Source organism: Nostoc sp. DedQUE02 (assembly GCF_034531035.1).
Classification (GTDB): Bacteria; Cyanobacteriota; Cyanobacteriia; order Cyanobacteriales; family Nostocaceae; genus Nostoc.
The window spans coordinates 173,014-259,108 of sequence record NZ_JAVRBY020000006.1 but is presented as its reverse complement, the minus strand read 5'-3'; the positions used below and the strand labels follow the sequence as shown (position 1 = coordinate 259,108).

At 41.8% G+C, this 86,095-nt stretch carries 75 protein-coding genes and 1 pseudogene (1 of these 76 cut by a window edge); 48 read left to right on the top strand and 28 right to left on the bottom strand.

What is annotated here, in order from left to right; genetic code table 11:
• Nucleotides 1-72: 72 nt before the first annotated feature.
• Nucleotides 73-534: a hypothetical protein gene (locus tag RMX98_RS08990; protein ID WP_409881342.1), complete on the bottom strand. Its 462-nt coding sequence runs from the start codon at nt 532-534 to the stop codon at nt 73-75.
• 36 nt (nt 535-570) lie between these two features.
• Here RMX98_RS08990 and RMX98_RS08985 point away from each other — a divergent pair, with 36 nt between their 5' ends.
• Nucleotides 571-1,827 carry an inorganic phosphate transporter gene (locus RMX98_RS08985; protein ID WP_322676511.1) on the top strand — a complete coding sequence of 419 codons (1,257 nt, stop codon included), beginning with the start codon at nt 571-573 and terminating at the stop codon, nt 1,825-1,827.
• A gap of 662 nt (nt 1,828-2,489) precedes the next feature.
• Complete coding sequence (locus RMX98_RS08980; protein WP_322676512.1) at nt 2,490-4,829, top strand: EamA family transporter; 2,340 nt, start codon at nt 2,490-2,492, stop codon at nt 4,827-4,829.
• Here the strand turns inward: RMX98_RS08980 and RMX98_RS08975 are convergent.
• Together RMX98_RS08975 and RMX98_RS08970 are read right to left on the bottom strand one after the other, a co-directional pair.
• The gene (locus RMX98_RS08975; protein WP_322676513.1) at nt 4,826-4,948 is read right to left on the bottom strand and encodes a hypothetical protein; all 123 of its coding nucleotides are present in this window, start codon (nt 4,946-4,948) and stop codon (nt 4,826-4,828) included. The two genes, RMX98_RS08980 and RMX98_RS08975, sit on opposite strands and share 4 nt — an antisense overlap.
• Before the next feature lie 1,572 nt (nt 4,949-6,520).
• Nucleotides 6,521-6,832, bottom strand: coding sequence for a hypothetical protein (locus RMX98_RS08970; RefSeq protein ID WP_322676514.1), 312 nt, complete (start codon nt 6,830-6,832; stop codon nt 6,521-6,523).
• 74 nt (nt 6,833-6,906) lie between these two features.
• On the opposite strand from RMX98_RS08970, the gene hetR reads away from it, so the two are divergent.
• On the top strand, nt 6,907-7,806 hold the full coding sequence (gene hetR / locus RMX98_RS08965; protein ID WP_322676515.1) for a heterocyst differentiation master regulator HetR: 900 nt from the start codon (nt 6,907-6,909) through the stop codon (nt 7,804-7,806).
• 465 nt (nt 7,807-8,271) lie between these two features.
• On the opposite strand, the gene RMX98_RS08960 is transcribed toward hetR, so the two are convergent.
• A complete protein-coding gene (locus tag RMX98_RS08960) occupies nt 8,272-8,943 on the bottom strand; it encodes a hypothetical protein (RefSeq protein WP_322676516.1) in 672 nt (223 codons plus the stop codon).
• A 466-nt stretch (nt 8,944-9,409) separates the two neighbouring features.
• On the opposite strand from RMX98_RS08960, the gene rpsD reads away from it, so the two are divergent.
• Nucleotides 9,410-10,018, top strand: a complete 609-nt coding sequence (gene rpsD / locus RMX98_RS08955; protein WP_190942045.1) for a 30S ribosomal protein S4 — start codon at nt 9,410-9,412, stop codon at nt 10,016-10,018.
• Nucleotides 10,019-10,648: 630 nt separating this feature from the next.
• Nucleotides 10,649-11,146, top strand: a complete 498-nt coding sequence (locus RMX98_RS08950) for a hypothetical protein (RefSeq protein ID WP_322676517.1) — start codon at nt 10,649-10,651, stop codon at nt 11,144-11,146.
• Between the two features lie 49 nt (nt 11,147-11,195).
• Here the strand turns inward: RMX98_RS08950 and moaA are convergent, their stop codons facing one another.
• The gene (gene moaA, locus RMX98_RS08945) at nt 11,196-12,182 is read right to left on the bottom strand and encodes a GTP 3',8-cyclase MoaA (RefSeq protein WP_322676518.1); all 987 of its coding nucleotides are present in this window, start codon (nt 12,180-12,182) and stop codon (nt 11,196-11,198) included.
• A 266-nt stretch (nt 12,183-12,448) separates the two neighbouring features.
• Between moaA and RMX98_RS08940 the strand changes: the two genes are divergently transcribed.
• Nucleotides 12,449-13,480 carry a hypothetical protein gene (locus RMX98_RS08940; RefSeq protein WP_322676519.1) on the top strand — a complete coding sequence of 344 codons (1,032 nt, stop codon included), beginning with the start codon at nt 12,449-12,451 and terminating at the stop codon, nt 13,478-13,480.
• Between the two features lie 509 nt (nt 13,481-13,989).
• Here RMX98_RS08940 and RMX98_RS08935 read toward each other — a convergent pair.
• The 6 genes from RMX98_RS08935 to RMX98_RS08910 form a co-directional block, all read right to left on the bottom strand.
• Nucleotides 13,990-14,394 (bottom strand): hypothetical protein, encoded by a 405-nt coding sequence (locus tag RMX98_RS08935; protein ID WP_322676520.1) that lies wholly within the window; start codon nt 14,392-14,394, stop codon nt 13,990-13,992.
• Nucleotides 14,395-14,813: 419 nt separating this feature from the next.
• Complete coding sequence (locus RMX98_RS08930; RefSeq protein WP_322676521.1) at nt 14,814-16,943, bottom strand: filamentous hemagglutinin N-terminal domain-containing protein; 2,130 nt, start codon at nt 16,941-16,943, stop codon at nt 14,814-14,816.
• A gap of 285 nt (nt 16,944-17,228) precedes the next feature.
• A complete protein-coding gene (locus tag RMX98_RS08925; RefSeq protein ID WP_322676522.1) occupies nt 17,229-17,489 on the bottom strand; it encodes a hypothetical protein in 261 nt (86 codons plus the stop codon).
• A gap of 668 nt (nt 17,490-18,157) precedes the next feature.
• Entirely contained in the window at nt 18,158-20,620 is a 2,463-nt protein-coding gene (locus tag RMX98_RS08920) for a filamentous hemagglutinin N-terminal domain-containing protein (RefSeq protein WP_322676523.1), read from the bottom strand.
• A 168-nt stretch (nt 20,621-20,788) separates the two neighbouring features.
• Nucleotides 20,789-21,115, bottom strand: a complete 327-nt coding sequence (locus tag RMX98_RS08915; protein ID WP_322676524.1) for a hypothetical protein — start codon at nt 21,113-21,115, stop codon at nt 20,789-20,791.
• Between the two features lie 148 nt (nt 21,116-21,263).
• Entirely contained in the window at nt 21,264-22,091 is an 828-nt protein-coding gene (locus tag RMX98_RS08910) for a carbohydrate ABC transporter permease (protein ID WP_322676525.1), read from the bottom strand.
• A gap of 180 nt (nt 22,092-22,271) precedes the next feature.
• Between RMX98_RS08910 and RMX98_RS08905 the strand changes: the two genes are divergently transcribed.
• The 5 genes from RMX98_RS08905 to folE all read left to right on the top strand — a co-directional run bounded on the left by RMX98_RS08905 (nt 22,272) and on the right by folE (nt 27,229).
• Nucleotides 22,272-22,970: an aldehyde oxygenase (deformylating) gene (locus RMX98_RS08905; RefSeq protein WP_322676526.1), complete on the top strand. Its 699-nt coding sequence runs from the start codon at nt 22,272-22,274 to the stop codon at nt 22,968-22,970.
• Between the two features lie 159 nt (nt 22,971-23,129).
• Nucleotides 23,130-24,149: a long-chain acyl-[acyl-carrier-protein] reductase gene (locus RMX98_RS08900; protein ID WP_322676527.1), complete on the top strand. Its 1,020-nt coding sequence runs from the start codon at nt 23,130-23,132 to the stop codon at nt 24,147-24,149.
• Nucleotides 24,150-24,247: 98 nt separating this feature from the next.
• Entirely contained in the window at nt 24,248-25,228 is a 981-nt protein-coding gene (locus RMX98_RS08895) for an acetyl-CoA carboxylase carboxyltransferase subunit alpha (protein ID WP_185586002.1), read from the top strand.
• Between the two features lie 358 nt (nt 25,229-25,586).
• On the top strand, nt 25,587-26,312 hold the full coding sequence (locus RMX98_RS08890) for an SDR family oxidoreductase (protein ID WP_322676528.1): 726 nt from the start codon (nt 25,587-25,589) through the stop codon (nt 26,310-26,312).
• A gap of 209 nt (nt 26,313-26,521) precedes the next feature.
• Nucleotides 26,522-27,229: a GTP cyclohydrolase I FolE gene (gene folE / locus RMX98_RS08885; protein WP_322676529.1), complete on the top strand. Its 708-nt coding sequence runs from the start codon at nt 26,522-26,524 to the stop codon at nt 27,227-27,229.
• A 126-nt stretch (nt 27,230-27,355) separates the two neighbouring features.
• On the opposite strand, the gene RMX98_RS08880 is transcribed toward folE, so the two are convergent.
• On the bottom strand, nt 27,356-27,988 hold the full coding sequence (locus RMX98_RS08880) for a phosphoribosylanthranilate isomerase (protein ID WP_322676530.1): 633 nt from the start codon (nt 27,986-27,988) through the stop codon (nt 27,356-27,358).
• Nucleotides 27,989-28,098: 110 nt separating this feature from the next.
• On the opposite strand from RMX98_RS08880, the gene psaK reads away from it, so the two are divergent.
• Nucleotides 28,099-28,353: a photosystem I reaction center subunit PsaK gene (gene psaK, locus RMX98_RS08875; protein WP_322676531.1), complete on the top strand. Its 255-nt coding sequence runs from the start codon at nt 28,099-28,101 to the stop codon at nt 28,351-28,353.
• Nucleotides 28,354-28,696: 343 nt separating this feature from the next.
• Nucleotides 28,697-29,893 (top strand): site-2 protease family protein, encoded by a 1,197-nt coding sequence (locus RMX98_RS08870; protein ID WP_322676532.1) that lies wholly within the window; start codon nt 28,697-28,699, stop codon nt 29,891-29,893.
• Nucleotides 29,894-30,216: 323 nt separating this feature from the next.
• Here RMX98_RS08870 and RMX98_RS08865 read toward each other — a convergent pair whose 3' ends face one another.
• Nucleotides 30,217-32,721, bottom strand: coding sequence for a calcium-binding protein (locus RMX98_RS08865; protein WP_322676533.1), 2,505 nt, complete (start codon nt 32,719-32,721; stop codon nt 30,217-30,219).
• A gap of 584 nt (nt 32,722-33,305) precedes the next feature.
• On the opposite strand from RMX98_RS08865, the gene RMX98_RS08860 reads away from it, so the two are divergent.
• The 4 genes from RMX98_RS08860 to RMX98_RS08845 all read left to right on the top strand — a co-directional run bounded on the left by RMX98_RS08860 (nt 33,306) and on the right by RMX98_RS08845 (nt 36,170).
• Nucleotides 33,306-33,512 (top strand): hypothetical protein, encoded by a 207-nt coding sequence (locus RMX98_RS08860; protein ID WP_322676534.1) that lies wholly within the window; start codon nt 33,306-33,308, stop codon nt 33,510-33,512.
• On the top strand, nt 33,439-33,651 hold the full coding sequence (locus tag RMX98_RS08855) for a hypothetical protein (protein ID WP_322676535.1): 213 nt from the start codon (nt 33,439-33,441) through the stop codon (nt 33,649-33,651). Before RMX98_RS08860 ends, RMX98_RS08855 begins: the two co-directional genes overlap by 74 nt.
• A 68-nt stretch (nt 33,652-33,719) precedes the next feature.
• On the top strand, nt 33,720-35,090 hold the full coding sequence (der, locus tag RMX98_RS08850) for a ribosome biogenesis GTPase Der (protein WP_322676536.1): 1,371 nt from the start codon (nt 33,720-33,722) through the stop codon (nt 35,088-35,090).
• Nucleotides 35,091-35,252: 162 nt separating this feature from the next.
• Nucleotides 35,253-36,170 (top strand): energy-coupling factor transporter transmembrane protein EcfT, encoded by a 918-nt coding sequence (locus RMX98_RS08845; RefSeq protein WP_322676537.1) that lies wholly within the window; start codon nt 35,253-35,255, stop codon nt 36,168-36,170.
• A gap of 317 nt (nt 36,171-36,487) precedes the next feature.
• Here the strand turns inward: RMX98_RS08845 and RMX98_RS08840 are convergent, their stop codons facing one another.
• Nucleotides 36,488-36,712: a hypothetical protein gene (locus tag RMX98_RS08840; RefSeq protein WP_322676538.1), complete on the bottom strand. Its 225-nt coding sequence runs from the start codon at nt 36,710-36,712 to the stop codon at nt 36,488-36,490.
• A gap of 225 nt (nt 36,713-36,937) precedes the next feature.
• Here RMX98_RS08840 and pipX point away from each other — a divergent pair, with 225 nt between their 5' ends.
• The 5 genes from pipX (at nt 36,938) to RMX98_RS08815 (ending at nt 42,599) form a co-directional block, all read left to right on the top strand.
• The gene (gene pipX, locus RMX98_RS08835; protein WP_069068710.1) at nt 36,938-37,216 is read left to right on the top strand and encodes a transcriptional coactivator PipX; all 279 of its coding nucleotides are present in this window, start codon (nt 36,938-36,940) and stop codon (nt 37,214-37,216) included.
• The gene (locus tag RMX98_RS08830) at nt 37,213-37,881 is read left to right on the top strand and encodes a YggS family pyridoxal phosphate-dependent enzyme (RefSeq protein WP_322676539.1); all 669 of its coding nucleotides are present in this window, start codon (nt 37,213-37,215) and stop codon (nt 37,879-37,881) included. Before pipX ends, RMX98_RS08830 begins: the two co-directional genes overlap by 4 nt.
• Before the next feature lie 367 nt (nt 37,882-38,248).
• Entirely contained in the window at nt 38,249-38,854 is a 606-nt protein-coding gene (locus RMX98_RS08825; RefSeq protein ID WP_322676540.1) for a cell division protein SepF, read from the top strand.
• Nucleotides 38,855-38,974: 120 nt separating this feature from the next.
• The gene (proC, locus tag RMX98_RS08820) at nt 38,975-39,793 is read left to right on the top strand and encodes a pyrroline-5-carboxylate reductase (RefSeq protein WP_322676541.1); all 819 of its coding nucleotides are present in this window, start codon (nt 38,975-38,977) and stop codon (nt 39,791-39,793) included.
• 127 nt (nt 39,794-39,920) lie between these two features.
• Entirely contained in the window at nt 39,921-42,599 is a 2,679-nt protein-coding gene (locus RMX98_RS08815; protein WP_322676542.1) for an RNA helicase, read from the top strand.
• A gap of 244 nt (nt 42,600-42,843) precedes the next feature.
• Here the strand turns inward: RMX98_RS08815 and RMX98_RS08810 are convergent, their stop codons facing one another.
• Nucleotides 42,844-43,227: a hypothetical protein gene (locus tag RMX98_RS08810; RefSeq protein ID WP_322676543.1), complete on the bottom strand. Its 384-nt coding sequence runs from the start codon at nt 43,225-43,227 to the stop codon at nt 42,844-42,846.
• 566 nt (nt 43,228-43,793) lie between these two features.
• Between RMX98_RS08810 and RMX98_RS08805 the strand changes: the two genes are divergently transcribed.
• From RMX98_RS08805 to RMX98_RS08765, 9 genes are all read left to right on the top strand, one after another.
• Nucleotides 43,794-45,788 carry a heavy metal translocating P-type ATPase gene (locus RMX98_RS08805; RefSeq protein ID WP_322676544.1) on the top strand — a complete coding sequence of 665 codons (1,995 nt, stop codon included), beginning with the start codon at nt 43,794-43,796 and terminating at the stop codon, nt 45,786-45,788.
• A gap of 94 nt (nt 45,789-45,882) precedes the next feature.
• Nucleotides 45,883-46,560, top strand: a complete 678-nt coding sequence (locus RMX98_RS08800) for a hypothetical protein (RefSeq protein WP_322676545.1) — start codon at nt 45,883-45,885, stop codon at nt 46,558-46,560.
• 355 nt (nt 46,561-46,915) lie between these two features.
• Nucleotides 46,916-47,902: a hypothetical protein gene (locus RMX98_RS08795; RefSeq protein WP_322676546.1), complete on the top strand. Its 987-nt coding sequence runs from the start codon at nt 46,916-46,918 to the stop codon at nt 47,900-47,902.
• On the top strand, nt 47,887-48,822 hold the full coding sequence (locus RMX98_RS08790; protein ID WP_322676547.1) for a MoxR family ATPase: 936 nt from the start codon (nt 47,887-47,889) through the stop codon (nt 48,820-48,822). Before RMX98_RS08795 ends, RMX98_RS08790 begins: the two co-directional genes overlap by 16 nt.
• Nucleotides 48,809-50,248 (top strand): hypothetical protein, encoded by a 1,440-nt coding sequence (locus RMX98_RS08785; protein ID WP_322676548.1) that lies wholly within the window; start codon nt 48,809-48,811, stop codon nt 50,246-50,248. Before RMX98_RS08790 ends, RMX98_RS08785 begins: the two co-directional genes overlap by 14 nt.
• The gene (locus RMX98_RS08780; RefSeq protein ID WP_322676549.1) at nt 50,245-52,329 is read left to right on the top strand and encodes a CHASE2 domain-containing protein; all 2,085 of its coding nucleotides are present in this window, start codon (nt 50,245-50,247) and stop codon (nt 52,327-52,329) included. Before RMX98_RS08785 ends, RMX98_RS08780 begins: the two co-directional genes overlap by 4 nt.
• Before the next feature lie 53 nt (nt 52,330-52,382).
• Nucleotides 52,383-52,598: a hypothetical protein gene (locus RMX98_RS08775; protein ID WP_322676550.1), complete on the top strand. Its 216-nt coding sequence runs from the start codon at nt 52,383-52,385 to the stop codon at nt 52,596-52,598.
• A gap of 239 nt (nt 52,599-52,837) precedes the next feature.
• Complete coding sequence (locus RMX98_RS08770; RefSeq protein WP_322676551.1) at nt 52,838-53,692, top strand: caspase domain-containing protein; 855 nt, start codon at nt 52,838-52,840, stop codon at nt 53,690-53,692.
• Between the two features lie 54 nt (nt 53,693-53,746).
• A complete protein-coding gene (locus tag RMX98_RS08765) occupies nt 53,747-53,881 on the top strand; it encodes a hypothetical protein (protein WP_322676552.1) in 135 nt (44 codons plus the stop codon).
• 424 nt (nt 53,882-54,305) lie between these two features.
• On the opposite strand, the gene RMX98_RS08760 is transcribed toward RMX98_RS08765, so the two are convergent.
• Entirely contained in the window at nt 54,306-55,394 is a 1,089-nt protein-coding gene (locus RMX98_RS08760) for an aromatic ring-hydroxylating dioxygenase subunit alpha (protein WP_322676553.1), read from the bottom strand.
• A 335-nt stretch (nt 55,395-55,729) separates the two neighbouring features.
• Between RMX98_RS08760 and RMX98_RS08755 the strand changes: the two genes are divergently transcribed.
• Nucleotides 55,730-56,155: a heavy metal-responsive transcriptional regulator gene (locus RMX98_RS08755; RefSeq protein WP_322676554.1), complete on the top strand. Its 426-nt coding sequence runs from the start codon at nt 55,730-55,732 to the stop codon at nt 56,153-56,155.
• 195 nt (nt 56,156-56,350) lie between these two features.
• Here the strand turns inward: RMX98_RS08755 and RMX98_RS08750 are convergent, their stop codons facing one another.
• From RMX98_RS08750 to RMX98_RS08740, 3 genes are all read right to left on the bottom strand, one after another.
• Nucleotides 56,351-56,578, bottom strand: coding sequence for a hypothetical protein (locus tag RMX98_RS08750; protein WP_322676555.1), 228 nt, complete (start codon nt 56,576-56,578; stop codon nt 56,351-56,353).
• 19 nt (nt 56,579-56,597) lie between these two features.
• A complete protein-coding gene (locus RMX98_RS08745; RefSeq protein WP_322676556.1) occupies nt 56,598-59,003 on the bottom strand; it encodes a heavy metal translocating P-type ATPase in 2,406 nt (801 codons plus the stop codon).
• A 104-nt stretch (nt 59,004-59,107) separates the two neighbouring features.
• Nucleotides 59,108-59,302: a heavy-metal-associated domain-containing protein gene (locus RMX98_RS08740; RefSeq protein ID WP_322676557.1), complete on the bottom strand. Its 195-nt coding sequence runs from the start codon at nt 59,300-59,302 to the stop codon at nt 59,108-59,110.
• 419 nt (nt 59,303-59,721) lie between these two features.
• Between RMX98_RS08740 and RMX98_RS08735 the strand changes: the two are divergent.
• Nucleotides 59,722-61,161: pseudogene (locus RMX98_RS08735) on the top strand (RtcB family protein).
• A gap of 545 nt (nt 61,162-61,706) precedes the next feature.
• Here RMX98_RS08735 and RMX98_RS08730 read toward each other — a convergent pair.
• On the bottom strand, nt 61,707-62,900 hold the full coding sequence (locus RMX98_RS08730; RefSeq protein ID WP_322676558.1) for a serine/threonine-protein kinase: 1,194 nt from the start codon (nt 62,898-62,900) through the stop codon (nt 61,707-61,709).
• A 123-nt stretch (nt 62,901-63,023) separates the two neighbouring features.
• Between RMX98_RS08730 and RMX98_RS08725 the strand changes: the two genes are divergently transcribed.
• The gene (locus RMX98_RS08725; protein ID WP_322676559.1) at nt 63,024-63,233 is read left to right on the top strand and encodes a hypothetical protein; all 210 of its coding nucleotides are present in this window, start codon (nt 63,024-63,026) and stop codon (nt 63,231-63,233) included.
• A gap of 276 nt (nt 63,234-63,509) precedes the next feature.
• Here RMX98_RS08725 and rfbB read toward each other — a convergent pair whose 3' ends face one another.
• The 4 genes from rfbB to RMX98_RS08705 form a co-directional block, all read right to left on the bottom strand.
• Nucleotides 63,510-64,571: a dTDP-glucose 4,6-dehydratase gene (gene rfbB, locus RMX98_RS08720; protein WP_322676560.1), complete on the bottom strand. Its 1,062-nt coding sequence runs from the start codon at nt 64,569-64,571 to the stop codon at nt 63,510-63,512.
• 52 nt (nt 64,572-64,623) lie between these two features.
• Entirely contained in the window at nt 64,624-65,619 is a 996-nt protein-coding gene (locus tag RMX98_RS08715) for a glycosyltransferase (protein ID WP_322676561.1), read from the bottom strand.
• Between the two features lie 129 nt (nt 65,620-65,748).
• A complete protein-coding gene (locus RMX98_RS08710; protein ID WP_322676562.1) occupies nt 65,749-66,450 on the bottom strand; it encodes a DUF6391 domain-containing protein in 702 nt (233 codons plus the stop codon).
• A gap of 483 nt (nt 66,451-66,933) precedes the next feature.
• The gene (locus RMX98_RS08705) at nt 66,934-67,197 is read right to left on the bottom strand and encodes a helix-turn-helix domain-containing protein (protein ID WP_099103136.1); all 264 of its coding nucleotides are present in this window, start codon (nt 67,195-67,197) and stop codon (nt 66,934-66,936) included.
• 363 nt (nt 67,198-67,560) lie between these two features.
• Here RMX98_RS08705 and RMX98_RS08700 point away from each other — a divergent pair, with 363 nt between their 5' ends.
• Nucleotides 67,561-68,538 (top strand): carbohydrate kinase, encoded by a 978-nt coding sequence (locus tag RMX98_RS08700; protein WP_322676563.1) that lies wholly within the window; start codon nt 67,561-67,563, stop codon nt 68,536-68,538.
• A 618-nt stretch (nt 68,539-69,156) separates the two neighbouring features.
• Nucleotides 69,157-69,588 carry a DUF6006 family protein gene (locus tag RMX98_RS08695; protein WP_322676564.1) on the top strand — a complete coding sequence of 144 codons (432 nt, stop codon included), beginning with the start codon at nt 69,157-69,159 and terminating at the stop codon, nt 69,586-69,588.
• Nucleotides 69,589-69,674: 86 nt separating this feature from the next.
• Here the strand turns inward: RMX98_RS08695 and RMX98_RS08690 are convergent, their stop codons facing one another.
• The gene (locus RMX98_RS08690; protein WP_322676565.1) at nt 69,675-70,352 is read right to left on the bottom strand and encodes a polysaccharide deacetylase family protein; all 678 of its coding nucleotides are present in this window, start codon (nt 70,350-70,352) and stop codon (nt 69,675-69,677) included.
• Nucleotides 70,353-70,620: 268 nt separating this feature from the next.
• On the opposite strand from RMX98_RS08690, the gene RMX98_RS08685 reads away from it, so the two are divergent.
• The gene (locus tag RMX98_RS08685; RefSeq protein ID WP_322676566.1) at nt 70,621-71,448 is read left to right on the top strand and encodes an RnfABCDGE type electron transport complex subunit D; all 828 of its coding nucleotides are present in this window, start codon (nt 70,621-70,623) and stop codon (nt 71,446-71,448) included.
• A gap of 67 nt (nt 71,449-71,515) precedes the next feature.
• On the top strand, nt 71,516-72,892 hold the full coding sequence (locus tag RMX98_RS08680; protein ID WP_322676567.1) for a DUF2330 domain-containing protein: 1,377 nt from the start codon (nt 71,516-71,518) through the stop codon (nt 72,890-72,892).
• A gap of 77 nt (nt 72,893-72,969) precedes the next feature.
• Here RMX98_RS08680 and RMX98_RS08675 read toward each other — a convergent pair whose 3' ends face one another.
• On the bottom strand, nt 72,970-74,178 hold the full coding sequence (locus RMX98_RS08675; protein ID WP_322676568.1) for a response regulator: 1,209 nt from the start codon (nt 74,176-74,178) through the stop codon (nt 72,970-72,972).
• Between the two features lie 600 nt (nt 74,179-74,778).
• Here RMX98_RS08675 and RMX98_RS08670 point away from each other — a divergent pair.
• Entirely contained in the window at nt 74,779-75,813 is a 1,035-nt protein-coding gene (locus tag RMX98_RS08670; protein WP_322676569.1) for a M28 family peptidase, read from the top strand.
• Here RMX98_RS08670 and RMX98_RS08665 read toward each other — a convergent pair.
• On the bottom strand, nt 75,808-76,116 hold the full coding sequence (locus RMX98_RS08665; RefSeq protein WP_322676570.1) for a hypothetical protein: 309 nt from the start codon (nt 76,114-76,116) through the stop codon (nt 75,808-75,810). The genes RMX98_RS08670 and RMX98_RS08665 overlap by 6 nt on opposite strands.
• A 694-nt stretch (nt 76,117-76,810) precedes the next feature.
• Here RMX98_RS08665 and RMX98_RS08660 point away from each other — a divergent pair.
• Nucleotides 76,811-78,502 carry an alpha/beta hydrolase gene (locus RMX98_RS08660; protein WP_322676571.1) on the top strand — a complete coding sequence of 564 codons (1,692 nt, stop codon included), beginning with the start codon at nt 76,811-76,813 and terminating at the stop codon, nt 78,500-78,502.
• 1,149 nt (nt 78,503-79,651) lie between these two features.
• Entirely contained in the window at nt 79,652-80,338 is a 687-nt protein-coding gene (locus RMX98_RS08655; protein WP_322676572.1) for a DUF6875 domain-containing protein, read from the top strand.
• A gap of 88 nt (nt 80,339-80,426) precedes the next feature.
• Here RMX98_RS08655 and RMX98_RS08650 read toward each other — a convergent pair whose 3' ends face one another.
• On the bottom strand, nt 80,427-80,570 hold the full coding sequence (locus tag RMX98_RS08650; protein WP_322676573.1) for a hypothetical protein: 144 nt from the start codon (nt 80,568-80,570) through the stop codon (nt 80,427-80,429).
• A gap of 182 nt (nt 80,571-80,752) precedes the next feature.
• Between RMX98_RS08650 and RMX98_RS08645 the strand changes: the two genes are divergently transcribed.
• The 7 genes from RMX98_RS08645 to RMX98_RS08615 form a co-directional block, all read left to right on the top strand.
• On the top strand, nt 80,753-81,217 hold the full coding sequence (locus RMX98_RS08645) for a CYTH domain-containing protein (protein WP_322676574.1): 465 nt from the start codon (nt 80,753-80,755) through the stop codon (nt 81,215-81,217).
• A 587-nt stretch (nt 81,218-81,804) separates the two neighbouring features.
• Nucleotides 81,805-82,131: a hypothetical protein gene (locus RMX98_RS08640; protein WP_322676575.1), complete on the top strand. Its 327-nt coding sequence runs from the start codon at nt 81,805-81,807 to the stop codon at nt 82,129-82,131.
• A gap of 146 nt (nt 82,132-82,277) precedes the next feature.
• The gene (locus RMX98_RS08635) at nt 82,278-82,496 is read left to right on the top strand and encodes a MetQ/NlpA family ABC transporter substrate-binding protein (protein ID WP_322676576.1); all 219 of its coding nucleotides are present in this window, start codon (nt 82,278-82,280) and stop codon (nt 82,494-82,496) included.
• A 193-nt stretch (nt 82,497-82,689) separates the two neighbouring features.
• The gene (locus RMX98_RS08630) at nt 82,690-82,896 is read left to right on the top strand and encodes a hypothetical protein (protein ID WP_322676577.1); all 207 of its coding nucleotides are present in this window, start codon (nt 82,690-82,692) and stop codon (nt 82,894-82,896) included.
• A 29-nt stretch (nt 82,897-82,925) separates the two neighbouring features.
• Entirely contained in the window at nt 82,926-83,207 is a 282-nt protein-coding gene (locus RMX98_RS08625) for a hypothetical protein (RefSeq protein ID WP_322676578.1), read from the top strand.
• Between the two features lie 181 nt (nt 83,208-83,388).
• Nucleotides 83,389-84,456: an NADPH dehydrogenase NamA gene (gene namA / locus RMX98_RS08620; protein ID WP_322676579.1), complete on the top strand. Its 1,068-nt coding sequence runs from the start codon at nt 83,389-83,391 to the stop codon at nt 84,454-84,456.
• A gap of 779 nt (nt 84,457-85,235) precedes the next feature.
• Nucleotides 85,236-86,095, top strand: the start of a protein-coding gene (locus RMX98_RS08615) for a vanadium-dependent haloperoxidase (protein WP_322676580.1). 958 nt of this gene lie beyond the right edge of the window; the window shows 860 of its 1,818 coding nt (coding positions 1-860); it begins with the start codon at nt 85,236-85,238; its stop codon lies off the right edge, out of view.

Genomic DNA, 86,095 nt, shown 5'->3' with positions numbered 1-86,095 from the left:
ATTGCGCGATTATTTTCTAACAACAAATACAAGACCCATTTTTTTCTAATAGTATAGCTTGTATTGATTGCCTCATGCGGCTTCTAGCGATCGTCCTCCCGGAAAGTGACAGAAGAGGGTTACAGCAGATTTCAAGTTAGTGAGATACACAAGCTCGCGTCTCAAAGCCAAGTATAAGCCTGTTTTACTTCTGACTCCTGAATTCTGAATTCTGAATTCTGCTGTAAGTTTTGCAATGGGGATTTTAACCCCACCGCAAAACTTGCCGCTTAATAGAAGCGGGGGACTTAAACCCACAGAATTTGTTAAAACTAGAATTTTAAAGCTCAAAGGTTCGACGATGGAGCTAAAAGGTTCGACAATGAAGCTCAAAGGTTCGACGATGAGGCTCAAAGGTTCAACGATGGAGCTCAAAGGTTCAACGATGGAGCTAAAAGGTTCGACGATGAAGCCCAAAGCTTCGACGATGAAGCTCAAAGCTTCGAGGATGAAGCTCAAAGGTTCAAAGTTCACCCTTAAAAGCTCAAGTTTCATCCTCATCTCTCTCACTTTCCTCTTGTCCCTAACAAAATGCTTATTACCCTACTTTTCGTCGCTCTACTAGCTTTCTATGTCGCCTGGAATCTTGGAGCAAACGATGTTGCTAATGCGATGGGAACCTCTGTAGGTTCCAAAGCTGTCACTCTCAAGCAAGCACTAATTATTGCTGGAGTATTAGAGTTTACGGGAGCTGTGTTATTTGGACATGAAGTAACGGAAACTCTCGCAACGAAAATTGCTAATCCCGCTTTATTCGCAGCTACACCCCAAATATTAGTTACAGGGATGGTAACGGTACTAATATCCTGTGGTGTGTGGTTGCAAATTGCCACATCACGCGGTTTACCAGTGTCATCTTCTCATGCAGTTGTTGGTGCGATCGCTGGATTTAGTTGGGTAGCTTTAGGAGTAAATGCAATTGATTGGTCATCAATTGGCTTGATTACCATTGGCTGGATTTTAACGCCGTTAATTAGTGGTGCGATCGCTGCTTTATTTTACAGTCAAATCAAGCACTGGATTTTGGATCAACCCAATCAAGTAGTGCAGTTACAAGAATGGATTCCCTGGTTGAGTACTCTGCTGCTAGGTGTCTTCGGCGTGATTGTCTTACCATCACTCACAGAACCGCTAACCAATTTTGTAATTGAGCTTGGTTTTACAATCCCTGCTTACGACATCCCGCTTTTAACAGGTGCAATCGCAGCCGTTGGACTCACAATCATTAGTTGGCGACAATTGGGAGATTTGGGAGACAAGGGAGAAATACTCCCTAATCCCGTGGAAAGATTATTCGGTCGATTTCAACTACTAAGTGCTTGCTTTGTCGCCTTTGCTCACGGTTCTAATGATGTGGGAAATGCAATTGCTCCTTTAGCTGCGATCGTTTACATCAATCGCACTGGTAGCGTACCTACTGATGGTATAACTATCCCACTTTGGATTTTAATTCTTGGTGGTGCTGGTATTGTTGGTGGTTTAGCTGTCTGGGGAAAAAAAGTCATCGCCACTATTGGCGAAAACATTATTGCTTTGCAACCTAGTAGTGGATTTTGTGCCGAACTAGCTACTGCTACCACCATCCTCATCGCCTCTCGGCTAGGTTTACCAGTATCCACCTCCCACGCTCTCATCGGTGGTGTAGTTGGTATTGGACTAGTGCAAAATTTCAAATCGATTAAGTTTCAAACACTAAAAGGTATTGCCGCCGCATGGTTAATTACAATCCCCGTCAGTGCTGCCCTTAGCGCTGCCATATTCAGTATTGCCCAAATTTTATTCTTCTAAGAATTATTAATATTTTCCTAACTTATTACTTTACTGGAATTTACTCAAAACAAAACCCAGACTGCAACAACGCCAAAAAAGCGTGCTTTTGCAGAATTGCTGCTCATTCATTAGAATGTTGTGCAGGGGATAGCGTAACTTTGAATTTCCACAGAAAGATACTTTAATCTCCATTTAGAGATATAAACTGTCACACAAGTTACATTCCAGACAAATTTACAGCTACTTTCGTAAGTTAGACAATTTTGTGGCAATATCACACGCATCTGCAAGTCTTTGACAAGTATTATTGGCAGCAAAACAATAAATATTCATTTGGAGTGAGATTTATTTAAAAGTAAAAATCTCATTGGCAAATAATTTATGAAAATTAAACTGACCAAAAACAAAAAAGTCTTAGTTCAAGCGACTTCCGGGTGTGGCGATAAATCCAAAATCCAATGGTCAAATACTTGTCAATGATGAAGAGAACACGGTTAACTCCACCGTGGGGCAAACTTGATACTTTGCCAACCTGTGTCTAGTATGACAGAATTACGTTGAAATGCGGAAGTGCTGTTAAAATTTTTAATTTATCTGACAAAATACAGGAAATTAGGATGACCGCCAATAAAGTGTACCGGAAGCAGCTTTATCGTCAAGGTGTTAGAGGTTAGAAGCTAATGGGGCGATTCGAGAAGCAACCAGAAAACCCAAGAGTCAGAGGCGAGCTATCTAGAGCAGCAGAAAATGCGCTTTGGGCTGTAGTTGAAGACTTAGAAAATCTTCAGCAGAATGTCCTCAGAGGCTTACAGGAAGACGTAAAGCGGCTTCAGTCAGAAAAAAATCGGTTATCTGATGAGATTCAAAGCTTGGTAGAGGAAAAAGAGCATTTACAACAAGTGCGCCAAATCACCGAGCAGCAAGTATTAATTCGGCAACTGGCAGAAGTTCTGGCAAAGCATATATCTTCACAACTGCAATCCTCTCTGGCAACTTTAGCTAATCAAAACCAAGAGGGCAAATCTTACGAACAAGCTGCGCTGAAGTCTGCTGAAGTGAGCAGCAATGTAGTAGGTGAAATCAATGAAAAAGTTGAACACATGTTTGACAGTCTGGATGACACCGTTACTGTTACTTTTAATTCACTACAACAAGAACTGAAAAACTATCAAAGTAATCTTTCCCAACAGTTGTCACGGATGTACAGCCAGCAGCAGCAAGGGGAAACGATTCTGACAGAGTTTGTCAATCGTCTGCATGGAGAACTAGAAAAAACTATAGAAGAAACTTCACGTAAGCCAGCAACAGCAGGTACAGCTACTGTTTTGCAGTTTACGGAGCCAGAAAAAAACAATTCTTCTGAGACATCCCCGCCAACCTTTAGTGAAGTAGTAAGAAATTCCTCTGAGCCAATTTCCGCGATCCCGAATCAATTTTTAGAAGAAAGAGAAACCACATTAGAGCCTCCCGTTGTTAAAGAAAACGCCGCGAACACAATTTCTGTCTCCATCAAAGACTTGTTGGAAAGAGAAATAACATCAGAGCCTCCCATTGTTAGAGAAAATACCGCGAACCCGATTTCTATCCCTAGCAATGACTTGTCAGAAAAGGAAACAACTTCAGAACCAACCGTTGTTAGAGAAAACGCCGCGAACCCAATTTCTCTCTCCAATAAGGATTTGTCGCCAAGGGAAACGACATCAGAACCTACTGGGACTGTAGTTCCGCCATCAAAGGACAATGCTAGCGAACCAATTTCTGTCCTCAATCAGGAATTGCCGGAAAACGAAACGCCACCAGAGCCTCTGACTGCATCTTTACCACAGCCGAGAGTAATCCGGCCTTCTCTCAGGCTAAATACTACTGAACCAATTTCTGTTCTTCGCAAGAACGGATCGCAGAAGAAAGCTCAATCCTCATCAACCACTGCGCTAGAACCACTACCGGAAGCAAAACCCCTACAATCGCGATCGCCTAATTCCTCTGGCTTATCAACACTCCAAATCGGTTTCTTGTTGATTGTCTTATCGGCAGTGGTATCGTCGCTTTACAACGTGGCCATCAAGGTAATTTTCCACGAAGGTTCCCAGATTTTCGGAGTATTAGATGTAGAGCAGTTATTACCGCCGACTTTGGGCAATACTCTATTAATTTTAACGCTCAGGTTTATGGTAGTAGTACCACTGATGGTATTATTGTCTCCTATATTGCACCCAAGACTCTGGCAAGACTTGGAAAATTTGGCAGCTTCAGTTCGAGGAAATCCCACACCTACCAATGCATCTACCAAACAGATTTTGGTGTTGTCCATTGTGAGTGGGTGCTTTTTGTTTTTGTCTCAGGTGCTAATCTACATTGCGATCGCTCAAGTCACAACGGGAATGGCGATCGCCCTGTTCTTTATCTATCCAATGGTTAGTGGTTTATTGTCGTGGTTTCTGTTTCGCGATCGCCCCACTCTATTCCGCATTGCGGCGATCGCTGCAATTTGCTGCGGTGAATTGTTGGTTTTAGCCGGTTCTCCCAGCATCGGGATCGGTAATACTTCGATGGGAAGCAGCACCGCCATTCTTTCGGGTGTGGCTTTTGCTGCCTACATAATTCTGACGCGAGTCTGTGCTAGCAAACTGCATCCCGTGACTTTTACTTTAATTAACTTCGCTACCATGTTGTTGTTGAGCTTTATCTGCTTGATGCTACCTTTGCCCAGCAGTTGGAACTTGGTAGTAGTTGATCCCTCGAAAATGCTGGAACTAGTTTTAAGCGCGTTTATTTTGGGTGTGCTGACTCTTGCTGGCTATTTGCTCAACAATGTTGGTATTAGTAAACTAGGTGCCTCGCGATCGGCGCTCATCGGTGGTAGCATCCCAGTTTTAACCGTGATTTTCGCTGGATTAATCATTCAAGAAAATTTGGATATTGTGCAAATTATGGGAGTGTTATTTGTAACCTTTGGTGCGGCCGCTTTCAGCTTTGAAACAATGCGAAATCAGGTTAAACCCTCAAGTCCCACGAATTAAATGGCGAGTTTAATCAGCTTAAGAGTGATGGGGAGTAAATTAGTTCCCATCACTCTCAGCATCAATCCTGACGCTAATGCACCTCCTTGTAACTTCTCTAAATCATCTGTAACAAACAAGATCCCCGACTTCTTAAAGGAGTCGGGGATTTAAATTTTTAGGAATGATTTCAGAATGCTGTATACCTGCCAATACCAATACAGTTCAGTTAAGGAAATTTATCTGTCAAGGCAGGCAGGGGGAGCAGGGGAAGCAGGGGAAGTAGGGGAAGAAAAAAAAGGTTTAACCCAAACATTGCTATAGGTGCAGATAACACTTAATAGATCGGCAAGCAGTAATCAGAATAAGTCGACTTGTAATATATTTTTAGGGATTTAGCCTGATACAGCTAGGGAAAACACGTATATGTAAGCAATATGAGTAGTACTGACTCCAGCAATTGAGCACGAGTACTGGCTCAGAGAGAAGATTCCCAAGGAGTTAAGACCATTGCAGCACATTTTAGAGCTTATTGATAATATAGTCTCTTTGTTGACATTAAACGGACAGACTGCCTGTTTTTTCAGTGTAGGATACTAAGTAGGTGGGCAAGAATAAACTAACTTATGTTAAGCAATGTAAAACTCATCAAATTGCCTTGTAGTGATGGCTAAAGCCTTTATCCTTCCGATTTATTAGTCGCTCATAGGGGAAGCCCCCAAAACAGCGTTAAGTCACTACAAATCTTTAATTATTCACACCCACTTACTTATTGTGTTTTGTAAAATGGTATGTTTATTTCTGTCGTTTTATCCTAGTCAACTTAGTCTGCGTAGGCGTAGCCCTTCTCCTATCGGAGACGCTGCGCGAACGGCTGCGCTCAGGAACCGCCCGCCGTGGGTATCGCCCAAATACCAAGAGCAAGAAGCTGATATCGTAGCTTGCTGCTGATTATCCTGCTTTTATAGCAACAAACTATCTACGTAATTCAAGTCTCTCAAATAGAGAAAGCAGCGAGGTAAAAACATACTTGAAAGTAGCCAATGAATTAGTTAAATCATGAAATTTTAAAATTCTTTCATGAAAAAAATATAAATTTATGGAGGAAAAATCTCTAAATAATCATCGGATGGAACCCAATATGTTTTATTATATGTATAGCTATTAACTAATTTTGTAGTTATTAGCATGATTATTAAAGGCTTGTAAATACGTAATTTAATCGAAATTAATCGCGGTTTTCCGTGTCAAATTATCAACGCCAAAAGATAAATAAGATTGAATTTAGGAGTCAAAATAGAAATATCATCAAACGTTGATTTAAGCAGAATGTAAATTATTTAAACTCCATCATTTATAAACTTTAAAACACATATTTTTATTTAAAAAGCAAAAAATAGTGATATGATGAGGAACAATATTTGAACAACAACAGGTATTTTGAAATTGGAATTATTTGCTCTACTTGATGTCTACTATTTTCCCTCAAGCCAACGGCTGATACTGCCAAGACATCACTGGAGGTTGTGAACGGAATGATACTTCACAACTAGCCGTGTTGTTTAACTTCTAAATGTGGCTACACCTGGTAAGCGATTTGTTTTAAGACCACTCCCAATTATTTCTAGTCATCTATGTACTACAAATAATTCGCCAAAGCTGAAAAAAACCATCTTTTTCTAGTAACAGATATCCCAGACGAACCGCGCAAACTAGTTTTTACTCCGAGTCGGCATAGTGCCATAATTAGGTGTAATTAGCTTGATGTTGTTGCTCTTGAAAAATGAAAAAAACCAGAAAACTGAAAAGCTTTGGAGATTAATTGCAACATAATTGACTTTTGGGAAATAAACCGCCATTAAGCTGAACTTGGTGATGTCTGTAATTTTCCGGTTAGATGCAGAGACAGTTATTGTCACAACCACTGAATCTGCTTTCGTACCAGAAAATATGCGAAAATGGTAGTTTGTGCTACCACCGATCTCATCGTTATCGCATACTAATATAGTTTGAAGTAAAGACAATTTTCAGCCAGGTGTATACTACCTATTCTCACTCGATTAAAATTTTGTAAACGTGCTATTCAATTGTCTGTAATATGAGTAACGACATAGATCTGATCAAACGTCTTGACCCCAGTGCGATGGATCAGATCATGCTTTATCTGGCTTTTAGTGCCATGCGGACGAGTGGGCACAGGCATGGGGCATTTTTAGACGCAGCCGCAACAGCAGCAAAGTGTGCAATTTACATGACCTATCTAGAACAGGGACAAAACCTGCGAATGACAGGGCATTTGCACCACTTGGAGCCGAAACGAGTAAAAATTATTGTAGAAGAAGTCAGACAGGCATTAACAGAAGGCAAACTGTTAAAAATGCTAGGTTCTCAGGAACCTCGCTATTTAATTCAATTGCCTTATGTCTGGCTAGAAAAATATCCTTGGCAACCAGGGCGATCGCGTGTTCCTGGTAGTAGTCTAACAAGCGAAGAAAAAAGACAAATAGAGCAGAAACTACCAAGTAATCTACCTGATGCCCAGTTAGTTAGCTCCTTTGAGTTTCTGGATTTGATCGAGTTTTTACACAGGCGATCGCAAGAAGACTTGCCACCCGAACACCAAATGCCTTTGAGTGAAGCTTTGGGTGAGCATATCAAGCGCCGTCTACTCTACTCAGGAACAGTAACACGCATCGATTCTCCGTGGGGAATGCCCTTTTACGCTCTTACTCGTCCTTTTTATGCACCAGCAGACGATCAAGAACGTACTTATATCATGGTGGAAGATACCGCTCGATATTTCCGCATGATGAAAAATTGGGCAGAACGGCGACGAAATGCTATGCGCTTGCTGGAAGAACTTGATATCCTTCCAGAGAAAATAGAGCAGGCGATGGAAGAATTAGATGAAGTTATCCGTGCCTGGGCAGATAAATATCACCGAGACGGTGGTATTCCAGTGATTTTACAAACGGTTTTTGGCGAAAGAGAAGACTAGTAGGGTTACACAAAAGTCAAAAAGCTTATAAATTAAGCTTTTCACTGATGTCCCTTACTTAATAGTAGGGGGATGGTTGCTATATTTACACTGTAACACTGCACTAGTAGTACAAAAGTCACAAAATTGCTTGTGACTTTTGTATTGTAAGTATTTAGAAACCGTAGTTAATAGTCATACCATTTTGCAATTATATGTAGTATTCCTCCCCCTGCCTCCCCTGCTTCCCCTGCTCCCGAAGCCTCCCCTGCTCAAGAACAGCCTGCCTTAACAGATAAATTTGCTTAACCCAAGCGTATTGGGCTATCAACTACTCGTACAGAATTCATGCAGCAATTCTGACTCATGATTTCCTAATTCTTATAAAAAATAAAATATTGTTGCTCAAAATCATAATAGGGTGGGTATTACGATGCCCACCCTACTAATCAACCTATATTCTCAGTCACTTACAAAGAACTGTAATTAATTCGTCGTGCCTGGTTGCGTTGGAATAACTGGTTGCGTTGGAACAATCGGTTGCGTTGGAACAATCTGTTGCGTTGGAAATGGGGTAGTTTCGATACTTGGGCTTGATCCGGTAGGAATTATAGTTGGTGGTGTAGACGAAGATGAAGCGCCAACAACACTATCATCAGCACTGATACAAGTATCTAGCGCTTGAGTAGCGGGAAAGTCGACTTGACTACGCAAGCCAACCACACACTGACCAAAACGCACGGGTAACAAACTACGTCCACAATAATCTAGAACTGCCGGATTAGCTTCTTCCTTAGTACTTAAACTGACCCCAACTACACAGGTAGCTAACTCCTCAGGACGCCGGGCCCTCCCACAAGAAGAAAGCGCATCTATCGCGGCAATTTGGGTTTCCTTATCAATTTTAACCACGCAAGCAGCCAAATCCCTTGGACGCAGTGCTGCTGCACAACCTTGTGAAGCAGCTTGTGCCGTTACACCCACTTTTAGAAGGCGACCTGCACAGACACTATAATCGTTGTTGTAGGAAGCAGCGATCGCTGTATTTGGTAAGATCGTTGCCAAGCATCCAGCTATAGCCAAAACTGGTACTGTTAAAATCCTGGAGGTGGAACTGGCTTGTTTGTTCTTACCTCTATTAACCGCTTTATTGCTCATTAACATTGCCATTCTCCAAACACCCAAGGTTATGCTAACTCAAATATTTTAAAAATCCTCTGCAATTAAAGAATTTCAGCAGTAGCAAGTATAGACACAATTAATTATGTCGGAAATTGTGTTAATATAACTGTTTGAAAGATAAGTAGGTAACGTAAAAAGTATTTCAGAGTCAAAATACTGCGTAAACCAATCTGATGATTGAGTAGCCTACGAAACTAAATAAACACAAAAAACTTATTGGCAGTAGTACGGCGGGGCACGTCGGAATTCAGGCTTGGAAGCTAGTGTGTCGGCTCAACCGACTTAAAGCAACTGGCGTAAAGGAGATGCTTCTACATTGGTAGGATTCGTCATACCAAAGCAAGCACCTTCAAAAAACCAAGAATCTGCTGATTAATCATCAGTGGAATGTCAAAATGGAATGTTTGGGTAAAGTTTAAACAGGATTAGATTAAGGAAACTCATGTCCCGATATAGAGGGCCCCGCCTCAGAATTGTCCGCCGCTTGGGCGACTTACCAGGATTAACTCGTAAAAGCGCCAGACGCGCTTACCCACCAGGGCAGCATGGTCAGAACCGCAAGAAGCGCTCTGAGTATGCTATCCGTCTAGAGGAAAAGCAAAAGCTCCGCTTCAACTACGGTTTGACTGAAAAGCAATTGCTCCGTTATGTGCGGAAAGCTAGACGTGTTACCGGTTCTACCGGACAAGTGCTGCTGCAATTGCTAGAAATGCGCTTGGATAATACCGTTTTCCGCTTGGGTATAGCCCCGACTATTCCAGCAGCTCGTCAACTGGTAAATCACGGTCATGTAACTGTTAACGGTCGTGTGGTGAATATTGCCAGTTATCAATGCCGTCCTGGAGAAGTAATTGCGGTCAGAGATCGGGCACAATCACGCAAGTTGGTGGAAGCTAACTTGCAATATCCCGGTTTGGCTAACCTCCCCAGTCATTTGGAGTTTGACAAAAATAAGTTGGTTGGTAGAGTCAACAGCGTTATTGAGCGCGAATGGGTGGCACTACAAGTTAATGAACTACTTGTGGTGGAATACTACTCACGACAAGCGTAATAGTCATTTGTCCTTAGTTATTTGCAAAGGGCAAGTCCCAAAGTGTGAGCAGAAGAAACAAAACCTCTGTTCACACTTTTTATTTTTAATTAAAAATAAAAAGTGTGAGGGTCTGTGTTCAGAGGTTGTTTTAAAAGTATTTAGCTGTGATTTTAGGCACTTATTGATCCCCCCTAACCCCCCCTAAAAAAGGAAGAATCGGAATCAAAGTCCTCCTTTTTAAAAAGGATTTATGAGGATCTAGAACTTTTTGATACCGACAAAAGGACTTTTAAAACATCCTCTCAAACACATCCCTTATTTTTCCTTTGAGGTCGGCTATTTAGAGTGAATATCTCACTATAAAACCATCTATTACTTTCACACTTTTGACCACAGGATAAATCGTGTGTTAGCAATTTCTCTTCTATTGCTTATTGCTAAAAATGATTCAATTTAAAGCGTTCACTCAAATTATTATTTTTAATCTTTGCTGACTGAATGGCACTACAATATCTTGGGAGAATGGCAGAGTAACACCATCAGTAGGCAGAGATTAAATAAAAGCTATTAACTCTTTTGTCTAAAGTCCAACTCTAACCTCGGTTAGTTGAACTTTGAAGCTCAATTGCTTAGTGGAGTAAACAATTAATGACTTGGAAAACGACATTCCTCTTTATAGTACTGGCAACTCTAGTAGTAATACTTGTGGGTTGGCTAACCTCAATTGGAATCTTACCAATTAGTCAAATGATTAACTATAGCGATGCTGGACTGAGATTTATTCGAGTCTGGATCTTGTTAGCGATCGCTATTGGGCTTATTCTTCCTACAATTACGTTTGTTATTTGGTTTAAGTATCCTGAAATTCGCAAAATCTTTGGCTTCTATTTGCTAGTTATTATTATCCAAATTGTCACAGAACAAATAATCAGTATTTGGTTGCCAAGCTTAGTAGTAATTATTGGTACACTTTACACTGCATTTCGAGTTTGGCAACTTTGGCACGAGCAGCAATTCATCAAAAGTACTGATTTCGTCGAGCGAGGGAACTTCAGGATAATTAGTAGTGTCTTGTGGCTGCTACTTTTGTTTTGGTCAAGTAATTTAATCATGCTACTGACTCTATCCTGGCCAAGTATTTTGTAGTTTGCAGCAAATTGGAGATTTTTAGCCTTTGATTCAGTATAAACAATGACTATCCGCCAATTTGCGACATCGTGCGTGTGTATATACCCTTATTACCAGAATCGCGCTCTTTAAAGTTAATTTCTGGCTTGATTGCTAGTAAACTACTCACCTGCTCTTGTAATTGGGCGGTACTAGTGCCAGAACGCAGAGCAGTTTTTAAATCTATTTGACCAGTTTCATTTAATAAACAGGGACGCAGCCAGCCATCGGCACTCAGGCGCATCCGGTTACAACGATCGCAAAAACATTCCGACATCTGACTAATAAATCCTAGTGTTCCCTTCGCACCGGGAATTTGAAAGACATCAGCAGGGCCAGCACCACGAACTTGAGATTCTGTCAAGCCCCAGCGATCGCGAATAGATTCTCGTAACTCGGCTGAAGATACCCAACCGCGATCGCCAAACAAATGCACATTACCAATGGGCATAAATTCAATAAATCGAACGTGCCACTGTTTATCAATTGTCAGGGCGGCTAAATCGAGAACTTCGTGGTCATTAACGCCAGGAATCACCACCACATTCAGCTTCAGGGGGTCGAATCCAACTTGATGGGCAGCTTGAATCCCCTGCCAAACTTGTTGCCAACGAGAACGCCCTTGATTACCGATAATTTGGTCAAAAATTTCGGGATCGAGAGAGTCCAGACTAATATTAATTCGTCGCAGACCAGCATTGTAGAGGTTTTGTGCCATCGGAGCCAGCAAAAAACCGTTGGTGGTCATTGAGAGGTCTTGAGTTTGGGGGAGAGTTGCGATCGCACCTACCAAATCCACCACACGCGGACGCAATAAGGGTTCACCCCCAGTTAAACGAAATCGATTAAAGCCTACTGGAATAAATACTTCTTGAATTAAGGTGAGTAATTCTTCATCAGTTAACAGCTGTTGCTTGAGAATATAGTCCAGTTCTACTCCCTCAGGCATACAGTACTGGCAACGAAAATTGCAGCGATCGATTAAGCTAATTCGGAGGTAGTCTACCTGGTTCATCGTTTTATTTTTATTGTCTCTGATTAATTAAAGACTTTACAAAGGTGATACCAATTTGAAAAAAGAATGCGACAAATACATACTCCCAAACCTTTATTCTGTCTAGCTTTCTTAATTTTGAATTTTGAATTTTGAATTTTGAATTGGTATGGTTTACCCCTTACTACTATATTTGTTGTCGCTCAAGATACCGTACTCCCCCTTAAGTGAGAGTCCACAGATTGTGGCATAATAAGCCGATCGCATCCACTCGTTAGTCATCAATCGTGCAAGATACCGACTCCATCAACGACCTTGCTGCTGCTTTACTACAGCCAGCCGATATCAGCTTTGAACTGCCCGATCCAGAAGATGAACAGATTCTAGAGTCAGATTTTCAACAGCAGCTAGAAATAGCTTGGCAGGTATGCGATCGCTTTGATTTGCAAACGGAAATCTGGCGGGGGCGGATTTTACGGGCGATCCGCGACAGAGAAAAAGTGGGCGGTGACGGACGCGGTACTGGCTTTCTCCGATGGCTAAAAGAGCGGGAAATCAGCAAAAGTCAAGCATACTCTTGGATTCAACTGGCGAATAGTGCCGATACTCTCATCGAAGACGGTAAACTTGACCCCGGATCTGTGAACAACTTCAGCAAACGGGCATTTGTCGAAACCTCCAAAGCATCCCCAGAAGTGCAACAGATGGTGAGTGAAGCCGCCCAAAAAGGCGATCGCATCACTAGGCGGGAAGTGCGTCAACTCAATGATGAATGGACAGCTATGTCCTCAGATTTATTACCCGAAGCAGTTAAAGAAAAAGCCGCAGATAACACCCTTCCCCCGCGCTACATCGCCCCTCTGGTGAAGGAAATGGAAAAACTGCCAGAATCGCATCAAAAGTTTATCCAAAAGGAAATTGCTGCTAATCCTGATGTGGATACCCTGAAACAGGTAACTAGCGAAGCGCGTAACTTGGCGAAATATCTCAAAGGAGCGGCTCAAGTTCAGGCGCTAACGCAGGAAAATATTGATATTGAAACAGCCTTAGAAGAAGCGCAAAGAGTCGGCTGTTTGAGTATTGCTGCTGATTTGGTAAATCAAGCATCGCAAATTGAACAAACGATCGCTAAATTGTACATGACTTGGAAACGCATCGGTAATTTAGCAGATCGATTATATGTAGATACTGGCGCAAGTACACCCAACTTGCGATCGCTCCTCACTTGCTTGGAACCTCTAGGTGGTGAAATCATGGAATTACAACTTAGTGGTGCGACTGAACACACTGTACGTTTGCAAATTCAGGAAACGAGTTAGAAAATAGGCAATATCGCATTTGCTATATCGGCGATGCCGTTCGCGGAGAGTCTCGTAGAGAAGGCTGGCTACGCCTACACAATTGCTGATTGCGTTCATCCTAAAACAACTGCTGATTGCGTTCATCCTAAAACAACTTAAGACAAGACCTCTAAAAGGTTTTACTAAGCAAAACCTGTCCCTCTCAAACTCAAAAAGGAACAGGCTTGAACTTTAGTTCAACGTATGGAGAGGTTTGTCGAACTTACGTCTAATGAGCAGCGCAAGATGTAGCGGCGAGCAAGGAGTTATAAAGAGTACTTGTATATAACAAACTCCTCTAAGGAATTAACAGTTACTGAACAATGGTGACGCTGCACTTATATTAAGTAAACTACATTGAAATTGAGAATTTGTATTTTGCTCTTTACCAACAAATAAAACGCAGCAGTATACAACATTGTTGTACACTAGAAAAAATCTGTAATTTTTAATAAGTTGAGATGACTCACATAAAATTGACAATAATATTAAGGATTATTTTTACATACTAACTGACCTGTATTATAATCAATTCCGCAAGTTATGCCCGCAAGTTTTTTAGATTGAATTATTCCTGCCAAATCCTTAATTTCTTGCTTACCAACAGCATCATTAAATTCATTTGTATTTGAGTCGATACTATTATGTAAATCTAGCGAATTGTCTTCTATATTGTAGTTTTCGAGCGCATCACTCACCTCAGACTTATTCAGGTCTTCACTCCTTAACAAAGATTTTTTGGCTTGCAAACCCTCGGCAGTATCACTAGATAGATATTTAGCAGTTAAATTATTATTCAGGTTAATTTGAGCAATAGCAGAGTTTTCAGAAAAAGCTATTGCACTACTTATTGCAAGTCCCATAACTTTAGCCCAACTATAAAGATTACTCATACTGTGATATTTCACCTTTTTCAAAAAGTTGACATTTGCTGTACAGCAGGGAAGCTTTAGCAGTCTTAAGGTAGTATAATCCCTCTTTTGTCACTTTCGGCAGAGAATAATTTGTAACCCTTGCTCAGATAGGATTTTAATTGTAGAGCCTTGTTTGAAGGTTTCTATTAGCTTGCGATCGCTAATCTTCCCACTAAATCTAGGTTTCATCATTTAGCTCCAATTTTTATTTCCCCAGAGTGACAAAAGAGGGATAATAGTAAAATTATAAATCTACATTTTGCTTTTTACAAAAGTTTATCCAGTTTCACTTTTATACTTCTTGCGGAACGCCACGCAAACGGTGGACTACGCCAACGCACCCACAGATGATTTGACTACGAGGAACTCTTAGTAAGAGCAGTCAACAAAGTTGATTTCTAATGAGCAGCGCAAGATGTAGCCGTGAGTGACGAGTTATGAGGTGACGCAGTGGGTACTTGAGCAACCAAAACCACATTACCATCGGCATCTCTAACCCACCCTTGGGCTTCTACAATTTGAGTCGGTTCATTGACAGAATTAAATTTCTGTGATTTTCCTTCTGTGTTTCCGTGCGCCTGAACAACGGCTCTTTTCTGAATACCACCACCACGATTCTGACTCTCTAGAGGGAGAGCGATCCAATCTGCCAGCACCGCATCATCAGCTATCAATGGCTGTGTGGGATCGGCTACTAGTCCTCCACGTCCAGTGGTAATAAATGAACTTCTTGCTATTTTTCCACCAGAACTACAACTAGCAACAATTTGCCGCGAAGCATCAACCAGATTTACGGGCAATTCTGCTAATCCTTTACTGGGGTCAGCATCTGGTGAGTTGATTTGTACAGTGCCATTTAATGAAGGGTTTTGCTGAGAAAATGCCGTGATGTCATTTGTTTGAAGATTATTCGGGTCTTTTTCTTCTGGGTCAAGCTTCTCTACGTCTGCACCTGTGCGGGGTACAAAACCAAAGATGTTCTTAGCAGTGATTGTGATTTTACCACCAGAGCCAGAGAAGCCGTTGGCGGTGATATCGTTATTTTCTAAGGGACTGGCGACAAGGAAGCCATTTGGTGCATTGATGGTAATATGACCGCCATCTCCATTACCGTTGGCGTTAGTGGTTATTTTACTTTCGCGCCGCATCAGTAATAAGTCCCGCAGATGTAGCGAAATATTACCGCCCCGACCTAATTCACTATTAGATGTGATACTTCCTTGATTGTCCAGAAGTATGGAGTCAGCAGTTACATTTAGATCGCCTGCTTTTCCTGTAGCCGGTAAGAATTTAAACGAGCCTTCACTGAACTCGAACTGTCCATTGGATTCTGTTGTTACTCTTGCCCCATCTTGAATAATTAACTTTCCAGTGTTGAGCGTCATGTCACCTGCCTTTCCGTCTGCCCCAGTTGAAGTAGATAATATACTAGGTCGATCCAAATCAGGAGAGGAAAAGTTACCACCAATCACCTCTAGTGACTCAGAGGCGTTCACAGTCAAATTTCCTCCATTACCCTTGCCTATAGTAACAGTGGATACTTGTGTGCCATCCCGAATGATTAATTTTCTGGCAGTAATCGTTAAGTCTCCACCATCTCCCACACCCATAGTTTGGCTTCTTAAACGCACACGAGGGCCAATCAGTTCCACAGAGTCGCCCTGCACCTGAATACTTCCACCGCTATCTTTGCTACTACCGTCTACAATAGACCCAATTTCAGAACCACTAAGATTTCGCTCTATTAGTTGAATATTCCGAAAATTCTGGACATTTTCATATCCTAAGACCCAACCTTGGTTAGTTGGGTATAGTTTGACTAGGCTATTGCCAGCAACACTTCCTAGCTCAATTCTTCCCGATGGTGCTGTTAAATTTCCACCCTCCAGCGTTATATCACCGCCTACAAGTGCCAAGGTTCTATCTGGCAGCACCTGTAAACCAACGGATTCATTAAAGACGGTAGTTACACCATTTGGTCTTGCTTGAGATTGATTACGGATGGGAGCCGCAGTGGTTCCGAATTGTAGGCCAATAGGTACAGTTAGTGTGAGCAGGGGTGTACTTCGGGGGTCTGTGGTACTAAACTTAGTACCATCAGCAAAGTTTAAACTAGTTGCGGTACTAGCTATAAACGAACCACCAATGTTTAAGGAAGCATTGGGTCCAAAAATAATCCCGTTGGGATTAATCAGAAATAGGTTAGCTGTGCCTACTTTTAGGATGCCATCAATATTAGAAATAGACTTACCAGTTACTCGGCTAATAATATTTTGAATATCCGTAGGATTTTGAAAGTCAGCCGTAATCCCTGTCGGTATAGAAAATTGCTCAAAACTATGGAACAGATTGTTTCCTGCTCTAGTTCCACCTTGAATAATTGTGATATTACCCTGTGGTGTAACCTGAGAATTAGTAGGTAGAGTACCATCCGGGGTAATTTGGGCAATAGCAGAGTTTCCGCAGAAAGCTATTGCACCACATACTGCAAATCCTAGACTTTTAAACCAGACCCACAGATTACTCATACTTGATATTGTACTGCTTTAAAAAAATATTAATTGCTGAACAATAGTGACGCTAAACCTGTATTAACGTGAATCCGATAACTTTAAACGACATCGGAATGGAATCGATAATTTGCGTTTCGCTCTTTACCAAAGTTTATAGCACTTATCATTTGCAAACAATATGTGGTAAGGCACAACACTTTTGTGCCCCTACTAAAAAACTGTATTTCACACAATTAAAAATGACGCTCTTACCTTTATTCTCAATAAATTGAGATGATAGTAATTAATTTGAGAATACTGTTAAGGCTTAGTACATACATAATCACCATTATACCAACCACAAGTCTTTAGCTCCTTATTACTAGGTAGGATTCCTTCGGCAAAATCCTGAACCTCTTTCTCTTCAGTAACATCATTCAATTCAGTTTTATTAACGTCTACACTACTTTGGAAACCCTGAGAATTATCTACTGATACTCCATCATTTTGACTTGCACCCCTAAATTCAGAGTTATTCAAGCTCTGACTATTTTTCTTTTGTTGTGTGTTTTGAGAATTCATAAATTTTGCTCTCCTTGTAGAGTGGTAGATGTGTGAAATTATCTTGTGATGTACTAAATTAACGTGAGTTTGATTAGTACAGTTTGGCAACGAAGGAACCAATAATACAGAGTTTAGAGTGGTACAAAAGCATTAAGTTTCTAACGCTCTTGTGAACTCCGATAATTATGAATTCAACTTGACTAGTTATAATTACGCATTGTGTTACAAAACTTCATATATTTCTGCCGGATTTCTTTAAAGCATTGATGAATCTAGATACTGAATCGTTGAACACTTAAGAAGATTGAGTAATTGATACCTCTTTAGCTGTCATACTCTGCTTACGGTTTGGATAAGCCTATAACTGTTCACGGGGGTAATGAGATAATAAAGGTTGCAGAAGCGATATCTAAGACGGTCACTGAATCTCGACTCACTTCGACGCCGCTCAGTGCAAGTCGCTCGATTTCCGCGCAGCCGTACCACTTCGTGGAAGCAAGCTACGCGGAGCGTCTCGTAGAGAAGTGCGGGCTACGCCAAAATACCCATAGCCAAGTTTAGTAGAAGGTGCGATCGCACCTTGACCCTACATTGAGTAAAAAGAGCGATGTCTACGACGGTCACTGAGCGCAGCCGAAGTGCGGGCTACGCCAACGCACCAACAAAAGTTACAACAATCTCAAATTTTAATTAGCAGTGCAAGATGTAGCGGTCAGCAAGGGGTTATGAGGCGTAGCTGTAGGTACTTGAGCAACCAGAACCACATTCCCATCCGCATCTCTAATCCACCCTTGGGCTTCTACAATTTGAGTCGGTTCATTGACAGAATTAACCTTCTGTGGTTTTTTTTCTGTGTTTCCGTGCGCCTGAACAACCACTCTTTTCTGAATACCATCAGCAAAATTCTGACTCTCTGGAGAAAGTGCGATCCAATCTGCTAGCACCGCATCATCAGCTATTAATGGCTGTGTGGGATCGGCTGCTATTCCTCCACGTCCAGTAGTAATAAATGAACTCCTTCCTATTTTTCCACCAGAACTACAACCAGCAACAATTTGCTGCGAAGCATCAACCAAATTTACGGGTAGTTCCGCTAATCCTTTACTAGGGTCAGCATCCGGTGAATTGATTTGTATAGTGCCAGTTAATGAAGGGTTTTGCTGAGAAAATGCGGTGATGTCACTTGTTGACAGGTTATCAGGATTTATGTCTTTTGGATCGAGCCTCTCTACCTCTGCACGAGTACGTGGCACAAATCCAAAGATATTCTTAGCGGTGATTGTAATTTTACCACCAGTGCCAGAAAAGGCGTTGGCAGTGATATCGCTATTTTCGAAGGAAGTGGCAACAAGAAAGCCATTAGGTGAATTGATGGTGATATTACCGCCACTTTTATCACCCCCGGCATTAGTAGAGATTTGACTGTGGCGACGCATCAGTAACAAGTCCCGCACCTGTGCAGCAATGTTACCGCCCTTACCTGACTCACTATTAGATGTGAGTTTTCCTTTATCCAGCAGTATGGAACGAGCGCTTATATTGAGTTCGCCTGCTAGACCTAAATTCGGTACGCCCCCTTGATAATTGACATTCTTTCGAGCTTCACTGCTTACAGTTATTGCCGCCCCATCTTTGATAGTCAATCGCCCTGTAGTTAGAGTCAAGTTACCGCCATCTCCAGTCCCTTGCGTGCCAGAAAACAAGCTACTGAGCTTAGAACCATTTGCTGAGGTTCCAATTAGTTCTACAGATTCAGAGGCGTTCACCGTCAAATTTCCTCCATTTCCTGTAGCTGGTATAAATTGGTTAGAAAAACGGTAGAGTATGCCTTCAGAACTTGTTGATATTCTTGCTCCTCCTTCAACACGCAACTTTCCAGTATTAATTGTTATGCTGCCAGCATTTTGAGCGCCATAAGTTGCACTAAATAATCCACTGGATACTAAATCACTACCATCTGGGAAGGGAGAAACGGGGATACCGGCGATTATATCTACAGAATCTGAGGCGTTTATGGTCAATTGTCCCGCCAATCCCGAACTGACATTGAACATTAAGACTTGCGCTCCATCTTTGACAATCAACTCTCTGGTAGTGATATTTATATCTCCAGAGTTTCCAGTGTTGAAAGTTCCAGTAGACAACAATGCAGCTCGTCCAAATTCTACAGACTGGGAAGCGTTCACTGTCAAATTTCCTCCTGGTTGCGCTCCCAAGGTAATAGCCAATATATGTGAGCCGTCAGTTACCAGCACATCTTTGCCTTGCAGGTGGATATTGCCACCACCTTTGCCACTGGTATCTACAGTAGATGGCATCCCAGTTTGCTGGGTTAGTTCGATGTTCTGAAAATTTTGAACATTTTCATATCCTAATGCCCAACCTTGATTGGTTGAATTGAGACTGACTAAACTATTGCCAGCGACGCTTCCTAACTCAATTCTTCCTCCCTTTGCCGTTAAATTTCCGCCCTCTAAGGTTATGTCACCGCCTATTAGTGCTAAGGTTTTGTTGTGCTGCACCTGTAGACCAACACCTTCTCCCAAGATATTAATTGCATTATTTGGACTTGCTTGGGATTGATTGCGGATGGGAGCCGCAGTTGCTCCAAATTGTAAGCCAATAGGAACACTTACTGTTAGCAGAGGTGTAGTTTGAGGAGATGTAGCACTAAATTTTGTACCATCAGCAAAATTCAAACTACTCGCTGTACTAGCCACAAATGAACCGCCGATATTTAAAGAAGCGTTAGGGCCAAAAATAATACCATTAGGATTAATTAAAAACACATTGGCTGTGCCGTTAGCTTTTAGAATGCCATCTATATTAGAAATAGAATTGCCTGTTACCCGACTGATAATATTCTGAATATTTATTGCATTGTTAAAGTAGGCTGTCGTTCCCGCAGAAATAGAAAAATGTTCAAAACTGTGGAACAAGTTATTACTGCGAACTGCTCCACCATCAATCTGGTCTATGGGCTGACCATCGATTAGCTTTGGTGTAATGATTGAACTTTCAGATCCCAGCGTGGCATCTTTTTGAATTTGAGCGAAAGCACAACTATCAGCAAAAGTGAGTACTCTAGCAAATACTAAAATACCCACTATTGCTAATTCCCAGTCATAACTGCTTCGATTTTGAGACATTAAAAACTGGCGCTCAAAAAATAAGAGTTTATTAAAATACTGCTTTTTGCTGATTAGTTATGTTAGTACGCTGATGTTATCTCTGTAGCCTAACTACTACATAAATACAAAATTTAGTATTTTTACATTCACTAGAATAAACTCTTTGCAGTCCGAAGATTAAATAATTTAGCAGTTACAGCCTAAAGGACTACCAGTTGATGGACAAGGGATACACAATGCTTTTTTTACTAACACAATTTCTGGTATTGAAGCTTTCGGAGTTACTGGCAATAATGAATTAGGTTCTTGTTCATCAACTGCATCATTAGATTGGAGTTGGTTTGGGTCGAGATTACACTGCCAATGAATTCTCAAGACTCTATCCTCTAAGAAACCGTACTTTTCAAGCACTGAGTGTAAGTCAGCGTTTTGTAGGCTTTCACCCAGTTTTTGCTGAATCTCTTCTTGTAGCTGCTGTAATATCTGAGGATCTATTACTGGTTGAGAACTCATAACTGTTTACGTTCCTGACGGGAAGTGGATAATTATTGCTTCAGTTTAGATACCGAAGATTATGCTAAGTGTCATAAAAGTTCATATTCTTCTGCGGGATTTCCTTTACAACTATTTTTAGCTTTATCTCACCGCCTGAATCCTGAACCTAATTTTTAATCCCCGTCGTGGCAATACCCTGAATAAACTGACGCTGACCAATGAGAAATAGTACTATCACTGGAACTGTTGTTATAGTCACCGCCGCCATCATCAAGGGCCAATTATTCGTAAATTGCTCCTGAAACTCAGCCAACGCTAGTTGCACCGTTCTTAATTCCGGGCGTGTCGTAAATACCAGAGGTTTAAATAAATCATTCCACTCGCCGATGAAGGTGAATAAAAATAGCGTCACCAAAGCTGGACGGGCTAAAGGTAACATCACTCGCCACAAAATTTGCAATCGGTTCGCCCCATCTATAGCTGCGGCTTCCTCTAACTCCACCGGAATTGTCTGGAAATACTGACGTAATAAGAAAATCCCAAATCCGTTAACCGCAGTAGGTAAAATCATTGCCCAGTATGTATTTATCAGGTGTCCCCACTTCAAAACCAAAAAGATGGGAATCACCAATAACTGAAAGGGAATCACTAAAGTTGCTAAAACGACTAATAGCAGTGCTTGGCGTCCGCGAAACTTCAAGCGTGCTAAGGCGTAACCAGCCAAAGCAGAAGTGACAACCTGAAACGCCGTCACAGCGATCGCTACCAAGGTAGAATTAGCAAACGCCAGCAAAAATTTTCCTTGTTGCCACGCAGCGCGGTAATTTGCTAAAGACCAGTTATTTTTGAACAAATTTTCTGGGCTGGCGGATGTCGGTGCAAAGGAGGTGAGAAAGACCACAAACAGTGGTAGTAGAACAGTAAATGCCCCTAGCAGTAAGATTACTAGGCTCAAAAAATCACCAGATTTCACATTCGGGTTTGGTTTAGACATAACTTGAGCTGCAAAGCATTTATTTCGCTAGTACTAGAGCATTGCCCCCAGCAACCATTAATCTATAAACATAGTCTACTTGTTAAGTTAAATAAAACCACAGAGATTGTTACCCTCAGTTCATAGGGTAAATTGAATCCTGGTGTCAAATAATTCAAGTTTACAGGAGTAAACATAACCATGCAGCAGCTTGCAGACCAATTTAAAGAATTAGATTTCAAGAGCGAAACATACAAAGATGCTTATAGCCGGATTAATGCGATCGTGATTGAGGGGGAACAAGAAGCCCATGAAAATTACATCACCCTAGCCGAACTTCTGCCCGAATCTCATGATGAATTGATTCGACTTTCCAAAATGGAAAGCCGTCACAAGAAAGGATTTGAAGCTTGTGGGCGCAATTTGGATGTCACCCCAGATTTGCCATTTGCCAAAGAATTTTTCTCTGGACTACATCAGAATTTCCAAACAGCAGCGGCGGAAGGCAAGGTCGTCACTTGTCTGTTGATTCAATCTTTGATTATCGAATGTTTTGCGATCGCAGCATATAACATTTACATCCCCGTCGCCGATGCTTTTGCCCGTAAAATCACTGAAGGAGTTGTAAAAGAAGAATATAGCCACCTCAATTTTGGAGAAGTTTGGCTGAAAGAACATTTCACAGAATCGAAAGCTGAACTTGAACTTGCAAATCGCCAAAATTTACCCATAGTCTGGAAAATGCTCAACCAAGTAGAAGGTGACGCTCACACAATGGCAATGGAAAAAGATGCTTTAGTAGAAGATTTTATGATTCAATACGGAGAAGCATTGAGTAACATAGGTTTTACGACTCGCGATATCATGCGCTTGTCAGCCTACGGACTCATCGCCGCTTAAAAAAGTGCTGAGTAGAGACGCGATTTATCGCGTCTGTACAACAGTGCTGAGTAGTTCAAATTTAAATTCAGAACTTCACAACTCAGGACTTAGAACTCAGGACATAAACCACTTAAATTATTCCACGCCTCAAGACAGCATAAGCTTAATAATCACTACATGTTTGGTCTAATTGGACATCTGACTAGTTTAGAACACGCTCAATCGGTAGCTCAAGAATTGGGATACCCAGAATATGCCGATCAAGGGCTAGACTTTTGGTGCAGCGCCCCGCCCCAAATTGTCGATAACATTATTGTCACCAGTGTAACTGGACAACAAATTGAAGGACGGTATGTAGAATCTTGCTTTTTGCCGGAAATGCTAGCTAGTCGCCGCATCAAAGCCGCAACGCGAAAAATTCTCAACGCTATGGCCCATGCACAGAAGCATGGCATTAATATCACAGCTTTAGGCGGATTTTCCTCAATTATTTTTGAAAACTTTAAGTTAGATCAGTTTAGCCAAGTCCGCAATATCAAACTAGAGTTTGAACGGTTCACCACAGGAAACACACATACTGCCTACATTATTTGTAAACAGGTGGAAGAAGCGTCAAAACGACTAGGAATCGATCTATCAAACGCAACTGTTGCTATATGTGGGGCAACTGGGGATATTGGTAGTGCAGTTACCCGTTGGCTAGATGCGAAAACAGATGTCAAAGAACTTTTGTTAATCGCCCGCGATCAAGAACGCCTCAAAGAACTGCAAGGCGAACTAGGGCGAGGAAAAATCATGGGTTTGACAGAAGCACTACCCTTAGCGGATATTGTCGTTTGGGTTGCTAGTATGCCCAGAGGCGTAGAAATTGACCCGACCACTTTGAAACAACCCTGTTTATTGATTGATGGCGGCTATCCGAAAAACTTAGCAACAAAAGTTCAGCATCCTGGTGTATATGTGTTAAATGGTGGGATTGTAGAGCATTCCCTCGATATTGACTGGAAAATTATGAAAATCGTCAATATGGACGTGCCAGCCCGCCAGTTGTTTGCTTGTTTTGCCGAATCAATGCTGCTGGAATTTGAGAAGTTATACACGAACTTTTCGTGGGGGCGGAATCAGATTACCGTAGACAAAATGGAGCAGATTGGTAAGGTATCAGTGAAACATGGATTTAGACCGTTACTGGTTTAGTCATTAGTCATTTGTTATTTGCAAAGGACAACTGACAACTGACAACTTACAACAGACAAAGGATAGATAACTTATAACTCGTACTTATAACCTCTACGATGGCAACTACCGAGCGTAAACCGCTACTGTTAGATTTTGAAAAGCCCCTAGCAGAACTCGCAACCCGAATCGATCAAATTCGGCAACTTGCAGAAGAAAATGGCGTCGATGTTTCTGGTCAAATTCGTCAACTAGAAGCACGCGCTATGCAACTACGTGAGGAAATTTTCACTAGTCTATCCCCGTCCCAGCGATTACAAGTCGCTCGTCATCCGCGCCGCCCTAGTACTCTCGATTACATTCAGGCCATTAGTGATGAATGGATGGAATTGCATGGCGATCGCTGTGGTGGTGACGATCCGGCTTTAGTTGGTGGTGTTGGTCGTCTGAGTGGGCAACCTGTGGTGATGTTGGGTCATCAAAAAGGGCGTGATACCAAAGACAATATTGCCCGTAACTTTGGAATGCCTTACCCTGGTGGCTATCGCAAAGCCATGCGGTTGATGGAACACGCCAACAAGTTTAGTATGCCAATACTAACTTTTATCGACACGCCGGGAGCTTGGTCTGGCGTAGAAGCAGAACACCAAGGTCAAGGAGAAGCGATCGCTTATAACTTACGGGAAATGTTCTGTTTGGATGTGCCAATTATCTGCACAGTCATTGGTGAAGGTGGTTCCGGCGGCGCACTCGGTATTGGCGTAGGCGATCGCCTACTCATGTTTGAACACTCAGTTTATACAGTCGCCACCCCCGAAGCCTGTGCCGCCATTTTGTGGAAAGATGCTGGTAAAGCTCCCCAAGCCGCCGTGGCTCTGAAAATTATTTCCCACGACCTGAAAAAGTTGGGAATTATCGACCAAATACTGCCTGAACCTACTGGTGGCGCTCATTCCGACCCCTTAAAAGCCGCTACCACTCTCAAGCAAGTGCTGCTAGAAAACTTAGACGAACTCAATCGTTTAACCGCTCCAGAACGCCGCCAACTGCGCTATGAAAAATTCCGCAAAATTGGTGTTTTTACAGAAGTTGCCCACTAAAGCAACTCCATAATGATAGATTAGCAAAACAGCAATGCTATAATTGCCTATGTGCTTAAAGATTTTTAACAATCTAGCCATAGGCATTTGCATGTTTAGTAAGTCTACTCAATTTGATTGAGTAGCTTTTGTGTTATCAAGCTAATGTAATTTGAGTGTACGGCGTGGTTTTCCAGGCGACGATTTGTTGTCTTCACTGGTAAAACTTACAATATACCCAGTATTGCTGCACTGCATGATAGCAGTTGTTTAATGAAAATCATCAAATTTTTAGATTACTTTAATCTATCTAAACCAAGAAGTGTGAATAATTGGGTGGTAATAGGTTTTGGGAACTGCCAAAAAATTGGGAGACACCATGAGTGTTGAGCAAAAACGACGTGCCCTGATTACAGGGGCAAGTAGTGGAATTGGGAAAGCAACGGCTTTAGCTTTTGCCAAAGCGGGAATAGATGTCGCCCTAGTCAGCCGTTCTTTGGATAAGTTGGAGGCGGTAAGAGAAGCCGTAGAGCATACTGGGGTGGAAGCGAAAGCTTATGCTGTAGATTTGGCGCGGATCTTTGAAGTCAAAGAAAAGATCCAAGCGATCGCTCTTGACTTTGGTGATATAAACATTCTGGTAAACAATGCGGGCCTTGCCTATACAGGCACATTGAGCGAAACTCCCCTAGAAGATTGGCAGCAGGTAATTAACTTGAATCTCACCAGCGTCTTTCAGTGCATTGTGGGAATTTTACCTGCAATGCGCGATCGGGGCACAGGCACAATTATCAACGTTGCCTCAATTGCTGCCAAACAACCCTTTCCTGGTTGGGGAGCATACAGCGTTAGCAAAGCTGGTTTGATAGCCCTCTCTCAAACCCTGGCACAAGAAGAACGCACTCACGGCATTCGTGTCACAGCTATTTGTCCTGGCGCAGTCAATACCGAACTTTGGGATACAGAAACAGTCCATATCAACTTAGACCGTTCTAAAATGTTAACCCCGGAAATTGTGGCTGAGTCAATTCTCTACACAGTTCTTTTACCACAACAAGCAGTGATTGATGAATTGACCCTGATGCCCAGTGCTGGCGCACTCTAATTAGTCTTTTGTCCTTTGTCTTTTGCAAATGACTAATGACCAATCACTAATCAATACTTTTCGGATAAGCCTAACAATCTCTCTTTTGGTCTGGGCAAAGGTTAAAGGGTAAGGGGGAAAGGTGAATTAAAACCTTTCCCTTTCCCCTTTTCGCCAAAACCCGAAAAGTATTGAATCACTAATGACTAAACCATAACCAAGACTTAATCATGACTATTGCTAGTTCCAACGGTTCCAATTTCCCTCAATCACCTCTGATTCCCGATTTGGCAGAAGCCATAACTCCAAGACCCGATCGCAACACCCACAACGGGCGACAAGCGGATGTGTCCCCGCCAAAAGAGGAACATCTGGAGGAGATGAAGGACGCCGTGCGGACACTAATATTGGGAGTTGGCGAAGACCCAGAACGCGAAGGACTCCTCAAAACACCCAAGCGAGTGGCCGAGGCAATGCGGTTTCTCACCAGTGGCTACAACCAATCCCTTGAAGAACTCGTTAACGATGCCATCTTTGATGAAGGGCATAACGAGATGGTACTAATTAGAGATATTAATTTCTTTAGTCTGTGCGAACACCACATGCTGCCATTTATGGGTAGAGCACACGTTGCTTATATCCCCAACCAAAAAGTTGTGGGATTGAGTAAGCTGGCCCGCATTGTTGAGATGTATTCTCGCCGCTTGCAAGTGCAGGAGAGATTAACCCGCCAAATTGCCGAAGCAATCCAGACTATTCTAGAACCTCAAGGGGTAGCCGTTGTGATGGAAGCTAGCCACATGTGTATGGTAATGCGGGGCGTCCAGAAACCAGGCTCTTGGACTGTCACTAGCGCAATGGTTGGTGCATTCCAAGATGAACACAAAACCCGCGAAGAATTTTTTGACTTGATTCGTCATCAAGCAGCATTCTTTTAGGGAATTGGGCATGGGGCATAAGACATTGGGCAAAACCCTTCGGGTAGGAAAAAGGGACAAGGAGGGAACTTTCCTTTCCCCTTTGCCCCTTGCCCTTTCCCCTTTGGCGTTGCCATCTCCCCCTACCTACTCCCTATTCCCCAATTTCTCAAACAACTTGGCTACTTTATCTAAATCCTTATCTCCAGGTGTGCGTTCTACACCACTAGATAAATCAACGCCGTTAGGACTAACCTGACTTAAAGCTTCCACAATATTATCTGCTGTTAAGCCTCCTGCTAAAAACCAAGGGCAATTGGGGTTAAATTGCTCTAACATTGTCCAATCTAAGGTTTTGCCTGTACCACCTAGTTGTTGTGGATGGTAAGCATCAAGTAGTAAAGTATCTACGTATTTTGTGTAATCAGTCGCTGTCTCTAGATGTTCAAGACTACGAATTCTCATTGCTTTAAGAATTTCGACATTGGGTAAAGCTTGACGTAATTGGTAGCAAAAATCTGGTAATTCATCCCCGTGTAACTGCACACCAGTCAAGCCAGAATCAACAACTATCTGACTAATTTCAGCGATACTAGCGTTGGCAAAAACCCCAATTTTGTCAATATTTGCGGGGAGTTCTGCCACTGCTGCCCGAATTTGGGATGTAGTCACGTAACGAGGTGAGTTTGGCACACAAATAAATCCTAGTGCCGTTGCGCCTAGAGAGGCGATCGCTATAGACTGCTGTGGTTGAGTGATGCCGCAAATCTTAACGCGCATAAAAATTTAACAAATTTAAAATAATATCAACAAATTCTAAATTATCTGAAAAACTTTTGTGCCTTGGTAATTTTATAATCTTGTAGGTTTACATTTTAGGAGACAAAAGCTTGATTTCATCTATTTTACTAGCAGCTCAGGCAACTGTTCCCGCAACACCTGCGTGGAATCCTACAGTCGGCATCATCATCAGCATCAGCAGCTTAGTAATTGTTTTACTAAGTACTAGGATTGAAAAACCCTTAGTTGGCCCCAAGTTCCCCATCCTGCCGATTAGTATTCCAACATTCGTTGCAGCGATGGCTTTTGGTCATATTATCGGCGTTGGCATTGTTTTAGGACTGACTAACATCGGTCGTCTATAGTTTTGTGATGACAGAGGTGTTACTTGTAACCCCGCTATCAATACAAAACTCCTAAAAATGATTTTGGGCAGGGGGAGTAGAGAGTAAAGAAGGGAATAGGTTACAGGGTAAAGGGTATAGATTAATTACTCCCTGTCACCTGTTACCTCTCACCTTTACCCTAACCTCATGCCCAATTCCCAATTCCAGAGTTTTGCTCACAGGCATTAATTGTCTATTCTAGAAATAAGAGCATTTCGTCACTTGTTACTACCGAATTGATGCTCAATATAAATGTGTATAGGAATATGCATAGTATTTCGGTATAAAAAGTACTGGCGATATCTAGTTTTGGGACAATGTAATGCAAACAAATTGGAGAATTGGGTCATTATTTGGAATTCCCCTGTTTTTAGACCCCTTATGGTTTGTGATTTTAGGGTTGGCAACCCTGAATTTTGGGGTAGCTTATCAGGAATGGGGAAGTGTTATAGCTTGGAGTGCTGGCATAGTTATGGCACTGCTGCTATTTGCTTCAGTGCTATTGCATGAATTGGGTCATAGCTTGGTAGCCCGATCGCAAGGTATTAGAGTTAATTCAATTACCCTATTTATGTTTGGCGGGATTGCTGCCATTGAAGAAGAATCTAAAACTCCTTTCAAAGCTTTTCAAGTAGCGATCGCTGGCCCTTTGGTAAGTATCATCCTATTTTTCTTGCTGCGTTTGATAGCTATTGTAATACATGATACTAATCCACTCAGTGTCATGGTCGGAGATTTGGCGAGAATTAACCTAGTGGTGGCTTTATTTAACCTGATTCCCGGCTTACCTCTAGATGGAGGGCAAGTGTTAAAAGCAGCACTATGGCAAATCACAGGTAATCGTTTTCAAGCGGTACATTGGGCTGCAAGGGCTGGGCAAATATTGGGTTATGCTGCGATCGCTTTCGGATTTGTTGTAGATTTTGTCACTAGAGAGTTAGTACTTGGTTTGTGGATTGCACTGTTAGGTTGGTTTGCTGTCCGCAACGCTAACACCTATGACAACATGACTACATTGCAAGAAAGCTTACTGAAAGTGGTGGCAGCCGATGCAATGACTCGTGACTTTCGCGTAATTGATGCTGACCAGACATTACGTTCCTTTGCCGATTTATACCTCTTAGAAACCAATCCCTCACAGGTTTATTTTGCCGCTTCTGATGGACGTTATCGGGGTCTAGTTTCCATTGACGATTTCCGTTTAACCCAAAGGAGTGAATGGGAAATTGAAACCTTACACAGCATAGTACGTCCACTGACAGAAATACCTACCGTTGCAGAATCCACAGCGATCGCTGAGGTTATTAACAAGCTAGAAAATGAGCAGTTACCGAGAATTACCGTCCTTTCTCCGGCTGGTGCTGTAGCTGGTGTAATTGACCGGGGAGATATTGTGCGATCGCTCGTACAAAAGTTAAATTTGCAGATAACCGATGCTGAAATTAAGCGCATCAAGGAAGAAGGTAGCTATCCGCCTGGGTTGCAACTGGGAGTTATCGCGAAATCAGCTACAAATTAAACGTCACACCCTCGTCATAGGTTTGCAATAGATACGTCAAAAGCGTGTGTGATATTGAATTTGGTATTTGGTTACAAAATGCTTTTTTTGGGTAAAAGGTAGGACTTCCTACCTTTTTTATTTTTTAATCCTGAGTTTGACATCATAAAATCATTGTGATAGAGACAAGTGCCATCGCCCATTAGAAGACAAGTTTCCAGAAAGAGCGATCGCTAAATGACTTACTGCGGCAATTTTAGTTAGTCTTGATGGGAGTGGGAAAGTGAAAATTCTCCGCTTTCTCACTGCTTGTCACGTTAAAAATGCGATCGCCTATTAGATTGTCATCCTAGATTTGCGAAATCCCACAGACTAAGGGTATTGGCTTGTACTCCGATTAGTGTGGCTAATAGCTCACCATCTTGTTTGCTGATTAAAGTATCGCTGGTTTTGGTGCCAATACCTTGAGTAATTGCGATCTCTTCAAAGGTCAGACCATTCAATAATCCTAGATAATCGCTACCGACTGTAAAGTTGAAAATAGTGTCACTTCCAGACTCGCTCGCCAGCACAAACATATCACGACCGCTACCGCCGTATAATGTATCTTCACCTGTTCCACCATTCAGGATATTGTCACCGCCACCTGTAAGATAGTCGTTGCCACCCCTGTTGTAGATTGGCTCCCTATCGTCATTACCAAAGAGATAATTATCCTCGTCCTGCACTTGCGGGATATCGGCATAAAGCACATCGTTACCAGCACCACCATCTAGCGAGTTGTTACCAGCACCGCCGTAGAGCTGATCCTCACCGTCATTACCAAAGAGATAATCATCTCCGTCCTCCCCTTTCAGGATATCGGCATTGTCGCCACCCTGAAGTTTGTCATTACCACTGCCTCCATAAAGAGTGTCGATACCTTCTTGTCCAAATAGTTGGTCGTCACCGTCGCCGCCTAGAAGCTGGTCATCGCCCAATCCAGCTTCTAGGTAGTCATTATCAGTGTCACCATCAAGAATATCGTTGCCTGCGTCGCCGTAAAGTTGGTCGTTACCCGATCCGGCTAGGAGTTGGTCATTGCCTAACCCAGCTTCTAGGTAGTCATCACCAGCACCCGCATTCAGAATGTCGTTCCCTTCTTGACCAGAGAGTAGATCGTTGCCATCGCCTCCCAAAAGATTGTCATCACCAACTCCACCATATAAATTGTCATTATCAACGCCGCCATTGAGGGTGTCGTTACCGTCTTGACCGTAAAGGTAATCATTACCTATGCCCCCAATCAGGTGATCGGCGAACTCAGACCCAATGACGTTTTCAATATTTCTTAGGGTATCGAGTCCATCAATACCGTCGAAGGCAGGGTTATTTGCCAGGTCAATTGATACACCAATATTAGAAGTATTGAATGAGCGACGGTAGCTAATGGTATCAATGCCTTCACCGCCGTCCAAAGTGTCGTCGCCGCCATTGCCAATGAGCAAGTCATTTCCGGCTAAACCATTGAGGGTATTGCTCAGTGCATTGCCAATTAAGACATCATCGTAGTTAGAACCTATGATGTTTTCCAAGGTGCGAAGGGTGTCGGTGTCACCAAAACCATCAAGGGCTGTGCCTGTGGCAATGGTGAAGGAAGGTTCGAGGTCAAAGGAATAAGCAATATTGCTGTAGATATGGGCTTCGTCGATGTTGACGATCACGCCTTTAACGGAAGTTTCATAGCTAACAGAATCAATTCCCGTACCACCATCGATTCTGTCATCACCTATACCTCCTACTAAGAGATCATTGTCAGCTTCACCAAGTAGCTCGTCGTTTCCAGTGCCACCATCAAGTAAATCATCTCCAGTACCACCAAGGATACCATCATTGTCAGCCTCACCATATAATTTGTCATTCCCTTCTTCCCCGCTGAGAATATCATTTCCTGCGCGACCGGAGATATTGTTATTTCCTGAATCACCTTGGAGAAAGTCAGATTCATCTGAGGAGAGTAGGCTGTAGGAATAGAAAGACCTGAAAGCTTGAGAAACTGCTTCTTGATCTACGCCAGTCAAATCATAAGGAACTGGCTGTTTGGGTGAAGGAGGTGATACAACATACGTAGTTGAACCGTCAAGGTTAAAGAAAACTTCACCAGGATCATACTCGGCTTTGAGTAAATTAGTGTAGTTGTATTTACTATTAGGATCTTTAGGATCAACGAAAAGAGGATAAGCACTAGATCCATCAAGAGAATATCTAGCAGCAATACCAACAATAACAGGAGCTACATCGTCAATGAATTTATTTTGAAGCGCGTAAGCTTCTTTCTCCATTGGAATGTTTTCATACTTTAGCCCACCCGAATAGAAACCTCTAAAGTAATCTTCACCAAATGCTACTAAACTACTACCTTTTTGTTCGTATTGCCTAGAATGGACAAGTTCATGAGCTATGATGCTTAACTGGTCAAGTGAATTTTCGTTTGGTTTAGAAATGTAAATATTGAGTCCAAAAGTTTGTCCCTCGGTATCGTTAAGTCTCACTTTTGGGAAGTTCTGACCGTATGCTAGCTCATCCAACAAAACAGCGTTGTAGTGTATACTTACTCGATCAACAAGGCTGCCAAAAAATGGGCGTAGATATCCTTTTTGAACATCTGTTAGCGCTGATGCAGATGGATTGTCTTTTAGTATCTTCAAAGCCCCTGTAGGATAAGCAAGTCTTCCAAAATTTCCCCAAATCGTTTCTGTTGCATCTTTAAGGGGATTTTTAGGTTTCTCTATGGGTACAAAAGTTCGAAGTTTACTACTAGCAGCATCGAGCGCAGCATCGATATTAGACAAGGGATTTAGGGATACCATTTTCTAATTCCTCTAATGTATGGGAGCGTAACAAATCAAGTTGTTTTGTAATACAAACACAGAGCAACAAAGATTATTAGCAATAGTTAACAAAAAATTAAGCCTTGCAAAGCTGTTTTTTCAACAAGTGCTAACTTGTGGCACTCAAAGTTACAAGAAAATCATTACAATGACTTAGTTAAGGCGATCGCACCTTTTCTGCACTTTCTTGATCAACGATCACTCCTTCCAAACCCCGATAACTTAAGTGCGATCGCATCCCAATTCCAAACCATTAGTCAGAAGAAACCAGCGAACGAATAAACATCGTCGCTCACAACTGCTATGGCTCAATTAGATGAAAAATTTATCGCACTCAATACCTTCTGGTGTTTGGGTAAACACTTTACCTGTGTTTAATCATTGGGCAAATTTCTGTACTACAACTGAATCACATCAATACTCTATAGCCTTGTATCAATTTCGACGGTCGGAAAAGGTCGGAAAAAAGTCGGATCTTTATGGTAGATTTACGTAAACTTTTGTGAGAAAATCAAGTCGAACGTGGGAAAATCGTAATTAACTTGGTACTACTACGGAAATAAATGACGGTTGAAGAAGCGATCGCACTCGTTGAGCGATTATTGCAACGGGGACGGTTAACCAAAGCGCAAGAGATTGTATTTCGCTACGCCTGGGAAGGGAAAACTTATCTAGAAATGGTGCGAGAAGTCACTTATGACCCAGGTCACATCAAAGATGTCGGTTCGCAACTATGGCGATCGCTACAAAACGCTGCATGGAAACACTAGTATTGTCACAGCGATCGCCTTTAGCCCTGACCCAAAACTTCTTACTAGTGTTAGTTATGACAATAACGTTAGAGTCTGGCATCTGGACACAAAAAAATGCGTGCAAATGTCTACATCCAAATACTTGGGAAATTATTAAAACTTCAAGGTGAAAGTGAGTAAAATGTAAGTACGTGATATACTACACCTCTCACTTACCCTGGTTTTATGGCACTGCCAATTGTTGCAATTATCGGACGCCCAAATGTGGGCAAATCCACCCTGGTTAATCGACTCGCCGGGGAACAAACGGCGATTGTCCATGATGAACCGGGAGTGACACGCGATCGCACTTATCTACCAGCTTTCTGGAATGGTCGCGAATTTTTAGTGGTAGACACTGGTGGTTTAGTTTTTAATGATGATACCGAATTTTTACCACTGATTCGCCAACAGGCAATGACAGCCCTTGCAGAAGCGTGTGGCGCTATTTTTGTTGTCGATGGTCAAACAGGGCCTACATCGGCAGATTTAGAAATCGCCGAGTGGATGCGCCAACAACCCGTCCCTGTACTACTAGCAGTAAATAAATGTGAATCCCCAGAACAAGGCTTAATGCAAGCTGCCGAATTTTGGGAATTGGGATTGGGCGAACCTTACCCCATCTCGGCGATTCATGGCAGTGGTACAGGAGAATTACTCGACGAGTTGGTTAATCACATCCCTGCGATTGAAGACATTCCAGAAACGAATGAAATCAAAGTAGCAATTGTGGGACGGCCAAATGTCGGCAAATCAAGCTTACTCAATGCTTTTGTCGGGCAAGAAAGAGCAATTGTCAGCCCGATTTCCGGCACAACCCGCGATGCCATTGATACCGTCATTGAACGAGCCGGACAAACCTACCGCTTGATTGATACCGCCGGCATTCGCAAAAAGAAACACATCGAATACGGCACAGAATTTTTTAGTATTAACCGGGCTTTCAAAGCGATTCGTCGCGCTGACGTGGTTTTATTAGTAATAGATGCTTTAGATGGAGTCACCGAGCAAGACCAAAAATTAGCTGGGCGGATTATCGAAGATGGTCGAGCTTGCATCATCGTCGTTAATAAGTGGGATGCTGTCGAAAAAGACTCTTACACAATTTACGATTACGAAAAAACTCTGCAATCACGGTTACATTTTACCGAATGGGCAGAAACAATTTTTGTAAGTGCCTTGTCAGGACAACGAGTAGAAAAGATTTTGGAATTGGTGAAAACGGCGGCTGAATCACACAAACGTCGTGTCAGCACATCAGTAATTAACGAAGTCTTAACAGATGCCGTCAGTTGGCATTCACCACCGGCATCCCGTGGTGGGCGTCAAGGAAAGATTTATTATGGTACACAAGTAAGTAGCCAACCACCAACGATCGCTTTATTTGTCAACGACTCGAAACGCTTCAACGACAACTATCGCCGCTACATTGAACGGCAATTTCGTCAACAGCTAGGATTTAAAGGCACGCCAATAATTTTGCTGTGGCGGAGCAAGAAAGTCCGTGATGCCGAAAGTGGTAATGTTAATAGAGCAACTCGCGTCAAAATAAGTTAGGAATAGAAACGCGATGAATCGCCTCTGTACAAGAGTTATGAGTTAAAGCCAAACTTGTTAATTATAGAATCCTATCAACTTGAGTTTGATAGCGGCACAAGGTAAAAGTTATGAGTTAAAGTCAAAACTCCTAACTCTTCATTTCTCACTCGTAACTCTAAAATGGATTTATTGCGATCGCTGCCACTTGGACTTTATTTAGAACAACCCCAAACTTGGCTGCATAAAATCGATCCGCGAGTCAAGTTCGCTTGGTTGATGAGCTTTTTAACAAGCTATGTTTTAGCCAATAACAATTGGCGGGTGCTGTTGGTGGTAATTTTGATTCTTGCCACCTTGATTGCCAGAATTCCTCGACGCGTATGGCAGCAGCAAATGGGTTGGCTATTAATGCTATCGTTTTTTGTGCTAGCGATCGCAGCCATCAGTCCTGATGGACTGGGTGTAGATTATCAGTCACGCTTGCCAGCTAACGAACAAATATTAACCCAGCCAGCGAACTCTAATAATATTCAAGAGCCACCAGCCGAGAAAAAAGCATACAGCTACGTGCTATTTCACAAAGGCCCGGTTAAAATTACCCGCTACTCCTTGAGTTTGGCAGTACGCCTGAGTACACTTATATTTACCGTTATTTACAGCACTAACCTCTATCTGCTGACAACCGCACCAGAAGAAATCACATCTGGCATAGAAAGCTTAATGCAACCCTTGCGACGCTTCAAGTTGCCTGTCACAGAAATCGCTTTAACTTTAACCTTGTCCTTGCGTTTCATTCCCTTGGTTTTAGAAGAAGTGCAAAACTTATTTCGCTCCGTGATGACAAGGGCAATTAATTGGAAAAAGCTGGGATTGAAAGGAGCATTTAAGGTTTGGATGACAGTTGCAGAGAGACTTTTAGAAAATCTGCTCTTGCGAGCCGACCAAATGGCAAATGCCATGATGGTGCGGGGTTTTACCAGTCCCAATGAGCATCGAGTCCAGTGGCACGATTTACGATTAAAAGGGCGTGACTGGCTGGCGATCGCAACTTTAATCTTATTCTGGGGAATACGGCTAGCTATCGGAACTCAGGCGTAATTTTGCACCGAAAAAATGGTAAGAGGTAATACAGCAGAATTCAGAATTCAGGAGTCAGAAGTAAAACATTAAATTGCCGTCTCTTGCCTTAACCGAACCGTATTGAGCTATAGGTAACAAGATGGTAGGGTAATTTGAACAGCTACCCAGCCATAAAATTGATCCCCTACCATTTCCTGTAGATTTTAGATATTAACCAGCGTTACGCGAACACTACAAACTAATCTTAAGATTTTTGACCGAGTACCCTTATGAATCTCTGCACAATGCTCAGGCGCAAATTTCCCCATTGAAAATACTGGATAATCATAGACCTTTTACAAAAATGGTAGTTTTCTTTCCAGTACCCAATTTTGTGCCATTGGGCGACAGTTGTGGCAGTATGGAAAGAAGTTGAAAAATTCGCCGTTGCCGTTGGGAACTTCAAAGGGTGTTTTTCCTTCCCACGTCGAACTTTCAACCAGAGGAGCGGCAATATTTTGTGCCTTGTCCCTACAGATTGCTAAATTGAAGTCACCAAAGCAGATGGTGATATTTGTCAAACAGCCTCTACTCTTTGAATCTACGCTTTGCGGCTTCTGTTGTACTATTGCGCTTCACTACCACTAGCTTCATCTGCCCATTAAGAACTAGATCGAGGTCTTCGTAACCGCAGCTTCGCATTTTAACCAAATATTCTGACGAATGTTGGTATTATCGTCTGAATGTTTGGAATTCACTGCGAAAAGATATATATACTTCCACCTTGACTACACCTTGACTCTTAAATGAATCCAGAAAACGCAGAAACTTACATAAACCATCCAACTTGGGGTTTACTCTACAAAATCTGTATGGTTGATGAGAACCAGGATTTGTTCACCACACTTTATGCCCAACGCTTATTTTTTTTGGTGGCAAATGATGTTAAAGGTGTTAAATTTCAGTCTCTAGGACGCACTGAGGCAAGAATGATGTTGGAAAATCGCTTACGTACCCTGCGGCGCAGTGGGCATTCTCAGGAGTACGATCAGCTTCAGAGTGTTTTCCAGCGCACCTTCCAATGAACAGTTCGATTTCCGAACGTATTCTTTCCATTCGCTCCTCACTGCCAACGTCAGTCAAATTGATTGCTGTTAGCAAGCAAGTATCTGCCCAGTCCATTCGGTCTGCATACAATGCCGGAATTCGTGATTTCGGGGAAAGTCGTATCCAAGAAGCTGCCAGCAAACAAGCCGAGTTGCAAGACTTACCGGATATTACCTGGCACTTTATTGGACATTTGCAAAGCAATAAAGCCAAAAAAGCCATCGAGCATTTTCCTTGGATTCACTCTGTAGATAATTTGAAGCTGGCACAGCGCTTAGACCAATTGGCGCAACAGCTAGGAGTGAGTCCCCAGGTTTGCTTACAAGTGAAAATTCTCCCCGACCCCAACAAGTCTGGTTGGAGTGTACCAGAACTTTTGGCTGATTTACCCACACTCAATTCTTACAAAAATTTACAAATTCAAGGTTTGATGACAATTCCGCCTTCAGGATTAAATGATTCTGAAATTCTGAGTGTGTTTAATCGCAATCGTCAGCTAGCCAAAGAAATCCAGGAGCAAAACTGGTCGCATATTAAAATGCAGCACCTATCTATGGGTATGTCAGGCGACTACGAACTGGCGGTGCAAGCAGGCGCAACGATGGTACGATTAGGAACCATATTGTTTGGCGATCGCTATTAGCCGATTAATCATCAGCCTTGCAGGGCAGTATTAATCGAAGCTAAGGATTTGATGACAAGAATTTTGTAACAGACTGGTGCAATTGGAAACAAAGGATATAGTATTGACAAGAGCAATCGCCAAGAGAAAATAGGGTATAAAGAAGTTTCCTTCGGATAAACCGTAGGATATAATCTTGACTCATTATTATGTTTAGGCGATGCACAGACCTTTCCAATAAGTGTCGGTTCATCGCCAAAACCCGTAGTATAGGCTACAACTAGCAATACAGTTGCTGAAGTATCCACCGATGTAGCGACCGCTCTTAACTCAATCAATCCTCAGCCAAGTCAATACAGGCTATTCGCACCAGGAGAGTACACACACAATGAACAACATATTTTCCAAACTCAGAGACTTTGTGGGTCTAAATGAGCAAGTGGAATACGAGTATTACGAAGAAGAACCAGAAACAGATAATAATAATTACCAAAATCTGTATCAGCAAGAAAATCCCCAGCCAGCACCACAAGAGAGTCCAGCCGCTCAAAATCGACGCTGGCGGGAACCAGTGCCTACAATGGGAGATGATATGACAGCAGGTTCAAAGCCAATGGGGAATGTGATTGGTATGCCAGGAGCAATTAACGGAATTTCTGAAGTTTTAGTACTCGAACCACGCACCTTTGAAGAAATGCCCCAGGCAATTCAAGCGTTGCGCGAACGCAAGTCAGTGGTATTAAATCTGACAATCATGGACCCAGATCAAGCTCAACGAGCAGTAGATTTTGTTGCAGGTGGTACTTACGCACTAGATGGACATCAAGAGCGCATCGGTGAGAGCATCTTTTTGTTTACACCAAGTTGTGTCCAAGTTAGCACCCAAGGTGGCGTTCTTCATGAAGTACCACAACCACCAGTACGTCCCTCTCGTCCGACAACAGGTACTCCAAATCAACCCTGGGGCAACGAAACTAACCGGATGGCACAATAAAGTTAAATTAGTATTTAGTCCTTTGTCCTTTGTCCTTTGTCATTTGTCCTGGGTTTTGCTCATAGTGACAAATGACAAACGACTAATGGCTAATGACCAATGACTAATGACTAATGACTAATGACTATAAAATTTGGCTTAATTGGTGGTGGGGTAATGGGAGAAGCGCTCTTATCCCGCCTTATCGCGCGTGGAATTTATCAATCATCAGAAGTCATAGTTAGCGAACCGCTATCTTCACGCTTAGATTTTTTAAAGCAGCAATACGGTGTTGCTGTAACGACAGATAATAGCCAGGTTTTCACCGAAGCAAAAGAAGTTCTATTTTTGGCGGTGAAACCGCAGGTGTTTAGCGCGATCGCTCAAGAATTAGCAGATATTGATATTCTTAATAGAGAACATTCACCTCTAATCATTTCTATTTTGGCGGGTGTGTCCTTAAGTCAGCTAGAAGCTGCATTTGTGCAATTGCCAGTGATTAGAGCAATGCCCAACACCCCGGCCACGGTGGGAGCAGGAGTTACCGCGATTTGTTTAGGTGCATATACCAATGCCTTGCATCACCAAATAGCACAGCAAGTTTTTTCTGCTGTAGGCGAAGTGGTGGAAGTTTCAGAAGGGCTGATGGATGCAGTTACAGGGCTATCTGGTAGCGGCCCCGCTTACGTGGCGCTTATGGTTGAAGCACTTGCAGATGGCGGAGTCGCCGCAGGTTTACCTAGAGCAATTGCCAATCAACTAGCCTTGCAAACCGTCCTGGGAACAGCAAAACTGTTGCAGGAAACCAAAATGCACCCAGCAGAACTCAAAGATCGCGTTACTAGTCCCGGCGGTACAACCATCGCGGGGATTGCCAAGCTAGAACAGGCAGGATTTCGTTCCGCTTTAATTGAAGCAGTCAAAGCTGCCACAGAGCGATCGCAAGAGCTGGGAAAATAATAAAGAGTCCTTTGTCATTTGTCCTTTATCCTTTGTGAAAAACTAATGACCAATGACAAATGACTAATAACGAAGTTGACAAAAGACTCGTTAGTATAGTAAACAATCTGGTTGCAAATGTGATTGAGTGAATTATCCTGCACCGTCTCCAGAACTTGACTTAGGGACTATATTCCCTTTTGATCTGGATCAGTTTCAAAAAGAAGCGATCGCGTCCCTAAACGCTGGACGCTCCGTAGTTGTATGTGCCCCCACAGGTTCAGGCAAAACATTAGTCGGGGAATACGCCATTTATCGCGCCCTGGCACGAGGAAAGCGTGTATTTTATACTACTCCCCTGAAGGCGCTGTCGAATCAAAAATTGCGTGACTTTCGAGAAAAATTCGGGTTTGATCAAGTCGGGCTGTTAACTGGGGATGCTTCCATTAACAGAGATGCACCAATTTTGGTGATGACCACAGAAATTTTCCGAAATATGCTCTATGGCACACCCATTGGGCAAATCGGCATCTCATTAGTAGACGTGGAAGCGGTGATCCTTGATGAGTGCCACTACATGAACGATCGCCAGCGCGGTACTGTTTGGGAAGAATCAATCATCTATTGTCCCCGTGAAGTGCAACTAGCAGCCCTCTCAGCAACGGTTGCCAATAGCGATCAACTCACCGATTGGCTAAATCGCGTTCACGGCCCAACTGACCTGATTTACTCCGATTTTCGCCCAGTCCCCTTGGAATTTCACTTTTGCAATCCCAAAGGGTTATTTCCCCTGCTGAATGATAGCAAAACCAAAATTAACCCCCGGCTTCTTCAGAAGAAAAAGGGGAGAGGGGGAGAAAGGGATAGGGGGAGAAATGGTAGACCGGAAGCTCCAGGTATAATTTTTACCCTCAGCCAATTAGAGCAACGGGATATGCTACCAGCGATTTACTTTATCTTCAGCCGCCGGGGATGTGATAAAGCGGTGGCGGAAGTGGGTGATTTATGGCTGGTAAATAATGAAGAGTCCCAGATTTTGCGGCAACAAATTGATGACTTTTTAGCCCGCAATCCCGAAGCTGGGCGTTCTGGACAAATTGCCCCCCTGTACCGGGGAATTGCTGCCCACCACGCTGGGATTTTACCTGCTTGGAAAGCACTGGTAGAAGAACTATTTCAGCAAGGGCTGATTAAAGTAGTATTCGCCACCGAGACACTAGCAGCAGGAATTAATATGCCCGCCCGGACAACGGTAATCTCTACCCTTTCCAAGCGGACTGACACTGGACACCGCCTATTGAACGCTTCCGAATTCCTACAAATGGCGGGACGAGCAGGCCGCCGGGGGATGGATAAACAAGGTCATGTGGTGACAGTCCAAACTCCCTTTGAAGGAGCTAAAGAAGCCGCGTATTTGGGAACATCCAAGCCAGACCCTCTAGTCAGCCAGTTTACGCCCAGTTATGGCATGGTACTCAACTTGCTGCAAACCCATACCCTAGAGCAAACCAGGGAACTGATAGAGCGCAGTTTTGGGCAGTACATGGCGACCTTGCATTTACGCCCAGAATACGATGAGATTGCCGAATTGCAAACCCAATTAGCTCAATTACATGAGCAAATTGCCGCAGTTGATGAAAATGAACTGGCTATTTATGAAAAATTGCGGCAACGCCTAAAGGTGGAACGCCAGATATTGAAAACCTTGCAAGAGCAAGCACAAGAAGACCGCCAAGAAGAATTGGTGATGATGTTGGGCTTTGCAGTGTCAGGAACTCTGTTGAGTCTCAAGGGCAAAAATATCACAGTATCTTCACCTGTAACGGCAGTTTTGGTGGGAAAATCACCTGGTTCTGGTCAAGCTCCTTACTTGGTATGCTTGGGGCACGATAACCGCTGGTATGTGGCAACCACAGGGGATGTAGTCGATTTGTATGCCGAACTGCCACGAATTGAAGTGCTACCTAATGTATTACCACCACCAGAGATGCCTTTGAAGCCAGGACAATCGCGCCGTGGTAACGAAGAAAGCTTTGCGATCGCCATGCGTATTCCCGATCCGATAGAATCTTTGCATCTAGCACCAGAAGTAGCAGAACAACTCAGTCGCACTACCGCCGTCCAAGAGCAATTAGAAGCTCATCCCCTACATCAATCAGGCAATGCGGCAACGCTTTTCAAGCGCCGCGCCCGCTATGTCGAACTAGAAGCCGAACTCGAACAGTTACAAGGGCAAGTAGAGCAACAATCACAACGTCATTGGGAAGAGTTTTTGAATTTAATCGCAATTCTGCAACACTTTGGCGCTTTGGATAACTTAGTTCCCACACAATTAGGGCAAATCGCTGCCGCCATTCGAGGCGAGAATGAATTGTGGCTAGGTTTAGTATTCGCTAGTGGCGAATTGGATAACTTAGATCCGCATCATTTAGCAGCCGCCGCCGCCGCTTTAGTGATGGAAACGCCCCGTCCAGATAGCAAGGTTAACTTTGACCTCAGTCATGAAGTTGCAGAAGCCTTGGCAAAATTGCGGGGAATTCGCCGCCAAATGTTCCAACTACAACGGCGTTATAATGTGGCGCTGCCTATCTGGTTGGAATTTGAGTTAATTGCCATAGTGGAACAATGGGCGCTAGGAATGGAGTGGATAGAACTGTGCGAAAACACCACTTTGGATGAAGGTGATGTGGTGAGAATTTTACGGCGGACGTTGGATTTATTATCACAAATACCCCACGTTCCCCATTTGCCAGATTCTTTCCAACGCAATGCCTATCGGGCGATGCAGTTGATTGATAGATTCCCTGTGAATGAGGTGGTTGAATAAATAGGATGTTCTGACGCACACAGAATATTTGATAATTTATCTGCGTATTTTTCTCTCAGGACTTAAGCAAAATTAGATGCTGTTGGGGCAATTCATGAATTACCCCAACAAGAAATTTAAATGTTACCCAAATAATAGTAGTGGTACGTAGTTAAAAATGCCTTTTTGGTTTTGTATATCTTCTATACGTGATTGATCGCGTGTATCTAACAAAACTTATAGTCGCTATCAGCGCTATTGAATGTTAGTAGACCAAGTTTCCAGTACCCTGCAACTGACGCAAAGAATTCATACATAATGGACAGTCGCAGCCAAATACTTTAATTGCCATATCGCTTTCCTCGTCAGTAAAATTCAACATGGCAACATTTTGATCTGATACTGATGTGACAATGGTCGAGGAACGTCCAGATGAGGTATACGGTTTCTTTCTCTCTGAATCTCGAATGCAGACAAAATCGTTTCCACCATGTGGGTTAGTGATACAGGTACGACCATCTTGTGTGTGCATCAATCGCTGTGTAATACTACCACTTGCATGGGCAGGATGGAATGTCACCAGCGTAGACATCATCGACACAAAGATTGAGGAACTGGAAAGCAAATTCAGAAGAATTTTTTTGTTCATAGATTTCCTTGAAAAAATTGTCTACTAGCTTAGGGTATTCCATTAACTTTCAAACTTCAAGTGACTTTTCCCTAAGAATAGCTAGATAGACACTTGTTGCTCAGGAAAGTTCCATATCTACCTAGTTCGATCGCAAATTATTTGTTACATCATAATTCAGCAATCAAACATGCTCGATGTCTAGCTTTGAGACGCAAGTTGAGTACTTCAGCAAATTTAAATCTGCTGATATTCCCCAGAGCGTGATTGTTCGCTTGATGCAAGTATAAGAGCTTAATTAAATTAAAGCTCGTAATTAGCGGACGCAACCCTCTAATTTCTTATACAGAGCGATAAATCGCTTACTACGAACAAAAGTTACATTTTAGATTGTTTTATAGAATTCAGAACCACTATCTTTACAAGTTTATCAATTTTAATTTGAATCAAAAAATAATACATATATTTAGCAATAGTTTTGAGATAGATTCTCGTTCTTAAAATATAAACTTGTAAAAATTTATTTTTTTCATTACATTTGTAAAAAGGCTCATATATCAACTAACTTACTAGCCTGCATAGAAAAAATGAAGCAGAAAGTACATTCAGAATCTTCAGATTGTTGCAACTGTGGACATGATCATCACGAGAATCATAACCATGTTCATAATCACAATCATGATGAGAATCATAACCATGACCACAATCACGAACACGGTGGAGAATTCAATCTCAAAAATGAGATATTGCCTCTGGTAGGAATTTTAAGTTTATATGCACCTGGTGTAATTTTTGAAAATCAATTACACAATACATTCTACTCGATAGGAGAATATCTTCTTTTCATACCTGCTTATTTATTAAGCGGATGGAGTGTTTTAAAAACTGCTGGGCGTAATATACTCAGAGGCAGAATATTTGATGAAACCTTTTTGATGACAGTGGCGACATTAGGAGCGATCGGAATTCATAAATTACCCGAAGCTGTCGGGGTAATGTTATTTTACAAAATTGGAGAATTGTTCCAAGATATTGCTGTCAGTCGTTCCCGTGATTCCATCAAAGCATTATTGGAAGTCCGCCCAGATTATGCAAATATCCAAATAGATGGAGAACTGACAAAAGTATCACCAGAAACAGTAAAGATTGGGGATATTATCGTTGTCAAGCCTGGAGAAAAGATTCCCTTAGATGGCGAAATTATCGATGGTAATTCACAAGTTGATACATCTGCTTTAACTGGAGAATCTGTACCACGAACGGTGAGGCTGGGAGAGACAGTTTTAGCTGGGATGATCAATAAAATAGGTGTTCTCAGTATTAAAGTAACAAAACTATTTGATGAATCTTCCATTGCTAAGATTTTAGATTTGGTGCAAAATGCCAAAAGTAAAAAAGCAGAAACAGAAAAGTTTATTACTGTATTTGCCCGATATTATACGCCCATCGTAGTTTTTATATCTCTAGGAGTTGCAATATTACCTCCGTTATTCATTTCGGGTGCAACATCTTCCGAATGGATTTATCGGGCCCTAATTTTACTAGTTATCTCCTGTCCATGTGGACTCGTTATTAGTATTCCATTAGGTTACTTTGGAGGTGTGGGAGGTGCAGCCAGACGTGGTATTCTGGTGAAAGGCTCTACTTTTTTAGATACTTTAAATGCAGTCGATACAGTTGTTTTTGATAAAACTGGAACATTAACGAAAGGTGTATTTCAAGTAGCGAAAATAGTACCATTAAATGGTTGGGATGAGCAAGAATTACTGCAATTAGCTGCCAAAGTAGAATCACACTCAAATCATCCCATCGCTCAATCGATACATAAGGCTTATGGTGGAAAAATAGATGAATTTGAGGTGAGAGATTATGAAGAGATAGCAGGTTATGGAATTAGAGCCAAGATTGAAAATAGAGTAGTGATAGCGGGAAGCGATCGCCTATTGCATAAAGAGCAGATTTCTCACGATAATTGCCAGTTAGAGGGAACAGTTATCCATCTAGCAGTGGATAATATTTACGCTGGATATATTGTCATCGCTGATGAACTCAAAAAAGATGCGAGACTTGCTATTCAAGCACTCAAGGGAATGGGTGTAGAGAGAACAGTAATGTTGACAGGAGATAATCAAGCGATCGCTTCCCAAGTTGCTCAACAGCTAGGCATAGATACCTACGAAGCAGAGTTATTACCTGAAGAAAAAGTTAATGCCATTGAGAAGTTACTCAGCACCGCAGGCAAGCATGGTAAAGTTGCTTTTGTTGGGGATGGGATTAATGATGCACCAGTGATTGCTAGAGCAGATGTTGGTATGGCAATGGGTGGGTTAGGTTCAGATGCAGCGATCGAAACTGCCGATATTGTGATTATGACAGATGCACCCTCAAAAGTGGCAGAGGCAATCCAAATCGCCAGAAAAACAAGGCAGATTGTTTGGCAAAATATTGGGTTTGCCTTAGCAATTAAAGGTGTATTTATTGGGTTGGGTATTTTTGGTATAGCAACAATGTGGGAAGCTGTCTTTGCTGATGTCGGAGTAGCAATACTTGCAATTTTTAATGCAACTAGAGCGATGAAATAAAATTTTGGGAAAATCGGAAATTTATAATTGGGAAATTGTAGTAGTTAAATCATGAGTACTTCTCACTCATATTCTACTAACCAAAATAGAACCCATGAATTCATCAATCAAAGGCATTGCTATAGCTACTTTAGCTTTATTACTAAACTATTCAGCAAATTCAGCCTTTGCACTACCGCAAAAAATCAATCATTTAGTTACTGTTGCTAAATCGCAACCATTAACAGACACCTTGATTGTTCCTGGAGAAAGGGTAGGGCCGATAACGCGCACAACCACCAAGCGAGATTTAGTTAAGCTGTATGGTGCATCCCACCTCGTTGATAAAACCATCTCTGGTGCTGAAGGAATTGGTAGTTTTGCAGCTACTCAGGTAAATCTAAATCAGGGACGCTCTCTCTTGGTAGTTTGGAGTGATAATACTCGTACCAAACCCCTAGATGTGCGTAACCTGGGTTCAGCTTGGAAAACCCGCGAAGGTATAGGTGTGGGAACCCCTTTGAGCGAGTTACGTAAAAAATTAGGTAATTTTAAACTTTATGGATTGGGTTGGGATTACGGCGGCACGATTTTGTTAGATAGTAGTAAATTATCCCGTTATCAAGGCAAAATCATTTTCCGAGTAGACGCTGCTCCCAATGCTTCTGAAAAGTTTCCCAATGACTACCAAGCAGTGTCAGGGGATGGTACTTTTTCCTCCAGCAATCCCCACTGGAAACCTTTGGGAATTAGGCTAGCAGAAATTATCGTTGTATTGAATCCAAGCGAGTAGTGGTATGCTAGACATCAGTTTGGTTGCTAAGGCTTAGAAAAACTATGGGGACGACGTTATTATACTAAGTCTGGAACTATAAAAATCCGGTTTGATTCCTAAATTTACTTGCGTGGGCAGGGAAGAGAGAATAGGGAATAGGGAACAGGAAAGAAGGCATAGAGCCGTACTGAGTCTTGTTCAAAAATCAAATAGGAGTTCTATAGTAAATTACTGACATAATAAATTACATAAGTGACATCTCGTGTCGCAATGATGTTTCAGCTACTGAAACTAAACACAGTAAACCAGATTGCTAGATTGAAAATCTGGCTAGTCGTCTTGAGTAAAGCTTATTGACTCAAAAATTACCTGGATGTCCTCCGAGCAGCGTCTACAACACAAAAGCGATGCATTACAGGAACATTATGACCTACTAGCCGAGAAGTTAAAAAGGTTACGTCGTGATTATGCGATCGCAGCAGATACTCTTATTCGCTTCCAATTAGAAAAGCAAATTGAACAAACAGAAGCTGAACTAAATGAATTAACTCAACAGCTTGATGATTTGGAACTAGCTCTATGTAGTGGAAGAGTGTATCGTGCTTTATTGAAATTGGGCTATCGAGAGCAGACGCGAGCATTTCGGAGAATTATTGAGACTCATTCAGTAGCAGCTTTTCTAATCCACGGTTCACTTTACTATGGTCAACGTTGGTTATTGAATAGGTTAGTAGTACAAAATGTTCCCAATATTATGACGGGAAAGGTTGTACGAATTGAACTCAATCGCATTGCTCGGAGAAGTGACAGTGCTGCATTGTGGCGTGAACTTAGTGGTAGAGTTGGTCTGGGTAGGCAAAGCTCAATTGCTGAAATTGCTGAACGAGTTTATCAATGGTGGCTAACTCAGAATGTCCTGTTAATTTTATACGATGTCGATTGTCTTTCAGAAACTCTTTTACACGATCTGATTCGAGATTTTTGGTTACTATTAGCGACTAAAGTTAAAACGGCTAGCCCACAAGCGAGTCAATTCAAATTATTAATGTTCCTGGTAGATTATGATGGCTGCGTAGGTAGTTGGAATCTTCCTTTTGTAGAAAGGCTCGACCCTACCTGGAAGCCAGATAACCCTATAAAACTACCTGAGATTAATCAATTTTCTGATGATGAACTGACTAACTGGCTAGAGTTTGCAGAGGACGAATTGCCGACTAAATTGATAGATCAGTTAGATGAAACAGTACAAACAATACTGAAAAACAGTGATAATGGCATTCCAGAACCCGCATTGGGCGAAATTTGTCAGATGTCTGGCTGTAATTGGTATGACGAAGAGGAAAAATGGTTAAGGCTGTAGGCGGAAAACTCTTGGAATATACAGGTAAAGTGCAGCCCCAACTAGGAGAAAGGGGGGTGAATGGACAGTTGTTATATCCCTATTTGCCTAATCCTCAACTGGTAGAAGCAGTCAACTTAGCAATTTTTTTGGAACGTCCCTTACTGCTTAAAGGTGAACCGGGATGCGGTAAGACTCAACTTGCAAGTGCAGTTGCTTACGAGCTAGGTTTGAACTTGGAAGCTTGGTATGTCAAATCCACTAGTCGAGCAAGGGATGGCTTGTATAATTACGATGCGGTTGGACGTTTGCGGGATGCCCAGCTAGCGGCTTCCAATCGGCTGACAGCAGAACAAATTCAGCGAATTGATGACCCAGCTACCTATGTACGCTGGGGCCCTCTGGGAAGATCTTTTCAGCAAGAAAATCGCACTGTCGTACTGATTGATGAAATTGATAAAGCTGATATTGACTTTCCCAACGACCTGCTGCTGGAATTAGATGAGCGGCGGTTTATTGTTGAGGAAACAGGTCAGGAAATTGAAGCAAAGGCAGCACCAATTGTTTTAATTACCAGCAATGATGAAAAAGATTTGCCGGATGCCTTCTTGCGAAGGTGTTTGTTTCACTATGTTGAATTTCCTAGTCGTGAGCGGTTGATACAAATCGTTAACGCTCTGTTTCCTACTTCACCCCAAGCTTTGGTGGATAAAGCCATAGTTCGCTTCCTACTATTGCGGGAGGAAATGCGAAAAGATAAAGGTGAGGCTGGCAAGAAAGTCAGCACCAGCGAATTAATTGACTGGTTTCGCGTCCTGCGTCGGTATCCTCAAGATGAGGCTCTGGCAAAACTGGATGGCAAAATACCTTATGCTGGCGTGTTGCTGAAAAGTTGGGATGACCATATACGTTATTTGAGACAGAGCCGTGGACGTGAATGATTTGCCTCTACTAGAACTTTTTACTAAACTGCGCGAAGCTGGCTTACCGCTAGGAATTGATGAGTATCAGTTAGTTTTGCAAGCTATGCAAGCTGGCTTTGGAATTAATGACCAAGCTGCTTTAAAGCGTCTGTGTCAGACTTTGTGGATCAAATCTACAGAGGAAATGCAGTTATTTGAGTCTTACTTTGAAGAGGTAATGAGCAGTAAGGCTGTCTTGGCAACCTCGTCAACATTGCCTACTCGGCAACGTCAACTTTCTCTAATAACTCGCTATGTAGCTTTAGCAGGAGCTTGCATTATAGGAGCCGGGATTGTTTGGGGGATAACAAGCAGAAATCAAAATCAGACTACCAAAGATTCAGCAATTACATCTCAAACGCCCGGATTAATTAATCTAACTCCAACTCCAGGAACGAATCCTAGTGCGACTACAGCACCGCAGACGAATCAAACCCAGAACAAGAGTAATTGGAAAGCGATCGCCTCATTTATAACTCTCGGTTTTCAAATAGTTGGAGTAGGGTTAGCTTCTATATCTGTCTTCACTACTATATATACAATTATTAGATGGCTGACTCAGCAATTATCTAAACAAACAGCCAATGATGATAACTCCCTTCTCCAAGCAAGTATAAACACACCCACTTCAGATATCTCTTCAAGTTTGACTCAAGTAATTGAAGATGAAGTACAAGTCGCTCAAGCAGTTTTGCAAGCAACCAGCAGGAACAACCAAACTTCTTACAATCAGTTTATTCTTTCTTTTGATTACCTACCTGTTACTCAACGGCAGATGAAGCAGTTGTGGCGGTACTTGCGCCGGATGAGCCGGGAGGGAGTACCAACTGAGTTGGATATCGAAACAACAATCAAACAAATTGGATACCAAGGCACTTTTTTAGAACCTGTAATCGTACCGCGTCGGGTGAACCGAACTGAATTGCTGTTACTTATTGACCAAGATGGTTCGATGATACCGTTTCATTCTTTATCACAACGCTTGGTAGAAACTGCTCTCCGAGGAGGACGTTTAGGAAGATCCAATATCTATTACTTTCATAACTGTCCAGTAGAATATCTTTACCAAGACCCTAATCATCAACAAGCTAAACTAATTGAAAATGTTTTAGTCCAATTGCGTCAAGAACGAACTGTTGTACTAATCTTTAGTGATGCAGGTGCAGCTCGTGGTGGTTTTAATTCAGAACGTATTGATTTAACTGGGGTGTTTGTGAAACAACTCAAGCAATGTGTTCGCTATATTGCATGGCTTAATCCAATGCCAAGATCGCGTTGGCTTGGCACTACATCTGGAGAAATTGCCCATCTAATCCCGATGTATGAAGTCAACCGCCGAGGCATGCAGGACGCAATTGATGTCTTGCGCGGACGCTCTCCGAACTTTAAGGAGCGGATAAAATGAGTAAAATCCAACCTGAAGTGGCTAACCGACGCATTGAGTCTTTTAAAAAACGTTTTGGAAAAGCCCACTTGTATTTAGTTTATCATGCGGCTTTTCCCTTAGCGCTCACACCCGATTTGTTATATCGTTTATGGGCCAACTTCCAGCGAGATATTCATGGTCAAGTGCTAAATATCCCTTGGGTGAGTGTAGCAGATATGTTGCTTTCTAGCCTGTGTAATAAAGTTGGGTATGAACTATATGAGATGGATTTACCAATACGAAAGGAATTGCTTAAATGCTTGAAGGAAGACCCACATTTTGGTAAACAGCGACTTGATGAACTTGCTAACTTTTTACTCGATTACATTCATCCACAACTACGTAACGACGATCCTAATATTCAAGACCTTGCCCAAGCTCAACGATGGGCTGCGTTAGCTTATGTACTTCCTCGTAAAGCAGTTCGTGAACTAGCATTTATTTTATCAAAATTGGATCAAAATCGAGATCAAGCAGAAATATTACGATTAGCTTCATTAGTAGAAACAGTTGGTGAATCACTCGCAGAATTTGAGCCACTATTAATATACACCCGTGGAATGAGAAGCTTAATTCGTGGTGATTTAGAAAGCGCAAAAGCTCAGTTTACAAAAGCTACTATTTATCAAAAAACAATCCAGATTGCTGGTATAAACTTACTTGTTCCTGAAGAAATTATCAAAGTAACAGCGCATTCTATAAATGACGTTAGCCGATTAGAAAAACAAAAAGTTACGACTTCAATTATTAAAATATTTAGTACTCAAACAGCAAGTAGACAAAAGTTAATTAACAATAGTGAGACTTCATCTAGTAGATTGAACTTTAGCAGAGTAATTTTTGTAAGTTTGCTGATAACGGGTTTTGTTACAGGGATTAGATTCTTAGGAATACTGGAAAATACGGAAATTTCAGCCTATGACCAAATGATGCGATCTCGTCCTGCCGAAGGACTCGATCCTCGACTGTTGATCATCACAATTGACGATGAGGATTTAGCAATTCAAAGACAAAATGGCGAGTCCTTGAGCGGATCTTACATTTCTGAAAAATCTCTCAATAAACTACTGGCAAAAGTGAATCAATACAAACCACGCGCCATCGGCTTGGATATCTACCGTGATTATAAGGCCAAAGAGCCAGATTTAATTACTCGTCTCCAGCAAACTCAGAACTTGGTTGGCCTATGCAAGGGGAGCGATAGCTCAGTAAATATCCAAGGCATTCAGCCTCCACCAGAAATCCCCACAGGAAATCTGGGATTCAGTGACTTTATTCACGATCGCGATGGAGTTATTCGTCGGCATCTTCTGTTCATGAATCAGGAGACGACATCATTGTGTTCTACTCCCTATTCCTTCAGTTTACAACTAGCATCTTTCTATATGCGCCCTTTAGGAATTCAAACAAAGTTTACCCCTGAAGGAAATTTGCAGTTGGGTAAGACTATTTTTGAGAATCTGAAGTCTCGTACTGGTGGCTATCAAAATATTGATGCTAATGGCGGTCAAATCTTACTCAACTATCGTTCTTCAAAAGAAATAGCCGAACAGGTAAAGCTAACGCAATTTTTATCTAGTCCAATTAACCCCAGCGCCATCAAAGACCGGATTGTTATTATTGGTGTGGTGGCAAAGGGAGATTCTCCAGACACTTGGCCGACACCCTATGGCATTTCTTTAGATGAGCAAATGCCAGGACTACTGGTGCAAGCTCACATGGTCAGCCAGATCCTTAGTGCAGTCCAAGATGGGCGGCCGTTGCTACGGGCTTGGTCGTGGTGGGCGGAGGTCGCCTGGATTTGGGGCTGGTCTTTAATTGGGGGAGTCTTGGCTTGGCGCAGGCTTTCCTTACCCTGGTTATTGTTTGCAATCGGTGTTACTTCTAGCGTTTTGTATATACTTTGCTTTGGTCTGTTCATTTCGGGTGCTTGGGTGCCTTTCGTACCGTCGGCTTTATCACTGGTAGCTATGGTGAGCTTGATGTCAATTTATAATAATTCAAAAACAAAAGTGCGTGTGGGGAATAGAGAATGGGGAACAGGGGAGAAGTTGCAGTAAGTTTTTCCCCTCTGCCCAATCTAAAATCTAAAATCGTATGAGATAAAGTTTTTATGAATTCAAATTCACAACCGATAAAACTGTTTTTAGTAGTAGCTTTTAGCTGTACAAGTTTATTAGTTAGTCTGGCTCGAATACTCGCGAAACCAACCCCTAATCGTTCTAGTGCTAAAACGATCCTTGCTCAAGGCAAAACCTTTAATCAACCTCCAATTCCAACTGGCCGCCCTCCTGGAGGCCGCGTTCGTGGTGGAGGAAGGCGCGGGTAAGTAGCTGCATGGCCAGTTACAAAACTTGAATTGACTGCTTTCGCGCCCTTTACTGAGGAAGATAATTCAGTGATCAATACTTGAGCACAGACAACAGTAGATAGAACATCAAATTCAACAAGCTACTGATAAATAAGTAGTTGCAAGGCTTCAAAATGAGCAAAGACTTGATTTAGCTGAATCGTAAGTAATAGCTGATCTATAAATTATAAAAGGCGATCGCATTCCTCACTCACCGTATGACAAACCAAACTTTTACCAACGGTTATGCATTACTTATTGGCATAGGTGCTGATTTACCTGTCACAGTCAAAGATGCAACTGCTTTAAAAGATGTACTAATTGACCCAAGTCGCGCCGCCTATCCATCAGAACAAGTCATACTGCTAACCGAAACCTTTGCAACTCGGCAAAACATCCTCGCAGCTTTTGACCAAATCATCACCCAAGTCAATCAAAATCCTGATGCAACTTTCATCATTTACTACTCTGGTCACGGTGGACGCATCCAGCGCACCAATGAATACTTCCTTGTACCATTCGGTTATGACCCCAGTCAGCGCGCAGACACAGCTATCTCAGGTGTAGAATTTACCCAAAAGATTGAAGCAATTACAGCGCGTAAACTCGTAGTTTTATTAGATTGCTGTCATGCTGGTGGCGTTCCAGCTTTGAAGGAACCAGGGGAAACCTTTGTAAAATCACCCTTACCGCCGGAACTGTTAAATGTGCTAGGAACAGGAAGCGGTCGAGTTGTGGTTGCTTCTTCGCGAGAAGACGAATATTCCTACACAGGTCAACCCTACAGTGTTTTTACAGATTGCTTGTTGGAAGCTTTGCAAGGTAAAGCAGCTATGAATAAAGATGGATATGCACGTATTCTTGATATTTTAGTTTACTTATTTGACCAAGTACCTAAAAGAGCATCAGGGCCGCAACACCCGTTTGTAAATAAAGTGCTGGATTTGGGCGATAATTTTCCCCTTTGTTATTACGCAGGTGGAAGTAAATTTTTATCTGGTGAAGCAGCAACTATTGAAACTAGTCCAGTTTCTACCAGCTTAACTCTTGGACAACGACGGCGATCGCAATAAAAACTAGACGCACTTCAGGCAGAATTTGACATCCGCAGCCAGAAGTTTAAGCAGATGAAGAAAGCTGTAGCTATTGAGGCTAGTACCGCAATTAAGTTTCAATTAGAACAGCAGCTTCTTGATGAAGAGATAAAACTGGCACATCTTAGCGATGAACTAGATAAAATTGAGTCTGCATTTCAATCATGAGACTTATGTAAATATACAGTTATTTGGCGCATATAAATCAGGATTTCTCCACCTAGAAAACAAGGAAAATAGAGATATTCAGTTAATTGGTGTTTGTTTATACTATTTCAACTTTTTGTAATCGTTATACTTATAACTTAGGTTCTACCTGGGAATTAGGAAGTGGCTTTGCCACTTCTTTTTATTTGTCTGGTAGCATAGTAAAAAATAAATTAAAAGTTAAAAGTAACTTTGCTCAACTTTTAACCTTTATTAATTGTTATACAATTTCACAAAATATCTGCTAAACATACATTTGTAGGAGCATACATCTGTACACCCCTACAAACGATTAATTGTTGCAAAGATTGTTGACAATGGGATGAGATCGTGTGCTTTTAATTGGCCAAGCAGTCTGACAGACTCTGGTCATATAGACATGATACTAGTCATTACTCATTGTATCTTGCCATCTCTCACGCTTGGGTTTACTTTCCACTTCGTGCGATCGCGCTTCTTGCCAAGTCCCCCACATTAGCGATTGCTGTTTTTCAACATGGTTAATAAACTGCATAATTGACTGATCTACTTTCATGGGAGTTTTCAAATCAAACTGAATTGTTTGGAGAACCTTAATATCACCCATGAGAAAGAACTTACCTGCAACCTTGGTCAACCATAACACAATTCGATTGCATAATAAACCAAAAATTCCTTTACGTTTTTTAGTCATCAATAGAACTTGACCTTCAGCTTTTCCTCCTTCGTGCAGGCGAACTGCTAACATCGTGTGGACATGGAAGAAATCGGGGCCTAGTGTCAAAATACTAATGCTACCGTACCAATAGCAAACACTGTAAGTTATGGCATTTTTGTAGAAAAGACGGATAAGCTTAATGAAAGAGAAATTGTCTTTGATGGGTTTAGTGTTACTGAAAATAATTGCATTTTCGTTAAGTTCCTGTCTTTCAAAAATAATTTCTATTGGCAGTTTGTGAACTGTATTGAGGTGTTGAGCATCGATGGTGTTAATCATCACCACGTTGGGGTGACAGTTCATCAAGAAGTGAGAATGGATAGCAACATCACACTCTTTTTGTTCCAACTCTGGAACAAAAGGTAAGGGTTGTTGTGGTATTTCTCCAGTCCAAACCCAAATCATCCCGTATTTTTCAGCAGTGGGCCAAGTTTGTAACTTTAGAGAAGACGGTGTATCTAAACATGGGATATCAATACACATCCCCTCAGCATCAAACTTCCAGTGGTGGAAAAAACAACGTAGTGCATTACCTTCTACTTTGCCTTCAGCAAGATGAGCGCCCATGTGGGGACAGTAGGCATCAAAGGTAACTACTCTTTTGTCTTTACCACGGTAAATTGCTAGTTCTCTACCCAAAATCTTGACAGGTTTTACTTCACCCACCCGCAGATTTTGAGAAGGTATTACCCAATACCATCCCTCAATAAAACGCTCTGGATTATTGAAAATTTTAGCTTTACGGATTGAGCTATAAGTCTGCGAGTTGAGATTCATTTTTATGGTTTCACTTGAAGTGAAGCAGTTAATCTATAGGTAACATGGCAACTCAAAAAAAACAGTTACTTACAGTACCAGGAGAAACAGTTACCCAATAATTAATAGAATTCAGAAGTAAAAATATTATTAACATCAAAAATCTGATAATTCAATATCAACTAAACTCAACTAATACCCATTTACGATAGATATTTGAAAAAATAAAACTTAGTAAAATATCTAATTAAATAAAGATTACAACTAACTACTGATGCCGATATTTTGCTAAGTTTTAAAGTATTTAATTAATCAAAAATATGTAATAATGATTACAGCACTTGGGAAAATATACCATGTTAACTCAAGATAAAAAACTACTTTTAATTGGTCAAGTAACAGATTTAAGCGGCATCCCTATCAGGACAATTCGTTATTACGAGAGTCTAGGTTTAATCAATTCATTAAGACGAACAGAGGGAGGCTTTCGCCAGTTTTCATTAGATGTGCTAACTCGTCTAGCATTCATTAAAAGGGCACAAAATCTTGGTCTTAGTTTAGAAGAGATTGGAAATATTCTTCAAGTTTACGACCAAGGGCAAACTCCCTGTGGCGACATTAAAGAAAAACTTGAAGAGAAGGTTTCGCAGATTGATCGCCAAATTGATCAGTTGTTAACTTTACGCTCTGAAATCAAGGGATTACTTTCAGGCTGGAAGAATATCAGCAACCATCATGAAGAGACAATTTGTCCGATAATTCAAAATACTCCTCAGTGCTGACAATAACGCTATTTTATGACTCTCACAAGATAAAAATTAGAAACCAATGTTTCTGATTAGTTTTGATAAATCTAGGCATAGGTTGGGTTGAGGAACGAAATCCAATACCAAGAATTCTTGATTTTGTTGGATAACACTAAAGTTCAACCCAACCTACAAATATTTTATTTTTTCAGATTAATAAAAGAACACTAATCAGGAATCAGGACTTTTATAGAGAAGAAACCACCACAACTCTATTCCAATTAAGGTTAAACCAGCGATCGCAACCCCAACTTTCAAGCCCAAAGGTTGCTCGATCCGGTGAAATTGCCTGGTTTGTTCTGACGAGTGGGCTGGCATTTCTGCTAATGTTACACCTGATATTCTAGTGACTAGCACTAAAGCAATCAGGCTTACCCAAAGCGTTTTTTTACTGAACATTTCCTAAATTAACCTGCAATTATGAGATAGTTTTTGGTTGAAAGTTACGCAATCTGAGAGCATTGCTAACAACAGACAGCGAAGAAAGAGCCATCGCACCTCCGGCGATAATTGGATTGAGTAACCAACCAAATATAGGGAACAAAATTCCTGCCGCAATGGGAATACCAATGACGTTGTAAATAAAAGCAAAGAAGAGATTTTGCCTAATGTTGTTGATGGTGGCGCGACTAAGTTGAATAGCTGTCACAATTAAGAGCAAATCGCCAGAAATTAGAGTGATATCGCTAGCTGCGATCGCTACATCTGTTCCCGTACCAATGGCAATTCCCACATCAGCCTGTGCTAAGGCTGGTGCATCATTTATGCCATCACCTACCATTGCGACAATTGAGTGCTGAGTTTTGAGTGAGAATTTATCAGAATTCTCTCCCCTTACTCCTCTGCTCCTTTGCTCCCTTGCCCCTCGGTCACTGAGCGTAGCCGTACCACTTCGTGGAAGCAAGCTACGCGCAGCGTCTCGTAGAGAAGTGCTGCCCCTCTGCTCCCCTTGTAAAGATTGGATAATCGCCGCCTTTTGATCTGGACGCACTTCGGCAAAGATTCGCCCGATGCCAACTTGTCTTGCGATCGCTTCGGCAGTTTTACGATTATCTCCGGTAAGCATTACTACTTCTAAACCTAACTTCTGTAAGGCTTTCACCACTGCTGCTGATGAAGGTTTTAGGGCATCAGCAATACCCATTATTCCTTGTAGTTCGCCATCTACAGCAATCAAAATAACTGTTTTCCCAGCAGCTTCCCAGGCATCTTTATACTGCTGGAGACTCATGGTGTTAATTCCAAGTTCTGTTAACCAGCGTTGTGTACCAATTTGCACAAGCTGATTGGCAACAACTGCTTGCACACCACTACCTGCATTAGCCACAAAGTTCTTTGCATCTATTAAATTCACTTCTTGAGACTGGGCATATTTCACCACCGCTTCAGCTAAAGGATGCTCAGAATTGCGTTCTACCGTTGCTGCTAATTGTAAAAGCTGGAGTTCATTAGCATTAGCTGTGCCGTTGACAGTTACAAAGTCTGTAACCGTCGGTTTCCCCTGAGTCAAAGTACCGGTTTTATCTAAAACAATGGTTTTAATTTTGTGTGCTAGTTCTAAGCTGTCTGCACCCTTAATTAAAATGCCATTTTCTGCACCTTTGCCTGTCCCTACCATTACAGAAGTGGGAGTAGCTAAACCCAAAGCACAAGGACAAGCGATAATCAATACACCCACCGTTGTCATTGTTGCTAGGGTAAGGTTGCCAGTGAAGTTAAACCAAATGACGAAAGTGGCGATCGCAACGGCAATCACAGCTGGTACAAACCATCCAGTCACTTGATCTGCCAAGCGCTGAATTGGTGCTTTAGAACCTTGGGCTTGTTGCACTAGTTTGACGATTTGAGCCAAAAACGTATCATTTCCGACTCGTGTCACCCGAAACTGAAATGCACCTGCACCGTTAATCGTCGCCCCAATCACCTCATCTCCTGGTTGCTTTTTGACTGGCAAACTTTCACCCGTCACCATCGCTTCATTTACCGTTGAAGCGCCTGTAATCACTTCGCCATCTACCGGAATTTTTTCACCAGGACGCACCAAAATTACATCGTTGATTCTGACTTCGGCAATGGGAACATCAATTTCTCTACCATCACGGATCACTCTGGCATCTCTAGCTTGCAATCCAATGAGTTTGCGGATGGCTTCAGAAGTTTGTCCCCTAGCGCGATTTTCCAACAACCGCCCCAGCAAAATTAAGGTAATAACAATGGCGGCAACTTCATAATAAAGATGAGGTATCAAGCCCTGAGCAATAAAAAATTTTGGGAAAACAGTGACAAACAAAGAATATAGATACGCTGCACTTGTACCCAAAGCGATTAGCGTGTCCATCGTTGCTGTATGGCGCTTGAGGGATTTCCAAGCATTCCGATAAAAAGATCCTCCACACCAGAACACCACAGGTGTTGTCAGCACTAACTGTACCCAAGGATTTTGCAAGAAACTTGGAATTAAGGGTAAATTTAGCCCAGTCATCATAGGTAACGACCCCAAAAGTAGAAAAATGCTGATTACACCTCCCACTCCTACCTTGAGCGAGAGTTGGCGTTGTAATGCTTGCCTACTCGCAATCTCTGCATCATCTTCTTCAGAGAGCAATTCTGACTGGAGTGAGTAAGAAGAGTATCCCGCAGCTGTGATCGCACCTTGGATTTTCTCTAAATTCGCTAGAGAGCGATCGTACTTGATAGTGGCTTGCTCTGCTCCAAAATTAACGTTGCAGTCAATTACCCCAGAAACAGAGCGAATCGCCTTTTCGATGTTGCTGGCGCAAGCAGCACAACTCATGCCTCGAAGTTTGAGTGTGAGAGTATCCATATTGAGGATCGGGGATTAGGGATTGGGGATTAGGGGTTAGGGATTGGGGGTTAGGGATTGGCAATTGGTCATTCTCCCAGTCCCCAGTCCCCAATCGCCTTTCTTTAGCCGACTGGATAGCCAGCAGCAGCTAATGCTTCCTTAATAGCTGTTTCTGATGCTTGAGTTTGGACATTAACAAGCTTGGTTGTTGGATCGGCCTGAACGCTAGCATTGGCATCGACTGCCTGAAGTGCTTTGGTGATCTTGCTTGCACAAACAGAACAAGACATGCTGGGAACTGTGAGTTGGAGAGTCATAGATTTACGGGATAAAATGAACAACCTAGCCAGATCGAGCTGGATGACTGAGACGTATTCCTCACACGTCAGAAATTTCTGGTTGAGGATCGCCTTGAATTCATCCTAGACTCTCTAGCCGGCTAGAGAGTCTAGAGATTTTTAAAAGTTTTTCGTTAAACTTCAAATTTCTTTACAACTTTGGTTCAGTTGAATAACCGTTGTCCATCAAAAATACAACGTACTACAAAACCCTTGTCATCCGATGAAACTGTGTGTTATTAAGGCTATATAACCACATTACTCAAAATTAACCTGTTGCTTTCCCCACAGTTCTGGGAAAACAACCCTCTGCACCACCACAGACGCGGCTGCTGAACCCAAGTCTCCTCATCTCTTCACAACAAAGGGTCTTTTTTAAGACCTTATTTGGAGTTTTCATGCAGCCAAAAAATCTTAAACGTCTCCTGCGTGCCTTAGAGCGGCAAGGTTTAGATGTCACTTACAACAATTGTACTTATTCAGTTCGTTTAGTTAATTCTCCTGATGCACCTGTAGCAGAAGTGCTACTACCAAAAGATTTCCCCGTAGAAGCTAAGGCACTGAAGCAGTTAGCCAATTTAGCAAGCGTCCGCCACCCGTCAGGTGGATGTGTTTGCCGTGCCTGTGCCACACCTGATTTTCACCCAGGTGATGCGGGTGTTGCCATTGGTTCAGTCGTAGAAACCGTGGGTCAGGTTATCCCTGGTGCTGTCGGTTCTGACATCAATTGTGGGATGCGCCTGCATATTGTTGATTTGACAATCGAGAAATTCCTCGCAAAGCGCGACCAATTCGTAGAACGGATGAAGGGGGATTACTTCTTCGGTACGCGTGATGTGACGATGACTGCTCGTACAATGCGATCGCTATTTCAATATGGAGTTCCTGGTTGGCTGGATGCCATGCTAGACCAGCCTACGGGGAGTGTAGTTAAATCTGATTTACAACAACTTGCCCAAGAGAGCGAACGCATCTTCTTAGGCGGTTCAATGGATGGTGACTGGAAACTTGCGCCTGAAGAATTGGTTCCCGATACTGGACTAGTACGCGATGGCGGACTGGCAACCATTGGCGGTGGCAATCATTTTGTCGAAGTGCAACGGGTTGATAAAGTTGAAAATCGTACACTTGCCCACGCCTGGGGAGTGCGCGAGGGACAGCTAGCTTTTATGATTCACTCTGGTTCTCGAAATGTGGGTAAGTATATTGGGGGAATGTGGCGAGATAAAGCGAAGGCGACTTGGCAAAAAAGTCTGAAGTACCCCGATTCTCAGATTTTTCCTCTCTCTATTTATTCTCACCCCGAATTAGTCGCCAGTTACCTACAAGCTGAGGCCACTGCTGCTAACTATGCTTTTGTCAATCGCCTGCTATTAGCAGAATTGCTACGTCTGCGTTTACGAGAAGTATACAAAGATGTGGAAGCACCTCTAGTTTATGACTTGCCCCACAACATCACCTTGCCAGAAGGTGAAGGATGGGTGACACGCAAAGGTGCAAGTCCTGCTCATGTAGGGCAACCAGTAATTATCCCTGGTTCAATGGGTGCTTATTCTTATCTTATGGTAGGTAAAGGCAATCCAGCATTTTGTAATTCGGCCTCGCATGGGGCGGGAAGAATTCGTTCTCGTTTCGACCTCAGCCGCAAGGGTGCATCTCAAAGCGAGGTGGAACTGGGATTAACTGGAGTAGACTGCATTACCCTACGTGAAGAACGCTGAATTGAAGAAGCACCTGCTGCCTACAAACCGATTCAGTCTGTGATTGATGTGCAGGTTGAGGCAGAAATGGTGGATGTAGTGGCGCGGTTGAGTCCAGTCTTGACATTTAAGGCATAGCTACTAAATAAACGTGCGCCTCTGTTGGAGACGCACGTTAAATAAAAAGCCCCTGGTCAACACCAGGGGTATCCATCTTTATTCCCTTATTTAGAATCGCATCTATGAGGCTATTCTAAAATCATGTTCATGCAATAACTGCATACGACTGATGATTATTTTGCAATTACCTAGTTTAGATAGGAATTAATACTGCGTAGGTTAAGAAAAATTGTAATGAATGTCTTGAATGTCAAGTGCGATCGCAAAAAAAGATAAATCGCTTGGCGATGACAATTTATTAGGGTGGGTTATAGCGCAATACAGTTCAGTTAAGCTTTCCCCTGCTTCCCCTGCTTCCCCTGCCTCCCCTGCCTGCCTTAACAGATAAATTTGCTTAACCCAAGCGTATTGGGTTATAGCGATCGCGTAAAGTTAAGAATATTTGTAGGTTGGGTTTAGCAAAGCCTCAACCCAACCACACATTTTTATGTTTGGGCAACATCCTCTTATACTTATTTATCTGGCTAAAAAACCCTCTCTTGAAATTCACCCAAAAGATCGCCTTACAGTGCAGCTTTAAGCAAAGCGATCGCTCGAACCCACATCATAATACTAATCGGCGCTCCAATTAGAATACCAGCGATCGCCCAGCCTCTCTGATGCGCTTTGAATTGTTCAATACTGCGCCACTGCCTACTTTTCCAAGCCCATGCATTGCCATTAGAACCAAGTGCGATCGCCATTAACCACCAAGCATGAGGTATAAAACAGAATAGCCCGTACCACACTTGATTCGGCCACATCCACAACCAAGGCATCAGAAACGCGCCCCAATTCCAACCGAGAATTTCCTCTGGGACTGTTTCATCGATATTATTTATCCCACATCCAGAATTATTGATTATTTCTTTTAGCGGCAAAAGCTGATTCCTGTTTCCAGATTTGACAGTTAGTCCCGAATTGAGAGCATTCAGTGCAACGCTTGCACTAGTAAATCGTTGTTCGGGAGCGGGTTCTATCAACTTTTGTAACCAACTGACAAAACTGGGACTGAGGTTAACTCGCTCTGTAAATTGCAGTCGCAAATCCTGCTGGGGTAAATCAGATGGGGAAGTTCCAGTGAGCAAATGAATCAAAGTCGCTCCGAGTGCATACAGGTCTGAAGCTGCAACCGCCCGACCACCAAATTGTTCCATTGGAGCATAACCATAAGTACCGACAACGGTAAAAGTAACGCCCTCTCTTGCCGCTTTATCCTGAACTGCACCAAAATCAACTAAATAAATCTGATTATCTTCGCCCCAGATTAAATTACTCGGTTTAATATCTCTATGTAACACCCCTGGATTCAACTCATGTAGATAGGTGAGAATATTTAAAACCTCAACAGCAATTTTTCTCGCTCGCTTTTCACTAAATCTTTTGCCAACAGCAAGTTTATCCTTGAGCGACTCCCCAGGAATATATTCTTGTATTAAGGCAAACCAGAGGGTGCGATCGTCGATACAAAAATAATCTATATATCGAGGGATGCGGGGATGATTTAGCTGTTTAAGAATTTGTGCTTCCCTCTCAAAAAGTTTCAGGTCATCCCACTGCACAGTACCGCCAAAGGCCAAAAGTTTGACCACAACGGTCGAATTTTCGCCATCAGAGGCTTCTAAATCCAATGCTTGCCAAGTTTGACGAATTCCATTGTTGCCGAGTTGGCGCTGGATTTGATAACGATCTTGTAATATTTGTCCTGGTTGCAGCATCTTAACACCTGCTGGCAATTTACGTTGATCTGATTCCCTTATATTCAAGGATAGTCATTATCTACAAAAACTGGGGGAGCCTGATAATTTATTGAAAGCACAAAAACTTACTGGAGTACCTAAGTGGTGAGAAAATTTAGAACACTTGATGAATTTGAAGAAGAGTACTTCCGTAAGCACCCAGAAGAAATCGACAATTATTTGACGGAGATATTTCAGGAATATGTAGAAGACAACGATTCCGGTGCGTTGTTGGCATCCTTGCGCGTCGTTGCTCGTGTACGAGGAATTAGTGAAATAGCCGATCAAATAGGCATAACACGCCGGGGGTAGCAAAAAGCCTTATCCAGCAATGGCAACCCGCGCCTTGAAAACGTCAATTCCATTATGAAGGCGCTGGGATATTGTCTCACGCCACAAAGAATCATGCCTCCATCGGCAGGTGAATCACAACACTAATTATTAATGGTGACACTATTGGGTGCAGAATGTGGGTTAAAGATAAAGCAGATTTCAAGGAAAGTGAGGTACACAAGCTCGCGTCTGTTACCCAGGCATAAAGCGTGTTTTAGTCCTGAATTCTGAATTCTGTATTCTGTATTCTGAATTCTACAGATAATTTTTGCGATAGTAAGCTTGATATTCCGCAGACAGCAGAGGTTCCCACCAATCACGATGATTGAGATACCATTCAACAGTTAAACGTAAACCCTCAGCAATTGTTACTGAAGGTGTCCAACCAAGCTGAGTTTTGATTTTGTTTGCGTTAATTGCATATCTCCTGTCATGTCCCTGCCTATCCTTAACAAAAGTAATCAAATGCTTTGCTGGACGCACTGTTAAATCAGGTGCTAATTCATCCATCATCTGACACAAAAGTTGGACGAGGTTAATATTTTCCACCTCATTATTGCCACCAATGTTGTATGTTTCTCCTGGTTGACCATGATTAATTACCACATCTAAAGCACGGCAATGATCGCCCACATAAAGCCAATCTCGGACATTTTTACCATCGCCATAAACAGGTAATGGTTTCCCGCTCAAAGTGTTGATACACATTAGGGGAATGAGTTTTTCGGGAAACTGATAAGGGCCGTAATTATTAGAGCAATTTGTGATAATCGTTGGAAGTTGATAAGTATGATAATAAGCACGGACTAAATGATCGCTACCCGCTTTGGAAGCTGAATAGGGACTATTGGGCGCGTAGGGTGTGGTTTCACAAAAAGCTGCGTCATCTGTGCCCAGGCTACCGTAAACTTCATCAGTAGAAACGTGCAGGAAACGATAATCAGATGGTTGTGCTTTCGCTTCCCAATATTGGCGAAAAGCTTCCAGCAACGTGAAAGTTCCCACTACATTAGTTTGCACAAAAGCAGCCGGCCCAAGAATCGAACGATCAACATGAGATTCTGCGGCAAAATGGGCGATGGTATCAATATTTTCTGTTGCTAATAGGTTGTCTATGGTGGTGCGATCGCAAATATCCCCTTGCACAAATCGAAAATTCTCTCTTCCCTCAAAGGGCGCCAAATTCAGACGATTTCCCGCGTAGGTAAGCGCATCCAACACCACCACGCGATCGCCTGGATAAGCCTGACACCAATGATGGACAAAATTCGCTCCAATAAACCCCGCACCACCAGTAACTAATAACCGCCGACTCATTGGATTTCCTCTCTTCTCTCTGTAATCTGTGCGCCTCTGCGGTTTGTTTCCATTACTTAAAATATTTCTTCCTCAACTTACCGTATATCTTCTGAGCAAGTAATTTCGCCATCCGTGTTTTCGTCAAACTTTTAATATTAGATGGCTGCTGAATCTTGTGATCGAAAAACTCATTTAACTCATCCACAATAACTTGGAAACGCTTAATAATATTTTCAGTCCGATGCTCAACTAAAAAATTTTCAGACAAGCTCAAAACTACTGACGATTCAATCACCTTCATAATACGTTGCACATCATACTCTTGAGAATATCCAGCAATTTTATAACAATTAAATCCCGGATCTAAGTAATCAGCTAGTCCACCGTTGACACTAGAAAATACTTGACAACCACAAGCGAGAGCTTCCATTGGTTGTAGACCAAATCCTTCACTAACACGCTGTTGTGCCCAGTACTCAGCAGAATCATATAGGTAAACCTTAGCTCGGTTGAATAGTCCAGGTAAATCTTCTATGTATGAGTCAACAACCAATACTTTACAACGTTTTTGCAACGCTGGAATCAATTCTTTAATTAAATATTCCGAAGACTTCCGAGCTTGAACTAAAACATCAATATCCCGTTCCAACCCGAAATTTTGAAACTCATCAGAGATTTGATTGGGCAAATAATAAATCAGAGAATTGGGTGATTTTTCTCCCCAATATCCCATTGTATAGCGGCTAACAGTCATGATTGGAATACTTGCAGGTAGCCTAAACGAATAACCTGGACTATGTGCATGGTAAACAACATTATATTGCTTAAGTTTAGCCACAAGTTGGGGTATATCAAATCCCCAACTGATCACAAAAATTACATCATTTAAATTTTTCTCTTTTAGCAAATCATCAATAAAAAGCTTATCTTTTTCCCTTTGACGGTAAGTTACAACATCAGCATTACAGAAATTCTGAGCTAGATTAAGTGCTTTTAACTCAGCCCAAAGACCACCACAGGCAAATTTGCTATCTGTACCGGGAAGTAAGAAGTAAAGTTTTCTCATAATTTTTTTAGGGCATTAGGTATTGGGCATTGGGAAAGAGGAGGCAGGAGTCAGAAGTACTAAAATGTTTGAATTTTGAATTTTGAATTTTGAATTTTGAATTGATTTCTCCCCTGCCCCCTACCCTTCTCATTCTTGCCAGCCCACTTTAACAAAATGTGCCTCACGCCCCCAAACGTCACGGGTACGGGTAATATTTTCAATTGCTAGGTTAAAAGGAATAGCGGTTGTTAGGTAACGCTGTGCTATAGAACCTAAATCAGGTGCGAGTTCTGCGGCTGTCGTCGCTGCTAATCCTAAACCTATAAGTTGCTCAATTGGTCGAAATGGTAGCAACAGATGCACACCCACAGCTAGCCCAGCTGTTAAGAGCATTGCTACTGACAAATTTGTGCCACAACGGGGATGTACAGCCAAATCCCATTCTCCACTGGTGATGCGATGTCGAGCAAGTGCGATCGCACGCCGCAAATCACTAATATTTACTTCACCGTAGAGGTAAAATCCCTGATCAGTAGATAACCCGCCTAATAGTTCATTATCTAGTTGAACGTTAGTGGTTTGTCCTGTAGCAGGATAAGGGTTTTTTGATTCGCTAAGAACCCAAACCGTAGCATGTTCTAAAGCATGAACCTGCCGCAGCATCAAAATTTCTTTCAACCCTGGAATAAACGATAGCTGTCTGAGTAAGTCGGCATCTTGTGTAGGTTGCGGAAAGTCTGAAAATCGATCTTCAAGACTCGGAACTTTCTCAGATACAGGTGAGGTAAAACCAAAGTTAAAAAATTCAAAGGGAGACGAGCTACCCTGAAAAGAAGCGGAAGTATTCATTGGAACACTACTCCCAAAGCCGATGGGGCAACATAGATTTCTTTCAAATGTAACGCTTGCACTACTGAATTGTTGCTAATTTTTGTAGATGATTGTTTTGTTAGGGCATGGGGCAGAGGGGCAGGGGAGCAGGGGAGGCAGGGGGACAAGGGGGAATTATTGAACAAGTCTCTCCCAAGTCTCCCCCCTCTTCCTTGTCTACCTTGTCTCTTCTTCATACCCTGTTTGGCCAGTCCCCAGTCCCTAATCCCCAGTCCTATATCTGTTCTGCTGAATTTGAGAATGAATTCTGATCTTTATAGTTTCCGAGTCCGAGGGTCAGCTGGCTCCACTAACATAAACTCCGGCTGAGTGAAGGACTCGGAACTTTTGGTAGAATGTTCACACTGAAAACTTAGGCATTAAGAGGGGAAAATCAGTAAACCTCAAAATTGCTTGTGATTATACCAAACCAGAACAATTACGCTACGACTAGGAAATTGTTTATTCTATCTGGTTAGGTAAAGTACAGCAATTAACATCATTCAAACAGACTTTGCCCCACTGTAAAGCCCATCGGACAAGGGCTACTCGATTATCTGTCTCAGTCTTGGTGAGAATATTACTGATATGGTTATCAACTGTACGCTTGCTAATCTCCAGTTTTCCTGCAATCTCTTGGTTAGTTAAGCCAGCGGCTACTAAGTCGATAATTTGCAGTTCTCTGTCTGACAGACTAACGGGGGTCTCAGACTTGCCACCAGCCATGACTATTTCTATCCTCCCTTGGTATATGTACTTAATTGCTCTTTCTAATTCTAGAAGATTCTTTTCTTGGTAGGGGTTTCAAGTGTTAGCAGTAATACGATTGTCAATATTTTCTTTAAATTTCAAATTGGCAAAAATATAAACTATGCGACATTTGATGTAATAAATATAGCTTATTTTGATAAAAATGTTGTCTAAGCACTTAGTTAAAATAAGTGAGAATCGGAAACATATATATGTTATGGGAGTAGTAAAAATTGCTATTTAATTCTATGAAGGACTGGCGACAGATTAACAAAAACTATTGTAGATTTTATACTGTAAATTCCTAATCTTAAATCAAAATCTAAAATTGAAAATGAGATGAGCAATCCCCGTGTTTTGTGCCTTGGTGAAATTTTGTTTGATTGTTTAGCCGATCAATTAGGACTAAAGCTGGAAGAAGTGAAATCTTGGACTCCTTACCCAGGAGGAGCACCAGCTAATGTAGCCTGTGCTTTAGTCAAGCTGGGAATGTCAGCAGGATTTATCGGAGCCGTTGGCGAAGATGAGCCAGGAAATGCACTGGTCAAGCTATTACAAGATGTAGGTGTAGAGACTACGGGAGTACAACGCCATCCTACAGCGCCAACGCGGCAAGTTTATGTTACACGGGATCTGGCTGGCGATCGCACCTTTGCCGGATTTGGTCAGTACGATACCGCAGAATTTGCCGATACTCGCTTGCAAGCTAAACAATTGTCAGATTCGCTGTTTCAAGAAGCAGATTTTCTGGTTTTGGGTACTTTGGAATTAGCCTATCCTGAAAGTGAAGCGGCAATAAACCGCGCTTTAGAGTTAGCAGAACATTACGACTTAAAAATTGTGCTGGATGTTAACTGGCGTCCTGTATTTTGGAAAGAGCCAAACATTGCCCATCAAAAAATTCCAGAATTATTTAAGCGAATTGATTTCCTCAAACTCTCCAAAGAAGAAGCCCAATGGCTATTTGAAACCGCAGATCCCGGAGCCATCACTTATCGTCTAGCTTCAATTGAGGGAGTACTGGTGACAGATGGGGAAAACGGCTGCACTTATTGTCTTGGTGAGAACGAAGGTAAATTACCCTCGTTTTCCATCCCTGTAGTTGATACAACTGGTGCAGGAGATAGCTTTTTGGCAGGATTCATCCACCAACTGAGTAAGTATGGTATCCACAGCTTGCAAGATGCAGAAACAGCAAAACGCATTGTCACTTATGCCAGCGCTGTTGGGGCACTGACTACCATTAAACCAGGTGCGATCGCTTCTCAACCTACTGCTGCTGAAGTCGAAGCTTTTCTCGCCGCACATCAACTCTAAAAATTAGCATAAGCCACTGGGATATCAGCCACCAAAGGCTGATACTCCTGGCTAAAAAATAGACTTCTTGGCATTTGTCGGGAAAAGGGTAAGGGGAAAGGGGAAAAGGTTCTGTATTGTCCCCTTCCCCTTTAACATGAACCCCTTTTCGCCCTCTTGCAAAAAGCACAAATGCCAAGAGGTCTAATGTAAGAAAATCTTCATGCCATTCTGCGGTCATATTGCACAATAAACGCAGTTGCAGAGGGGTCGGTACTGGGTTAACGCGCTCAATTTTTACTTTTAGAAGTTCTGAATTATCCTCAGTGCATAAGAGGAATGCACTCAGGTCAGATAGATTTTAAAATTTGTTAGTTAAATACAGCAGAATTCAGTAATAAAACACGCTTTATACCTGTGTAACAGACGAATAGTTGTGTACCTCACTTTCCTTCAAATCTGCAACAGTTCACCCGTTTGTAATTGATTAATCCGTTTAATTGTACAAATAGGAAGGTGTCCCAATTTATGCACAAAAAACATTAAATCTTTACACTTTTATGATCTGCATAAACAGTAATACTGATATCTATAAGTGAATAGAAAATATAGATTAGCTTAAGGAATTGGTGAAGGATTATGAAAAACATCACAAAATGGCTTTTGGGCTTGGCGATTGTTCCTGCAAGTTTGGTATTGGCATCTAGTCATGTTAAAGCCAGTCAAATTGCTGGTGAGTGGTTCTTTGGTCTCTGGGATTGTAATATTGATGGTAGACCAGCGAAAATGCAGTGGAAAGTAGTTGATGACCCACAAACTAGTTGTAGTGGTAATGTTTGCTCTACTACTTCTGGTGTCCGTCTCGTCGGGCGGTTTAGTGATAACGGTAGTGCGTGGGTTCCTCTAGGAAAACGTTTTTCCAGCAGACAAAAACAGGATTTAGGTATTCGTTATTTAGGTGCAGAACAAGATAACTGGTATCTCAAATACAACAGTAGTACTAAAATAGCAGATGGTTGGACGACATGGCGGGGTAAGCGCTATCCACTACAATGTCGTAATCGCAGATAAACATTTGCTATGCAAAATATGTAAATAAGCGATCGCTAAGTTTGAGTACTAAACACGCCAGCGCTACATTTTTATAAGCTAGTACTTTAGTTTGTCTTAACTTGCTGCCACAGAGTATCAACAGTTACAAACTCATAACCTTGTTGTAGCAGTTGCGGAATGAGAATTTGAATTGTGGCAGCAACATCTTCTCCACCGCAAGCACCATCGTGCAAAACAATTATTGAACCATTTTTGACCTGCTGCATAATTCGCTCTACCACAGTAGTTACACCTGGTCGCACCCAGTCTTCTGGTACAACGCTCCACATAACTGGGCGGTAATTCCACTGAGAGAACAATTTTAAAGTAGCAGGTGTAAAGAAACCATTAGGCGGGCGGACATCTCGCAGTTGTTGAGGTTGCAGGTTGCAGGCATTGTAGATGGCAGCTTGGGTTTTTTCTAAACTGTCCTTCAAGTCATTTGGAGAAAGCATGGGAAAAGAGCGATGATCGTAGCCATGCAATCCGATCCAGTGTCCGCGATCGCTAACGGCTTTAGCAATAGCTGGTGAACGGTTGACGCAAACACCCAACCAAAAAAAACTCGCTGTAATCTTGTAACGATCTAACACTGTCAAGACTTCGGGTGTGTATTGAGGATGTGGCCCATCATCGAATGTGAGTGCGATCGCTTTAGCATGAGAATTTCCAGTCCAAAGGCAGTTGGGAAAACTCGGCTGGAGAATGCGATAGAAAATTGGGAACAGGGGAGCTAGTTGCATTTTGCGTTTATCTGCTGCTGACAACTTTTTGTAGGTGTTGCTTACTAAACTGCGTAGGCGTAGCCCGCACTTCGACAAAGCTCAGTGACCATCGTAGACATCGCACCGCAATGCCTCAATATTCTAGCCAAATTGGATGCCTTGGCAGGCGGTTGCCACAGAAGGGGCGGGATATCTTTGTAACAAAATTTGTAACAGCAATGCTATTTGAGCTAGCACTCGTCTAAATTGATGAGAAATCTACGGGGAATCCCTGAATAAAAGGGTAATGTTGCTCAAAGATATACGAGATTACCAAATACTATTTCTCGGCTTATTCCTAGTCTTGGGAATTGGTACACGAGATTGGACGTTGCGACCAGAGTTGATTGGAGTAGCGATCGCCACAAGTTTAGCAACTCAATGGATATTGTCATGGGTAACAGGCAAAGAACAAGTAGCAAATCTTCGCAGTGCTTTAATTACCTCACTGGGACTGAGTTTATTGTTGCGGGCTGACCACTGGACGACAATGGCAATAGCCGCAGTTCTTGCGATCGCCAGCAAATTTATCTTCCGAGTCGGCGATAAGCATTTCTTCAATCCCGCCAATTTTGGCATCATATCTGCCTTGATTCTCACCCCCGATGCTTGGGTTTCGCCGGGACAATGGGGTGAAGAGTGGTGGTATGGTCTATTATTTCTCGGCACTGGCGGCATGATTTTGCAGCGCATTGGTCGTTGGGACACCACAGCAGCTTTTTTAGGTTCCTACTCTTTGCTAGAGGCGATTCGCAATTTCTGGCTAGGTTGGACTTGGGATGTTTACTGGCATCGATTGATGAGCGGTTCTTTGCTGCTATTTGCCCTATTTATGATTACCGATCCGCGATCGATTCCCAATTCCCGAATTGGGCGTGTAGTTTGGGCAATCTGCATCGCCGGATTGACTTTTATCCTGCGAAATTATTTCTTTGTTTCCACAGCAGTTTTCTGGGCACTGTTTACCCTTGCACCCTTGAGCATCCTGATAGATGTTCTCTGGTTAGCCCCAAGGTTTGCTTGGCAAGAAAAAGATGAGGAAGCAGGAGAAGAACTTCTAACTCAGCACTCCTAACTCTTTTACTAACGCGATGAATCGCGTTTCTAGTCTTTAGCGCCAAAAAAGATAGAGGTATAAAATAATGAAATTTTTTCGGCTTTTAACACCATTATTGTTAGCAATTGTAGCTGTTTTGTGCTTTGCCCCCGCAGCTTGGGCATTTTGTGGATTTTATGTAGCCAAAGCTGATACAAAACTGTATAACAAAGCTTCTCAGGTTGTGATCGCGCGGGATGGCGATCGCACTATCCTAACAATGGCAAACGACTTTCAAGGCGAAGTCAAAGATTTTGCAATGGTAGTACCAGTGCCAACGGTGCTGCAAAAAGAACAAGTTCGCGTCACTGAACCGAAGATTATCGAGCGGCTAGATGCTTTTAGTGCGCCACGATTGGTAGAATATTTTGACTCAGATCCTTGTGCCCCAGTTGACGATAGAGAGTTATCAGCAGCACCAGCGCCAGCCGCAACCAGAAGTGAGGCGGGGAATGCAAGAGGCGATGCTAGTTTAGGTGTGACGATTGAAGCACGTTTCAATGTTGGCGAATACGACATTTTGATCCTCAGTGCAAAAGAATCTGGCGGATTGGAAACTTGGCTCAAACGTAATGGCTATAAAATTCCCAGAGGTGCGAAACAGTTACTTCAGCCTTATATTCGCTCCTCCATGAAATTCTTTGTTGCCAAAGTCAACTTAGATAAATTTGAGCAATCTGGCTACCAGTTTCTCCGTCCACTACAAATTTCCTACCAATCGCCTAAATTCATGCTGCCAATTCGTTTAGGCATGATCAATGCTACGACAGAGCAGGATTTGATTGTCTACATCCTCTCACCCGAAGGACAGGCAGAAATCACTAACTACCGGACAGTGAAAATTCCCTCCGATGCGAACATTCCCTTATTTGTCAAAGATGAATTTGGTGAATTCTATAAATCCATGTTTCAAACTGCCTACACCAAAGAAGACAGGAAAGTTGGTTTTTTAGAGTACGCCTGGGATATGGGTAGTTGCGATCCCTGTTCCGCCGAACCCCTAACCCCAGAGGAACTCAAGCAAGCAGGTGTATTTTGGCTAGATGATAATTCTACAAGTAATATACCAGTACGTCCCAGTTTTCGTCGTCCCTCTCCTAGAAGTAACGTCTTCATCTCTCGATTGCATGTTCGCTATACCCGCGATAAATTTCCTGAAGACTTGATATTTCAACAAACTGCCAATACTGAATCTTTCCAAGGGCGTTATGTTTTGCAACATCCGTTTCAAGGGGAACTCAAATGTCAGGCGGGTAGACAATATAAGCAGTCTTTGCCCAAACGTTTTGAACAAGAAGCGCAAACTCTAGCTAAACTAACCAACTGGAAAATCCAAGATATTCGTAACAAAATGAAATTGAGTGTAGGTAATTTGAGATATTCTTGGTGGGAAAATTTACTATCCTGGCTGGGATTGTATTAAGGAGATTGCTGAGTGGGGATTGGGTATATGCCCAAACCCACCCGGCCGAAAAATTCACAACATTTCTTTAGCAAAAATTATACTAACGGTAGTAAGACTGTAAATATTATCCAATCTTGAATACTGGTAACTTCGATCGTGCCTTGAAGACATTCTACCAGCTTCTTAACTAATGCCAAGCCCAATCCTGTACCACCAATTTTCCAGAAATCGTTATACGGAATTCGGTAAAATGGTTCAAATATTCGAGACTGTTCTTTTTTAGGGATTATTACGCCAGAATTGCTAATTTTAATTTGAAAAAATGGCACTTGAGAAGTGGTTATCATGCCAGATCGAGCATCTTCATTGATTACACTTTTTGTCATGGAAATGACATCGACAGTTAATCTAATCTCCTCATCAGGAGGAGAATATTTGCAGGCATTACTGAGTAATTCGCAGACAATTTTGTTAACAACAGCTAAGTCTGAAACTATAGATGGTAGATTTTGGGGGATACTAACCTGAAAAATCTGTTGCTGAGATCGAGCAATATCTTGAAAATGCAAGGCTATGTGAGGAATCCAGTTTTGTAGTTGAAATGAAGTTAATTCTAATGGATAGACATCTGTCTCAATCATTTGCAGAGACAGCAAATTGTTCACTAAATCTAGCCCTTCTTCGCACTGTTGACGCAGAATAGTTAAGTAGCCAGCTACAGACTCAAATGGAGAAAGTAATTCTGAATTTAAAATGCCTTCTCGTTGCAGAAGATGTTCTAGTACGGAGATTGTCTTTTTGATGTTTAATAATGGTATGTGCATTTCCTGAGAGGCAGGCGCTAAAAAATCATTTTTCAACTGGTTGAACCGTTGTAATTGTGACAATTTCTCGCGTTGATAACAATTGAGTGCTGTTTGAATAGCAACATAAAGTTGTTGCTCTTTAACAGGTTTTAGGATGTAACCAAAAGCAAATGTCGTTTTAGCCCGCTCTACAGTACTTTTGTCAGAATGTCCGGTGATGTAGAGAACAGGAATTTGAAGACGATTCCAGATTAGCTCCGCCGCCTTAATACCATCCATATCACCTCGTAACTGGATATCCATCAAAACCAAGTTTGGAAGTAGTTCAGCAGCTTTCTCAACTGCTGTTTCTGCCGAATCGGCAATATCTAAAACAGTGTATCCCAGCAATTCTAAAGTTTCTTGTAAATTCATCGCTAGGATATACTCATCCTCAACAACCAAAACCTGAATTTTCTCTGTTGTCTGTGTGTTTGATAAAATTCTATTAACGTTCATATCCTACTTTTTGTAAAAGAAATTTTGAGGTATTTACAAGTCTTGAAGGAGGCAGGAGGTAAGAGAAACTTTTCAGCTTGGGTTCGACTCCAAATGATTTGTTTTAAGTCACTTAACTCCCATATTCCGCAAGGTGTTAAACCCTTGCTCCTTCTAGTCGCAATACTTACGGCAGAGAATAGTTTTCCTCCTGCCTTTCTTGATAAAATGCTATAAGCCTACCTTTTACCCTCCTGTTGAAAGTGCCAAAGTATAGTAGTTTTGTTAAAAATATCCTTGAAACTGATGGGTATTGTATTGTTTGGCTCTTTCTAATTCTATTTTATGCTGAGGGATAATATCGAGTCTTTGATTTAGATGCTTGATTAACTAAAATTTGCACAATAAAAATATTAAGTATTTTAAATTTTATTGTGCACCAAACTTTGGAGGTAATTTAGTAGCATTGTCTCAACAAATGTAACCTAAATCCATCATAGTTTGGGAATAAAAATGATATCTTGATGCAGTCTTTAATTATCTGGTCATCCCAGATACCCAAAAACTAAAACTATAGATAATTGAGCTTACTACAACTCGGATAAGCTGAGGAGAAATAATATGAAAAAATGGATTTGGCTAATGTTGTTGGTGGTGATGGCAGTTGTTGTTGTGGGTAGTAGGGGTAGCACGTTTTTTGAACAACATTCCTCACCGACAATTGTTGAACGCATTGCAGTAGAAACACCTGAACCACAGCCAGAGTTAAAAAAAGTTGATCGTGTCCCACAAGTATCTACTGACAAGCTGTTAACTCATATCCAAAAGTTGAATTTTCAGCGCTACACAACAAAAGAGCGATGGCAAACTCGCACTTACATCACAACTGAACTGAAAAAATTAGGCTGGAAACCAAAATTGGAAAAGTTCTCTGAGGGTGTGAATATTTTTGCCGAACGTGCAGGAACTAACAAAACCGCTAAAGCAATTCTCGTCGGAGCGCATTACGATACTGTTGCCTTATCCCCTGGTGCTGATGATAACGCCACTGGTGTTGCTGTGGTGCTGGAAGTAGCTCGTTTGCTCGGTTCCCGTCCCACGCCACGGACTTTACAGCTAGCTTTTTTTGACCAAGAGGAAGCAGGACTTTTGGGGAGTCAGGCTTTCGTTAGCAAAACAGCACGCTTACAAAATTTAGGCGGAGCGATCGTTATGGATATGGTAGGTTATGCCTGTTACACTGCTGGATGTCAAAAATATCCTGCGGGATTGCCTGTTACACCACCTAGCGACAAAGGCGACTTTTTGGCAGTAGTCGGTGATACAGAACATTTACCTTTACTGAATACCTTTCACAATTCACAGAACATCCCTTCAACCGCCCTAAATAAACAGGAATTAAATCTGCCAGCAGTTTTAACACTGCCAATTCCTTTTAAAGGTTTACTGACACCCGATACTCTGCGAAGCGACCATGCACCGTTTTGGTATCAGGGCGTGGGTGCTGTGCTGGTGACAGATACCGCAAATTTACGTACTCCCCACTATCATAAACCTAGCGATGTTCCAGCGACTATCGAGCGATCGTTCTTCACAGGATCAGCACAGATTGTAATCAATGCTACTACTGCTTTATTAGAGAAGACCAACTTATGAATTATATTGACTAGTGTTTGGTTCCGGGAAAGTCAATGTCCAGTTCTGTTTATCATTAAGCTGAAAATATAACCCTTTGAGAATGAGCCGCAGAGCTATTCGAGTTCTAATAAATTTCTTTACTAGATAAGTTCCTGGTTCAGCAAAGACATCATCAAAGTTTTTTTTATGACCAAATTGTTTGGAACAGTAACTACCAGCACCTTGAACTGTCACTACAAAAAATGGAGATAGTTTGTATTTATCAGGAATCATAAATATTCCATATACATGATGACGACCACGCCACGGTTGAACAATCACTTTAGTAGCCTGTACTTGGAATTTTGTAGTTTTTGATGCTAAAAAACCCTCGAAATTGCAATCAGAATTATTCACAGGCCACGACAATGTAATAATACTCAGAGATAGTAGCGAAATTAAAATATAGCTGAGTCTGCAACGCATAAAGCTAAAGAAAATTTTTGATGTGGCTGGTAGAATTTGATGATTAATATGCAGCTACAGCACTAAGATTATCCACCTGCAACACCTTCGAAAGCACAAAGACAAAACATTAATCTGTCGTGAAAGCTTCGTTTTATAAAAAATTACAGTTACTCAATTTTGGATTTTAGATTGATCCCATACATAAACCTGGTTACTCGGAATAAATAGTTTTAGATTGTTACTGTTACAGTATTAAACCTAGCGGAGAAACAAGTTGGCTTTTGTCGCTGTGAACACTGATTTATGCTCAAATTTTTAGCTTTGATGAATTCTACAATTCGTTGCTTTTTATCAGCTTGATTTGCATCAGTAGTGTTTTGAGAAAATGAGGGCGACACCGATAGCGAGTCTTGACTACGGCACGCTGCACGAATGAGCGTTATAGCCCGTCGTAGACATAGCTATCAACTTCAGGAAAAAACTACTTTCATTTCGAGGTCATTAATGGGGTAGTCAAATACACAAATATCCGTTATATTCCCGTAAGTAACACTTGGTATAAATATTTATGAGAATAAGTTGGGGAAGTTTTAAGACAGTTGCAGGTTTCTTTGGTGCATTGGGCAAAGCTCTTCCTATAGGCATAGCGCTTGCACAATTCGGGGCAAATACTTCAGCCATTGCAGCTGACACAGTTATTGTGCGTTTGGGTTTATTTACAGAATCCATCTCTCTTGCTGAGTTACAAAAGGCTGCAAAAACTGGCGAATTGCCTGGGAGTTTGCAGCCTTACACTAAAAAATTATCTGAAGAACAACGCCGTTTCTTCTTGGGGGCGTTGGACATGAATATACCGATGAATGTTGTCAGCGTTGATAAGTTAGCTAATACTCAAATTGGTACAACTATTCTCAATGACTTCGCTACGGCCTTAGCCCGAAAGGATAAAGCTGGTGTACAAGCACTTAGAGCAGGATTGGTACTAGGTTCCATTGCACCGCCGGGCCTTTCTATACTAAGTTTTATCGCCGCTTATCCCAGTAAACGCCTAGAAATTAATTTGCCACAGGCTTTTGTAGTTGCAAGGAGTTTGAATACAGCTTTTTGGCGTACTCAGCAATTTATGCTAGCCATTACTCCTCAACTCAACCCCAAAACACCGCAGATTGCTTTCCCTTTTGATCCCAGCCAAGCAGGAAGCGCTGAAGTAAAAGTACTTAACTTAAGCCTGAACGATCAAAAGCGCGATGCCTACGGCGGGCAAAGCCAACGTAAAATTCCAGTTGATATTTACTGGTCAACTGCTGCAACACCCGACAAACCTGTAATTGTCATTTCTCACGGTTTCGCATCAGTCCGCACCGACTTGCGTTATCTGGCAGAACATTTAGCATCCCACGGTTATGTAGTAGCAGCTTTAGAACATCCTGGTAGCAATCAGGCCAATACTAACTCAGCATTACAAGGCAAAACCAGAGTTATGAAGCCTCAGGAGTTTTTGTATCGCCCTCAAGATGTTAGTTTTGTGCTTGACGAATTAGAAAAGCTCAACCAAACGGCTAATCATCCTTTGCAAGGGAAACTTGCAACCAATAAAGCGATGGTTATTGGCTATTCTTTTGGTGGTACTACAGCTTTAACACTTGCTGGAGCCGAGTTACAACTGGAAGGTCTCAAACAACGTTGTAAAAAGAACTTGGCTATCTTGAGTCTAGGAGAAGATATACAGTGCATCGCTCAAGAACTACCAGAAAATAGTTATCAACTACGAGATACCAGAATAAAACAGGCGATCGCTCTTAATCCTATAACTTCTCTAATTTTTGGCGAAACTGGGTTAACTAAGATACAAGTTCCTACACTAGTGCTAGCAGGTTCTGCCGATAAAACTGCCCCAGCTTTAACCGAACAGATTGTGGGATTTGAAAAAATCCCATCCCCAAAATGGCTAGTTGGTGTAATTGGGGGAACTCATCTAAGCATAAAAGACCCTAGTACTACTTTGGATCAAGTAGAAAAAGCAAATACACCGATTAGTGGCGGTGAAGTTGTGGGTGAAAAAGCAGCAGATGTCCGCAAGTACGTTAAAGCTATAGCTTTAGCCTTTGCTTTCCAAATGACTCCAGAAGCGAAAAACTACGCTGTCTTTCTGACACCAGATTATGCTCAGTTTGCTTCAACTGCTGCATTTCCATTTCGCCTAATTACACAGATTCCTCCTGATGCTATGGCAGTAGTAAAAGAATTTGTTGATAAATAACGGACTTCTAATTAAAAGAATTCGCAGTTGCGTTTTGTAACAGGGATTTAACCCCTATACAAAACGTGCTGCCACAAGAGGCAGGTAAATCAAACCTCAAACCTTTGTTAAAGAAATATCTAATTTTGTTAGGGAACTTGTGGGTTGCCCAGAGTTGTCTGTACAGTCAAAATCCTTAATTTTCTCTTAACTTTATTTGTGTAGCCAAGTCAGTGCAAGAACAGGGGATTTCCGTTATGAGCATCTAGTGCGCGAATGACCTTGTTTTAGCTCTAATACCAGTTCTATATGAAGATGCGCCAAACTATACGAGGAACGAACCGCAAAGAACGCATAGACGCAAAGCGGTGAAGCAGCGAGGTCTTCTCCCAAGGGGAGACGCCAAGGGCGATGGAGGTTTCCCCCCATGAGCGACTGCTAAATCCGAAAGGCTTCCCGCAGGGTAGGACATAAAAAAAGAAATAAGAAGTCAAGAAAATTTGGCGCAGCCTCAAAAAGCAATAGTATAAATTAATACATCTTAAAAATGTTGCCCCTACAACACAACATCTGTGGTTTGAATAAATGAAAGCTGTTGTAACTAATATACAGCTTAATAAAATTGGACTTAATTTTTGATATTTACCTAAATATAATTATTTTAGCTTGATATTAAACTTATATTTGCTGTTAAAGCAATACTAAGTTTTTACAGCCTAAATAAGTCTTTAAATATATACCTTACCTAGAAAAAATTATTTTAGCTTGATATTAAACTTGTATTTGCTGTTAAAGCAATACTAAACTTTTACAGTCTAGATAACTATTTAGACGGAAACTTTATAATTATTTTGCCAAAAATAATAGATGCTTGAAAGTGTAAAGACATTATAAGTATCTGCTGCGTAATAGATGTCTGTTATGGCTAGAATACCAAAATCAAGTGAGCGCAAGTTGCTTGATATAAGCTTAACTTCGTGTATTTACTGGCATAAATTTATTTGAATTACCAAAAAAAAGTGGAACATTTTCATATTTTAAAAACTAAAGATGAACCAAAAATAAAAAACTAAGACTTATTTTGCTTATTTAAATAATTAGTTTTCTCTACATAGATATGTAGGGAAAACTGCTGTTTGAAAAAATACTCGCTCTATTTCACTCAAGCTCATGCAACTTTATACAACTATTGAAATCGAACAACTCCAGCAAAATGAAGACCTTCCTTACTTAATTGAAATTATGGAGTGGGTGAAAAACTTTTTAGGAAGACCTCATCCTAACTTAGGAAGACCCGGCGCAGTTTGCCCTTTTGTACCTCTGTCTCTGAAGTCTAACAGTATTCGGATGGCAGTGATTCGCACAAAAGATTTGTATCCAGAAGAATTAGAAGAGCTTGTTGGACGCTACCGGGATATATTTCTAGAAATAGATGTTAAAAAGCAAGAATTAGCAATTAATAAAGCTTTTTTACTTATCTTTCCTGACATCCATATAGAAGACGCTTCTAAAGTAATAGATAGTATCCAACAAAAACTTAAACCTCTATTTGTTGAGTCAGGACTGATGATAGGAGAATTTCATAAACGTAATGAAAGTCCTGGTCTACATAACCCAAACTTTCGCCCACTTCGTAGCCCTATCCCTTTGTTAGCTATCCGGTTTATGGTTGAAGCTGACCTCCCTTTTCTTGTGAGTCCAACTGATCCAACCTTACGTATTCGCTATCTGGAAGCTTATTTAAAGCATTTTGGTCATAAATTTACAGATGAAACAAGGTTTAAAAAAGCTCATCAAGCATTAGCTTTAGCGAAAGAACAGCTTAAACAAGAAACTTTAGTCAGTTCTGGCATATAAATAAAATCAAATGTTGGAATTATCCATTGGGGGATTAAAAGTATTTCTGGCTTTCTGCACCTCTGCGTGATATCAAACAAATATGCTTTTAAGGTAGACGCGTAGCAGTTTGTAGCAAGACATTGCTTCTCCCTTCATCTCTGTCTGTAACTGAATTGGCAATGCGGATATAAAGAACCATGACAGACCTCAGATTTTGCCCATCTGCGATCGCACTTAGTGCAGGTGGCATCAAATCGCCGTCCCAATCAAAATTATCGTACTATAGTGGGAGCGATCGCTAATTATCATTTAATCAATATCACACACATCTCTTTTTCTATAAACAAGATATATATAACCATGCTCATGAGTTTAAGCCACAGATAAATGTATTATTTTTAATATACAAAATTAAATAATCTGGGAAATAAAATGGCTAAAGAAATAGAGCGAAAATATTTAGTGAGAGGAGATAGCTGGAGAGAATTAGCTGAAGGTAGTGTATATCGTCAAGGCTACATTGCCACACAAGACAAAGCGACTGTACGTATACGTATAGTCGGGGAAAAAAGTTATTTGACCATTAAAGGCCCCAATATTAAATATTCGAGATTAGAGTTTGAGTATCCTATTCCTGTTAAAGATGCTCAAGAAATACTTGAGACATTATGTGAGCGTCCCTTTATAGAAAAAGTCAGATATAGAATAGAGTCAGGTGGTTTGATTTGGGAAATAGATGAGTTTGATGGTGTGAATAAAGGATTAATATTAGCAGAAGTTGAACTCAGTGATGAAAATCAACAAATTGAACTACCAATCTGGATTGGAGAAGAAGTTTCTGATGACTCCAGATATTTCAACAGCAATTTAGTCAAACACCCTTTTTCACAATGGTAATGGCTAAAATATTGGGAAGAGCGCCAAGTACGCCAATGCGTAGCATCTCGTTGGCGCAGCCTCTCGTAGAGAAGAGAAGAAATTAAGAGATTTGGCGCAGCTTCACAAAAAAACGGTATGATTCCTGAATTCTTCTTCAACTAATCTACAGGACTCATATTTGATTTCTGAAAAAACTCAGTACAACTAAGAAGCCTTCCTTCCTATTGCCTATTGCCTATTGCCTAACAGCGCAAATAAGTATGGCTACGCTCCCGTGAGGGATACAGAAATCAAAGCGGATTCCTATAGTCGACGCACAATCTGTTATTTTAAGCATTGATGACAAAAATTATACTTGTGCTTTATTTTTTTGAGAAAGTTTTCGCCACAAACTGAACTCTCTTAAGGAATAATGTCAATAAATTTTAATAAGCTCTTGTTTTTTAGCATAATCTATGCAAACCTCATAATTGTATACTACTGTATGCCAATCGGCTTATCGTAGATTAACAGTAAATTAGATGGGTTCTTCGTGATGCGAGTTACTCACGAGCTAAGGATCTCCATCTGCAATCCCCATTCTCCAATATCCAAAAGGAAACTTTATGGTTACTCTAACTCGGACTTGGAATGTAGAGTTTGAAAAAAAAACTCTAGAGGAATTGATTAGCAAGCACGCGCCTCACATCCCCCTAACTGGTGAACACGCTAGTCGTCCTCTAGAAACAGAAGAAGAAAAGGCAGATTTTGATCAGTATTGGGCTGCAATGGATGGTGATGACTTCTTTTCTAAGCATAACTATACTTTTTTTAAAAACCTCAAATCTGTGAATGAGGTTCCCCAAAATGCCACTGTCACAATTGCCAATGATGTGATTAATAATAGACATCTTGCAAAAGTAGCAAATGCCAAGATGTCGGCGAATGGTTAAAGGGTACTGGGTTTGGGTAAATTTCATCTCTTTTCCCTTTACCCGCAAACCCATTCTCCATAAATGCCAAGAAGTTTAATGATTGAGGACTGAGGTTACTGCAAAGAAATAGCTTAATAAAACTTAAGGAAAATACTTAGAAATTTGTGACTACCAGAGACATAGCTGATAATCCGAAAACTTTACGAATTAAGGAAGTAGAAAAAGTCCAGGTAGTTCGAGCTATTAATGATGTAGACTTCATTGTTTCTTCGGCTCAAACTGTTGCTCTAGCAAGAATAACGCCTCAATCTATGGGACAGGAGACAGCTAAAGATAAAAAGTATGCTTTGGCATTAGTCACATTACAGGGTCGAAAAAATTAGCCAAAAATTTAGAAATTAAATAAGTTACTTAACGATCCACAAGCTAGAGATTTTATTAACAATCAGTATTAGGGGCAATAGTAACTGTATTTTTAAGATGGTGAAAGAATGAAGAATGACAAATTTGTTACTTCATCTTTCCTAAACAAGGAGTTACTAAACTTAAACTTGAGCATTATTGGAGAGTAAAATCATGTTTTTTGGACAAGTTGAAAAAGAATTATTTTGTGAAGAAATTTGGTCAATTTGGCAAACATCGAAATTACCAGAGCATCTACAGTTATTAGTAGATCAAGAACTAGGAAAAGGCGATATCTGGGAATCCAAGACCCAAAAGCCTGATGGGCAGCCTATTCATCCAAGTCTTGATGAAAAGTCTAGTAATTCAACAAAGATTTAAGCTACAATTCAATATTTTGGTGCATCATAATGAGTTCTAAAGAGTACACTGCTCTGACCACTGATAGCAATTCGTTAACGCAGCAGAGTACCGTTTTAACTTTAGCGCAGACGCGAAGCGGCTTGTCGTTAGACATCGCTTGTGCTTTAGCAGTAGCCAATGTCTACTACAATCAGCCGCTACTGGCTGATTGTAGTAGCTTGAATATCTCTATTCAACTCGCCCGTTCAGTCAGTGGGATTAGAGAATATCTGGGTCGCTGCGCTATCTTGTCTCCTGCCTCAAAACCTGTAGCTTTGTACTTTATGTAAAAGAAAACTGCTGTATGTCTGGAGATTATGGCAGTGGAAAGCCGTTTGTGCTTTGGGATTATTTTTGTTGACTATGGCGTTTATCGCTCATTTTAGTGTGGGTAAGAGAAATGCAAAATCGAGTTCATGCTGCAAATCCCTACCTAATTTATTTTACTAGCAAGAGAAGGAATCAATATCAATGGCACATCTGTTTGAACCATTCAAGATTCGTGAAGTTACCTTTCGCAACCGCATCGCTGTTTCACCGATGTGTCAATATTCTAGTACAAATGGATACGCTAATGATTGGCACGTTATTCATCTAGCTTCTCGCGCAGTTGGCGGTGCAGGTATAGTGTTCACAGAGGCAGCAGCTGTAGAGCCGCGTGGACGCATTAGCCCGCAAGATTTGGGAATCTGGTCAGATGCACATATAGAAACTTTAGCCAAGACTGTAGCATTAATTCATAATTTTGGTGCTGTTGCAGGTATTCAACTTGCTCATGCAGGTAGAAAAGCCAGCACTGCCAAACCTAGTAAAGGAGGAAAAGTACTAGATGAATCTCAGGAAGGTTGGCGGCCCTTGGTTTCGAGTAGTGCGATCGCTTTTAGCAAAGATAGCCCAGTTCCAGAAGCCCTTACTATTGAAGGAATTCAAGAAATTATTGACACTTTTGCCCAAGCTGCCAAACGTTCTCTAGAAGCTGGTTTCAAGGTAGTGGAAATCCATGCTGCCCACGGTTATCTACTGCACCAATTTCTCTCACCCCTTTCTAACCACCGCCAAGATGATTATGGTGGTAGCTTTGAAAATCGGACTCGTCTGCTCAGAGAAGTAGTTCAAGCAATTCGAGAGGTTTGGCCCCAGACACATCCACTCTGGGTACGTATCTCTGCCACCGATTGGGTAGACGATGGCTGGGATATTGAGCAAAGTATTGCTTTAAGCGACAAACTCAAATCTCTTGGAGTTGATCTCATCGACAATTCATCAGGCGGTATCATACCAGGCGTTCATATACCAATTAAACCTGGTTATCAAACTCACTTTGCCGAACGCATCCGCCGCGAAGCTAATATTCATACAGGAGCCGTGGGCTTAATTACATCCCCTGAACAAGCTGACGAAATTATTCGTACAGAAGTAGCTGATATAGTGCTGTTGGGACGTGAATTACTCCGCAATCCTTACTGGCCACATCTGGCAGCCAAACAACTGGGACACGATAAACTCTGGCCTGTTCAATACGATCGCGCTTGGTTGTAAGGAAGTAAAAGAAGGTGAGTTTGATTAACCTCTCACTCTCCGAAACAGAAAGGGAGGAGCAACGAATTCAGCTTTTTGCTCTTCTCTTTGACACAAAGAGGGGATGGGGGAGAGTTCTAGAAAAGATATCATAGGATTGGGAAAAATTATAGCAATTTCTACAGCAATTTTCATCAAAAACTGCCGTGTCACGTTTCATTTCCACTAGCACGGAATACGTGCTGTACGCCTCTTCTTCCAAAGCTTTCACGCTCTTACTAAGTTTATTGTAAAAACCTCTTGATTTTCATCACCATTTGTGAGAAAGTCTGATTTAACATCTAAATACGGTAAGTCGATAGATTTATAGTAGTTAGTGCCCTGACTGGAAGAGAGTACAGCTATAAGGTTTCTCTACCCTTGTGAGGTATAGCAACCCCAACCCCCTAAAAGCAAGCGATGAGGGGGCTATGAGGTACCTCATCTGATTAGGAAACGCCATAACATAGCGACCTTGAATCCTGGCAAAAGCTATCGGACTAATTAAAACTACAGAAGTGTAATAGTCATGTAATAAAAGCTTGAATATTAGCACTAAATACCTACATAACTGTCAGGAGAACAATCTCTAATGCAAGTTATCTTCTAACTGTAGAACAACCCCGAATTTCACACTAAATTCACTGAGATTGCCCTCTTTCTCTATCCATGTGTGGCTAAAAGTCATCCTAGCTTTTAGCCACTCATGTACTTACTCGTGACTAAATTTCTGTATTATTTTCACCAGTGGAGAATATTTCATGCAGCCAGATCCAAATTCTCATCAAAGTTCCGAGCCAAATGCTCAGGCTAATAGTGAAATAGATAAACTGAAACAGCCCCGTGTAGCTAGCAAACGTCTTCTTGGTAATAGCGCCAGCAGACGCTCATTTCTCGGTCGCGCTGGTTTGTTTAGTGCCGCTAGCGTTGTTGCAGGAGTTTTAGGTTCACCTTTTTCCTCAAAGAATGGAGGAGATATTGTACAAGCCCAAGATAGCAATAGGCGGTATCATCGTGCGTTCGACTACAACAGGTTTGTTGATAAAGCCTATCGAGTACGTGTTGAAGCAGCCAGACTTGAAAGGAGTGTTCCCATTCCGCCCCATCCGACCAACGGTGATGAGGAACGTTATTCTAACAAAATCGGCTCTGATAGCAGGGGACTACCGCATAACAGGCTAGGCGAAGTCAACCTAGAAGCTTACAACTCTTTGACCAAAGCATTGAGAACGCAAAACCCGAATGATTATGAAAATATCATCTTGGGTGGCAGCAGAAAGCTGGTCAATCCTCAAGGGCCTCTAGCAATTAGCCTAGAAGGGATCAATGCAGCGCAGATAGCTGTGCCAGCGCCACCAGCTCTAGCTAGTGCAGAACGTGCGGCTGAAGCAGTTGAACTATACTGGCAAGCTTTACTCCGAGATGTACCTTTTTCTAAGTTTCAAGATAATACTGACAACCCAAAAGTCTTGGCAGCTGTCGAAGACCTCAACAAGCTTTCGGCCTTTCGAGGGGCAAAACAAAATGGCCGTGTCACTCCTCAAACTCTATTTCGTGGTAGTGTCAACTACGTCAATCTGTACGGAGCAGGTATAACTACAAAATATGTTATTCCACCAGG

Bases quoted from the DNA above. Each gene is read 5' to 3' on its own strand.
- RMX98_RS08990 (WP_409881342.1), bottom strand. From the start codon at position 534: ATGAAACTTGAGCTTTTAAGGGTGAACTTTGAACCTTTGAGCTTCATC.
- RMX98_RS08985 (WP_322676511.1), top strand. From the start codon at position 571: ATGCTTATTACCCTACTTTTCGTCGCTCTACTAGCTTTCTATGTCGCC.
- RMX98_RS08980 (WP_322676512.1), top strand. From the start codon at position 2,490: ATGGGGCGATTCGAGAAGCAACCAGAAAACCCAAGAGTCAGAGGCGAG.
- hetR (WP_322676515.1), top strand. From the start codon at position 6,907: ATGAGTAACGACATAGATCTGATCAAACGTCTTGACCCCAGTGCGATG.
- RMX98_RS08960 (WP_322676516.1), bottom strand. From the start codon at position 8,943: ATGAGCAATAAAGCGGTTAATAGAGGTAAGAACAAACAAGCCAGTTCC.
- rpsD (WP_190942045.1), top strand. From the start codon at position 9,410: ATGTCCCGATATAGAGGGCCCCGCCTCAGAATTGTCCGCCGCTTGGGC.
- RMX98_RS08950 (WP_322676517.1), top strand. From the start codon at position 10,649: ATGACTTGGAAAACGACATTCCTCTTTATAGTACTGGCAACTCTAGTA.
- moaA (WP_322676518.1), bottom strand. From the start codon at position 12,182: ATGAACCAGGTAGACTACCTCCGAATTAGCTTAATCGATCGCTGCAAT.
- RMX98_RS08935 (WP_322676520.1), bottom strand. From the start codon at position 14,394: ATGAGTAATCTTTATAGTTGGGCTAAAGTTATGGGACTTGCAATAAGT.
- RMX98_RS08930 (WP_322676521.1), bottom strand. From the start codon at position 16,943: ATGAGTAATCTGTGGGTCTGGTTTAAAAGTCTAGGATTTGCAGTATGT.
- RMX98_RS08925 (WP_322676522.1), bottom strand. From the start codon at position 17,489: ATGAATTCTCAAAACACACAACAAAAGAAAAATAGTCAGAGCTTGAAT.
- RMX98_RS08920 (WP_322676523.1), bottom strand. From the start codon at position 20,620: ATGTCTCAAAATCGAAGCAGTTATGACTGGGAATTAGCAATAGTGGGT.
- RMX98_RS08915 (WP_322676524.1), bottom strand. From the start codon at position 21,115: ATGAGTTCTCAACCAGTAATAGATCCTCAGATATTACAGCAGCTACAA.
- RMX98_RS08910 (WP_322676525.1), bottom strand. From the start codon at position 22,091: ATGTCTAAACCAAACCCGAATGTGAAATCTGGTGATTTTTTGAGCCTA.
- RMX98_RS08905 (WP_322676526.1), top strand. From the start codon at position 22,272: ATGCAGCAGCTTGCAGACCAATTTAAAGAATTAGATTTCAAGAGCGAA.
- RMX98_RS08900 (WP_322676527.1), top strand. From the start codon at position 23,130: ATGTTTGGTCTAATTGGACATCTGACTAGTTTAGAACACGCTCAATCG.
- RMX98_RS08895 (WP_185586002.1), top strand. From the start codon at position 24,248: ATGGCAACTACCGAGCGTAAACCGCTACTGTTAGATTTTGAAAAGCCC.
- RMX98_RS08890 (WP_322676528.1), top strand. From the start codon at position 25,587: ATGAGTGTTGAGCAAAAACGACGTGCCCTGATTACAGGGGCAAGTAGT.
- folE (WP_322676529.1), top strand. From the start codon at position 26,522: ATGACTATTGCTAGTTCCAACGGTTCCAATTTCCCTCAATCACCTCTG.
- RMX98_RS08880 (WP_322676530.1), bottom strand. From the start codon at position 27,988: ATGCGCGTTAAGATTTGCGGCATCACTCAACCACAGCAGTCTATAGCG.
- RMX98_RS08870 (WP_322676532.1), top strand. From the start codon at position 28,697: ATGCAAACAAATTGGAGAATTGGGTCATTATTTGGAATTCCCCTGTTT.
- RMX98_RS08865 (WP_322676533.1), bottom strand. From the start codon at position 32,721: ATGGTATCCCTAAATCCCTTGTCTAATATCGATGCTGCGCTCGATGCT.
- RMX98_RS08860 (WP_322676534.1), top strand. From the start codon at position 33,306: ATGACGGTTGAAGAAGCGATCGCACTCGTTGAGCGATTATTGCAACGG.
- RMX98_RS08855 (WP_322676535.1), top strand. From the start codon at position 33,439: ATGACCCAGGTCACATCAAAGATGTCGGTTCGCAACTATGGCGATCGC.
- der (WP_322676536.1), top strand. From the start codon at position 33,720: ATGGCACTGCCAATTGTTGCAATTATCGGACGCCCAAATGTGGGCAAA.
- RMX98_RS08845 (WP_322676537.1), top strand. From the start codon at position 35,253: ATGGATTTATTGCGATCGCTGCCACTTGGACTTTATTTAGAACAACCC.
- pipX (WP_069068710.1), top strand. From the start codon at position 36,938: ATGAATCCAGAAAACGCAGAAACTTACATAAACCATCCAACTTGGGGT.
- RMX98_RS08830 (WP_322676539.1), top strand. From the start codon at position 37,213: ATGAACAGTTCGATTTCCGAACGTATTCTTTCCATTCGCTCCTCACTG.
- RMX98_RS08825 (WP_322676540.1), top strand. From the start codon at position 38,249: ATGAACAACATATTTTCCAAACTCAGAGACTTTGTGGGTCTAAATGAG.
- proC (WP_322676541.1), top strand. From the start codon at position 38,975: ATGACTATAAAATTTGGCTTAATTGGTGGTGGGGTAATGGGAGAAGCG.
- RMX98_RS08810 (WP_322676543.1), bottom strand. From the start codon at position 43,227: ATGAACAAAAAAATTCTTCTGAATTTGCTTTCCAGTTCCTCAATCTTT.
- RMX98_RS08805 (WP_322676544.1), top strand. From the start codon at position 43,794: ATGAAGCAGAAAGTACATTCAGAATCTTCAGATTGTTGCAACTGTGGA.
- RMX98_RS08800 (WP_322676545.1), top strand. From the start codon at position 45,883: ATGAATTCATCAATCAAAGGCATTGCTATAGCTACTTTAGCTTTATTA.
- RMX98_RS08795 (WP_322676546.1), top strand. From the start codon at position 46,916: ATGTCCTCCGAGCAGCGTCTACAACACAAAAGCGATGCATTACAGGAA.
- RMX98_RS08790 (WP_322676547.1), top strand. From the start codon at position 47,887: ATGGTTAAGGCTGTAGGCGGAAAACTCTTGGAATATACAGGTAAAGTG.
- RMX98_RS08780 (WP_322676549.1), top strand. From the start codon at position 50,245: ATGAGTAAAATCCAACCTGAAGTGGCTAACCGACGCATTGAGTCTTTT.
- RMX98_RS08775 (WP_322676550.1), top strand. From the start codon at position 52,383: ATGAATTCAAATTCACAACCGATAAAACTGTTTTTAGTAGTAGCTTTT.
- RMX98_RS08770 (WP_322676551.1), top strand. From the start codon at position 52,838: ATGACAAACCAAACTTTTACCAACGGTTATGCATTACTTATTGGCATA.
- RMX98_RS08765 (WP_322676552.1), top strand. From the start codon at position 53,747: ATGAAGAAAGCTGTAGCTATTGAGGCTAGTACCGCAATTAAGTTTCAA.
- RMX98_RS08760 (WP_322676553.1), bottom strand. From the start codon at position 55,394: ATGAATCTCAACTCGCAGACTTATAGCTCAATCCGTAAAGCTAAAATT.
- RMX98_RS08755 (WP_322676554.1), top strand. From the start codon at position 55,730: ATGTTAACTCAAGATAAAAAACTACTTTTAATTGGTCAAGTAACAGAT.
- RMX98_RS08750 (WP_322676555.1), bottom strand. From the start codon at position 56,578: ATGTTCAGTAAAAAAACGCTTTGGGTAAGCCTGATTGCTTTAGTGCTA.
- RMX98_RS08745 (WP_322676556.1), bottom strand. From the start codon at position 59,003: ATGGATACTCTCACACTCAAACTTCGAGGCATGAGTTGTGCTGCTTGC.
- RMX98_RS08740 (WP_322676557.1), bottom strand. From the start codon at position 59,302: ATGACTCTCCAACTCACAGTTCCCAGCATGTCTTGTTCTGTTTGTGCA.
- RMX98_RS08730 (WP_322676558.1), bottom strand. From the start codon at position 62,900: ATGCTGCAACCAGGACAAATATTACAAGATCGTTATCAAATCCAGCGC.
- rfbB (WP_322676560.1), bottom strand. From the start codon at position 64,571: ATGAGTCGGCGGTTATTAGTTACTGGTGGTGCGGGGTTTATTGGAGCG.
- RMX98_RS08715 (WP_322676561.1), bottom strand. From the start codon at position 65,619: ATGAGAAAACTTTACTTCTTACTTCCCGGTACAGATAGCAAATTTGCC.
- RMX98_RS08710 (WP_322676562.1), bottom strand. From the start codon at position 66,450: ATGAATACTTCCGCTTCTTTTCAGGGTAGCTCGTCTCCCTTTGAATTT.
- RMX98_RS08705 (WP_099103136.1), bottom strand. From the start codon at position 67,197: ATGGCTGGTGGCAAGTCTGAGACCCCCGTTAGTCTGTCAGACAGAGAA.
- RMX98_RS08700 (WP_322676563.1), top strand. From the start codon at position 67,561: ATGAGCAATCCCCGTGTTTTGTGCCTTGGTGAAATTTTGTTTGATTGT.
- RMX98_RS08695 (WP_322676564.1), top strand. From the start codon at position 69,157: ATGAAAAACATCACAAAATGGCTTTTGGGCTTGGCGATTGTTCCTGCA.
- RMX98_RS08690 (WP_322676565.1), bottom strand. From the start codon at position 70,352: ATGCAACTAGCTCCCCTGTTCCCAATTTTCTATCGCATTCTCCAGCCG.
- RMX98_RS08685 (WP_322676566.1), top strand. From the start codon at position 70,621: ATGTTGCTCAAAGATATACGAGATTACCAAATACTATTTCTCGGCTTA.
- RMX98_RS08680 (WP_322676567.1), top strand. From the start codon at position 71,516: ATGAAATTTTTTCGGCTTTTAACACCATTATTGTTAGCAATTGTAGCT.
- RMX98_RS08675 (WP_322676568.1), bottom strand. From the start codon at position 74,178: ATGAACGTTAATAGAATTTTATCAAACACACAGACAACAGAGAAAATT.
- RMX98_RS08670 (WP_322676569.1), top strand. From the start codon at position 74,779: ATGAAAAAATGGATTTGGCTAATGTTGTTGGTGGTGATGGCAGTTGTT.
- RMX98_RS08660 (WP_322676571.1), top strand. From the start codon at position 76,811: ATGAGAATAAGTTGGGGAAGTTTTAAGACAGTTGCAGGTTTCTTTGGT.
- RMX98_RS08655 (WP_322676572.1), top strand. From the start codon at position 79,652: ATGCAACTTTATACAACTATTGAAATCGAACAACTCCAGCAAAATGAA.
- RMX98_RS08650 (WP_322676573.1), bottom strand. From the start codon at position 80,570: ATGCCACCTGCACTAAGTGCGATCGCAGATGGGCAAAATCTGAGGTCT.
- RMX98_RS08645 (WP_322676574.1), top strand. From the start codon at position 80,753: ATGGCTAAAGAAATAGAGCGAAAATATTTAGTGAGAGGAGATAGCTGG.
- RMX98_RS08640 (WP_322676575.1), top strand. From the start codon at position 81,805: ATGGTTACTCTAACTCGGACTTGGAATGTAGAGTTTGAAAAAAAAACT.
- RMX98_RS08630 (WP_322676577.1), top strand. From the start codon at position 82,690: ATGTTTTTTGGACAAGTTGAAAAAGAATTATTTTGTGAAGAAATTTGG.
- RMX98_RS08625 (WP_322676578.1), top strand. From the start codon at position 82,926: ATGAGTTCTAAAGAGTACACTGCTCTGACCACTGATAGCAATTCGTTA.
- namA (WP_322676579.1), top strand. From the start codon at position 83,389: ATGGCACATCTGTTTGAACCATTCAAGATTCGTGAAGTTACCTTTCGC.